This is a genomic window from Streptomyces sp. LBL (genome assembly GCF_029893585.1).
Lineage (GTDB): Bacteria > Actinomycetota > Actinomycetes > Streptomycetales > Streptomycetaceae > Streptomyces.
In genome coordinates, this window is sequence record NZ_JARXYX010000011.1 from 1 (window position 1) to 113,194 (window position 113,194).

General features: G+C 70.8%; 102 protein-coding genes, 7 pseudogenes and 1 riboswitch. Of the genes and pseudogenes, 50 read left to right on the forward strand and 59 right to left on the reverse strand.

What is annotated here, in order from left to right; all coding sequences use genetic code 11:
• Window positions 1-415: 415 nt before the first annotated feature.
• From M2271_RS15185 to M2271_RS15195, 3 genes and pseudogenes are all read right to left on the reverse strand, one after another.
• Window positions 416-738 (reverse strand): annotated as a pseudogene (locus tag M2271_RS15185) (DNA-3-methyladenine glycosylase); the annotation flags it as partial.
• On the reverse strand, window positions 738-1,349 hold the full coding sequence (locus M2271_RS15190) for a DNA-3-methyladenine glycosylase (RefSeq protein ID WP_280887725.1): 612 nt from the start codon (window positions 1,347-1,349) through the stop codon (window positions 738-740). The gene M2271_RS15190 and the pseudogene M2271_RS15185, both read right to left, overlap by 1 nt.
• 14 nt (window positions 1,350-1,363) lie before the next feature.
• A pseudogene (locus M2271_RS15195) lies at window positions 1,364-1,621 on the reverse strand (DNA-3-methyladenine glycosylase); the annotation flags it as partial.
• A 181-nt stretch (window positions 1,622-1,802) separates the two neighbouring features.
• Between M2271_RS15195 and M2271_RS15200 the strand changes: the two are divergent.
• The 3 genes from M2271_RS15200 (at window position 1,803) to M2271_RS15210 (ending at window position 3,819) form a co-directional block, all read left to right on the forward strand.
• The gene (locus tag M2271_RS15200) at window positions 1,803-2,585 is read left to right on the forward strand and encodes a sporulation protein (RefSeq protein WP_280887726.1); all 783 of its coding nucleotides are present in this window, start codon (window positions 1,803-1,805) and stop codon (window positions 2,583-2,585) included.
• Window positions 2,586-2,627: 42 nt separating this feature from the next.
• Window positions 2,628-3,167, forward strand: coding sequence for a YbhB/YbcL family Raf kinase inhibitor-like protein (locus tag M2271_RS15205; RefSeq protein ID WP_280887727.1), 540 nt, complete (start codon window positions 2,628-2,630; stop codon window positions 3,165-3,167).
• A 145-nt stretch (window positions 3,168-3,312) separates the two neighbouring features.
• Window positions 3,313-3,819: an HNH endonuclease gene (locus M2271_RS15210; protein WP_280887728.1), complete on the forward strand. Its 507-nt coding sequence runs from the start codon at window positions 3,313-3,315 to the stop codon at window positions 3,817-3,819.
• Between the two features lie 114 nt (window positions 3,820-3,933).
• Here the strand turns inward: M2271_RS15210 and M2271_RS15215 are convergent, their stop codons facing one another.
• The 3 genes from M2271_RS15215 to M2271_RS15225 form a co-directional block, all read right to left on the reverse strand.
• Window positions 3,934-4,896 carry an SPFH domain-containing protein gene (locus tag M2271_RS15215; protein WP_280887729.1) on the reverse strand — a complete coding sequence of 321 codons (963 nt, stop codon included), beginning with the start codon at window positions 4,894-4,896 and terminating at the stop codon, window positions 3,934-3,936.
• A 129-nt stretch (window positions 4,897-5,025) separates the two neighbouring features.
• Entirely contained in the window at window positions 5,026-5,457 is a 432-nt protein-coding gene (locus tag M2271_RS15220) for an NfeD family protein (protein ID WP_280887730.1), read from the reverse strand.
• Between the two features lie 92 nt (window positions 5,458-5,549).
• The gene (locus M2271_RS15225) at window positions 5,550-6,347 is read right to left on the reverse strand and encodes an ABC transporter ATP-binding protein (RefSeq protein ID WP_280887731.1); all 798 of its coding nucleotides are present in this window, start codon (window positions 6,345-6,347) and stop codon (window positions 5,550-5,552) included.
• 151 nt (window positions 6,348-6,498) lie between these two features.
• Here M2271_RS15225 and M2271_RS15230 point away from each other — a divergent pair, with 151 nt between their 5' ends.
• Window positions 6,499-7,287, forward strand: a complete 789-nt coding sequence (locus M2271_RS15230) for a hypothetical protein (protein ID WP_280887732.1) — start codon at window positions 6,499-6,501, stop codon at window positions 7,285-7,287.
• 326 nt (window positions 7,288-7,613) lie between these two features.
• Here the strand turns inward: M2271_RS15230 and chpE are convergent, their stop codons facing one another.
• From chpE to M2271_RS15245, 3 genes are all read right to left on the reverse strand, one after another.
• Window positions 7,614-7,856 carry a chaplin ChpE gene (gene chpE / locus M2271_RS15235; protein WP_280887733.1) on the reverse strand — a complete coding sequence of 81 codons (243 nt, stop codon included), beginning with the start codon at window positions 7,854-7,856 and terminating at the stop codon, window positions 7,614-7,616.
• 169 nt (window positions 7,857-8,025) lie between these two features.
• Window positions 8,026-8,667: a response regulator transcription factor gene (locus tag M2271_RS15240; RefSeq protein ID WP_280887734.1), complete on the reverse strand. Its 642-nt coding sequence runs from the start codon at window positions 8,665-8,667 to the stop codon at window positions 8,026-8,028.
• Window positions 8,660-9,838, reverse strand: a complete 1,179-nt coding sequence (locus M2271_RS15245; protein ID WP_280887735.1) for a GAF domain-containing sensor histidine kinase — start codon at window positions 9,836-9,838, stop codon at window positions 8,660-8,662. The genes M2271_RS15240 and M2271_RS15245 overlap by 8 nt, the downstream gene beginning before the upstream one ends.
• Window positions 9,839-10,025: 187 nt before the next feature.
• On the opposite strand from M2271_RS15245, the gene M2271_RS15250 reads away from it, so the two are divergent.
• The 3 genes from M2271_RS15250 (at window position 10,026) to M2271_RS15260 (ending at window position 12,990) form a co-directional block, all read left to right on the forward strand.
• Complete coding sequence (locus M2271_RS15250; protein WP_280887736.1) at window positions 10,026-10,721, forward strand: SDR family NAD(P)-dependent oxidoreductase; 696 nt, start codon at window positions 10,026-10,028, stop codon at window positions 10,719-10,721.
• Complete coding sequence (locus M2271_RS15255) at window positions 10,718-11,851, forward strand: S-adenosylmethionine:tRNA ribosyltransferase-isomerase (RefSeq protein WP_280887737.1); 1,134 nt, start codon at window positions 10,718-10,720, stop codon at window positions 11,849-11,851. The genes M2271_RS15250 and M2271_RS15255 overlap by 4 nt, the downstream gene beginning before the upstream one ends.
• A gap of 341 nt (window positions 11,852-12,192) precedes the next feature.
• On the forward strand, window positions 12,193-12,990 hold the full coding sequence (locus tag M2271_RS15260; protein WP_280887925.1) for a transglycosylase SLT domain-containing protein: 798 nt from the start codon (window positions 12,193-12,195) through the stop codon (window positions 12,988-12,990).
• A gap of 94 nt (window positions 12,991-13,084) precedes the next feature.
• On the opposite strand, the gene M2271_RS15265 is transcribed toward M2271_RS15260, so the two are convergent.
• Window positions 13,085-15,655, reverse strand: a complete 2,571-nt coding sequence (locus M2271_RS15265; RefSeq protein WP_280887738.1) for an FHA domain-containing protein — start codon at window positions 15,653-15,655, stop codon at window positions 13,085-13,087.
• Window positions 15,656-15,907: 252 nt separating this feature from the next.
• Here M2271_RS15265 and M2271_RS15270 point away from each other — a divergent pair.
• Both M2271_RS15270 and serB read left to right on the forward strand, forming a co-directional pair.
• A pseudogene (locus M2271_RS15270) lies at window positions 15,908-17,575 on the forward strand (streptophobe family protein); the annotation flags it as partial.
• A 1,449-nt stretch (window positions 17,576-19,024) separates the two neighbouring features.
• A complete protein-coding gene (gene serB / locus M2271_RS15275) occupies window positions 19,025-20,260 on the forward strand; it encodes a phosphoserine phosphatase SerB (RefSeq protein WP_280887739.1) in 1,236 nt (411 codons plus the stop codon).
• 82 nt (window positions 20,261-20,342) lie between these two features.
• Here the strand turns inward: serB and M2271_RS15280 are convergent, their stop codons facing one another.
• The 3 genes from M2271_RS15280 to M2271_RS15290 all read right to left on the reverse strand — a co-directional run bounded on the left by M2271_RS15280 (window position 20,343) and on the right by M2271_RS15290 (window position 21,431).
• Entirely contained in the window at window positions 20,343-20,861 is a 519-nt protein-coding gene (locus M2271_RS15280) for a histidine phosphatase family protein (protein ID WP_280887740.1), read from the reverse strand.
• Window positions 20,862-20,926: 65 nt separating this feature from the next.
• Window positions 20,927-21,133 (reverse strand): hypothetical protein, encoded by a 207-nt coding sequence (locus M2271_RS15285; protein ID WP_280887741.1) that lies wholly within the window; start codon window positions 21,131-21,133, stop codon window positions 20,927-20,929.
• Between the two features lie 181 nt (window positions 21,134-21,314).
• A complete protein-coding gene (locus M2271_RS15290) occupies window positions 21,315-21,431 on the reverse strand; it encodes an SGM_5486 family transporter-associated protein (RefSeq protein WP_086023195.1) in 117 nt (38 codons plus the stop codon).
• Between the two features lie 152 nt (window positions 21,432-21,583).
• On the opposite strand from M2271_RS15290, the pseudogene M2271_RS15295 reads away from it, so the two are divergent.
• Window positions 21,584-21,765, forward strand: a pseudogene (locus M2271_RS15295) (GntR family transcriptional regulator); the annotation flags it as partial.
• On the opposite strand, the gene M2271_RS15300 reads toward M2271_RS15295, so the two are convergent.
• The 4 genes from M2271_RS15300 to M2271_RS15315 all read right to left on the reverse strand — a co-directional run bounded on the left by M2271_RS15300 (window position 21,749) and on the right by M2271_RS15315 (window position 24,711).
• Window positions 21,749-22,117 (reverse strand): hypothetical protein, encoded by a 369-nt coding sequence (locus tag M2271_RS15300; RefSeq protein WP_280887742.1) that lies wholly within the window; start codon window positions 22,115-22,117, stop codon window positions 21,749-21,751. The pseudogene M2271_RS15295 and the gene M2271_RS15300 overlap by 17 nt on opposite strands.
• 270 nt (window positions 22,118-22,387) lie before the next feature.
• Window positions 22,388-23,155 carry an enoyl-ACP reductase FabI gene (gene fabI, locus M2271_RS15305; RefSeq protein WP_280887743.1) on the reverse strand — a complete coding sequence of 256 codons (768 nt, stop codon included), beginning with the start codon at window positions 23,153-23,155 and terminating at the stop codon, window positions 22,388-22,390.
• 5 nt (window positions 23,156-23,160) lie between these two features.
• Window positions 23,161-23,880 carry a 3-oxoacyl-[acyl-carrier-protein] reductase gene (fabG, locus tag M2271_RS15310; RefSeq protein WP_280887744.1) on the reverse strand — a complete coding sequence of 240 codons (720 nt, stop codon included), beginning with the start codon at window positions 23,878-23,880 and terminating at the stop codon, window positions 23,161-23,163.
• Between the two features lie 303 nt (window positions 23,881-24,183).
• A complete protein-coding gene (locus M2271_RS15315) occupies window positions 24,184-24,711 on the reverse strand; it encodes an ATP-binding protein (RefSeq protein ID WP_280887745.1) in 528 nt (175 codons plus the stop codon).
• Window positions 24,712-24,904: 193 nt separating this feature from the next.
• Between M2271_RS15315 and M2271_RS15320 the strand changes: the two genes are divergently transcribed.
• The 5 genes from M2271_RS15320 (at window position 24,905) to tyrS (ending at window position 30,493) form a co-directional block, all read left to right on the forward strand.
• Complete coding sequence (locus tag M2271_RS15320) at window positions 24,905-25,774, forward strand: helix-turn-helix transcriptional regulator (RefSeq protein ID WP_280887746.1); 870 nt, start codon at window positions 24,905-24,907, stop codon at window positions 25,772-25,774.
• Window positions 25,771-25,995, forward strand: a complete 225-nt coding sequence (locus tag M2271_RS15325; RefSeq protein WP_280887747.1) for a DUF397 domain-containing protein — start codon at window positions 25,771-25,773, stop codon at window positions 25,993-25,995. The genes M2271_RS15320 and M2271_RS15325 overlap by 4 nt, the downstream gene beginning before the upstream one ends.
• Window positions 25,996-26,265: 270 nt before the next feature.
• Window positions 26,266-27,789, forward strand: coding sequence for a TldD/PmbA family protein (locus tag M2271_RS15330; RefSeq protein ID WP_280887748.1), 1,524 nt, complete (start codon window positions 26,266-26,268; stop codon window positions 27,787-27,789).
• The gene (locus M2271_RS15335; RefSeq protein WP_280887749.1) at window positions 27,786-29,180 is read left to right on the forward strand and encodes a TldD/PmbA family protein; all 1,395 of its coding nucleotides are present in this window, start codon (window positions 27,786-27,788) and stop codon (window positions 29,178-29,180) included. The genes M2271_RS15330 and M2271_RS15335 overlap by 4 nt, the downstream gene beginning before the upstream one ends.
• 44 nt (window positions 29,181-29,224) lie before the next feature.
• Window positions 29,225-30,493, forward strand: a complete 1,269-nt coding sequence (gene tyrS, locus M2271_RS15340; protein WP_280887750.1) for a tyrosine--tRNA ligase — start codon at window positions 29,225-29,227, stop codon at window positions 30,491-30,493.
• A gap of 159 nt (window positions 30,494-30,652) precedes the next feature.
• On the opposite strand, the gene M2271_RS15345 is transcribed toward tyrS, so the two are convergent.
• Window positions 30,653-30,931, reverse strand: a complete 279-nt coding sequence (locus M2271_RS15345; protein WP_280887751.1) for a GlsB/YeaQ/YmgE family stress response membrane protein — start codon at window positions 30,929-30,931, stop codon at window positions 30,653-30,655.
• 244 nt (window positions 30,932-31,175) lie between these two features.
• Between M2271_RS15345 and M2271_RS15350 the strand changes: the two genes are divergently transcribed.
• Both M2271_RS15350 and M2271_RS15355 read left to right on the forward strand, forming a co-directional pair.
• On the forward strand, window positions 31,176-31,559 hold the full coding sequence (locus tag M2271_RS15350; RefSeq protein ID WP_280887752.1) for a DUF3099 domain-containing protein: 384 nt from the start codon (window positions 31,176-31,178) through the stop codon (window positions 31,557-31,559).
• Window positions 31,560-31,798: 239 nt separating this feature from the next.
• Window positions 31,799-32,017, forward strand: a complete 219-nt coding sequence (locus M2271_RS15355) for a hypothetical protein (RefSeq protein ID WP_280887753.1) — start codon at window positions 31,799-31,801, stop codon at window positions 32,015-32,017.
• A 55-nt stretch (window positions 32,018-32,072) separates the two neighbouring features.
• Here M2271_RS15355 and moaA read toward each other — a convergent pair whose 3' ends face one another.
• The 3 genes from moaA to M2271_RS15370 all read right to left on the reverse strand — a co-directional run bounded on the left by moaA (window position 32,073) and on the right by M2271_RS15370 (window position 35,221).
• On the reverse strand, window positions 32,073-33,062 hold the full coding sequence (gene moaA, locus M2271_RS15360) for a GTP 3',8-cyclase MoaA (RefSeq protein WP_280887754.1): 990 nt from the start codon (window positions 33,060-33,062) through the stop codon (window positions 32,073-32,075).
• Between the two features lie 183 nt (window positions 33,063-33,245).
• Complete coding sequence (locus M2271_RS15365) at window positions 33,246-34,868, reverse strand: cation acetate symporter (RefSeq protein WP_280887755.1); 1,623 nt, start codon at window positions 34,866-34,868, stop codon at window positions 33,246-33,248.
• Window positions 34,865-35,221, reverse strand: a complete 357-nt coding sequence (locus M2271_RS15370; RefSeq protein WP_280887756.1) for a DUF485 domain-containing protein — start codon at window positions 35,219-35,221, stop codon at window positions 34,865-34,867. The genes M2271_RS15365 and M2271_RS15370 overlap by 4 nt, the downstream gene beginning before the upstream one ends.
• A 433-nt stretch (window positions 35,222-35,654) precedes the next feature.
• Between M2271_RS15370 and M2271_RS15375 the strand changes: the two genes are divergently transcribed.
• Both M2271_RS15375 and M2271_RS15380 read left to right on the forward strand, forming a co-directional pair.
• Window positions 35,655-37,238, forward strand: a complete 1,584-nt coding sequence (locus tag M2271_RS15375) for a S8 family serine peptidase (RefSeq protein ID WP_280887757.1) — start codon at window positions 35,655-35,657, stop codon at window positions 37,236-37,238.
• Window positions 37,239-37,803: 565 nt separating this feature from the next.
• A complete protein-coding gene (locus M2271_RS15380) occupies window positions 37,804-38,823 on the forward strand; it encodes a CopD family protein (RefSeq protein WP_280887758.1) in 1,020 nt (339 codons plus the stop codon).
• 145 nt (window positions 38,824-38,968) lie between these two features.
• Here the strand turns inward: M2271_RS15380 and M2271_RS15385 are convergent, their stop codons facing one another.
• Window positions 38,969-39,679 (reverse strand): VIT family protein, encoded by a 711-nt coding sequence (locus M2271_RS15385; RefSeq protein ID WP_280887759.1) that lies wholly within the window; start codon window positions 39,677-39,679, stop codon window positions 38,969-38,971.
• A gap of 256 nt (window positions 39,680-39,935) precedes the next feature.
• Between M2271_RS15385 and M2271_RS15390 the strand changes: the two genes are divergently transcribed.
• A complete protein-coding gene (locus tag M2271_RS15390) occupies window positions 39,936-40,970 on the forward strand; it encodes a DEDDh family exonuclease (protein ID WP_280887760.1) in 1,035 nt (344 codons plus the stop codon).
• Between the two features lie 87 nt (window positions 40,971-41,057).
• On the opposite strand, the gene M2271_RS15395 is transcribed toward M2271_RS15390, so the two are convergent.
• From M2271_RS15395 to M2271_RS15465, 15 genes are all read right to left on the reverse strand, one after another.
• A complete protein-coding gene (locus M2271_RS15395) occupies window positions 41,058-42,179 on the reverse strand; it encodes an aminotransferase class V-fold PLP-dependent enzyme (RefSeq protein ID WP_280887761.1) in 1,122 nt (373 codons plus the stop codon).
• Window positions 42,176-44,845 (reverse strand): beta-L-arabinofuranosidase domain-containing protein, encoded by a 2,670-nt coding sequence (locus M2271_RS15400; RefSeq protein WP_280887762.1) that lies wholly within the window; start codon window positions 44,843-44,845, stop codon window positions 42,176-42,178. The genes M2271_RS15395 and M2271_RS15400 overlap by 4 nt, the downstream gene beginning before the upstream one ends.
• Complete coding sequence (locus M2271_RS15405; protein ID WP_280887763.1) at window positions 44,842-46,227, reverse strand: aminopeptidase P family protein; 1,386 nt, start codon at window positions 46,225-46,227, stop codon at window positions 44,842-44,844. Before M2271_RS15405 ends, M2271_RS15400 begins: the two co-directional genes overlap by 4 nt.
• Window positions 46,224-47,528, reverse strand: coding sequence for an alpha/beta fold hydrolase (locus tag M2271_RS15410; RefSeq protein ID WP_280887764.1), 1,305 nt, complete (start codon window positions 47,526-47,528; stop codon window positions 46,224-46,226). Before M2271_RS15410 ends, M2271_RS15405 begins: the two co-directional genes overlap by 4 nt.
• Complete coding sequence (locus M2271_RS15415) at window positions 47,525-48,367, reverse strand: ATP-binding cassette domain-containing protein (RefSeq protein WP_280887765.1); 843 nt, start codon at window positions 48,365-48,367, stop codon at window positions 47,525-47,527. Before M2271_RS15415 ends, M2271_RS15410 begins: the two co-directional genes overlap by 4 nt.
• Window positions 48,364-49,179, reverse strand: a complete 816-nt coding sequence (locus M2271_RS15420) for an ABC transporter ATP-binding protein (protein ID WP_280887766.1) — start codon at window positions 49,177-49,179, stop codon at window positions 48,364-48,366. Before M2271_RS15420 ends, M2271_RS15415 begins: the two co-directional genes overlap by 4 nt.
• Window positions 49,176-50,174: an ABC transporter permease gene (locus M2271_RS15425; RefSeq protein ID WP_280887767.1), complete on the reverse strand. Its 999-nt coding sequence runs from the start codon at window positions 50,172-50,174 to the stop codon at window positions 49,176-49,178. Before M2271_RS15425 ends, M2271_RS15420 begins: the two co-directional genes overlap by 4 nt.
• Window positions 50,171-51,127, reverse strand: coding sequence for an ABC transporter permease (locus M2271_RS15430; RefSeq protein ID WP_280887768.1), 957 nt, complete (start codon window positions 51,125-51,127; stop codon window positions 50,171-50,173). Before M2271_RS15430 ends, M2271_RS15425 begins: the two co-directional genes overlap by 4 nt.
• A gap of 1 nt (window position 51,128) precedes the next feature.
• Window positions 51,129-52,826 (reverse strand): ABC transporter substrate-binding protein, encoded by a 1,698-nt coding sequence (locus M2271_RS15435; protein WP_280887769.1) that lies wholly within the window; start codon window positions 52,824-52,826, stop codon window positions 51,129-51,131.
• 323 nt (window positions 52,827-53,149) lie between these two features.
• Window positions 53,150-53,818, reverse strand: a complete 669-nt coding sequence (locus M2271_RS15440) for a GntR family transcriptional regulator (protein ID WP_280887770.1) — start codon at window positions 53,816-53,818, stop codon at window positions 53,150-53,152.
• A gap of 262 nt (window positions 53,819-54,080) precedes the next feature.
• Entirely contained in the window at window positions 54,081-55,082 is a 1,002-nt protein-coding gene (locus tag M2271_RS15445) for a proline racemase family protein (protein WP_280887771.1), read from the reverse strand.
• A gap of 1 nt (window position 55,083) precedes the next feature.
• Window positions 55,084-56,013 (reverse strand): dihydrodipicolinate synthase family protein, encoded by a 930-nt coding sequence (locus tag M2271_RS15450; protein WP_280887772.1) that lies wholly within the window; start codon window positions 56,011-56,013, stop codon window positions 55,084-55,086.
• Window positions 56,010-57,479, reverse strand: coding sequence for an FAD/NAD(P)-binding oxidoreductase (locus M2271_RS15455; protein ID WP_280887773.1), 1,470 nt, complete (start codon window positions 57,477-57,479; stop codon window positions 56,010-56,012). Before M2271_RS15455 ends, M2271_RS15450 begins: the two co-directional genes overlap by 4 nt.
• Window positions 57,472-57,729 carry a 2Fe-2S iron-sulfur cluster-binding protein gene (locus M2271_RS15460; RefSeq protein WP_280887774.1) on the reverse strand — a complete coding sequence of 86 codons (258 nt, stop codon included), beginning with the start codon at window positions 57,727-57,729 and terminating at the stop codon, window positions 57,472-57,474. The genes M2271_RS15455 and M2271_RS15460 overlap by 8 nt, the downstream gene beginning before the upstream one ends.
• A complete protein-coding gene (locus tag M2271_RS15465) occupies window positions 57,726-58,925 on the reverse strand; it encodes an FAD-dependent oxidoreductase (RefSeq protein WP_280887775.1) in 1,200 nt (399 codons plus the stop codon). Before M2271_RS15465 ends, M2271_RS15460 begins: the two co-directional genes overlap by 4 nt.
• Window positions 58,926-59,337: 412 nt before the next feature.
• Between M2271_RS15465 and M2271_RS15470 the strand changes: the two genes are divergently transcribed.
• Entirely contained in the window at window positions 59,338-60,102 is a 765-nt protein-coding gene (locus M2271_RS15470; RefSeq protein WP_280887776.1) for a zinc ribbon domain-containing protein, read from the forward strand.
• Window positions 60,103-60,146: 44 nt separating this feature from the next.
• Here the strand turns inward: M2271_RS15470 and M2271_RS15475 are convergent, their stop codons facing one another.
• Entirely contained in the window at window positions 60,147-60,407 is a 261-nt protein-coding gene (locus M2271_RS15475) for a hypothetical protein (RefSeq protein WP_280887777.1), read from the reverse strand.
• A gap of 408 nt (window positions 60,408-60,815) precedes the next feature.
• Here M2271_RS15475 and M2271_RS15480 point away from each other — a divergent pair, with 408 nt between their 5' ends.
• Window positions 60,816-61,409 (forward strand): IS3 family transposase, encoded by a 594-nt coding sequence (locus M2271_RS15480; RefSeq protein WP_280887926.1) that lies wholly within the window; start codon window positions 60,816-60,818, stop codon window positions 61,407-61,409.
• 203 nt (window positions 61,410-61,612) lie between these two features.
• Here the strand turns inward: M2271_RS15480 and def are convergent, their stop codons facing one another.
• Window positions 61,613-62,161 carry a peptide deformylase gene (gene def, locus M2271_RS15485; RefSeq protein WP_280887778.1) on the reverse strand — a complete coding sequence of 183 codons (549 nt, stop codon included), beginning with the start codon at window positions 62,159-62,161 and terminating at the stop codon, window positions 61,613-61,615.
• 438 nt (window positions 62,162-62,599) lie between these two features.
• Window positions 62,600-62,776 (reverse strand): annotated as a pseudogene (locus M2271_RS15490) (glycerol-3-phosphate acyltransferase); the annotation flags it as partial.
• A gap of 282 nt (window positions 62,777-63,058) precedes the next feature.
• Here M2271_RS15490 and M2271_RS15495 point away from each other — a divergent pair.
• The 4 genes from M2271_RS15495 (at window position 63,059) to M2271_RS15510 (ending at window position 66,743) form a co-directional block, all read left to right on the forward strand.
• Window positions 63,059-63,250: a hypothetical protein gene (locus M2271_RS15495; RefSeq protein WP_280887927.1), complete on the forward strand. Its 192-nt coding sequence runs from the start codon at window positions 63,059-63,061 to the stop codon at window positions 63,248-63,250.
• A gap of 49 nt (window positions 63,251-63,299) precedes the next feature.
• A complete protein-coding gene (locus M2271_RS15500) occupies window positions 63,300-64,100 on the forward strand; it encodes an SURF1 family protein (protein ID WP_280887779.1) in 801 nt (266 codons plus the stop codon).
• Window positions 64,101-64,194: 94 nt separating this feature from the next.
• Window positions 64,195-65,982, forward strand: a complete 1,788-nt coding sequence (locus tag M2271_RS15505; protein ID WP_280887780.1) for a glycoside hydrolase family 15 protein — start codon at window positions 64,195-64,197, stop codon at window positions 65,980-65,982.
• 5 nt (window positions 65,983-65,987) lie between these two features.
• Entirely contained in the window at window positions 65,988-66,743 is a 756-nt protein-coding gene (locus M2271_RS15510; RefSeq protein WP_280887781.1) for an SDR family oxidoreductase, read from the forward strand.
• A 103-nt stretch (window positions 66,744-66,846) separates the two neighbouring features.
• Here the strand turns inward: M2271_RS15510 and amaP are convergent, their stop codons facing one another.
• From amaP to M2271_RS15535, 5 genes are read right to left on the reverse strand one after another with little or no spacing between them, the layout of a single operon-like run.
• Window positions 66,847-67,425 (reverse strand): alkaline shock response membrane anchor protein AmaP, encoded by a 579-nt coding sequence (gene amaP / locus M2271_RS15515; RefSeq protein WP_280887782.1) that lies wholly within the window; start codon window positions 67,423-67,425, stop codon window positions 66,847-66,849.
• A gap of 5 nt (window positions 67,426-67,430) precedes the next feature.
• Window positions 67,431-68,096 carry a DUF6286 domain-containing protein gene (locus tag M2271_RS15520; protein ID WP_280887783.1) on the reverse strand — a complete coding sequence of 222 codons (666 nt, stop codon included), beginning with the start codon at window positions 68,094-68,096 and terminating at the stop codon, window positions 67,431-67,433.
• Entirely contained in the window at window positions 68,096-68,551 is a 456-nt protein-coding gene (locus M2271_RS15525; protein ID WP_280887784.1) for a hypothetical protein, read from the reverse strand. The genes M2271_RS15520 and M2271_RS15525 overlap by 1 nt, the downstream gene beginning before the upstream one ends.
• Before the next feature lie 5 nt (window positions 68,552-68,556).
• Window positions 68,557-68,751, reverse strand: coding sequence for a hypothetical protein (locus tag M2271_RS15530; RefSeq protein WP_280887785.1), 195 nt, complete (start codon window positions 68,749-68,751; stop codon window positions 68,557-68,559).
• Window positions 68,752-68,784: 33 nt separating this feature from the next.
• Complete coding sequence (locus M2271_RS15535) at window positions 68,785-69,270, reverse strand: Asp23/Gls24 family envelope stress response protein (protein WP_280887786.1); 486 nt, start codon at window positions 69,268-69,270, stop codon at window positions 68,785-68,787.
• Between the two features lie 86 nt (window positions 69,271-69,356).
• On the opposite strand from M2271_RS15535, the gene M2271_RS15540 reads away from it, so the two are divergent.
• On the forward strand, window positions 69,357-70,076 hold the full coding sequence (locus M2271_RS15540; protein WP_280887787.1) for a nucleopolyhedrovirus P10 family protein: 720 nt from the start codon (window positions 69,357-69,359) through the stop codon (window positions 70,074-70,076).
• 172 nt (window positions 70,077-70,248) lie between these two features.
• Here M2271_RS15540 and M2271_RS15545 read toward each other — a convergent pair whose 3' ends face one another.
• The 3 genes from M2271_RS15545 to M2271_RS15555 form a co-directional block, all read right to left on the reverse strand.
• Window positions 70,249-71,067 (reverse strand): enoyl-CoA hydratase/isomerase family protein, encoded by an 819-nt coding sequence (locus M2271_RS15545; protein ID WP_280887788.1) that lies wholly within the window; start codon window positions 71,065-71,067, stop codon window positions 70,249-70,251.
• A 117-nt stretch (window positions 71,068-71,184) separates the two neighbouring features.
• A complete protein-coding gene (locus M2271_RS15550; protein ID WP_280887789.1) occupies window positions 71,185-71,406 on the reverse strand; it encodes a helix-turn-helix domain-containing protein in 222 nt (73 codons plus the stop codon).
• 361 nt (window positions 71,407-71,767) lie between these two features.
• Entirely contained in the window at window positions 71,768-73,366 is a 1,599-nt protein-coding gene (locus M2271_RS15555) for an ABC-F family ATP-binding cassette domain-containing protein (RefSeq protein WP_280887790.1), read from the reverse strand.
• Window positions 73,367-73,591: 225 nt separating this feature from the next.
• On the opposite strand from M2271_RS15555, the gene M2271_RS15560 reads away from it, so the two are divergent.
• On the forward strand, window positions 73,592-74,023 hold the full coding sequence (locus M2271_RS15560) for a VOC family protein (RefSeq protein ID WP_280887791.1): 432 nt from the start codon (window positions 73,592-73,594) through the stop codon (window positions 74,021-74,023).
• A 12-nt stretch (window positions 74,024-74,035) separates the two neighbouring features.
• Here the strand turns inward: M2271_RS15560 and M2271_RS15565 are convergent, their stop codons facing one another.
• The 3 genes from M2271_RS15565 to M2271_RS15575 all read right to left on the reverse strand — a co-directional run bounded on the left by M2271_RS15565 (window position 74,036) and on the right by M2271_RS15575 (window position 77,954).
• Window positions 74,036-75,442 (reverse strand): hypothetical protein, encoded by a 1,407-nt coding sequence (locus tag M2271_RS15565; RefSeq protein ID WP_280887792.1) that lies wholly within the window; start codon window positions 75,440-75,442, stop codon window positions 74,036-74,038.
• Window positions 75,443-75,840: 398 nt separating this feature from the next.
• Entirely contained in the window at window positions 75,841-76,974 is a 1,134-nt protein-coding gene (locus M2271_RS15570) for an alpha/beta fold hydrolase (RefSeq protein ID WP_280887793.1), read from the reverse strand.
• A gap of 239 nt (window positions 76,975-77,213) precedes the next feature.
• Window positions 77,214-77,954, reverse strand: coding sequence for a class II aldolase/adducin family protein (locus M2271_RS15575; protein WP_280887794.1), 741 nt, complete (start codon window positions 77,952-77,954; stop codon window positions 77,214-77,216).
• Between the two features lie 41 nt (window positions 77,955-77,995).
• On the opposite strand from M2271_RS15575, the pseudogene M2271_RS15580 reads away from it, so the two are divergent.
• From M2271_RS15580 to cobI, 10 genes and pseudogenes are all read left to right on the forward strand, one after another.
• A pseudogene (locus M2271_RS15580) lies at window positions 77,996-78,190 on the forward strand (GH25 family lysozyme); the annotation flags it as partial.
• 199 nt (window positions 78,191-78,389) lie between these two features.
• Window positions 78,390-79,697, forward strand: coding sequence for an inorganic phosphate transporter (locus tag M2271_RS15585; protein WP_280887795.1), 1,308 nt, complete (start codon window positions 78,390-78,392; stop codon window positions 79,695-79,697).
• 50 nt (window positions 79,698-79,747) lie between these two features.
• Complete coding sequence (locus M2271_RS15590) at window positions 79,748-79,969, forward strand: hypothetical protein (RefSeq protein WP_280887796.1); 222 nt, start codon at window positions 79,748-79,750, stop codon at window positions 79,967-79,969.
• Between the two features lie 143 nt (window positions 79,970-80,112).
• Window positions 80,113-80,247: riboswitch (cobalamin riboswitch) on the forward strand.
• 98 nt (window positions 80,248-80,345) lie between these two features.
• Window positions 80,346-81,287: a cobalamin biosynthesis protein gene (locus M2271_RS15595; RefSeq protein WP_280887797.1), complete on the forward strand. Its 942-nt coding sequence runs from the start codon at window positions 80,346-80,348 to the stop codon at window positions 81,285-81,287.
• Window positions 81,284-82,861, forward strand: coding sequence for a cobyric acid synthase (locus tag M2271_RS15600; RefSeq protein WP_280887798.1), 1,578 nt, complete (start codon window positions 81,284-81,286; stop codon window positions 82,859-82,861). The genes M2271_RS15595 and M2271_RS15600 overlap by 4 nt, the downstream gene beginning before the upstream one ends.
• Window positions 82,858-86,535, forward strand: a complete 3,678-nt coding sequence (gene cobN, locus M2271_RS15605; protein WP_280887799.1) for a cobaltochelatase subunit CobN — start codon at window positions 82,858-82,860, stop codon at window positions 86,533-86,535. Before M2271_RS15600 ends, cobN begins: the two co-directional genes overlap by 4 nt.
• Window positions 86,532-88,550 carry a putative cobaltochelatase gene (locus M2271_RS15610; RefSeq protein WP_280887800.1) on the forward strand — a complete coding sequence of 673 codons (2,019 nt, stop codon included), beginning with the start codon at window positions 86,532-86,534 and terminating at the stop codon, window positions 88,548-88,550. Before cobN ends, M2271_RS15610 begins: the two co-directional genes overlap by 4 nt.
• Window positions 88,550-89,158: a cob(I)yrinic acid a,c-diamide adenosyltransferase gene (cobO, locus tag M2271_RS15615; RefSeq protein ID WP_280887801.1), complete on the forward strand. Its 609-nt coding sequence runs from the start codon at window positions 88,550-88,552 to the stop codon at window positions 89,156-89,158. The genes M2271_RS15610 and cobO overlap by 1 nt, the downstream gene beginning before the upstream one ends.
• Complete coding sequence (locus M2271_RS15620) at window positions 89,158-90,663, forward strand: cobyrinate a,c-diamide synthase (RefSeq protein WP_280887802.1); 1,506 nt, start codon at window positions 89,158-89,160, stop codon at window positions 90,661-90,663. The genes cobO and M2271_RS15620 overlap by 1 nt, the downstream gene beginning before the upstream one ends.
• Window positions 90,660-91,412: a precorrin-2 C(20)-methyltransferase gene (gene cobI, locus M2271_RS15625; RefSeq protein ID WP_280887803.1), complete on the forward strand. Its 753-nt coding sequence runs from the start codon at window positions 90,660-90,662 to the stop codon at window positions 91,410-91,412. Before M2271_RS15620 ends, cobI begins: the two co-directional genes overlap by 4 nt.
• Window positions 91,413-91,462: 50 nt before the next feature.
• Here the strand turns inward: cobI and M2271_RS15630 are convergent, their stop codons facing one another.
• Complete coding sequence (locus M2271_RS15630) at window positions 91,463-92,254, reverse strand: ZIP family metal transporter (RefSeq protein WP_280887804.1); 792 nt, start codon at window positions 92,252-92,254, stop codon at window positions 91,463-91,465.
• An 83-nt stretch (window positions 92,255-92,337) separates the two neighbouring features.
• Between M2271_RS15630 and cobM the strand changes: the two genes are divergently transcribed.
• Genes cobM through cobC form a run of 6 tightly spaced genes read left to right on the forward strand, consistent with a single transcriptional unit; the run spans window position 92,338 to window position 98,694 of the window.
• Entirely contained in the window at window positions 92,338-93,156 is an 819-nt protein-coding gene (gene cobM / locus M2271_RS15635; RefSeq protein ID WP_280887805.1) for a precorrin-4 C(11)-methyltransferase, read from the forward strand.
• Window positions 93,153-94,388, forward strand: coding sequence for a precorrin-6y C5,15-methyltransferase (decarboxylating) subunit CbiE (cbiE, locus tag M2271_RS15640; RefSeq protein ID WP_280887806.1), 1,236 nt, complete (start codon window positions 93,153-93,155; stop codon window positions 94,386-94,388). Before cobM ends, cbiE begins: the two co-directional genes overlap by 4 nt.
• Complete coding sequence (cobJ, locus tag M2271_RS15645; RefSeq protein WP_280887807.1) at window positions 94,385-96,100, forward strand: precorrin-3B C(17)-methyltransferase; 1,716 nt, start codon at window positions 94,385-94,387, stop codon at window positions 96,098-96,100. The genes cbiE and cobJ overlap by 4 nt, the downstream gene beginning before the upstream one ends.
• Window positions 96,101-96,105: 5 nt before the next feature.
• A complete protein-coding gene (locus M2271_RS15650; protein ID WP_280887928.1) occupies window positions 96,106-96,696 on the forward strand; it encodes a precorrin-8X methylmutase in 591 nt (196 codons plus the stop codon).
• Window positions 96,693-97,643: a sirohydrochlorin chelatase gene (locus M2271_RS15655; protein ID WP_280887808.1), complete on the forward strand. Its 951-nt coding sequence runs from the start codon at window positions 96,693-96,695 to the stop codon at window positions 97,641-97,643. Before M2271_RS15650 ends, M2271_RS15655 begins: the two co-directional genes overlap by 4 nt.
• Window positions 97,633-98,694, forward strand: a complete 1,062-nt coding sequence (gene cobC / locus M2271_RS15660) for an Rv2231c family pyridoxal phosphate-dependent protein CobC (protein WP_280887809.1) — start codon at window positions 97,633-97,635, stop codon at window positions 98,692-98,694. Before M2271_RS15655 ends, cobC begins: the two co-directional genes overlap by 11 nt.
• Window positions 98,695-98,777: 83 nt before the next feature.
• Here cobC and M2271_RS15665 read toward each other — a convergent pair whose 3' ends face one another.
• On the reverse strand, window positions 98,778-99,872 hold the full coding sequence (locus M2271_RS15665) for an amidohydrolase family protein (protein WP_280887810.1): 1,095 nt from the start codon (window positions 99,870-99,872) through the stop codon (window positions 98,778-98,780).
• A 290-nt stretch (window positions 99,873-100,162) separates the two neighbouring features.
• Here M2271_RS15665 and M2271_RS15670 point away from each other — a divergent pair, with 290 nt between their 5' ends.
• Entirely contained in the window at window positions 100,163-103,030 is a 2,868-nt protein-coding gene (locus M2271_RS15670; protein ID WP_280887929.1) for a DUF6461 domain-containing protein, read from the forward strand.
• A 36-nt stretch (window positions 103,031-103,066) separates the two neighbouring features.
• On the opposite strand, the gene M2271_RS15675 is transcribed toward M2271_RS15670, so the two are convergent.
• Genes M2271_RS15675 through M2271_RS15685 form a run of 3 tightly spaced genes read right to left on the reverse strand, consistent with a single transcriptional unit; the run spans window position 103,067 to window position 105,536 of the window.
• On the reverse strand, window positions 103,067-103,855 hold the full coding sequence (locus M2271_RS15675) for an amino acid ABC transporter ATP-binding protein (protein ID WP_280887811.1): 789 nt from the start codon (window positions 103,853-103,855) through the stop codon (window positions 103,067-103,069).
• Window positions 103,852-104,688: an amino acid ABC transporter permease gene (locus M2271_RS15680; RefSeq protein ID WP_280887812.1), complete on the reverse strand. Its 837-nt coding sequence runs from the start codon at window positions 104,686-104,688 to the stop codon at window positions 103,852-103,854. The genes M2271_RS15675 and M2271_RS15680 overlap by 4 nt, the downstream gene beginning before the upstream one ends.
• Window positions 104,685-105,536: a transporter substrate-binding domain-containing protein gene (locus M2271_RS15685; protein WP_280887813.1), complete on the reverse strand. Its 852-nt coding sequence runs from the start codon at window positions 105,534-105,536 to the stop codon at window positions 104,685-104,687. The genes M2271_RS15680 and M2271_RS15685 overlap by 4 nt, the downstream gene beginning before the upstream one ends.
• 253 nt (window positions 105,537-105,789) lie before the next feature.
• Between M2271_RS15685 and M2271_RS15690 the strand changes: the two genes are divergently transcribed.
• The 5 genes from M2271_RS15690 (at window position 105,790) to thpD (ending at window position 110,561) form a co-directional block, all read left to right on the forward strand.
• Window positions 105,790-106,890: an aminotransferase class V-fold PLP-dependent enzyme gene (locus M2271_RS15690; protein ID WP_280887814.1), complete on the forward strand. Its 1,101-nt coding sequence runs from the start codon at window positions 105,790-105,792 to the stop codon at window positions 106,888-106,890.
• Window positions 106,891-107,271: 381 nt separating this feature from the next.
• Window positions 107,272-107,790: a diaminobutyrate acetyltransferase gene (ectA, locus tag M2271_RS15695; protein WP_280887815.1), complete on the forward strand. Its 519-nt coding sequence runs from the start codon at window positions 107,272-107,274 to the stop codon at window positions 107,788-107,790.
• Window positions 107,791-107,864: 74 nt separating this feature from the next.
• Window positions 107,865-109,136 carry a diaminobutyrate--2-oxoglutarate transaminase gene (ectB, locus tag M2271_RS15700; protein ID WP_280887816.1) on the forward strand — a complete coding sequence of 424 codons (1,272 nt, stop codon included), beginning with the start codon at window positions 107,865-107,867 and terminating at the stop codon, window positions 109,134-109,136.
• Window positions 109,137-109,228: 92 nt separating this feature from the next.
• Window positions 109,229-109,633 carry an ectoine synthase gene (locus M2271_RS15705; protein WP_280887817.1) on the forward strand — a complete coding sequence of 135 codons (405 nt, stop codon included), beginning with the start codon at window positions 109,229-109,231 and terminating at the stop codon, window positions 109,631-109,633.
• A 7-nt stretch (window positions 109,634-109,640) separates the two neighbouring features.
• The gene (thpD, locus tag M2271_RS15710) at window positions 109,641-110,561 is read left to right on the forward strand and encodes an ectoine hydroxylase (protein WP_280887818.1); all 921 of its coding nucleotides are present in this window, start codon (window positions 109,641-109,643) and stop codon (window positions 110,559-110,561) included.
• A gap of 105 nt (window positions 110,562-110,666) precedes the next feature.
• Here the strand turns inward: thpD and M2271_RS15715 are convergent, their stop codons facing one another.
• The 3 genes and pseudogenes from M2271_RS15715 to M2271_RS15725 all read right to left on the reverse strand — a co-directional run.
• Complete coding sequence (locus M2271_RS15715; protein ID WP_280887819.1) at window positions 110,667-111,716, reverse strand: aminotransferase class V-fold PLP-dependent enzyme; 1,050 nt, start codon at window positions 111,714-111,716, stop codon at window positions 110,667-110,669.
• 100 nt (window positions 111,717-111,816) lie between these two features.
• Window positions 111,817-112,533 (reverse strand): DsbA family oxidoreductase, encoded by a 717-nt coding sequence (locus M2271_RS15720; RefSeq protein ID WP_280887930.1) that lies wholly within the window; start codon window positions 112,531-112,533, stop codon window positions 111,817-111,819.
• Between the two features lie 76 nt (window positions 112,534-112,609).
• Window positions 112,610-112,996, reverse strand: a pseudogene (locus tag M2271_RS15725) (DMT family transporter); the annotation flags it as partial.
• Window positions 112,997-113,194 lie beyond the last annotated feature (198 nt).

The window sequence follows — 113,194 nt, forward strand, 5'->3', positions numbered from 1 at the left end:
ACCCGAGAGACTCTCTCGTGGCTTTCCTCCGGGCGCTTCCCTTCGGTCTTGCGTTTCCGACTCTATCAGATCGTTTTCCGATCCGATTTCCTCGGTGCTTTCCAGGTTCCCGCTCTCGCGTTTCCCTTTCCGGCGGTTCCGACTCTATCAGATCCTTTCGGGCCTGATTCCCAGTCGGCGGGAGTGCCATAAAACCTTGGCTTTCGCTCGTCGGCCTTTCGACATTCACTACGTTAACCGATTCCCCGCTCAGCTCATAATCAAGCTCCGCGGTCGTGAATTCAGACATGCAGGCACGCCGAATTCGTCCCCGCTGAGGGGAAGTCGTAGGTAGTGGGTTGGCCGCTCCGGCTGCTGGCGATTGCCGTACCCGGTTCAGCGGCTCGGGCTACGTTACGCGCCTCCCCTGAACGCGTCAACTTCGGCGCCGCCTCGGCACGTGAGCCCGATAGGGGCCCACCGTCGGGTGGTTGGCGATCCAGAAGCGCCACGGGTGGACGTCCCCGTTGCCGCCCTCGCCTGCCACACCCGTGCACGGGCCCTTGCGTACCTGGTCGGAGGCCACCGCGGTACCGCTGAGGACCCTCCGTGGTGTTCCGCCCAAGGCGCACGCGTCCGTGCCGTCCAGAGCTCGGTCCACTCCCAGGGCCGTGGCCGGACCGGCCGGTCCTTTGGCCAGTTCCTTGTCGTTCCGGGCCGGGAGTCGGCGTCTGCCGCCAGTTCGGCACCCTCGACGATCAGGCTCCGCTGGACGGCTTGGCTCTCGGGCTCAGTCGGTACGCCGAGACCGTTGGATCACCGGCGAGGTAGAAGCGGTGCTGCCAGTCGTGGGCTTTGCTCACACCTACCCGGGGACCAACCCGGATAAGTGCGGCGGGTACTGGCTCGCCCTCGGACAGGGCGACCGAGGCGCCTGTCAGTAGGTCTGTGCCGTTGTGCTCTGCCGTGATGCCGAGCGCTTGGCAGAAGTTCCCCGGCCCCCGGGCGAGACGTGGACTCTCGACCTTGCCCCCTCGCCGCTTGCGTGCCGGCTCTTCCCCTTCGATGACCCTGCCTGCCCGGATGAGGACAGCTGAAGCGATGCCGTCTGCCCCGGTGACGATGTTGGCGCACCAGTGGAGACCGTGAGACCGGTAGACGTACAGGTGTCCTGCGGGTCCGAACATGACGGCGTTTCGGGCTGTCCTGCCTCGGTAGGCGTGGGAGGCGGGGTCGGCCGTACCGGAGTACGCCTCGGTCTCCGTGATGGTGATACTCACGGTTCCCTCGGGTGTCTCGTGGGTGAGGATGGCACCGAGCAGCTTGGGGGCGACTTCTTCAGCGGGGTGAGCGAGATGCCCAACGTTCATGCCGACCGACCAGACATGCCGTAGGTGACGTAGATGTACACGTGTCCAGGGGGACCGGACATCACGTCATTGCGGGCCGTGCGGCCGCGAGAGGCGTGTGAGTCGGGGTCGTTCGGGCCGTCGTAGGCCTCGACCTCTGTCAGGCGCAGGGTGATCGGACCGTCCGGGGTGGAGCGGACGAGCAGTCGGCCGAGGAGGTCGGGGGCGACCTCCAGCGCAGGGCGGTCGAAGAACTCTCTGGGCACGGGCGTACGGTCGGGGGTCGCGATCATGCCGTCCGAGGGTAGTGCAGACGGGTGGACGTAACCGGGTGGTGCTGGGGCGTGCGCCTTGCCAGGGTGAGGACGCGGAACCGGTCACGACCGGATCGCGTTTCTAAGGATCAGCGTCCACTCGCAGAAGCAGGACGACGGAACTGGCGGCGCCCTATGGGTCGCCTGGAGAGGGAGAGACATGGCGTTCAAGAAGCTGCTCGCAAGCCTGGGGGCCGGCGGGGCTTCGGTGGAAACGGTGCTGACCGAGGTCAACGTCGTTCCGGGGGGTGTCGTCCAGGGCGAGGTGCGGATCCAGGGCGGGTCCGTCGACCAGCAGATCGAGGCGCTGTCGGTCGGGCTGCAGGCCAAGGTCGAGGTGGAGAGCGGCGACCAGGAGTACAAGCAGGACATCGAGTTCACCAAGGAGCGGCTCGGCGGTGCCTTCGAGCTGAAGGCCGGCGCGGTACACGTGGTGCCGTTCGGGCTGGAGATTCCGTGGGAGACGCCGATCACTACGATCGACGGGCACGCGCTTCCGGGTATGCACATCGGGGTGTCCACCGAACTGGCGATCGCCCGCGCGGTGGACTCGGGTGACCTGGACCCGGTCAACGTGCACCCGTTGCCGGCGCAGAAGGCGATCCTGGACGCCTTCATCCAGCTGGGCTTCCGATTCAAGAACGCGGACATGGAGCGTGGCCTCATCCGGGGTACCCGCCAGCGGCTGCCCTTCTACCAGGAGATCGAATTCCTGCCGCCGCAGCAGTACCGCGGCCTGAACCAGGTCGAGCTGAGCTTCATCGCCGACTCGAATGCGATGGACGTCATCCTGGAAATGGACAAGAAGCCTGGCCTGTTCAGCGAGGGCAGTGACACCTTCCGCTCCTTCCAGGTGGGTCTGCACGACTACCAGAGCACCGACTGGACGGCGTACCTCAACCAGTGGCTGTCCGAGGTCGGCAGCAGGCGCAACTGGTTCTAAGCTCGGAATCACTGACTCCAGAACCGATCAGGAGGTACCGAGGTGACCGAGCTCAAGAGGCGGCCGCTCCCCCATGACTTTCATCCGCCCGTTCCGTCGTTCACGGTGGCGAGCGAGGACGTCGCGGAGGGCGCGACGCTCAAGGACACTCAGGTCTACGCGGCCGGCAACACCTCGCCGCAGCTGCGGTGGGAGGGCTTTCCGCCCGAGACCAAGAGCTTCGCCGTGACCTGCTACGACCCGGACGCCCCGACGGGCAGCGGGTTCTGGCACTGGGTCGTGTTCGACATCCCGGCCTCGGTGACCGAGTTGCCGGTGGGAGCGGGCAGCGGGAAGTTCGAGGGGCTGCCGGAGGGGGCCGTGCAGGCGCGCAACGACTACGGGACGAAGGACTTCGGTGGTGCTGCGCCACCGCCCGGGGACGGACCGCACCGGTATGTCTTCACGGTGTACGCCGTTGACCAGGAGACGTTGGGTCCGGATGCGGACGCCACTCCCGCCTTCGTGGGCTTCAATCTGAGGTTCCACACGGTCGCGCGTGCCCAGCTGATCGGTGAGTACGAGGTGCCCGCCGAAGCCTGACGTTCGTGGAACGTTTGCCCGCCCCTGGTCTTGGAAGTGATCAGGGGCGGGCACTTTTTATTTCGTTGTCCATCTCGGCGTGCCCGGCCAGAGTTGATCCCAGTCCGCCGTGGGGTGGGCGGGTGCCACGGGAGGTGGGCTGGTCATGCGGGACACGCTGGTACTGAACGCGAGCTTCGAGCCGCTGTCGACGGTGACGTTGAACCGAGCCGTCGTTCTGGTGCTTCAGGACAAGGCCGTGGTCGAGCAGTCACACCCCGAACTGCGCATGCGGGGAGCGGCGGTGGACATACCGGCGCCTCGGGTGATCAGGCTGTGCAGGTATGTGAGGGTGCCCTTCCGAAGACAAGCGCCCTGGTCGAGGCGGGGTGTTCTGGTCCGGGACCGGTACAGGTGCGCGTACTGCGGCAGGCGGGCCACGACCGTGGACCACGTGGTGCCGCGGTCACAGGGTGGTCAGGACACCTGGCTGAACACGGTGGCCTCGTGCGCGCCGGACAACCACCGCAAGGCGAACCGGACTCCGGAGGAGGCGGACATGCCCTTGCTGCGGCTGCCGTTCGAGCCGACTCCGGCGGACGCGATGCTGTTGTCCCTCGGGCGCGAGGACCTGCGGGCTCTGCCGGACTGGCTGGCACGGGAAGCGGCGTAGGGCTGCGGGTCGTTCGGCGGCTGCGGTCGTTGGGCGGCTGCGGGCGGTCTGTGGCTGGTCGCGCGGTTCCCCGCGCCCCCTGGGGGGTGCGGGGAACGTTCGTTTCAAGTGGCGTCAGTCGATCGACGGCTTCTCGCGGCGTTCCGTGCCGCCGCTGTTGCCGTTGCCGCCGCCGTTGCCGCCGCCGCCCGAACCGCCGCCCATGCCGCCGAAGTTACCCATGGCCCCGGACAGGCCCTTGAGGGCGTCGCCGATTTCGCTGGGGACGATCCAGAGCTTGTTGGCGTCGCCCTCGGCGATCTTCGGCAGCATCTGGAGGTACTGGTAGGAGAGGAGCTTCTGGTCCGCGTCGCCGGCGTGGATGGCCTCGAAGACCGTACGCACGGCCTGGGCCTCGCCCTCGGCGCGCAGGGCGGCGGCCTTGGCCTCACCCTCGGCGCGCAGGATCTGGGACTGCTTCTCACCCTCGGCGGTGAGGATGGCCGCCTGGCGCGTACCTTCGGCGGTGAGGATCGCGGCGCGCTTGTCACGGTCGGCGCGCATCTGCTTCTCCATCGAGTCCTGGATGGAGGTCGGCGGCTCGATGGCCTTCAGTTCCACGCGGTTGACGCGGATGCCCCACTTGCCGGTGGCCTCGTCGAGGACGCCGCGCAGGGCCGCGTTGATCTCCTCGCGGGAGGTCAGCGTCCGTTCCAGGTCCATGCCGCCGATGATGTTGCGGAGCGTGGTCACGGTGAGTTGCTCGATCGCCTGGATGTAGCTGGCGACTTCGTAGGTCGCCGCCCGGGCGTCGGTCACCTGGTAGTAGATGACGGTGTCGATGTTGACGACCAGGTTGTCCTGGGTGATCACCGGTTGGGGCGGGAACGGCACGACCTGTTCACGCAGGTCGATGCGGTTGCGGATGGTGTCTATGAACGGGACGACGATGTTGAGTCCCGCGTTGAGTGTCCGCGTGTAACGGCCGAAGCGCTCGACAATGGCGGCGCTCGCCTGTGGGATGACCTGAATCGTCTTGATCAGGGCGATGAAGACCAACACCACCAGGATGATCAAGACGATGATGACCGGTTCCATCGTGCTCCCCGTACCCTTCTCCGCCTCGGTGCTTTCGGAAGATCTTATGGTTGTTGAAGATCTTGCTGGTCGAGTCTGACAGACCGTCGCGGGCCTCGTGGCCGTTCTGTTCAGTTACGTCGTACGAGGTCACATCACGATCGCGGTGGCGCCCTCGATCTCAACGACGTCGACTTCCTGGCCCACTTCGTAGGCGTGACCGGCGTCGAGGGAGCGGGCCGACCAGACTTCGCCGGCGAGCTTGATGCGGCCGCCGGTGCCGTCGACACGTTCCAGGACGACGGCCTGTCTGCCCTTCAACGCGTCCACGCCGGTGGCGAGTCGGGGTCGCTCGGAACGATGTCGGGCGGCGATGGGCCGTACGACGGCGATGAGGGCGACCGAGACGATCACGAAGGTGAGCACCTGGACGACCACTCCCCCGCCCAGTGCGGCCGCGATCGCGGCGGCCACGGCGCCCACCGCGAACATGCCGAACTCCGGCATCGCAGTCGCCACGAGCGGGATTCCGAGCGCTGCCGCGCCGACGAGCCACCACACCCATGCGTCGATGTCGTTCACGAGGTCATGGTAGGGCTGCGGGGCCTGTCACCAACAGGGCGCCGTGCACCTGGGGACAGCTTCTTGCCAGGCTTTTCACCGGAGTTGGCGATTCAGGACAGCGGAAGGCCCCGCGCGGTCCAGCGGTCGCCGACCTGTTCGACGATGAGCGGGAGTCCGAAGCAGAGGGAGAGGTTGCGGGAGGTGAGTTCGAGTTCCAGCGGGCCGGCGGCGAGGACCTTGCCCTGGCGGATCATCAGGACGTGGGTGAAGCCGGGGGCGATCTCCTCGACGTGATGGGTGACCATGATCATCGAGGGGGCGATGGGGTCGCGGGCGAGGCGGCCGAGCCGGCGTACGAGGTCCTCGCGACCGCCGAGGTCGAGACCGGCGGCGGGCTCGTCGAGGAGCAGCAGCTCGGGGTCGGTCATCAGGGCGCGGGCGATGAGGGTGCGCTTGCGCTCGCCCTCGGAGAGCGTGCCGAACCTGCGGTCCATGTAGTCGCTCATGCCGAGGCGGTCGAGGAAGGCGCGGGCGCGCTGCTCGTCGATCTCCTCGTACTCCTCCTGCCAGCCGGCCGTCATGCCGTACGCGGCCGTCAGCACCGTCTGCAGGACGGTCTGGCGCTTGGGCATCTTGTCGGCCATGGCGATGCCGGCCATGCCGATGCGCGGGCGCAGTTCGAAGACGTCGGTGCCGGGCTTGCCGAGGGTCTCGCCGAGAATGCCGGCGGTGCCCTTGCTGGGGTAGAGGTAGCTGGACGCGACGTTCAGGAGGGTGGTCTTGCCGGCGCCGTTCGGTCCGAGGATGACCCAGCGCTCGCCCTCCTTCACCGACCACGAGACCTGGTCCACCAGAGCCCGGCCCTCGCGGACCACGGATACGTCCTGAAGCTCCAGAACATCGCTCATGAGCGCGTTGTCTCCCCTTGCAGTGTGGCCGGTCTCGGCTGTCGCGTAAGCCTGTGGCTCGGTGCGCCGCGCCGGTGGGCGCAGCCCTCATGGAAATCTACGCCACCGGTCGGGCGCCCCTGTCCATCGGTCCGGTCCTTAGGGTGGGAGCATGCTCACGGAACCACGCTCTGGACGCCTCGCCGCATGGGGAAATGCCCTGTTGGCCGGAATTGTCTCTCCTGATGACGCCGTACTCTCGATCGTCGGGGAGGACGCCGTGCACCGGGTGGAGGGGCTGCCGGGTGAGTCGGCGCCCGTCGGTCTCACGCTCGCGCTGGGGCGGCTGCGGTCGCTCGGGGTGACCGGGCTACGGGTCGCACTGCCCGCGCCCGGGCATCCACTGGGACTGAGCGGGCCCCCGGAGTTCAACGCTCGGGCTTTGGACGCGGAGGAAGCGGTGATCTGCCACGGAGCCGCGCTGGGGCTGGTGCCTGAGGTGTACGAGGCAGGGCCCGAGGGGGATGTGCATGTCGAGGTGGTGTGGCATGTGCTGCCGGTGCGGGAGGCGCCGCCTGCCGATGTGCCGTCGCTCGGGGAGGCCGAGCGGGAGCTGGCGGAGGCGCTGCGGGAGGCGACCGACGTGCTGACGCGGCTGGATGTGGCCGGGTCCGGGCCGGTGGCGGAGGCGGCGGTCGAGGCGTATCGGGCGCGGGCCGAGCAAGGGCGGGAGGTGTTGGCGCCGGCGTATCCGCCGCGGGCGGTGCGGGTGCTGGAGCTTGCGCAGCGGGTGGGGTTGCTCATTTCGCTGGCCGGCGAGAACGGGCACGGAGGGGCGGTCAGCTCCGCTGAGATGGGGGCGCGTTCTGATGCCCTGCGGCCGGTGGAGCGGACGGCTCGGCGGGCGCAGGTCGCTGCGTACAACGCGTATGTGGAGGAGCGGGAGAGGGGAGTGCAGTGAGCGGTGGCTTCTACGCGATCGGCGTCGGCGCAAGGGCCTTTGGGGCGAGGGTCTTTGGGGCTCTGGCCTAGGACCGTGGATTGGTCTGAACTGCCTGATCTGCCTTGTGCGCGCACGCCTGACGGGTTGAACCTGACAGGTTGAGAGGGTCACGCCATGCGCGCAAGGCCCCGCGGGTCGCCTTTGACTCGTGGGGCCTTGCGTGTGCGACCCCGGCCGCGGGTCGTGCGCCGCGCGCTGCCCGTTCGGGATCTTCGGCAGCCAAAGGACCGGCCTCCCGGGTGGGCCCGGGAGGCCGGAGGTCACTGCCCGTTCGGCAACCGGTGTCAGCGGTTGATGCCGAGGTTGCCGAAGGCGGGGTTCAGCACGCCGATGACGTTCACGCTGTTGCCGACCGCGTTCACCGGGACGTGCACCGGGGCCTGGATGAGGTTGCCCGAGACGACGCCCGGCGAGCCCACGGCCTTGCCGTCGGCGTGCGCGTCGGTGGCGGAAGCCATTCCGGCACCGGCGGCGATCAGCCCGCCGGCCACCATCGTCACGGCCGCTGCCTTCTTCAGGTTCTTCACTTCTGAGCCCTCCCTAGCGATCACTGCGGCGATCGCCGCAGCACGCACTGGAGAACGGCCGAGATCCGCGAAGGATGCGCCATCCGGGGGACATTCCCACGACGGTATGAATCTCAGACTGGAGTGGAACCCTCCGTATTGGCGCCCCCGCGCGGGCGCCGGGCGCGTTTCAGCCGGTCACGCCGTGGCGTACGGCCCACAGGGCGGCCTGGGTCCGGTCCGCCAGGTCGAGTTTCATCAGGATGTTCGAGACATGGGTCTTGACCGTCTTCTCGGACAGGACCAGCGCCCGGGCGATCTCGCGGTTGGAGCGGCCGTCCGCTATCAGCGCGAGCACCTCGCGTTCCCGCTCGGTGAGCGAACCACCTCTGCCCTGGCCGGCGTGGTTCTCCTCCTGCGACAACAGGGCGCCCGCGACCTCGGGTTGGAGGAGCACGTGGCCCGCATGGACGGAGCGGATGGCACCGGCGAGGGCGTCGGGGTCGATGTCCTTGTAGACGTATCCGGCGGCGCCCGCGCGCAGGGCCGGGACGACCGTGCGCTGTTCGGTGAAGCTGGTGACGATGAGCACGCGCACGGGGTTGTCGAGTTCACGGAGCTTGCGCAGGGCGTCGACGCCGTCCATGCCCGGCATCTTGACGTCCATGAGGACGACGTCGGGCTTGAGTTCCTCGGCGCGGGCGACGCCCTCGGCACCGTCGGCCGCCTCGCCCACGACCTCGATGTCGTCCTGCACTTCGAGGAACGTGCGCAGGCCCCGGCGGACCACCTGGTGGTCGTCGACGAGCAGGACCTTGATCGGTTCAGCCACCGGGGACCTCCATCTCGATCGTGGTGCCCTTGTCGGGCTCCGATTCCACAGTCAGCGTGCCGCCGACGCCGCTGGCCCGGTCCCGCATGGAGACCAGACCGAGGTGGCGTCCCGCGCGGCGTATCCCGTTCGGGTCGAAGCCGCTGCCGTCGTCCGCCACGCGCAGGACGGCTCCGCCGCCGCTCCGGTCCAGGGTCACGTCGACGTGCTCGGCGCCCGAGTGCCGCAGAGCGTTGTGCAGTGCTTCCTGGGCGACGCGGAGCACTGCCTCCTCCTGGGCCGCGGGCAGGGCGCGGACACCGTGGCTCGTGAAGGTCACGCGCGCGGTGTGGGCTCGGTCGAGGACCTGGATCTGGGTGCGGAGGGTGGCGATCAGGCCGTCCTCGTCGAGGGCCGCCGGGCGCAGCTCGACGACCGCGGCGCGCAGTTCGTCGGCGGCCTCGGCGGCGAGCACGGCCACCTGGTGGAGTTCGCCCTTGGCGCGGGACGGGTCTCGGTCGACCAGGGCGGCGGCGGCCTGGGCGGTCAGGCGCAGGGAGAACAGCTTCTGGCTGACGGCGTCGTGGAGTTCGTGGGCGAGCCGGGAGCGTTCCTCGGCGATGGTGAGCTCGCGGCTGCGTTCGTAGAGGCGGGCGTTGGTGAGGGCGATGGCGGCGTGCTGGGCGAGGATGCCCAGCAGTTCCTCGTCCTCCTCCGTGAAGCCGCACCTTCCCTCTGGTGTGGAGCTCGGGGAGTGTGCCGGCTCTCCCCCCTCAGGGCGCAGCTTGTTGGCGAGGAAGAGGGCGCCCATGACCTCGTCGCCGTCACGGATGGGCAGTCCCAGGAAGTCGGACATCTCGGGGTGGGCCGAGGGCCAGCCCTCGAAGCGGGGGTCCTTGCGCACGTCGGCGAGCCGCTCGGGCCGGGCCTCGTGCAGCATCGCGGCGAGAATGCCGTGCTGGCGCGGGAGCGGGCCGATGGCCTTCCACTGCGCGTCGCTGACGCCGTCGACCACGAACTGGGCGAAGCCGCCGTGGTCGTCGGGGACACCGAGGGCGGCGTACTGCGCGTCGAGCAGCTCACGGGCGGAGGCGACGATCGTCTTGAGGACGTCGCGCACCTCCAAACGCCTGCTCATGGCCAGCAGCGCGGAACTCACCGCGGCGAGGCCGGACGGAGGGCCTTTACTCATGCCCTCACGGTACCGGCGGGGGGTGACAGTCCGTATCGGCCCGGTGGTGGCCGCCGGCTGGGCCGGAAGTCCTAGGGCGAAGGGCCTCGCCGGTTTGCGGCCCGCGTCCGACGCGGCCCGGGTGGCCCTGTTCCTACGTTGGCGGTACGCCGATCGGGAGGCGCCGAGGAACGAGGGGACGTGTGTCATGCCGGTAGCGATCATCACGGGGGCCTCGAAGGGGCTGGGGCGGGCGCTGGCCGAGGCCCTGGCCGCGCGGGGGTGGGATCTGGTGCTGGACGCCAGGGGTATCGAGGCCCTCACGGAGGCGGCCGGGGCCGTGTCGACCCGTGGGACGCGCGTCACGGCCCTGCCCGGGGACGTCGCGGACGCCGGGCACCGCAGCGAGCTGGTGGCCGCGGCGTGGAAGCTCGGCGGGGTCGATCTGCTGGTGAACAACGCGAGCGCGCTGGGCGCCGAGCCGCTGGTCCGGCTGGAGGGGCTGCCCCTGGAGGGGCTGCGACGGGCGCTGGAGGTGAACGTGGTGGCCGCGCTCGGCCTGGTCCAGGAGGCGTTGCCCCAGCTGCGGGCGTCCGAGGCGGGCACGGTGATCACGGTCAGCTCGGACGCGGCCGCCGAGGCTTACGAGACATGGGGCGGCTACGGGGCGTCGAAGGCGGCCCTGGACCATCTCGCGGCGGTGCTGGGCGAGGAGGAGCCCGGGCTGCGGGTCTGGGCGGTCGACCCCGGGGACATGGCGACCGACCTGTACGCGGCGGCCGTACCGGACGACGAGGACCCGCGGCCGGAGCCGGTCGGCGTGGTCCCGGCGTTCCTGCGGCTGCTGGACGAGCGGCCGGCGAGCGGCCGCTATGGGGCCCCCGCCCTGCTGGAGTCCCGATGACGCTGGCGAGGGGGGTTCCCCCGCCCGAGCCCGTTCGAGGGTGGGGAAGGGCGCCGGAGGAGCTCTCGGCACGGGTGCCGGCCGAGCAGCGCGGGCCGGGGTGGGGCCGGGACCGCGTACGGCTGCTGGTGTCGCGGGGCACGAAGGTGTCCCACCACGCGTTCGCGGAGCTGCCCCGGCTGCTGCGGGCGGGGGACCTGCTGGTCGTCAACACCTCTGTGACGCTGGCCGCCGCCGTGGACGGGCGGATGGGGCACGCGCGCGTGGTGGTGCATTTCTCCACGCGCGGGGACGACGGACGGTGGGCGGTCGAGCTGCGGGATCCCGACGGAACGGGCACCACGCGCGCGCGGGCGGGTGGGCCTGCGAGGGCGGAGGTGCTGCTGCCGGCGGGGGTGCGGCTGGTGCTGGAGGAGCCGGTGGACGCGGGCAGCGAGCGGCTGTGGTGGGCCCGGGTCTTCGGAGCGGGGGTCCTGCGGTTGCTGCGGGAGTACGGGCGGCCCATCCGTTACGCCTACACGGAGCGGGACCAGCCGTTGTCCGTGTACCAGACGGTGTTCGCGCTGCCGTCGCCGGACGGGTCGGGCAGTGCGGAGATGCCGAGTGCGGCGCGGCCCTTCACCGCACGGCTGGTGGCGGAGCTGGTGGCCCGGGGTGTGCAGTTCGCGCCGATCACGCTGCACACCGGGGTGGCCTCGGCCCAGGCGCACGAACCGCCGTATCCGGAGCGGTTCGCGGTGCCGGAGGCCTCGGCGCGGTTGATCAACGCGGTGACGGCAGGACAGGGCGGGCGAGGTGGGCGGGTCGTGGCGGTCGGTACGACGGCCGTCCGGGCCGTGGAGTCGGCGGCCGACCCGGACGGCGTCGTACGCGCGCGTGCCGGGTGGACCGATCTCGTCATCACACCGGAGCGCGGGGTGCGGGTGGTGGACGGCCTGGTGACCGGGCTGCACGATCCGGAGGCCTCTCATCTGCTGATGCTGGAGGCGATCGCCGGGCGGACCGCTGTCGCCCTTGGCTACGAAGAGGCTCTGCGTGAGCGCTACCTGTGGCACGAGTTCGGGGACGTGCACCTCATCCTCCCGAAGGAGGAGCCGGAGCCTCACACAGAGCATTGCGCCAGCAACTGATGGTGAGACCGCACATGGCCCGATGTGAGCCCGGACATAGGGCGCAGGTCACGTACTAGGGGAAATAGGAGACAAACCCCTCCGACATGAACGGGGCAGACGTTCTAGTCTGTCCCGTTTTGCCCTTCCCTGATCCACTACCCGACATCGTATGTCACACCTTTGCCTGGGGTTTTTGCGGCCGCTAAGAATGGCTGCCGTCGCTCAGCGCCGTGGGTTCCGCCCGCGGCGTTTGTGCCGGAAGCACCAGCGTCCCCGTGGGACCGCGAGCGACCTCCGCGCTATTCGAAGAGGTCCATCCCGCCATGCTCTCCATGCCTCCCATGCCTCCCATGCCCCGCATGCTCCAGGACGTCAAGAACCGAAGTCGCACCCTGGCCCGTAGGTACAAGGCTCTGACCCGTAGGCACAAGATCGGGATCAGCGGGGTCGCCGCGCTCGGTGCCGCCTCGATCGTCTTCACCGCGGTGCCCGGCGGCCACACCACCACGTCCGAGGCGGCGGTCACCCCGACACGGGTGACGTACAGCTCCGAGCAGCTCCAGGGCCCGCACAAGGGTTTCACCGAGCAGTTCGCCGGTTCCAGCCTGCAGGGCAAGGCCAAGGAGGCGCAGGAGAAGGCCAAGGCGGAGGCCCAGGCGAAGACCAAGGCCGCCGCGAAGGCTGAGGCGAAGGCCAAGGCCGCCGCGAAGAGGAAGGCCGCCGAGGCCGCCGCCAAGAAGAAGGCCGAGCGGGCGCACAGGGCGAAGAAGGCCGCGAACCGGTCCGCCAAGCGCACCCATCTCAGGCATGTCAGGCCCGTAGCCGCGAAGACCTACACCAACAACCTCAACGGCTGGATCAAGGAATCCCTGGACATCATGAAGTCCAAGGGCATCCCGGGTTCGTACAACGGTCTGTACCGCAACATCATCCGGGAGTCCTCGGGCAACCCGAACGCGATCAACAACTGGGACATCAACGCCATCAACGGCATCCCGTCGAAGGGGCTGCTCCAGGTCATCCCGCCGACGTTCCGGGCGTACCACGTCTCGGGCACGTCCTGGGACATATACAACCCGGTCGCCAACATCACCGCCGCCGCGAACTACGCGGCCGACAAGTACGGCTCGATGGACAACGTCAACAGCGCGTACTGAGGCCGCGCGGGCCTCTTCTACGCCGAGGGGCGGCACCCCCGCTGGGATGCCGCCCTTCACCGTCGTACCAGAGCCGCACGTCGTACGGCGTCGATCACTTGCGCATGACCTCGGGCTCGTGGCGGCGCAGGAAGCGGGACACGAAGAAGCCGCAGATCACGCCGAGGACGAGCAGGGCGGCCATGTCCATGCCCCAGGCTCCGACGGTGTGCTCCCACAGGGGGTCGTTGGCGCCACCCTCCTCGGGCGGGCTGATCTTGTTGAAGTCCAGCGTGGCGCCCGCCGCACCGACCGCCCAGCGGGACGGCATGAGGTATGAGAACTCGTTGACGCCGACCGCGCCGTTCAGGGCGAACAGGCAGCCGGTGAACACGACCTGGATGATCGCGAACATGACCAGCAGCGGCATGGTCTTCTCGGCGGTCTTCACCAGCGAGGAGATGATCAGGCCGAACATCATCGAGGTGAAGCCCAACGCCATGATCGGGATGGAGAGCTCCACCATGGTGGCGCTGCCGAGGACCAGTCCCTGCTTCGGGATCTCCCGGCTGGCGAAGCCGATGACGCCGACCAGCAGACCCTGCAGCACGGTGATCACGCCGAGCACGAACACCTTGGACATCAGGTACGCGGAGCGGGACAGGCCGGTGGCGCGCTCCCGTTCGTAGATGACCCGTTCCTTGATCAGCTCACGGACCGAGTTGGCCGCGCCGGCGAAGCAGGCGCCGACCGCGAGGATCAGCAGGACGGTGGTGGCCGTGCCGTTCGGGATGATCCGGCCCTGCGCGTTGGCCGGGTTGGGCAGCAGGCTGTTGCCGGAGTCGATGAGCAGGCTCACCGCGCCCAGGACCGCCGGCAGGATCACCATCAGCGCCAGGAAGCCCTTGTCGGAGGCGATCACCGAGGTGTAGCGGCGCACCAGGGTGATGAACTGGGACATCCAGCCCTGCGGCTTGGGCGGCTTCATCGCCTGCCTGGGCGGCATCTCTACGGACTGTGGTGCGACGGCGTCGATGTCCGCGGCGTACATCTGGTAGTGCTGCGAGCCCTTCCAGCGGCCCGCCCAGTCGTAGTCGCGGTAGTTCTCGAAGGCGGAGAAGACGTCGGCCCAGGTGTCGTAGCCGAAGAAGTTCAGTGCCTCCTCCGGCGGACCGAAGTAGGCGACCGCGCCGCCCGGTGCCATCACCAGGAGCTTGTCGCACAGGGCGAGTTCGGCGACGGAGTGGGTGACGACGAGGACCGTACGGCCGTCGTCGGCGAGGCCGCGCAGCAGCTGCATGACATCGCGGTCCATGCCCGGGTCGAGGCCCGAGGTGGGCTCGTCCAGGAAGATCAGCGACGGCTTGGTGAGCAGTTCCAGAGCCACCGAGACGCGCTTGCGCTGTCCGCCGGAGAGGGAGGTGACCTTCTTCTCCTTGTGGATGTCCAGCTTCAGCTCGCGCAGCACCTCGTCGATGCGGGCCTGCCGCTCGGCGGACGTGGTGTCGGCCGGGAAGCGCAGCTTCGCCGCGTACTTGAGGGCCTTCTTGACGGTCAGTTCCTTGTGCAGGATGTCGTCCTGCGGGACCAGACCGATGCGCTGGCGCAGCTCGGCGAACTGCTTGTAGAGATTCCGGTTGTCGTAGAGGACATCGCCCTGGTTGGCGGGCCGGTAGCCGGTGAGCGCCTTGAGCAGGGTCGACTTGCCCGAGCCGGACGGGCCGATGACCGCGATCAGCGACTTCTCCGGGACGCCGAAGGAGACGTCCTTGAGGATCTGCTTGCCGCCGTCGACCGTGACGGTCAGATGGCGGGCCGAGAAGGAGATCTCACCGGTGTCGACGAACTCCTCGAGACGGTCGCCGACGAGGCGGAACGTGGAGTGGCCGACGCCCACGATGTCGTTCGGGCCGAGCAGCTGCGAGCCGCCCTTGGCGATCGGCTGGCCGTTGACGTACGTGCCGTTGTGCGAGCCCAGGTCGCGGATCTCGAAGCGGCTGTCGGGTGTCGCGTGGAACTCGGCGTGGTGGCGGGACACCTGGAGGTCGGAGACGACCAGCTCGTTCTCCAGGGCGCGGCCGATACGCATCACGCGGCCCAGCGAGAACTGGTGGAACGTGGTCGGGCTGCGGTCGCCGTAGACCGGCGGCGCCCCCGCGCCACCACCGGGGGCCTGCTGCGCGTGCTGCTCGCCCGGACCCTGCTGCTGCGGCACGTGCGGCGCGGCCTGCTGCGGCTGCTGCCAGCCGGCCTGCGGGGCCTGCGGCTGCGGGGCATGTGACTGCGGGGCCTGCTGTGCCTGCTGCGGCGGGGCCGCCGCCCAGCCGGGGCCCGCGCCCTGGGCCGCGTACGGCTGTTGCTGCGGCTGGGCCTGCGGCGCGGCGACGGCCGCCGCGGCGCCGGGCAGGTCGAGGCGCGGTCCGTCGGTCGCGTTGCCGAGGTGCACGGACGAGCCGGGACCGATCTCCATCTGATGGATCCGCTGCCCCCGCACGAACGTGCCGTTGGTGCTGCCGTGGTCCTCGATGACCCAACCCCGGCCGCTCCAGCTGATCGTGGCGTGCCGCCACGACACCCTGGCGTCGTCGAGCACGACGTCCCCCTGCGGATCACGTCCGAGGGTGTATGGCCTGGACGCATCGAGCGTCCAGGTCCGTCCGTTCAATTCCAGTACGAGTTCCGGCACTCCATGCCCCACTGAGTAGTCCCCCGATTTACCCCCATCAGAGGGGAGTCTAGGGATGTCGAACATCGTCGGGAACTATTTCAGGCTCGGCCCTCCGACCGAAAGTCGGCCCTTGTGAAGAAGGGATACGCCCGCTTCGACTGTTTCCGTTGACTGGGTTCAAACCGGGCCGGAGAGTGGTAATCCACGCGAGGGGGACATGCGCGGCCGCCGGCCGTGCCGCGGATCGGGGGGTCTGCCATGAGTGCGTCCATGAGTGCGTCCATGAGCGTTGAGACGACGCAGCACGGCACTCGGTTGCCGTGGGGTGACATCCTGCTCTCCGCGATCGCCTCCGTGAGCTGGGCGTTGATCGGGATGGCGGGCACGGCGGCGCTGGGCCTGCATCTGCTGGCGGCGGACACGGCGGGCTCGCTGGGGCCGATGACCGCGGCGGTGGTGGCCCTTGGGGCGGGTGGTTCCGTCACACCGTCCGGCGATGTGTCCGCGTTCGGTCTGACGGGCGCGGAGGCCGCGACCGCCATCGAGATCACGCCACTGGGGGTCAGCCTGGTGGGCGGGCTGCTGCTGTCGTGGTTCTTCCTACGCTCCCTCCGCACGGCCGGAGTTGTGATCGCCCCCTCCGAACTCCTCGCGCGCGCGGGCGCGGTGGTCGCGCTGTTCGTGGCGATGCTGGGTGGGCTGGCCTGGGCGGGGCACGACGTCATCACGATCGACGGGAGCTCGCTCGGGCTCGACGACCTGCCCGGCGGCGGTGGGGGCGGAGGCGGGGGCATCAAGATCCCCGGGGTGGGTGACATCGGGGACATCGGAGGGCTGCTGCCGGACAAGATCGGCGGCCTCATCGGCGCGAAGGCGGCGGTCGGTTTCACGGTGGACACCGCGCCGACGCTGCTCGGCGGAGTGGGCTGGTCCGCCGGGATCCTGCTGATCGCGCTGCTGGCCTCGCGCCGGACCCCGCTGCCGCGCGGCTGGGAGTCCCTGCACCGGGTGGTCCGGCCGGCCGTGTCCGCGCTCGTCACCGTGCTGCTGGTGGCGGTGGCCGCGGGGCTCGCGGCTGCGGCGTACGCGGCGATCGGGGACGACCATCCCCGGCGGATCGCCGGCGCTGCGCTGCTGGGCGCGCCGAACGGAGTCTGGCTGGGCATTCCCATCGGCCTGTTCGTCCCCTGGGACGGCAAGGCCACCGGCGAGCTGACCAGGCTTTTTCCGGACCCGTTGGACGACCTGCTGGGCAGCGGCCCCCACCAGTCCGTCACGATGGGCCGGCTGGCCGAGCTGGACGGGCGGGTGTGGCTGCTGGGGGTGGCGGCGGGGTTGATGATGCTGCTCGCGGGGGTGTTGACGGCTGCGCGGACGCCGGTGCGGGCGGGCGGGGGGTCGGTGGGGGGCTCTGCGGGGGCTGTGGGGGGCCCGACGGGGGCTGTGGAGGGTGGGGGGTCTGGTTCTGGACTGGGACTGGGACTGGGGCAGGGGCAGGGGCAGGGGCAGGATTCTGGTCTGAGGGCGCCTGCGGGGCGGCCGGATCCGGGGTCTGGCGGTGGCTGGGGTGCGGGTTCTGGGGGTGCTGCGTCTGCTGCGGGGGCGGGGTTCGCTGCGGGTGGTGGTGCGGGGGCAGGGTCTGGAGGTGTACGAGGGCCGGGTGTCCTTGGTTTCGCGGGGCGTTGTGCGCTGCGGCTGGGGGTCGCGACCGCGTTGACCCTGCCGTTGCTCGCATGGTTGACGGAGGTGTCGGTGGACGCGTCCATGTCCGTGCTGGGCTTCGACGCGTTCGGCGCCGGTGTCGACCTCCACGGGCACCTCGGTATGGCGTTGCTCCTCGGCGCGCTGTGGGGAGCGGCCGCGGGAACCCTCGGCGCTCTGCTCGCCCGCGCGACGGGTGCGGCCGGGCAGCGGGCGGCACCGCTGGCGCGGGGGGACGTGGTGGGGGTGCGGGGGTCTGGGGCGCCTGTCGCTGGGAGCGGCGCGGGTGCTCGATACGGGGGTGTGGCCGGGGGTCCGCCGCACGAGGGGGAGTCCTCGGGGCTGTACGCGGACGAGGCAGGGCGTCGGTACCCGGCTGAGGGCGGAGGACCGTACGGCGGGGCGTCCGGGCAGTCGTACGGAGGTGAGCCGGGGCGGCCGTACGGCGGGGAGCCTGGGCAGTCGTACGCCGGGGGACCTGGGCGGCCGTACGAAGGGGAGCCTGGGCAGTCGTACGCCGGGGGACCTGGGCGGCCGTACGAAGGGGGACCTGGGCGGCCGTACGAGGGTGACCCGGAGGGGCCCTATGAGCGTGACCCGGAGCGGCCCTATGAGCGTGAGTCGGGAGATCCGTACGCGGCGGAGCGTGGGCGTCCCTACGGCGGTGAGCCCGGGGGGCCGTACGCGGGAACCGGGAGGGCCGGAAGCGGTTCCTACGGGGGAGAGTCCGGGCGGGGCGCGTACCTCGGAGATGCCGGAGAGGCATACGCGGCAGATGCCGGAGAACCTCGCGCGAGTGGGCCCGGCGGGGGATACGCGGGAAAGCCCGGCGGGGCATACGCGGGTGAATCCGGGCCGTACTCGCCCCGCTCGCCGTACCGTCGGCCGCCGAATCCGGCCACCAATCCGTATCTGCGGGTGCCCGACGGGCTCCGGGAACCGGAGGACACGCGACCGCCCGAGGCGGGGCCGCCGCCCGGAGTTGGGCGGGCGCCCGAGAACGGGCCGTCCGGTGGGTCCCGAGGTCCCCGTGGGACCGACGCGAGCGACGCAGCCACGGGCGTTGGGGAGAGCGGTGGGACCGGGTCGGCCGGAAGTGCCGATGCCGGCAGGGGCGCCGGGGCAGGTGGGGAGGACATGTATGGCGCGCCCACAGTGGCCCGACCGGTCGGACCTCCTCCCCCGTCGCCCCGGTCGCCCCGGTCGCCCCGGCGGCCACGGTCCGGAGAGCGTCCAACGTCCACACCGGACGACGGGCCACCGCCACCACCGCCCCCTCCCCCACCACCGGGAAAGCCAAAGGGACGACGCTGATCCGCCGGGTCGGCGCGGCGCCGGCAATCCGACCCGCGCTCCCCCACCGACCCCCACCGGTCCGCACCCGCGGCCCGCACCCGCGGCCCGTACCGTCACAGCACCCGCCCGCCCACCCGGCCACCCCCCACAGAGTCGGCCCCACCCACACGCCCCCAGCCGCGCGCCCCCCTCACACGCCCGCTGGTCGCGCACCCCCGGCACCGAACCCGGCCCTCCCTCACCCCCACCGCACCCCGCACCGGCCCCCGCCCCGCGCACCCGTGGTCGACGCGTAACGACGGGGCCACCGATCCGCCACCCACTGTTCCGTGTCCGTCAGACGGACCTCGGGGGCGGCAGGCACTGCGTGCCAGATACGGTGGAACCACCATGACCGCTTCGCAGACTCCGCCCTATGAGCCCCCTGATGAGTCCTCTGACGTCCCCACCCTTCTCGTCAAGATCTTCGGGAAGGACAGGCCGGGCATCACGGCCGGACTCTTCGACACCCTCGCCGCCTACTCCGTCGACGTGGTCGACATCGAGCAGGTCGTCACCCGCGGCCGTATGGTGCTGTGCGCGCTCGTGACCGCGCCGGCCCGCGAGCTGGAAGGCAGTCTGCGGAGCACCGTCCACAGCTGGGCGGAGTCCATCAAGATGCAGGCGGAGATCATCTCCGGCCTCGGTGACAACCGGCCGCGCGGTCTGGGCCGTTCCCTGGTCACCGTCCTCGGGCATCCGCTGACGGCGGAGGCGACGGCGGCGATAGCCGCCCGGATCACCCGGTCCGGCGGCAACATCGACCGTATCTTCCGGCTGGCCAAGTACCCCGTGACGGCTGTTGAGTTCGCGGTGTCCGGCGTGGAGACGGAGCCCCTGCGCACCGCCCTGGTGACGGACGCGGCGGTGCTCGGTGTCGATGTCGCGGTGGTCGCGGCGGGCCTGCACCGACGGGCCCAGCGCCTGGTCGTGATGGACGTCGACTCGACGCTCATCCAGGACGAGGTGATCGAGCTCTTCGCCGCGCACGCCGGCTGTGAGGACGAGGTCGCCGAGGTGACCGCGGCGGCGATGCGCGGGGAGCTGGACTTCGAGCAGTCGTTGCACGCGCGCGTGGCGCTGCTGGAGGGGCTGGACGCCTCGGTGGTGGACAAGGTGCGCGCCGAGGTGCGGCTGACGCCGGGGGCGCGCACCCTGATCCGTACGCTGAAGAGGCTCGGTTTCCAAGTCGGTGTGGTCTCCGGTGGTTTCACCCAGGTGACCGACGACCTGAGGGAACGGCTGGGGCTGGACTTCTCCCAGGCCAACACGCTGGAGATCGTCGACGGGAAGCTGACCGGCAGGGTCACCGGCGAGATAGTGGACCGCGCGGGCAAGGCGCGGCTGCTGCGCCGGTTCGCCGCCGAGGCGGGCGTACCTCTGTCGCAGACGGTGGCGATCGGCGACGGCGCCAATGACCTGGACATGCTCAACGCGGCCGGGCTCGGGGTCGCCTTCAACGCCAAACCGGTGGTACGAGAGGCCGCGCACACCGCGGTGAACGTCCCCTTCCTGGACACGGTTCTCTATCTGCTGGGCATCACCCGCGAAGAGGTCGAGGCGGCGGACGCGCACGAGGAACAATGAGCGCCCAGCGCATGGGAGAGGGGCCCGGTGCCGTCACGACCATGTGACGCCGGGCCCCTCTCGCGTGTGGCGGGGGTCGGAGTCAGTCGGACGGCGCCCAGTAGTCGAGGAGGGTGCCCACGCCCGGCTCCAGGGACTTCCAGGAGCCGCTGAAGGACAGGATGGCGAAGGCGGCAGCCGGGAAGCCGCGGCTGCTCATCCTGTCCCGCGTGTCGCCCTCGGCTGAGCCGGCGAGCATGTCGGCGAGGCCCTGGATGCCCGGGTTGTGGCCGACCAGGAGGACGTTCTGCGCGTCGTCGGGTGTCTCGTTCAGCAGGGCGATCAGTTCGCCGGGCGAGGCCTCGTAGATCCGCTCCTCGTAGACCGTCTTCGGTCGCTGCGGGAATTCGTGGACGGCCAGCTTCCAGGTTTCGCGGGTCCGGGTCGCGGTGGAGCACAGGGCCAGGTCGATGGCGAGGCCGGTGTCGGTCAGCCTCCGTCCGGCTTCTGCCGCGTCCTTTCGGCCCCGATCGGCGAGTGGCCTCTCGTGGTCGGTGACCTGTGGCCAGTCGGCTTTCGCATGCCGGAAGAGGACGATCCTGCGGGATTCTGCGACGCTCATAGGATCCAGCTTCGCATGAAACAGGCCACGGGGCGCAGGTAGTTGGACGGCGGCCAAAGCCGTGTTCAGCGGGATATCAGCTGCTGGAGGTGCCCGAAGAGCCGGGTGATGGCCGGATCACCCGTTGCCGCCTGGGCGTCCGTCGGGTTCAGGATCAGCCCGAGCAGGACGATGAAGGCGAGCGTCGGCAGGGCGAGGGCCCACCAGGGCAACCGGATGTCGACGCCGCCCCGGGAGGCCGGGTGGGGCCGGGTGTGCGTAGGGGCCGACATGGGTGCCTCCGCTGGTCTTCGAGTGGTCCGCGGCCGCCCCTCGCGGCCACATCTCGAAGGTACGGAATCCGCGCCCCTCAACCCATCCGGTGATCCACCCAGTTGACCCTGACACTCGCCCCCTAGGGGATGGTGGGGCTAGCCCCACCATGGGCGGGCGATCGTCATAGGGAAGCGATCGTCACGGGGAGGCGATCGTCGCGATGATGGCGATGATCACGAAGATGGCGAAGAACGAGCCGAAGACCAGCAGCATCTTCTTCTGGCCGTTCTGGGGGTTCGGATCGAGCACTGGCATACGGCAAGTCTCGCACCCGTCCGTCACACCGGCTCTTCCGGGGTCCCGCACCGGTTCTTCAGGGCCCTGGTGCGACAGCCGGGTGGCGACGCGCGGGATGACGAACGCCAGATCTGCGCCGTCCAGCCCATGGTGATGTATGCGGCGGTGGCCTGGGCGAGGTGCTGCGGGGCTGGCTGCGCGAGGACGTCGGCGCGGAGCTCACGCCGGAGACGCACATGGACCACGCGCGGCTCGTCGACGCGATCCGCGCCGGTGACGCGGGGCGGCGGCCGCGGAGGCCGCCGGCTATCCGGTCCGGTGCCGTCCGGGCCGGTTCAGCGCTCCTGCCTGACCTGGTCCTCCTTGCGGTGGCCGACCCACACCGAGCGGACCTCCTTCCAGCAGCGGCCGGTCAGCCGTACGGTCTGCGCGGGCCCGGCCGCGACCGCGGCACCGTCACTGTCGATGTCCCACCACCGGTCACACTCGATGTGCAGGCTGACCCGGTCGACGGGCACATACGGGTTGTGGCAGTACGCGATCACATGGGAGCCGGTGACCTGACTGCGGCAGGTGGCGCCGAACGGCTCCGGGGTGACGGTCGTGTGTGCCTGCACGCGCGCGTGCGGCATCGCGTCGTACGGCAGGGACAGCACGAGACAGACCGCGACGGTCACTGGGGCCAGGCTTCGGGACAGGCGCACAAGGGGACCTCCTCGGCCGGGCTGGGGAGGGAAGAGCTTGGTGAACGTGTACTCCAGAGTGCCCAGTTGTGGGCACTGCCTGCCTGGTCGAGTGGGCCGGCCGAGTGAGGGCTGGGGCGACCGAGTGAGGATCGGGGCGACCGAGTGAGGGGCGGGCGACCTGGTGGGAAGTGACCCGGTGACGGGGGGCGCCCCAGTACCCAGGGAGGGGTGGGGCCCGCCTCCGTAAGGACGCGGGCCCCACCCCTCAGCCGAGCCACAGGGGCAGCGTCACGCACCGATCGCGTGCAGGCCGCCGTCCACGTGGATGATCTCGCCGGTGGTCTTCGGGAACCAGTCGCTCAGCAGGGCGACGATGCCACGGCCGGCCGGCTCCGGGTCCTTGAGGTCCCACTCCAGAGGGGAGCGGTTGTCCCACACGGCGGCCAGGTCGCTGAAGCCCGGGATGGACTTGGCGGCCATCGAGGCGAGCGGGCCCGCGGAGATGAGGTTGCAACGGATGTTCTGCTTGCCCAGGTCGCGGGCCACGTAACGGCTCGTGGCCTCCAGGGCGGCCTTCGCCGGGCCCATCCAGTCGTACTGCGGCCAGGCGTACTGCGCGTCGAACGTGAGGCCGACGACGGAGCCGCCGTTCTGCATCAGCGGCAGACAGGCCATGGTCAGCGACTTCAGGGAGTACGCCGAGACGTGCATGGCCGTGGCGACCGACTCGAAGGGCGTGTTGAGGAAGTTGCCGCCGAGGGCGTCCTGCGGTGCGAAGCCGATGGAGTGGACGACACCGTCGAGGCCGCCGAGCTCCTCGCCGACCAGGTCGGCGAGTCGGCCGAGGTGCTCGTCGTTGGTCACGTCGAGCTCGATGACCTTGGTGGGCTTGGGCAGCTTCTTGGCGATGCGCTCGGTCAGGGTGGGCCGCGGGAACGCGGTCAGGATGATCTCGGCACCCTGCTCCTGGGCCAGCTTGGCGGCGTGGAAGGCGATGGAGGACTCCATCAGCACACCGGAGATCAGGACGCGCTTGCCCTCGAGAATTCCGCTCATGGTGATCAGTGACCCATTCCCAGTCCGCCGTCAACAGGGATGACGGCTCCAGTGATGTACGAGGCGTCGTCCGAGGCGAGGAACCGCACCGTCGCGGCGACTTCCTCCGGCTGCGCGTACCGGCCGAGCGGCACCTGCGACACGATGCCGGCACGCTGCTCGTCGGTGAGCACCTTGGTCATGTCGGTGTCGACGAAGCCGGGCGCGACAACGTTGAAGGTGATGTTGCGGGATCCCAGCTCACGGGCGAGGGAACGCGCGAAGCCGATCAGGGCGGCCTTGGAGGCGGCGTAGTTCGACTGGCCGGGAGCACCGTACAGCCCGACCACCGAGGAGATCAGGACGACACGGCCCTTCTTGGCGCGCAGCATGGCGCGGTTGGCGCGCTTGACGACCCTGAAGGTGCCGGTGAGGTTGGTGTCGACGACCGAGGTGAAGTCCTCCTCGGACATCCGCATCAGCAGCTGGTCCTTGGTGATCCCGGCGTTGGCGATCAGCACCTCGACCGGGCCGTGCGCGGCCTCGATCTCCTTGTAGGCCTGCTCCACCTGCTCGGAGTCGGTGATGTCGCACCTGACGGCCAGGCAGCCCAATTCTGTGAGGGCGGCCGGCGGCTCACCGGAGCGGTAGGTGATGGCGACCTTGTCGCCGGCGTCGGCGAACGCGCGGGCGATGGCGAGGCCGATGCCCCGGTTGCCTCCGGTGACGAGAACCGAGCGGCTCAACGGATCACCCTTTCGATAGCGGTCTGACACGCCCGCCGGAACAGCTGGATGGCAGGCGGCTTCCCCGAAAACCTATCGGTCAGCTCCCCACCGCGGGGAATCGGGCACCGACAGTCACTTCGGGGACTCACTGTCGGGTTTCTACAGTCGGCCGCCCGGTCAACCCGCCATTCCGGGGGCGTGAGCGTAGATCACCAGTCGTCCGCCTCGCGCTCGGCCAGGAGCAGCGCCAGGGAGTCGACGTCCTCCGGCACCTCGTAGTGCTCGACAGGGCACATTGGTCCGGACCGGCACGTCGAAGCCTCAGACGAAACAGTCCGCCGGAATCCGGCACCGGATCTGCTTCCCGATCGGCGACCGGCACACATGCCATCCCGGTGCGAGCAGATCCAGCAGTCCCAGCCCGCGCCCCGACTCGGCCTCCGGGTCGTGCAGGGCGATCCCGCACGGTCTCGGCAGCACGCGCGGGTCCGGGTCGTGGACGTTGACCGCGATCCCGAACACGGCCACGTACACCTCCACCACCAGCGGTACGTGATCCCCACAGGCCCGCACCGAATTGCCGGCCAGCTCCGACACGACCAGCTGTGCCGCCTCGGCGGCCTCCGGGTCGGCGCCGTAGTCCGCCAGCACCTTGACGGTCAGCCCGCGCAGGAGACGGAAGGCCCCGGCGGACGCACTGAGGTGCGCGGCGAAGCCCTGGTTGCGGTGGCGGAGGTAGAGGCCCGGGGCCGGCGGAGGGAGGGGGTGGAGGAGCCGGGGGTCGGCCTCTTCGCCGGGGTCGCGGAAGTGGGTGGGTGCGGGAAGGTGGGTTTTGGTGGGGTCGGGCATGGGGCCTCCGGCCTGGGATGTGCGCGGGTGCGGTGGGCGTTCCGCCGCTGTGCGGGCAAGTGGCCTTCAGCGGCGCCTCCTTGAGATCGAGCATGCAGCATGGACGATTTGACTCGCAAGTTTGTCACCGGAATTGATGGTTGGATAGTTTGTTCTATCGACTTGCGCAACAGTCGAGTGGAAGACTCCCGACATGCCAAACGTGCGACCCGTACCCACCGTCCGACGCCGACGCCTCGGCGAAGCCCTCCGCCGCTACCGGAACACCGCCGGGCTGACACTCGACGCGGCAGCCGAGGCCATGGGGTGGATCGGTCCCAAGTTGTCCCGGATCGAGACGGCGAACGCCCACATCCGACCCACGGAGGTGTCGCCCCTGCTGAAGGTGTACGACATCGACGACCCCGAAGTGATCGCCGCTCTGGAAGGGCTGGCCAAGGACGCCCGCAAGCAAGGCTGGTGGCAGACGTACAGCGGGATCGTGTCGCCCAGCTACGCGGACTACATCTCGTTGGAATCCGACGCCGAGAGCGTCCATGAGTTCGCCCCGCTCCTGATCCCGGGTCTTCTGCAAACCGCCGCGTACGCGCGCGAAACCATCGCTGCCAACGCCATTACCCGCACGCCTGAGGAAGTCGCCGCCCTCGCGGAGGTCCGTCAGGCCCGCCAGGCGGTACTCACGCGTACCGGGCACCCCTTGAAGGTGTGGGCGGTCATTCACGAGGCTGTCCTGCATCAACGTTTCGCCGTGCGCCCCACCACCATGCGCGACCAGCTACGACGCCTGCTGGACACCTCCGAGATGCCCAACGTGACGCTTCAGGTCATGCCGCTCGACGCCACTCCCCACCCGGGGAGCGTGGGCGGCTTCAGCCTCGTCGGCTTCCCCGGCCCCATGCCGGACGTCGTGCTGCTGGAGAATCTCATCGGATCGTCTTACGTTGAGGGCATCAGCGAAGTACGCACTTTCGCCGACGCCTTCGAACGCATCGTCGCCACTGCCCTGCCGACCGATGATTCGTTGGCCCTGATCGCCCGGATGGAAGAGAGACAACGCAAGTGAGCGACGAGCGCAAGGCGGAGCTGTACGCCTACGACCTCTCGGCGGCCGTCTGGTGCAAGGCGTCCGCCAGCGGCGGCGAGGGCAACTGCGTCGAAGTCGCCAACCTCCCCGGCGGCGGCAAAGCCGTGCGCGACTCGAAGCGTCCCGAGGTCGAGCCCTTGCGGTACACCGCGTCCGAGTGGGCCGCGTTCCGCGAGGGCGTGATCTCCGGGGAACTCTGATCCGACGCGCACGCCGATGGCCGCCTCCGAGGAGTACGGGAGGCGGCCATCGGCGTGTCTCAGGACCGGAAGTCGAGCTGTTCGTCGACCCCGAGCTCGGTGACGTTGAACAGGGCGAGCCGCCGGACTCGGCCGCCTTCTCCCTCTCCCCGTAGATGGTGAGGATCCGTTGTCCTGCTGACCTGAATCCGCTGGAAGCCAGGTTGTCGGCGCTGCATGATTCACTGCGACATGAATACATCTCGCCCACGGTGACAAGGGAGGCCGCTCGTGGCCCACGAGGTCGATCAGTCGTTCCTGGCGCTGCCACTTCGCGCCCTGGCCGACGCAGCGCTGGCACGCGCGCGTGCGCTGGGCGCGGAGCACGCGGACTTCCGGCTCGAACGGGTCCGCAGCGCGTCCTGGCAGCTGCGGGACGCCAAGCCCTCCGGGTCGTCGGACACCACCGACCTCGGATACGCGGTGCGGGTCGTGCACGGCGGGACGTGGGGGTTCGCGTCGGGGGTCGACCTGACCCTCGACGCCGCCGCCAAGGTCGCCTCGCAGGCCGTCCAGATGGCCAAGCTGTCCGCGCAGGTGATCAAGGCGGCCGGGTCCGACGAGCGCGTCGAGCTCGCCGGCGAGCCCGTGCACGCGGACAGGACGTGGGTCTCGTCGTACGAGATCGATCCCTTCACCGTGCCCGACGAGGAGAAGTCGGGGCTGCTCGCGGAGTGGAGCGCGCGGCTGCTGGCCGCCGACGGCGTCAACCACGTCGACGCCTCGCTGCTCACCGTCCACGAGAACAAGTTCTACGCCGACACCGCCGGGACCGTCACCACCCAGCAGCGCGTCCGGCTGCACCCGCAACTGACGGCCGTGTCGGTGGACGAGTCGAGCGGCGAGTTCGACTCCATGCGCACCATCGCGCCGCCCGTCGGACGGGGCTGGGAGTACCTCACGGGCACCGGCTGGGACTGGGACGCGGAGCTGGCTCGGATCCCCGAACTGCTCGCCGAGAAGATGCGGGCGCCCAGCGTCGAGGCGGGCGTGTACGACCTGGTCGTCGACCCGTCCAACCTGTGGCTGACCATCCACGAGTCCATCGGGCACGCCACCGAGCTGGACCGGGCGCTGGGCTACGAGGCCGCGTACGCCGGTACCTCCTTCGCCACCTTCGACCAGCTGGGCAAGCTGCGCTACGGCTCCGAGCTGATGAACGTCACCGGCGACCGCACCGCCGAGCACGGCCTGGCGACCATCGGGTACGACGACGAGGGCGTCGAGGGCCAGTCCTGGGACCTGGTCAAGGAAGGCACCCTGGTCGGCTACCAGCTGGACCGGCGGATCGCCCGGCTGACCGGGTTCGAGCGCTCCAACGGGTGCGCGTTCGCCGACTCCCCCGGGCACGTGCCCGTACAGCGCATGGCCAACGTGTCGCTCCAGCCGGATCCGGCCGGGATGTCCACGGAGGATCTGATCGGCGGGGTGGAGCGCGGGGTCTACGTCGTCGGTGACCGGTCCTGGTCGATCGACATGCAGCGCTACAACTTCCAGTTCACCGGGCAGCGGTTCTTCAAGATCGAGAACGGGCGGATCGCCGGGCAGCTGCGGGACGTCGCGTACCAGGCGACGACCACCGACTTCTGGGGTTCCATGGCCGCGGTGGGCGGCCCGCAGACATACATCCTGGGCGGCGCCTTCAACTGCGGCAAGGCCCAGCCGGGGCAGGTCGCGGCGGTCTCGCACGGCTGTCCGACTGCTCTGTTCCGGGGAGTCAACATCCTTAACACCACGCAGGAGGCCGGTCGATGAGTCCTCGTACGTACAAGCCGCACGAGATCGTCGAGCGCGCCCTCGAACTGTCCCGGGCCGACGGCTGCGTGGTGATCGCCGACGAGCAGTCGACCGCCAACCTGCGCTGGGCGGGCAACGCGCTCACCACGAACGGGGTCACCCGCGGGCGCACACTCACCGTCATCGCAACCGTCGACGGCCGGGAGGGCACCGCCTCCGGGGTGGTGTCGCGGTCCGCCGTGACCCCGGAGGAACTGGAACCCCTGGTCCGGGCCGCCGAGACCGCGGCGCGCGGGGCGGGGGCCGCCGAGGACGCACGGCCGCTGGTCACGGGTGTACCGGAGTCGCCCGACTTCCAGGACGCGCCCGCCGAGACCTCGTCCGTCGTGTTCGCCGACTTCGCGCCGGCGCTCGGTGAGGCCTTCGCACGCGCGCGTGCCGGCGGCCGCGAGCTGTACGGCTTCGCCAACCACGAGCTGGTCTCCAGCTACCTCGGTACGTCGACGGGGCTGCGGCTGCGGCACGACCAGCCCAACGGGACGCTGGAGCTGAACGCCAAGTCCCCGGACCGTACCCGCTCGGCGTGGGCGGGCCGCTCCACGCGGGACTTCAAGGACGTCGACCCGGCGGCGCTGGACGCCGAGCTCGCCGTACGCCTCGGCTGGGCGGAGCGGCGGATCGAGCTGCCCGCCGGGCGGTACGAGACGCTGCTGCCGCCGACCGCCGTGGCGGACCTGCTGATCTACCAGATGTGGTCGGCGTCGGGCCGGGACGCGGTCGAGGGGCGCACGGTGTTCTCCAAGCCGGGCGGCGGCACGCGCCTGGGCGAGAAGCTGAGCGAGCTGCCGCTGACGCTGCGCAGCGATCCGAACGAGCCGGGCCTTGAGTCCGCTCCCTTCGTCCTCGCGCACTCGTCCGGCGGCGACTCGTCGGTGTTCGACAACGGGCTGCCGCTGGCCGCCACCGACTGGGTGCGCCAGGGCGAGCTGACCAACCTGCTGACCAGCCGGCACAGCGCGGACCTGACCGGGCTGCCGGTGGCGCCCGCGATCGACAACCTGATCCTCGCCGGGGGCACGGACACGTCCCTGGAGGAGATGGTCGCGAACACCGAACGCGGGCTGCTGCTGACCTGCCTCTGGTACATCCGCGAGGTCGACCCGGCCACGCTGCTGCTCACCGGCCTGACCCGGGACGGTGTCTATCTCGTCGAGAACGGCGAGGTGAGCGGCGAGGTGAACAACTTCCGGTTCAACGAGTCGCCGGTCGACCTGCTGGGGCGGGCGACGGAGGCGGGGCGCACGGAAAAGACGCTGCCCCGGGAGTGGAGTGACTGGTTCACTAAAGCTGCGATGCCCGCACTGAGGGTGCCGGACTTCAACATGAGCTCTGTCAGCCAGGGCGTATAACCTCGTACCTGATTCACGAGCCCACTCAAGGAGATACGAGAACCGTGACGGACATCGTCGACGAGCTGAAGTGGCGTGGGCTGTGGGCCCTGTCCACCGACGAGGACGCTTTGCGCAAGGCGCTCGCGGACGGTCCCGTCACCTTCTATTGCGGTTTCGACCCGACCGCGGCCAGTCTCCACGTCGGCCACCTGGTGCAGGTCCTCACCATGCGCCGGCTCCAGCAGGCGGGTCTGCGTCCGCTGGCCCTGGTAGGCGGGGCGACCGGTCAGATCGGCGACCCGCGCCCGACGGCCGAGCGCACGCTGAACGACCCGGAGACGGTCGCGAACTGGGTGACCCGGCTGCGGTCGCAGATCGAGCCGTTCCTGTCCTTCGAGGGCGAGAACGCCGCGGTGATGGTGAACAACCTGGACTGGACGGCCGGCCTGTCGGCCATCGAGTTCCTCCGTGACATCGGCAAGCACTTCCGGGTCAACAAGATGCTCACCAAGGACTCGGTCGCCCGGCGCCTGGAGTCCCAGGAGGGCATCAGCTACACGGAGTTCAGCTACCAACTGCTCCAGGGCATGGACTTCCTGGAGCTGTACCGGCGGTACGACTGCACGCTCCAGCAGGGCGGCAGCGACCAGTGGGGCAACCTCACGGCGGGCCTCGACCTGATCCACAAGCTGGAGCCCGAGGCCGAGGCGCACTGCCTGGCGACGCCGCTGATGGTCAAGGCGGACGGCACCAAGTTCGGCAAGACCGAGGGCGGCGCCGTCTGGCTCGACCCGGAGATGACGACGCCGTACGCGTTCTACCAGTTCTGGCTGAACGTGGACGACCGGGACATCTCGACCTACCTGCGCATCCTGTCCTTCCAGTCCCGTGAGGAGCTGGAGGAACTGGAGAAGCAGACCGAGGAGCGGCCGCAGGCCCGTGCCGCTCAGCGCGCGCTCGCCGAGGAGCTGACGACGCTGGTGCACGGCGCCGACCAGACCGCCGCGGTGATCGCCGCGTCGAAGGCGCTCTTCGGCCAGGGCGAGCTGGCGGAACTCGACGAGAAGACGCTGGCCGCGGCCCTGTCCGAAGTGCCGCACGTCCAGGTCTCCGAGCTTGGTCCGGTGGTCGATCTGTTCGCCGAGGTCGGTCTGGTCGCCAGCAAGTCGGCCGCCCGTCGGACAGTCAAGGAGGGCGGTGCCTACGTGAACAACGCGAAGGTCACCACCGAGGACGCGGTTCCCGCCACGGAGGATCTGTTGCACGGGCGCTGGCTGGTACTGCGCCGGGGCAAGAAGAACCTGGCGGCGGTCGAGGTCACGGGGTCCTAGCCAGGGTCCTGGCCAGGGGGCCCGGCCACGGGTTCCGGAACGCGAGAACACGGATCCTGAACGCGGGAACGCGGGTTCCTGGACACGGCGGCGGGGCGGTCTCCCTGGTGGGAGGCCGCCCCGTCGTGGTGGGAGGCCGCCCCGCCGTGCTGTCCGTCCTCAGACGGTGCGTTTGTCGCGGCCGAGCGTCGCCATGTACGCCATGTCGCCCAGGGCGACGATCACGATCGCGGCGATCAGCTGGAACAGGTGCCGCATCCAGTCGATGCCGGAGGTGGCGTCGACGCCGAGCGCACGGGCGATCGCGTTGCCGACGATGGCGCCGAGCATGCCGAAGATGGTGGTCAGCCAGAGCGGGCTGTGCTGCTTGCCGGGGATGATCGCTTTCGCGAGCAGACCCAGCACGAATCCCACGATGATCGCCCACAACCAGCCCATGGCTGCCTCCTCATACGGCTCGACGTGAGCATTACGCCCAGTGTCCGCCCGCATACGGTACGTCGCATGCCGGGGGCCGCTGCACGCGGTACGGCCGAGTCCGTTCGTCCTGGTTGGAGGCGCCCCGGTCTCGTTGGCAGCGCAGGCGCGGCGTACCGTGGGAGGTGTCCGGGTCCCGTCCCCCGACCGGGATCGGACCTGGTGCGGGACGGGGAGATGCGATGCGGGCGGATGGTGGAATGTGATGCGGAAGCAGCATGGCGGCGGCAACGTCCAGGTGTTCCGGATCACCGGAGCCCGGACGGGCCTCCAGGAGGACGTGAAAGGACGGCAGCGCAGGTACGTCATCTCGATGACGATCCGTACGATCGCGGTGATCCTCGCAGCCACCCTGTGGAACGTGGAACGGCACGTCGCGATCGTCGCGCTGGTGCTCGGCGTGGTTCTGCCCTATATCGCCGTGGTTGTCGCCAACGCGGGTCGGGAGAACGCGCCGTCGCTTCCGTCGACGTTCGTGACCGCGCCGACTCCGCCGATGATCGATCCTCCAGGTGCGGAGAACACCTCCGAAAACGGAGCGGATGATCCGGCGCCGGGTGCGCGGAACGAGGGGCGCGACCGGGCGTGACAGGCGCGTCCCGGGTGGGCGCCACGCACGTGGAAGTCAGTCTCGCAAGCGGAAGTCGATTACCCGCCAAGCTCAAGAAAGCTCAGATCAATCATGTTGTTCCGGTGCCGGGCGGCGGGTCACCCGTGACATACTTTGTAGGCGCTCCGCATCCCCCGTCGGAGCGACAGACCGACGCCGGGCAGCTCCCCCCGTGGCTGCTCGGCGTCGCCTTTTCTGTGAGCCTGTGAGACGAACCAGTGAGTGACGAGACCCCGTTCTGTTCCGCCAAGGGCTGCCGTGCCGACGCGGTGTGGGTGCTCGCGTGGAACAACCCGAAGCTGCATACGCCGGAGCGTCGCAAGACATGGCTGGCGTGCGAGGAGCATCGCGAGCATCTGTCGCAGTTCCTCGGTGTGCGGGGGTTCCTGAAGGACGTGGTCCTGCTGACGGAATGGGAGTCCGGGGAAGGGGCCTGACCCCGGCCTCTTGCCGGTCGCGGCACCAGCCCAGCACTATGTCGCGGTCGCGGCACTAGCCTCCGATGGCTGACATCGGTCGGTCCGGCTGGACGAACGTCGGGTCGTCCAGTCCCGCGCCCGCCTTCTTGCCCCACATCGCCAGGCGCCAGATGCGGGCGATCTCCTCGTCGGGAGCGCCGGAGCGCAGGGCCGCGCGCAGGTCGGTCTCCTCGCGGGCGAACAGACAGGTGCGTATCTGGCCGTCGGCCGTCAGACGGGTGCGGTCGCAGGCCGCGCAGAACGGGCGGGTGACGGAGGCGATGACACCCACGCGGTGCGGGCCGCCGTCGACGATCCAGCGCTCGGCGGGGGCCGAGCCGCGTTCTTCGGAACCCTCCTCGGTGAGCTCGAAGCGGGTGCGCAGGGAGGCGAGGATGTCGCCCGCGGTGACCATGCCGTCGCGCTTCCAGCCGTGCTGGGCGTCCAGGGGCATCTGCTCGATGAAGCGCAGTTCGTAGGCGTGCTCCACCGCCCAGGCCAGCAGGTCCGGGGCCTCGTCCGCGTTCAACCCCGGCATCAGGACCGCGTTGACCTTGACCGGGGTCAGGCCGGCGTCGCGAGCGGATTCCAGGCCGGCGATGACGTCCTGGTGGCGGTTGCGGCGGGTGAGCGTCTTGAAGACGTCGGGCCGCAGCGTGTCCAGGGAGATGTTGACCCGGTCCAGGCCTGCCGCCTTCAGGGCGGTCGCGGTGCGCTTGAGGCCGATGCCGTTGGTGGTGAGGGACATCTGGGGGCGCGGCTCCAGGGCGGCGACCCGCTCGACGATGCCGACCAGGCCCGGACGCAGCAGGGGCTCGCCGCCGGTGAAGCGGACCTCCTCGATGCCGAGGGAGGTGACGGCGATGTCGATCAGGCGGACGATCTCGTCGTCCGTGAGCAGGTCCGGCTTGGCCAGCCACTGCAGGCCCTCCTCGGGCATGCAGTAGGTGCACCGCAGATTGCAGCGGTCGGTCAGCGAGACCCTCAGGTCGGTGGCCACTCGGCCGTAGGTGTCGATGAGCACGTGGGCCCCCTCCCTCGCAGATCACATCTGGCGGATCACAAGTAGCGGATCACAGTATTCGATATACGTGCGAGCCTACGCGACAGCACTGACATCGACAGAGCCCGCTCCGACGAGGTACGGCGCGGCCGCGTCGCAGGGACCTACGACGCGGCCGCTCAGGGGCGGATTCCGGTGCCGGAGTCAGTGGGCTCCGGTGCCGGTGAGGGACCGTACCTCCAGCTCCGCGTACTTGGCGGTGTTCGGCTCCTCCTTGGAGAGGTAGGTGCCGAGGATGCCCAGCAGGAAGCCGACCGGGATCGAGATGAGGCCCGGGTTCTCCAGCGGGAACCAGTGGAAGTCGACGTCCGGGAACATCGACGTGGGCTTGCCCGAGACCACCGGGGAGAACAGCACCAGGCCGACCGCCGTGACGAGGCCGCCGTAGATCGACCACAGGGCCCCGCTGGTGGTGAACCGCTTCCAGAAGAGGCTGTAGATGATCGTCGGCAGGTTGGCGGAGGCGGCGACCGCGAAGGCCAGGGCCACCAGGCCGGCGACGTTCAGGTCCCGGGCGAGGGCGCCCAGGAGGATGGAGACGGCGCCGATACCGACGGTCGCCCAGCGGGCCGCGCTCATCTCCTGCTTCTCGGTGGCCTGGCCCCGCTTGATGACGTTCGCGTAGATGTCGTGGGCGAACGACGAGGACGAGGCCAGGGTCAGACCGGCGACGACCGCGAGGATCGTGGCGAAGGCGACCGCCGAGATGGTGGCGAGCAGGATGGCGCCCCAGTTGGAGTCCACGCCGCCCAGATGCAACGCCAGGAGCGGTGCCGCCGTGTTGCCCGCCTTGTTGGAGGCGATGATCTCGTCCGGTTTGATGAGCGCGGCGGCGCCGAAGCCGAGGGCGAGGGTCATCAGGTAGAAGGCGCCGATCAGACCGATGGCCCAGATGACCGACTTACGGGCGGCCTTGGCGGTGGGCACGGTGTAGAAGCGGATCAGGATGTGCGGCAGGCCCGCGGTGCCGAGGACCAGGGCGATACCGAGCGAGAGGAAGTCCAGCTTGGTGGTGCCGGTGGCGCCGTACTTCAGGCCGGGCTCCAGGAAGGCGGCCCCCTTGCCGCTGTTGTCGGCGGCCGAGCCGAGCAGGTCCGAGACGTTGAAGTCGAACTTCAGCAGGACCAGGAAGGTCAGCAGCAGGGCACCGATGATCAGCAGCACGGCCTTGACCATCTGGACCCAGGTGGTGCCCTTCATGCCGCCGATGGTGACGTACACGATCATCAGGACGCCGACCAGCGCCACGATGCCGATCTTGCCGCCGTCGCTGGTGATGCCGAGCAGCAGGGAGACCAGGACACCCGCGCCCGCCATCTGGGCCAGCAGGTAGAAGATCGACACGACGATCGTCGAGGTACCGGCCGCCGTACGGACCGGGCGCTGACGCATCCGGTAGGCGAGGACGTCGCCCATCGTGTAGCGGCCCGAGTTGCGCAGCGGCTCGGCGACCAGGAGCAGGGCGACGAGCCAGGCGACCAGGAAGCCGACGGAGTACAGGAAGCCGTCGTAGCCGAAGAGGGCGATGGCGCCCGCGATGCCGAGGAAGGACGCCGCGGACATGTAGTCGCCGGAGACGGCGAGGCCGTTCTGGAAGCCGGTGAACTGCCGTCCGCCCGCGTAGAAGTCGGCGGCGTCCTTGGTCTGGCGTCCGGCCCAGACGGTGATGACGAGGGTCGCGACGACGAACACCGCGAACAGGGAGATGATCAGTGTGCGGTGCTCGCCGGCCTCACCGGCGGCCAGGGTGGTGATCGCGGGGCTCATGCGCCGCCCTCCATCCGGGACTTGATGGCTTCCGCCTTGGGGTCGAACGTGGCGGCCGCGTGGCGGGCGTACCACCAGGCGATGAGGAACGTGGTGAGGAACTGGGCGAGGCCCAGCAGGAGGGCCACGTTGATGTTGCCGAAGACCTTGGTGCCCATGAAGTCGCCCGCATAGTTCGACAGCAGGACGTACAGCAGGTACCAGACGATGAAGGCGCCGGTCAGCGGAAAAGCGAAGGAGCGGTAGGAGCGGCGCAGCTCACGGAACTCCGCGCTCTCCTGCACCTCGGTGAACTCCTCGGGTGAGGGGAGTGTGTGTTGCTCCCTCGAGGGTGGCGGTGCGTCGGTGGCCACGGAGTCTCCTCGCGTTGCGGGTGCGGTGGTGACGGGGATCGGGAGCGAGTGTCCTCACGCCCCCTGCCCAAGGTCACGGCGGCGCGCGAAGGCCGGTTCAACAACGAGGGCGTCTTTCCGAAGTCACCTCCGGCAGGTCACCTCCGGGAAGTCACCTCCGGCAGGTCACCTCCGGGAAGTCACCTCCTGGAAGTCATTGCTGGCCAGCGACTTCGGAAGATAACTTCGAGCCTGCACCACCCGTCATGTACCTGCCCGAGCAGCATCTGTGTCTTCTACGGGTTCGGCATCGTCAACGCGCTGCAACGGGCTGCGCGCGGTGAAGCAGCCGCGTACCGCACGGCGTCCGGACTCCACGGCTCCCCGTCCTGTCCGTCCTCTCCCACTTCCCGCACGGTCCGCCCGTCCTCGAACAAACTGGAGACACCGACTCATGACAGCGCCTCACCCGCGTTTCCGGCGCGCGATCACGATCCCGCTCGGCATGGCCACGGCCACGGCCCTGGCGTTCCTGCCCCAGGCCACGGCGTCCGCGGCGGACGTGCCCGGCACCGACGTCCCCAACGCCGTGGCCGGCGTCGGCGGCGCCGTGAACGACGTCCTCGCCTCGGTGGGCACGGCCGACGCCACCGCCCTCAGCTATGTCGTCAACGTCCGTGCCGGGTACAGCCCTTCCGCGCACCTCAAGAAGGCCATCACCGAGGCCGGCGGTTCCATCGTGACGTCGTACGAAAAGATCGGCGTCATCGTCGTCCACTCCTCGAACCCGGACTTCGCCAAGACCATCCGCAAGGTCAAGGGCGTCGACTCGGCCGGCAACACGCGCAACGCGCCGCTGCCCGCGCAGTCGACGACCGACCTGGGCACGCCGAAGGCGCTCAGCGCGTCGGAGGTCGCCGCCGCCGAGGCCAAGGCCTCCGCCGGGCAGGACCCCCTGGAGCCCCTGCAGTGGGACCTGCCGGCCATCAAGGCCGACAAGGCTCATGAGAAGTCGCTGGGCAGCAGCAAGGTGACGGTCGGTGTGGTCGACACCGGTGTCGACGACACCCACCCTGACATCGCGCCCAACTTCGACCGGGCCGCGTCCGTCAACTGTGTGACGGGCAAGCCCGACACGACCGACGGGGCGTGGCGGCCGAGTGCGGCGGAGAGCCCGCACGGCACGCACGTGGCCGGGGAGATCGCGGCCGCCAAGAACGACGTCGGCATGACCGGCGTGGCGCCCGGTGTGAAGGTCGCCGGCATCAAGGTGTCGACGACCGACGGCTACTTCTACACGGAGGCCGTGGTCTGCGGCTTCATGTGGGCGGCCACGCACGGCGTCGACGTCACCAACAACAGCTATTACACCGACCCGTGGTACTTCAACTGCACGAACGACCCGGACCAGAAGGCGCTCGTGGACGCCGTCTCCCGGGCCTCGCGCTACGCGGAGAAGAAGGGCACCGTCAACGTCGCCGCGGCCGGCAACGAGAACTACGACCTCGCGGCCGACGAGATCACCGACCCGGCGTCCCCGAACGACGGCACGCCCTCGGACCGGGTGATCGACCCGTCGAAGTGCCTCGACATACCGACCCAGTTGCCGGGTGTCGTGACGGTCGCGGCGACCGGCGCCAAGGGCGTCAAGTCGTCGTTCTCCAACTACGGCCTGGGGATCATCGACATCGCCGCGCCCGGCGGCGACTCGACGGCCTATCAGACGCCGGCGCCGCCCGCGACAAGCGGTCTGATCCTGGGCACCCTGCCCGGCGGCAAGTGGGGCTACATGGCCGGTACATCGATGGCCAGCCCGCATGTGGCAGCCGTCGCCGCATTGATCAAGTCGACTCACCCGTACGCCTCGGCGGCCCTGGTGAAGACGCTGCTGTACGCCGAGGCCGACGCCACACCGTGCACGAAGCCGTACGACATCGACGGCGACGGCAAGGTCGACGCGGTGTGCGAGGGTTCGAAGAACCGCAACGGCTTCTACGGCTGGGGCACGGCGGACGCACTGGACGCCGTGACCAAGTAGATCGGCCTGGTCAACATGGGCGGACACGGCCCCATGGATTGATTCAGTCAATACCGCACAGTTCGGTCATGACTGACGTCGCGGCCGTCTGGTCCGCGTCGGGCGGCGATCCGCCCTTCTCTCCCGCGCGTCGACCGTCGTGCGGGAGGGCGCTTCTCAGGGGCGCCCTCCCGTACGGGCGTCGGCGCGCGCCTGCGTCGGCAGGGTCGCACGGCTGACGCTCGCTCACTCGGACGGCGGAGCGGCGGGGTACGCCAGACGGCGTACGACGAGGCCGGGACCGGACCGAGACCGGGCCGGGGACCTGGCCCGCCGAGCCGGACGGTGCGCTGGAAGTGCTGCGGTACGCGCACGCTCGTCCCTGTCCTTCACGGACGGCTCACTCGACTGGACGCGCCCGCCGGGGCTTCGGGGGTCTCGGACAGGTCGCGCTGGAACTGAGTCATGAGGCCGCCGGGCAACGTACTCACCTGGGAAATCACGCCGGACTTATGGGCGGAACACCGTTCCTCCAGTTGTTTTCCTGGACTTGCCCCGTTCTGTGACAACTGGTGAAGATCGTGAGGTGACGTTGATACGACCGACCTCCGAGGCGCCCGACGCGAGCGGCCCCAGACCACGCTCCGGCGTGGGCCGGGCCGTCGTCGTTCTTGTCCTGGTGGCCCTGGGCGCGCTGATCCCGCTGCTCGGGCCGTCCGCCGCGCTGCACGGCACCGGGGAGGCCGCCGCGCCCGGCGCCGACGGCATCGCGCTCCTGCGTACGGCGCTGTTCGCGGCGCTCAGCGTCCCGCTGGGCGAGCTGTTCGTGCGCCGGCTGGCGCACGCCGTGGCCGGCGCGCCCCCGGCCGCACCCCCGACCGTGCTCCGCAGTTGGGCTCCGTACGCGGCCGGCGCCGGTTTCGTCGCGGCCCTCGGACTCGCGTCGGTCGTGGCGACCGGCAACCTGGTACCGGACAGCGTCGGCGCGATCGACATCGGCGGCCTGTACGAGTCCCGTGCGGGCAGGCTCGCGCTGGTGGAGGTCAACGCGTTCCTCGTGGCCGGCCTGTGCGCCCTCTCGCGCCGCCCGGACACCCAGGTCTGGCCGCTGGCCGCGGTGATCGTGGCGGAGGCCCTGCGGGCGCATCCCACCACCGAGACGAGCGCACTGCTCGGTTCCGGGCTGACACTGGTGCACCTGACCTGCGCGGCACTGTGGGCGGGCGGTCTCCTGTCCGTGCTGCGCACCCTGCGGCGCTGGCGCTCCCCGGCGGCGGGCGCGGCGCTGCTCGCGGTCTACGCGCGCCTGGCGGCCCTGCTGCTCGCCGCCATCACGGCGAGCGGGGTGGCGAGTTCGCTGCGCCGCATGCCGGCCGGCACGATCCTGGAGCAGCTGACGGCGACGGCGTACGGGCGCACCCTGCTCGCCAAGGTGCTCCTCGTGGCCGTCGTCACCGTGCTCGCCCTGTGGGCGCGGATCCGGCTGCGCCGCGCCACCGAGCCGCTGACCGCCTGCGTACCCGCGCGCGCGGAGGTCGTCGCCCTGGGGCTGGTGGTCGCGGTGTCGGGACTGCTCACCGCGTTGCCGCTGCCGATCCGGTGGTGAACCTCAGGCACCACGATCCGCGGACACCACGATCCGCAGGCACCCGACCCAAAGTCACCCCCGGTCCTCAGGCACCACGCTCCTCAGGCACCACGCTCCTCAGGCACCACGCCCCAAAGGCACCCCCGGTCCTCAGGCACCACGGTCACGCGCCCGCCGCCCCCAGCAGCAACCCCGCCGCGTATGTCACCGCCATGGCCAGCGCCCCGCCCGCCACGTTCCGCAGCATCGCCCGGCCCGGCCCTGCCTCCCCCAGCCGGGCGCTGCTCCAGCCGGTCAGCGTGAGCGCGGCGAGGACCGACACCACCGTGACCGGCACCCGCCAGTCCGCGGGCGGCAGGACGATCGCCAGCAGCGGCAGCAACGCCCCGACCGTGAACGCCAGGAAGCTCGCCCAGGCCGCGTGCCACGGGTTGGCGAGCTCGTCGGGGTCGATGCCGAGCTCCACGCGCGCGTGCGCCCTCAGCGCGTCCCGTTCCGTCAACTGCTCGGCCGCTTCCCGGGCCACCTCCCGGGTGAGCCCCCGCTCTTCCAGCAGCTGGGTCAGCTCCTCCAGTTCGGCCTCGGGCTGCTCGCGCAGCTCCCGCCTCTCCAGCGCCAGGGCGGCCTTCTCGGAGTCGCGCTGCGTGGAGACGGACACGTACTCCCCCGCCGCCATCGACATGGAGCCGGCCAGCAGGCCCGCCAGGCCGGCCGTGAACAGCGTGGAGCGGTTCGCCGTCGCGCCGGCCACGCCGACGACGAGACCGGCGGTGGAGACGATGCCGTCGTTCGCGCCCAGGACCGCCGCTCGCAGCCAGTTGAGGCGGGCGCCGAGCGCTCCGGCGTGGGCCTCGTCATGAGTGGGTTCGGTCACATCCGGAGGATCGTACTCCGGGCGTCGGAGAACCCGTACCGCCCCGTGCCGACGCAGGTCGAGCCGGATGAGCGGCAGGGAGCGGCGAGGGCGGCGCGGGCGGCATCGAGGAGCGAACCGCCCGCCGCACGAGGGCACTTCGGCCCGCACACTGTCCCGCGAGAGTTTTTCACCCTCGAACACACGGGCGCCGCACGGAACCTGACGGACGGGTACGGGACGGCGCTGTCAGTCGGGGCCCGTATCCTCAGGGACCATGCTCGAAGACCGCACGATCGCAACGTCCTCCGCCACGGGGTGGCCGCCTGCGTATCCGCAGGGATACGCGGTCGTCGACGTGGAGACCACCGGCCTGGCCCGCGACGACCGGATAATCTCCGCGGCCGTCTACCGTCTGGACGCGCGCGGCGAGGTCGAGGACCACTGGTACACGCTGGTCAACCCGGAGCGCGACCCGGGCCCCGTGTGGATCCACGGTCTGACGAGCGACGTACTGGACGGCGCGCCCCTCTTCACGGAGATCACCGAGGAGTTCTCGGCTCGTCTCGACGGCCGGGTGCTCGTCGCGCACAACGCGGTCTTCGACTGGCAGATGATCGCGCGGGAGTACGCGCGCGCGGAGCGTGAGGCGCCGGTGCGGCAGCGGCTGTGCACCATCGCGCTGTCCAAGGAGCTGGGCCTGCCCCTGCCCAACCACAAGCTGGAGACCCTGGCGGCGCACTTCGGCGTCGTACAGCAGCGTGCGCACCACGCGCTGGACGACGCGCGCGTGCTGGCGGAGGCGTTCCGGCCGAGTCTGAGGGCCGCGGCCACGGGCGGCGTACGGCTGCCGTTGCACGAGTGCCGGCCACTGACCGAATGGTCGGACCGGCCGACGCCCCGGATCGGGCAGCAGGCGGGCTCGGGTGGCTACGGCGGCTCCAGCGGTTACCCCGGCTCGGGCGGCTATGGCGGCTACCGGCCCGGCAGTTGGCGCACCGCCCGGAAGAGGCCCGCGTGCCCGTACCCCAACCCGGGCCGCTACGAAGAGGGCAAACCGCTCAAGCAGGGCATGCGGATCGCGTTCTCCGGTGACACATCGATCGAGCGGGACCTCCTGGAGGACCGCGCGACCGAGGCCGGACTGCATGTCGCCACCAGCATCTCCCGGCTGACCAGTCTGCTCGTCACCAACGACCCGGACTCGGGCACGTCGAAGGTGGTCAAGGCCCGCCAGTTCGGCACACCGGTGGTCGACGAGGCGGCCTTCGGACAGCTGCTCAGGGATGTCGAACCGGCCGCGGAGCAGTGACCGTACGACGGGTGCTCCGGGCCATGCTGCGGGTGACTCAAGGCTGTTCACCTCCGCCGAGCCGGTGACACAGGCGGCTTGCCACGATCATCGAGGTTCTCCCAGAACGGCCAGGGCCGCGTCGAGTGCGGGCGGCGTGGTGGTGGCGTGAATGCTGAAACGTATGCGGTCGTCCCCGTGCACGGTCGCGGTCACCCCAGCCGCGTCGAGCCGTTCGTGAACCGTCGGGGCGTCGCCGTGCGGCATGCCCACCACGACGAGACCCGCGCGTTCACCCGGCGAAACGGGCGACAGCACCGGCATGCCTGCGTCGAGGAGCCGGTCGATGAAGGCGGTCGCCGTGTCCTCGATGCGACGCTGGACGGTGGCGACCCCGACGGATTCCAGCTGTCCGAGGGCCGTCGCGAGCGCCCCGGACGCGAACGGTGATCCGTTGGTCACCGAGAAACGCTGTGCGCCGGGGAGCGGCTCGTGGGGCATGCCGTCGTAGTGCGAGGGCCTTTCGACACCGGTCCAGCCCCCAAGAACGGGCCGGAGGCGCGCCAGGCCCCGGGGGGACAGTGCCACGAAGCCCGTGCCCCACCCCGCTCTGAGCCACTTCTGCCCGCCGACGACGAGCGCGTCGGCCAGGGTCCAGTCGGTGTCGACGACACCGAACCCCTGGATGCCGTCCACCACGAGGAGGCGGTCGCCGATCGCCGAACGGATGCCGGCCAGGTCCGCGCGAACCCCGGTGCGGAAGTCGACCGCGCTCACCGCCACCGCGACGGTGTCCGGTGTGAGGGAGGCTGCCACGCGTTCGGGCGTCACCGGTGCGAGCTCGTCACCGGGCACGGCACGCAGGGTGCGTACGGTGGTGAGCCCCGCGTCCTCTGCCCGCCACCACGCATAGAGGTTCGAGGGGAATTCCGCGGTGCTGACGAGCACCGCGCCGCGGGGCAGGCCGAAGGCGATCTGGAGAAGGCCGAGCGACGTGCTGGGCGTCAGCACCACCGCGCCACGGTCGAACCCGGTGAGGCGCGAGACTGCCGCGAGAGCCTTCTCGTCCTCCGCGTGCAGTCCCGCCGAGCGGACACCGGTGCCGGCCTCGGCCGTGAGCCGGCCGATCGTCTCGACGACGGCGCGCGACGGTGGTCCGTAGCTGCCGAAATTGAGGTATCCGGCCGGCTCGGTGAAGGACGCGAGGTAGTCGTCGAGCTCTGCTGTCATGGGAGCACCCGCTGCGTCGTCGGCGGCAACACCACCCGCTGGACGGGGGTGGTGTTCCCGGCCCGGTCGGTGGCGATGAACTCAAGGGTCTGCGGCTCGTCGCGCAGCGCCCTGGTGAACGGCTCCTGATAGACGCCCCAGAACGTCTCCGGGGTACGCCATTGGACGCGGTCCACGCCGGACACGTCGTCGGCGGCGTGGAGGGTCACCTCGACGTTGCTCGGTCCGAGCGGACGGACCTCGGCACGCACCGACGGGGGCCGGGTGTCCACGGCGATCTCGCGAGTGACGTGGACGGTCCGGGCGGCGGAGTCGGTGGCCCGGCCCCGGATCACATGCCGGCCCTCACGGTCCAGCGCGATCACGCCGGTTGCGGGCTGCCACGTGCCCTCGTCCACCGCGGCCTCCAGGGTGGCGGACGAGAGCGAGGTCACCACGAAGCCCGGCTCGCGGATGTACCACCCGGACGAGGCGCGGTCGCCGGTCACCTCCAGCCGGACCACCGGCAGCGGATCTCCCACGCCGATGTCCGCGGGGAGCGACCACTCGACGACGTCCTCGACCGGCTGCCCGTCCGCGGAGGTCAGCCGGGTCACGCGCGGTGCGTCCGACGAGTCCGGGCCGACGACACCGCGGCGGGGCACGGCCGGGCCGTCGAGGGTGCTGGAGGCGGCTGCCATGAGCACCGCGACCGCCTCGTCCCGGCTCAGCAGGCCGGAGCGGGCCGCCCGCACCACCCCCCGGTGGACCGCGGTGAAGAACGCGGCGATGTCGGCGTATCCGCCGTCCGCCCACAGTCCGGTGAGGAAGGACCAGCCCTCGGAGTCGTGGCGGTCGGGTACTCCGGGTGCGCTGCCCAGGAAGGCGATCTCCGGGTCGGCCAGGCGCAGGTACATGTGGTAGCGGTGGTCGCCGCCGGACCAGGCCGGTTCGAAGGTCCGGCCGAGCGCCGAGACCAGGTCGCCGTCCGTGGTGTGCCCGGCGATGCTGCCGTCGAGACGCCGGTGCGCGGCCGCCGCGACCGTCAGGGTGGTGGTGGCGTCGTCGCGCGCCAGCAGCACCGTGGGGCCGAGTTCCAGGCTGGCCAGGGTGGGGTCGTCGGGGGTGGGCACCAGCCGCAGCGGCATCGGCAGGTCGAGCTCGACGATGTCGCCGGGGCGGAAATCGCGCCGCAGTGTCACGAATCCGGTGTCCGGCACCGGCGCCTCCACTCCGTCGACCCGGGCACCGACGGCCCAGGGCGGGATACGCAGGTGCAGCTCGCCCGAGAAGGCGACGCCGAACTCGACTGCCACCTTCCCGTCGCGAGGGTACCGGGTCCGCAGAATCACCTCCCCGTCGGCGTAGCGCAGCCGCGAGGGAAGGTACTGCGTCACGTACAGCTGCCCGGGTGCGTGGAACCACACCGATTCCTGGTGCTTGACGTGGCTCTCCAGGCCGGTGCCGCCGCAGCAGGTGCCGACGTTGTCGTACTCGCGGACGGCGCCCGGGTCCACCGGGTACATGTACAGGACCTCGGGGCTGGTGTCCGAGGTGACGTCCGCGCGGGAGCCGACGATGTGGTTGAGCGAGGCGCGCTCGGCGTAGTCGGCGTACCGGCCGTCGAGGGTGTGCCCGAACAGCGAACGGGCGATCTTCAGCAGGTTGTAGGTGGCGCAGGTCTCGGCGTTGCGCCGCTTGACGAACCCGGCCACGGTGTCCGCGGGGCCCCACAGTTCGCCCTCGCCGGTGCCGCCGTGCGCGAAGGTCCGGCCGGGCACGATCTGGTCCCAGAGGGCGACCACCGCGTCGAGGTAGCGGCGGTTGCCGGTGGCGTCGTACTGGTCGAGGTGCCCGACGAGCATGGGGAGGTGCTGGTTGGCGTGCATGCCGTCGAGCACGTCACGGCCCTCGACCGCGGCGTCGAGCATGCTGTCGACCTCGAATGCCCCGGCGGCGCGCAGGAACGACGGCTCGCCGGTGATCCGGTGGAGTGTCGCCATGGTCTCGTTCATGCCGCCGAACTCGCCGGCGATGTAGAGCGACCACATGCGCTGCAGTTGCGCCCGCTCCAGCCGCAGAACCCGGCCGGCCACCCAGTGGCCCATGCCGGTGACGAGGTCCAGCGCCTGCTGGGAGCCCGTCAGCTCGTACGCGTCCAGCAACCCCGCCATGATCTTGTGGCAGGTGTAGTACGGCGCCCAGATCTCCCCGTACGGCGCCAGGTCCTCCAATCGCGAGAACTGCCACTCGCCGTACGCCGCCAGAAAGCCCGGGTGGCTGTAACGCCCGGTCGCCGCCAGCGCGTCGCGTACCTCGGCCAGGCCCGCGACCATCTCGTTCGTCTTGGTCAGCAGGGCTTCCTCGCCGGTCGAGGCGTACGCCAGCGACAGCATCGACAGGAAGTGCCCCGCGTAGTGCCCGCGCAGCAGGCTCGCCGTGGGTGCCACGCCCGGTCCGGGGTAGTCGGCCTCGGACCACGCCCGCTCCTCGGGATGACCGAAGTCCTCCCAGGTGCCCGGGGCCAGCGCCCCGTGGGTGTCGAGCCCCGCGTTGGCCCGGAAGACCGCGAGCACCCGGTCCACCGGGAACACTCTGGCGAGATGCAGCATCTGGTCCCGGGTCCGGGAGTGCACCCCGTCGAGCAGGTCCACGTCTCGCAGGGCGAAGGGTCGCGCGCGGGTCATCGGGCCGCCCATTTCTCGAGTCCGACGGCGTCGATCGGCAGCGCGTCCGACAGCACCTCGTGCCCGGTCCCGGTGACCAGAAGGTCGTCCTCCAGGCGTACGCCGATCCCGCGCAGTTCCGGAGGCAGGGTCTCGTCGTGGGCGTGGAAGTACAGGCCGGGCTCGACCGTCATCACCATGCCGGGCCGCAGCGGCGCACCCTGGTACTGCTCGTACGACGACGAGCCGCAGTCGTGCACGTCCAGGCCCAGGTGGTGGCCGATACCGCAGACCAGGTAGCGGCGGTGCTGCTGTCCCTCGGGGGCGAGCGCCTCGTCGACCGAGACCGGCAGCAGCCCCCAGTCGTGCAGCCCGCGGGCCAGCACCTCCATGGCGGCGAAGTGGAAGTCGATGTAGGTGGCGCCGGGGCGAACCTGGTCCATACCGGCGCGGTGGGCGGCCTCGACCAGGTCGTGCACCTGGCGCTGGGGGGGTGTGAAGGTGCCGCCCACCGGTAGCGTCCGGGTCACGTCCGCGGTGTACAGCGAGTTCGCTTCGACGCCCATGTCCAGCAGCAGCGTCTCGCCGGGTTGGACCGGACCGTCGCAGCGGACCCAGTGCAGGATCGGCGCGTGCTCGCCGGAGCCGACGATGGTGTTGTAGCCGGGCCCGTTGCCGAAGGTGCGGGCGTGCCGGTCGAAGGTGCCCTGCAGCCAGCGCTCCCCCAGGGCGTCGGCGACGGCCCGCGGGATCTCGTCGGCGACGGCGGCGAATCCGGTGACCGTGTGGTCCACGGCCTCACGCAGCTGCCCGATCTCCCAGTCGTCCTTGATCATGCGAAGGTCGGAGAGCACCGCACGCACGTCGTCCGGTTGGCCGCCGTGCTGCTCACCGAGGTCGCCGATCGGCCGCACCGGCAGATCCAGCGCGGCCGACCACGCCGCGAGCCCCGCCGACGGGCCGACCCACAGCTCCCCGTACGCGGCACTGGCGTGGAAGTCACGTTCGCCGGGCCGGGCCGGAGCCGGCATGTACAGCACCGCGTCGTGGCCTCCCGGCCGCGGCTTCATCACCAGGACCGCGCCCTCGATCTGGCACGAGGTGGCCCAGACGAAGTCGCTGTCCGCCCGGAACGGGTAGTCCGCGTCGCCGTTACGGCGGGGGGCGCGGCCCGCGGCCAGGACCAGGGTCCGGTCCGGCAGGCAGGCGCTCAGCCGGGCCCGGTGCTCGGCCGCCGCCCGTGCCGCGGCCGACGTCACCGGCGCCGGGATGTCGCGTTCGGCCCAGCCCTGCCCGATGCGGGCCAGGAAGCCGGGGCTTTCGTCGGCCAGCCGCGGCGGTTTCGTCCCGGCGTACGGCGGGGTGGTCGTCCCGGCGTACGGCGGGGTGGTCGTCTCGGTCAACGCTTTTCGCCTCCTCGGTCGCGGACCATCTCCCGCAGCCGGCGGAACACCCGGCCGTCGGCGATGCCGTCGTGTTCGTACTCGTTGGTCACCCAGGTCTGCGCGTTGCCGACCCGGGTCAGGGTGTCGCGCTGCAGGCCGGCGTCGACGAACACGTCGTCGGCGTACACGGCGGCGGCCAGCGGGACGTCGTTGGCCGCGAGCCGAGCCGGGTCGTAGAGCGGGCTCCAGACCTTCTGCTCGGCGAGCTCGGCCATGGCGGGCGCGAACGGCCGCAGTGCCCGGATCTCCTCGAACATCCACGGAAACGTCATCTCCGAGGTGAACAGCAGCGGCCGGACGTCCTCAGCGAACTCCGGCCGTAGGTCCCGTTCACGCTGGGCGGACCAGCGGAAGGGACCGTTGGCGCCGTCGCCGTAGATCGACTCCTGAAGAGTCCAGAACAGCGGGTTCCCCGCGTTCGACGTCCTGACCAGCGCCGTCTCCAGGAACTTGTCGTCGAGCCTGCCGTCTCGGCGGATCGCCTCGGAGACCAGCCAGTGCAGGCGCTGGTGGCCGGCTCCGAAGCCGAGGTCCCCGCCCAGGGTCTGGAACCGGCGCACCGACAGCGGCGAGCCGTCCGGCAGCGTCACCTCACCGGCGGCGAGCCGGTCGGCGATCGCCGCCACCGCGTCGACGTCCTGTGGGTAGCGCCGGTAGAAGTCGGCGGTCTTGTCGGCCACCCGGTCGAACGTGCGCCGGTAGACCTCTTCGGGATCGGGCGGAGTGCCGGGGATCCCGCCGCAGACGTAGCAGGCGGTCAGTGCCTCGGGGGCGTGCGACAGGTAGGTCAGGGTGATCCACCCGCCGAAGCTCTGCGCGAGGGTGGCCCACCGTCTGCCGTCGTAGCACCGGGTCCTGACGTGTTCGAGGTCGCGCACGATCGAGTCGGCCCGGAAACGCAACAAATAGTCCGCGGCCGCGCGGGCGTCGGGGAAAACCGCGATGTCGGTTCCGTCGACCGGGGTGCTGCGCCCGGTGCCGCGCTGGTCGACCAGGACGACCCGGTAGTGCGGCAGGGCCTCGGGCAGCCAGCCCCCCACCGGGGCGGGCCGGGGGTTGGCACCGCCGGGGCCGCCCTGCAGAAAGGTCAGCAGCGGCAGGTCGTCGTGGCGGCGTTCGGGGTCGGTGAGCTCCCGGACGAACAGCTCGATGCTCTCGCCGCCGGGATCGGACCAGTCCAGTGGCACGGCGACGGTGAACTCGCGGACCCAGGCGCCGGGCAGGGGATATTCCACCAGGTTCGTTTCCACCAGGTTCATGTCGTGGCTCCGGTCGCGTCGCGTCGGCGCGCGTCCCACTCGGGGCGGATCCGCGGCACGGCGGCCAGCAGTTTGCGGGTGTACTCGTGCTGCGGGTCGCCGAAGACCGCGTCCCGTTCGCCGGCCTCCACCACTCGGCCGGCCGTCATCACCGCGACGCTGGTGGCGATCTGCCGGACCACGGCGAGGTCATGGGCGATGAACAGGCAGCCGAAGCCCTCCTCGCGCTGCAGTTCGCGCAACAGGTTGATGATCTGCGCCTGTACCGAGACGTCGAGCGCCGAGACCGCCTCGTCGCAGACCAGTACGCGCGGGCTCACGGCCAGCGCGCGGGCGATGCCGATACGCTGCGCCTGCCCGCCGGAGAACTGCGCGGGGTAGCGGCCGACGTGATCGGGGTCGAGCCCCACCCGTTCCATGAGCGCTCGGGCGACCGTCCGGGTGCCGCCGGGAATCGGCTGTTTCTGGTAGCGCAGCGGCGCGGTGACGATCCGTTCGACGGTGTGCCGGGGGTTGAGCGACGAGAACGGATCCTGGAACACGACCTGTACCTGGCGGCGTACCTCCAGCAGATCGGGCCCGTGCAGGGCGGTGATGTCGGTGCCGTCGAGGTGGACGGTGCCCGACGTGACGTCGATCAGCCGGGCGGCGAGCCGCGCGGTGGTCGACTTGCCCGACCCGGACTCCCCCACCAGCGCGAGGGTCTTGCCCGCGTGCAGGTCGAAGGAGACGGTGTCGACCGCGGTGAACTTGCGCGCGGGGCGCAGCAGGCCGGCCGTACCCGCGATGGGGAACTCCTTGACCAGGTCCCGGGCCCGCAACAATGGTTCGGAGCTCATGTGCCGCCTTCCAGGGTCTGCAGTTCGCCGATCTCGTCGTCGATCCGCGGGACCGCGTCGAGCAGCGCCCGGGTGTACGGGTGTTGCGGGCCGCAGAAGACCTGCTCGGCGGTGCCGGACTCGACCACCTTGCCGTGCCGCATGACGATCAGCCTGTCGGCGACCTCGCTGACCACGGCGAGGTCGTGGGTGATGAGGATGAGCGCGGCACCGGTGTCGCGGCGTACCTCGGCGAGCAGGTCGAGGATCTGGGCCTGGACGGTGACGTCGAGCGCGGTGGTCGGCTCGTCGGCGATGATCAGGTCGGGCTCGGTGCTGAGCGCCATCGCGATCATCACGCGCTGGCGCATGCCACCGGAGAACTGGTGCGGGTATTCGTCGACGCGGCGGGCCGCGTCGCGGATGTGCACGCGTTCCATCGCCTCGATCGCCGCCGTGCGGGCTGCTCGGCGGCTGACGCCGGAGCGGTGCGACCGGTAGGCCTCGGCGATCTGCGTGCCCACCGTGTAGTACGGGTTCAGCGAGGAGAGCGGGTCCTGGAAGACCATCGCGATCCGGTCGCCGCGAACGGCTCGCATCCGGCGTTCGTCCAGCGTGGTGAGCTCGCCGCCGTCGAAGTCGATGCTGCCGGCGCGGGTGGCGCCCTTCGGGAGCAGCCCCATGATCGCGAGGCTGGTCATCGACTTGCCCGAACCGGACTCGCCGACGATGCCGAGGGCGCCGCCGGGTGGCACGGCGAAGTCGATGGCGTCGACCACCGGCACGCCGTGGAAGGCGACGGTCAGGCCGCTGACGCGCAGCAGGTCGCTCATGACGCCGCTCCCACTCCGACCCGCGGGTCGATCGCCGAGTACACCAGGTCGACGGCCATGTTGCCGACCACGACGAAGAACGCCGCGAGCAACGTCACCGCCATGATCACCGGCTGGTCGTTCTTGGTGATGGAGTCCGAGGCGAGTTTGCCGACGCCGTTGATCCCGAAGACCGTCTCGGTGATCAGCGCGCCGCCGAGGAGGCCGGCGAAGTCCATGCCCGCGATCGTGACGATCGGGGTCAGCGCCGGCCGCAGCGCGTGCCGCCGCCACACCAGGGACGGTCGCAGGCCCTTGGCTCTCGCGGTCCGCACGAAGTTCTCTCCCAGGGTGTCGATGACGTTGGCCCGGGTGAGCCGGGTGTACGCCGAGGCGTAGCCGATCGCCAGCACCGTCCAGGGCATGATGAAGTTGAGGAACCACTGCCCCGGGTCGTCGGCGAACTCCACGGCCTGCGGGAACGGCAGCCACTGCAGCCACACCACGAGCACGTACTGCAGCGCGAGGGCGAGCACGTAGTTCGGGATCGCCATGCCGCCCAGGGTGAGCCCGGTGATGAACCGGTCGGTGAACCTCCCTTCGCGCACGGCGCTGAGCAGACCGCCGATCACGCCCATGAACAGCCAGAGCACGGCCGCGCCGATGGCGACCACCGCGGTCACCGGCAGCCGCTGCACGACCATGTCGGTGACGAACTGCGAGGTCTGGAACGAGTAGCCGAGGCAGGGTGCCGGGCAGTGCACCGTGGACGGGCCGCTGCCGTAGTCGCGGCCCAGGAACAGTCCTTGCAGGAAGTGCAGGAACTGGGTCAGGAACGGATCGGTCAGGCCGAGGTTGGCGCGGATCTGGTCGATGCGCTCCGGGGTGCAGTTCTTGCCGCAGATCTGCACGGCCGGGTCCGGCGACAGGGCGAAGAAGATGATGTAGGTGAACAGGCAGACCAGGAACAGCACCAGCAGCATGCCCAGTACGCGGTGCACGATGTAGCGGGTCATGAGCGGCCCCCCGGCTCGACGGCGGTCCGGATGTGATCGCCGAGGACCATGAAGGACAGCACCAGCAGCGCCAGGAAGACGCCCGGTACCAGGAAGTACGTGGGGACCACCGCATACCAGCTCACCGAACTCGAGATCATCTGCCCCCAGGACGGGGCGGGTGGCACCAGGCCGACGCCGAGGAAGGACAGCCCGGCCTCGGTGCCGATGTAACCGGGTACCGCCAGGGTCACCATGACCAGGACAGTCGAGCGCAGGTTGGGCAGGATCTCGGTGAACACGATGGTGGTGCGGGAGGCACCGGACGCGCGGGCCGCCTCGACGAACTCGCGCTCCTTCAGCGACATGGTCTGTCCTCGCACGATCCGGGCCAGGTAGGGCCAGCCGAACACCGAGATCACCACGACCAGCAGGTACTGGCGGTCGTCCGCGGGCAGCGCGGACAGCACGGCGATCATGAAGATGAGCGCGGGGAACGCCATCAGGAACTCCATGACCCGCGAGATCAGCATGTCGGCCCGGCCGCCGAAGTAACCGGCCAGCAGGCCGAACACCATGCCGAGCGCCGTGGTGAGCAGCGTCGCGCCGAGGGCGATGAGCATCGAGGAGCGGGCGCCGTACACGATCCGGGCGAAGACGTCCCGGCCGCTGCCGGGCTCGACACCGAGCCAGTGCGATCCGGAGATGCCGCCCCAGCCCCCGGTGGGTATGCCGCCGAGGTCGGGGTCGATGGCGCTCTGGTCGAACTCGTACGGGTCCCAGCCGCTGACCCGGACGATGAGAGGTGCGAACACCGCCATGAGCACGATCAGTGCGATGTAGCCGAGGCAGACCACGGCCACCGGGTCGCGCAGCAGGGTACGGGCCACGCTCCAGCGAGGGTCCGGGGTGGCGTCGGCGGTGCCCGGTACGGACACCGCCGGCACCTGCGGGCCGGTTGACGGGATCGTCATGTCAGCCCTTCGCCGGGTCCTTGAGACCGATGATGCCGTAGTCGAGCTCGCCGCTGGGCGCGATCATCCCGGCCACGTTGGCGCCCGGCAGGTAGATGCGGTTGTCGACGTTCAGCGGAACGAAGGGAGCCAACTTCATGATCTTCTTGTCCAGCTCGCCCCATCCCTTGTTGGCCGCGGCCAGGTCGGTCATCGCGCCGATCCGGTCGATCTCGGCGTTGACGGCGGGGTCGTCGAGCTGGGAGAGGTTCTGGTTGCCCTTGGGATTGATGTGCCGACCGTCGAAGAGGGGCGGCAGGAACGTCGAGGCGCTCGACGCCCAGTCCGGGCACCAGCCGGTGATCGCCGCGTCGTGCTGCTGCGACGGCGTGCCGATCGTCTCGTAGTAGGTCGACGTGTCGATCACGTTCAGCTTGACCTTGATGCCGACCCGCTTGAGCGCCTGCTGAATTGCCTCGCCCTTGCGCTGCTCGGTCTCTTGCGCGCGGACGTCCAGGGTCATCGTGAAGCCGTTCGGATGACCCGCCTCGGTGAGCAGTCGCTTGGCCTTGGCCACGTCACCGGCGTTGTCCGCGCTCGGATAGGGGTTGTAGTCGACGTGTCCGGAGACCGTCTGCGGCAGGAGGCTGTTGGAGATCGTCGTGAACTGTCTGCCGCCGGCGGCGTTGAGCACCGAGCCCTTGTCCACCGCGTAGTTGACGGCCTGACGCACCTTCACGTTGTCGAGCGGTTTCTTCGTCGTGTTGAGACCCATGTACGTGAGGCAGGTCGACGGTGCCTTGACCACCCGCGCCTTGAGCTGCGGTGTCTGCAGGCGGGCGATGGTGGCCGTCTGCACACTGCCGGAGATCGCGTTGATGTCGGCGCCCTGGCCGGCGATGAGGCGCTCGTCGATGGTGGCCCCCTCGACGCCGATGGTGAAGCGCCACGCGTCGGGGTATGCCTTGCGGACCGTGTCGCTCTTCGCGTCCCAGTGCGGGTTGCGCTTGAGCTGGATCAGGCTGCCCGGGGTGAGTTTCTCCACGTCGTACGGACCGGAGGAAATGACGTCCTTGATGAACGAGTCGCCCCCGCCGGTGCCGACCGGGAACGGGGTGCCGGTCGGCTGGGACAGCGCCGCGTCGAACTCGGGGAACGGCGCTTTGAGATGGAAGACGATCGTCCGGTCGTCCGGCGTCTCGATCGTCCGCAACTCGCCCGAGCGGTACGGCCCCTGGTAGCCCTTCGGGGCATCGATCAGCTGCTTCAGGTACGGCGCGCCGATGCCGATCTCCGGGTCCCAGCCGCGGCTGATGCCGAACTTGACGTCCTTGGACGTGATCGGCGCTCCGGTGTCGAACTTGATCCCGGCCTTGAGCTTGTAGGTCCAGGTCAGACCGTCGGCGGAGACCTTGCCGAGGCTCTCCGCGAGGTCGGGGACCATCGCGTTGGGGTCCTTGGCGTCGTTGGGTGCCTTGGTGACCAGCTGGCGGTATATCAGGCGGTAGAACGCGTTGACGCCGCCGTCCCACCCGCGGGCCGGGTCGACATAGGAGAAGTTGGCCGCTTGCAGGACCTGCAGGGTCCCGCCCTTGACCGCGGTCCCACCGCCCCCAGCGCCGGCGCCTGTGGACGAGGAGCCGCCGCTGGTGCATGCCGAAAGGGCGAGTGCGCCGACCGCCAGCCCAACGAGTGCCGCTGAAGACGAGGTTCTCTTCAAGGGGTCCTACCTTCCGGTCGGGTGCGTGCAGCCCGGCCGTCCGGATGAGCGGGACGGGTGAGGGGCCGGCGGACCAGCGACTGTGGTGCGGAAATGGTGAGCAGAAACGCTGCGAGTTCAGTGAGACGGCGGGCAGAGCAGCCGCGACCGGTCCCACGAAGCGGTCGAGATCTCTGCGATCCCGGCCGCTTGAGGTGACAGTAGTATGTGACACCTCCCTGGAGAAGAGCTTCAGCGAGAATTTACTGGGCCGACATCCCGGTTCACGGACATACGCCGCGAGCCCGCCCGGCTAGGCCGGGCGGGCTCGTCACACCTGCGTCTCAGTCCTCCGAGCGGCCGTTCCACCACCCGAGCACGTGCCCGATGTGGGCGGTGAGCAGCGTTTCCGCACCCCGCCCGTCACGCGCCTCCAGCAGGTCCACCAGACTGTGGTGCTCGGCGGCCGAACGGGCCAGCTCGGCTGTACCGATCATGTCGGCCAGACCCACCATGCGGGTCTGCTGCCGCAGGTCCTTCACCATCGCGACCAGCCGACGGTTGCCGTGCAGCTCCAGCAGTCGCAGGTGGAAGGCCATGTCGGCGGCGAGGTAGCCCGCCAGATCGGCCGCGGCGGCCGCGGCGACGATCAGCTGGGCCCTGCGCCGCAGATCGGTGGCGGCCTCCGGTTGCAGTGTCCGCGCGATCTCCCGCATCGGTGGGGCCTCCAGCAGCTGGCGCAGCCGCACGATCTCCCAGAGGTCCTGCTCGCTGACCTCGCTGACCCGGAAACCCTTGTTGCGCACCACGTCGACGAACCCGCGTTCCTGCAGGTTGAGCAGGGCCTCACGGACCGGGGTGGCGGAGATCCCGAAACGTGTGGCCAGCGTCGGCGCGGTGACCAGGGTGCCCGGGGCGAGTTCACCCGAGACGATGGCCGCGGCCACCGCGTCCTCCACGGTGCCGCGCAGGCTCGCCCCCACCGACACCGGGCCGATGATTGATGAACTCATCCGCGCCGTCCTCCCCTGACTGAAATGTCACACCCCGCAAAACCCCGCCAACCATCGTCGGCCGACGCAGTGCCGAGTATCGCATTCGCCGGTCGTCGCAGGTGCGGGAGGAACATCGACAGTGGGACAGCGACAGTGGTGTCCCCTGATATGTCACCGGCCGCGGGAGCCACGCGTGGTGGCGTGCGGCCGTCGCGATCGGCACGGCCTCTCCCCGGCGCAGCCGGGCGTCGAAGAGGCGGCGTGACGTCCGCCGTTCCCCTCAGAACTCGAAACCGGCCGGGTAGGGATCGGTCGGGTCCAGCATGTACTGGCCCATCCCGGTCACCCAGGCCCGGCCGGTGATGGTCGGCAGCACCGCGGGCAGACCGCCGACCGTGGTCTCTCCCACCAGGCGGCCGGTGAACCGGCTGCCGATGAAGGACTCGTTGACGAAATCCTGCTGCAGCGGCAGCTCGCCGCGTGCGTGCAGCTCGGCCATCCGCGCCGACGTGCCGGTTCCGCAGGGCGATCGGTCGAACCATCCCGGGTGGATCGCCATGGCGTGCCGCGAGTGCGCGGCGGTCGAACCGGGCGCGATGAACTCCACGTGGTGGCAGTGGTCGACCCCCTCGATCTCCGGGTGCGCGGGCGGCGCCGACGTGTTGATCGCGCCCATGATCGCCAGCCCGGCGCTCAGAATCTCGTCCTTGCGTGCACGGTCGAACGGCAGCCGCACGTCGTCGAGGTCCACCATGGCGTAGAAGTTCCCTCCGAACGCCAGGCTGTACCTGACCGCTCCGAGGCCGGGCACCTCGATGGTCTCGTCGAGCCGGTCGCAGTACGCGGGCACGTTCTCCAGCGTGACGCTCTCGGCGTGCCCGTCCTTGACCGCGACGTTGGCCACCACCAGCCCGGCCGGGGTGTCCAGCCGGATGGTGGTCACCGGCTCGACGACCTCGACCATCCCGGTCTCGACCAGTACCGTGGCCACCCCGATCGTGCCGTGCCCGCACATCGGCAGGCAGCCGGACACCTCGATGTACAGCACGCCGAAATCCGCGTCGGGGCGGGTCGGCGGCTGCAGGATGGCGCCGCTCATCGCCGAGTGGCCGCGCGGCTCGTTCACCAGCAGCCGCCGTATGTGGTCGAGGTGCTCGACGAAGTACAGCCGCCGCTCGTTCATGGTGGCCCCGGGGATCACCCCGATGCCACCGGTCACGACCCGGGTCGGCATGCCCTCGGTGTGCGAGTCGACGGCGGAGAACAGCCGCGACGTGCGCATCTCAGACCGCCACGGCGCGGCGTGCCTCGAGCGCGGCGATGGCCCGTCGCATGTCGGCGCGCACCTGGGCGTCGTGCTCGGCGGAGAGCGGGCCGCGCGGCGGGCGGCACGGGCCGCCGTACCGGCCGACCATCTCCATGCCGAGCTTGATGGCCTGCACGAACTCGGTGCGCGAGTCCCACCGGAACACCGCGACGAGGTGCTTGTAGAGCTCCCGGGCCTCCTCGAAGCGCCCAGCCAGCATGTGCTCGTAGATCGCCACCGACTCGGCGGGGAAGGTGTTGGGGAAGCCGGCGAACCAGCCGACCGCCCCGTCGGCCATCAGCTCGAACAGCACATCGTCGGCGCCGGCCACGACGTCGATGTCGCACCGCTCGGTGATCTCGAACAGCCGGCGCACGTCCCCGCTGAATTCCTTGATCGCGGTGACGTTGGGCAGCTGGGCGATCTCGGCCACCAGGTCGGGGACCAGGTCGACCCTGGTGTCAACTGGGTTGTTGTAGATCATGATCGGCAGCCCGACCTCGTCGATCTTCGTGTAGTGCTCGACGACCTGCTCGTGGCTGGCCCGGTACATCGTGGGCGGCAGCGCCAGCACGGCGTCGGCGCCGTCCTCGGCGGCCAGTTCGGCCCAGTGCCGGGCCTGGTGCCAGCCGGGCCCGTGCACCCCGGCGACCACGACGCCGCGCCCGCCGACCGCCTCGACGGCCACCTGGACGACCTTGCGACGCTCCGCGTCGGTCAGCGCGGAGTACTCGCCGAGCGATCCGTTCGGACCGACGCCGTGGCAGCCCTCGTTGATGAGCCAGTCGCAGTGCTCCGCGTAACGGTCGTAGTCGACCTCCAGCCCGGAGGGGGCCGAGGGGTTCTCCTTGAAGGGCAGCGCGGTGGCGACGATCACCCCGTGCAGGTCGGGCGGTGCGGAACTCATGGCAGGTCCTCTCGGTTGCTGGTCCTGGTCGACGAAGCGAGTTCGCCCAGGCGTACGGGGATGGCGATCGGTCGGTGGGCGGTACGGCCCGGGTCGAGCAGGCCGGGCTCGTTCACACAGGTGAGCAGGTCCTCGACCGTGCGGCCGCAGGTGCGGCCCTGGCACAGGCCCAGGCCGGCCCGAGTGGTCAGTTTGAGTGAGCGCAGCCCGCGGGATCCGGTCAGCTCCGCGGTCCGGCGCAGGGCGCCCGCGGTGACGTCCTCGCAGCGGCACACCACGGTGTCGTCGTCCACCCAGTCGCGCCAGCCCGGGCGGATGCCGTGCGCGGCGGCGAGCCGTGCGGCGAACCTCCGGAAGACCACCCGCTCGCGGACCGCGCCCGGTGCGGGCACGCCCCCGGCGGCGACGGTCCCGGCGATCTCACCCTCGGCCAGGGCCAGGTCGACGCCGCCGATACCGGTCAGCTCGCCGGCGGTCAGGACCCCGGGCACCGACGAACGCTGCCGCTCGTCGACGGTGACCGCGCCGTCCGCACCCACCGCGCAGCCGGCCGCCGTGGCGAGCTCGGTGCGCGGGACGAAGCCATGGCTCACACAGACGGCGTCGACCTCGATCCGTCGTTCGGTGCCGGGAATCGGCGTCCAGTCCCGGGTCAGGCGCGTCACGGTCACCGCCTCCACGCGATCGACGCCGTGCGCCGCGACCACTGCCGCCCCGGTCCGGTACGGAATGCGGTGGGCGGCCAACTGGCGAGCGTACCCGGCCAGCTCACCGGCCTTGTGCCGAGCCGCGAGCAGCTGCCACGGCCGGGTCGCCCAGCCGCCGACGAGCTGCGCCGGGCCGGCCGCCTCGACCACACCCGCGACCTCGGCGCCGATCCGCAGCAGGCTGGAGACGACGGGCAGCAGGAACGGCCCGGCACCGGCCACCAGGACCCGGCGGCCGACGGCCACCCGCTCGCCCTTGGCCAGCGCCTGCGCCGCCCCGGCAGTGAAGACACCGGGCAGGTCCCAGCCGGGGAACGGCAGGGTGCGCTCGTACGCCCCGGTCGCGAGCACCAGGGCCGCCGGATCGAAGGTACGCGACTCGCGCCCCTGCCCGTCCGGCTCGCCGACGAACACGTGCACCAGCGGCGGGGCGTCGTCACGCCTGTCGACCGACCACACATGCGCGCCGGTCACGACCTCGCAGTCTTCGTCGCCCAGCAGCTCGTCGCGCATCGCGGTGAAGCGGTCCCAGCCGTGATGCCACAACCGCTCGCTCGTGTCGGCGTGCCCGCTCGTGTCGGCGCGTCCGTTCGATTCGGCGCGTCCGTTCGGCAGGTGCCGCCAGTACTGCCCGCCGATGTCGTCGCCGGCTTCGAGCAGCACGACCCGGGCGCCGTGGCGGCGGGCGGCCAGCGCCGCGGCCATCCCTGCCGGTCCGCCGCCCACGACGAGTACTTCAGTCACGAGTACCTCAGTCACGATCGTCCTCCTGCAGGTCGACCTTGTCGCCGTCCACGGCCCGCCGCTGGCAGGCCCGCACGTCGCGCAGCCCGTTGACCGTCACCAGGCAGTCGAAGCAGGCGCCGATCCCGCAGAAGACACCGCGGGGGCGGCCGGTGCGGGTACGCCGCCAGGCCACCCGCCCGTCGGCCAGCAACAGCCCGGCGATGCTCTGCCCGGCCAGACCGGCGATCCGGTCCCCGTCGACCTCGATATGAATTTCCGTCATCGGACGGCCCCTTCGAGGTGCGGCAGCAGAGTGGGACGGTCCAGGCGGAACTCGGCGGCCAGCGGATCGGCGGGACCGGCGGCGTCGGCGAGGAGTTGGTCGCGCAGCAGCTCGGCGGTGGCCAGGCTCAGGCCGATCCCGGCGCCCTCGTGCCCGGTCGCGTGCCACAGACCGGGCAACCGCGGGTCGGCACCGATCACCGGCAGGTGGTCGGGGACGAACGGCCGGAACCCTCCGTACGCGCGCATCACCTGCGCGTCGGCCAGGAAAGGGAACAGCAGCAGTGCCTTGGCGGCCAGCGCGGCGAGCACCCGGGCCTCGATCCGCTCGTCGAAGCCGCGGCGCTCCCGGGAGGAGCCGATCAGGACGGTCCCGCCGGCGGTCGACTCGACCACGCTGGAGACCTGCAGGTCGGCCGAGCCGGAGCCGACCGCGCCCACATAGTCCGCGTCGTACACCTTGTGCCGGATACGCACCGGCATCCGCGAGGTGACCAGCACCGTACCGCGACGCGGACGCACCGGGAGAAGAACGCCGAGCCGCTCGGCGACCAGCCCGGACCAGGGTCCGGCGGCGAGCACCACGGCGTCGGCGGGCAGGGTTCCGGAAGCGATCCGCACGCCGACAAGCCGGCCCGACGACAGCACCGGCCCCGTCACCTCGACGCCCTGTCGGACGCGCGCGCCGTGGCGGCGGGCCGCAGCCAGCAGCGCCTCGGTCGCCGCCACCGGCTGCACCTGCAGGTCCTCGGGGTAGTACACCGTGGCGGTGGCGTGCGGTGTCAGGTCGGGTTCGAGCTTATGAGCCCGGGAGTCGTCCACCGTCTCGGCCAGCACCCCGGCACCGCGCTGGGTGTCCGCGAACGCCAGCAGAGCCTGTGCGTCGGCCTCGGTCGTGGCGACCACCAGGCCGCCCTTCCGTTCCAGTTCGAGGCTGGGGAATCCGGCGGGGAGCTCATCGCGCAGCTCGTCCCCGATCCGCGCCCAGGCGGCGAGCGAACGCTGCGCCAGCCGCAGCTCAGGTCCCGGTTCCTTGTCGGATACGAGCAGATTGCCCTCCCCGCCGGCGGAGGTGCCCCCGGCCGTAGGGCCGCGGTCGACGACGGTCACCTCGCAGCCGGCGCGGACCAGGGCACGGGCGATCGCCGCGCCGACGATGCCGGCGCCCACGACGACGACCCGAAGAGGAGTGGACACATCAGTACTATGTCACATGTTCCGCTGCGGCGGGAGACCCGTGATCTCTTGATCCCGGGCCGGCGGTGGGCGGGGCGCGGCGGCAGGCACCGCACAGGGACCCGGGCCGCGGAGGCCGGACCGGCAGGCCGCACGGAGGCCGGACCGCCTGCCGTAGGAAGGCCGGACCGTCTGCCGTAGGGAGGCCGGACCGTCTGCCGCACGGAGACCCGACCCGCGTCCATACGGAGACCGGACCCGCGTCCGTACGACGCCCCCGCGGAGGCTGAACCCCCGTCCGTGCGACGTCCCCGCAGTGACCGTACGGACGGGTGATTGCCGGGCGACTCGCCCGGCGGCGGCTCGCCCGTGCCGTACGGACGGCTCACCCTGTGGCACATGGCGACATGTGAAGTGTGCGGAAACTAAAGCCATGATCCTTGCCCCTCGAAACTGGGGCGTTCGCACCTACAACGAAGAGATCATCTACGACGATGAGAACGAGATCGTTATGGGTGATTGGGACCCGATCTTCGCCAGCCTTGACACCTGGTACCTGGTTCAGGCCAAGAAAGAAGCGACCGCGCGGCAGGAGATTGGCACTGCCAACGTTCAGTACTTCTTGACTGCTATCGCACGTTGCGGCCGATGCGGGGCGGGCCTGAAAGGCCACCCGAAGTGGGCAAAGGGTAAGCGCACCCAGACGTTCAACTACAACTGCAACAAGCAGCGCCCGGAGCACTGCGGGGCGCTCAGCATTGACGGTCCGCAGTTGGACGAGCTGGTCCAGGATCTCGTCTGGCTCCAGGTGCTCAGAGCCAGCAAGAAGAAGCAGGTCCCCGCGGATGCGGAGCCGTGGGCACGTGAGGCCGAGTTGAAGGACGTGGAAGAGCAGATCGCGGAACTTCAGGCCCTCTGGGAAGCCAAGAAGGTTCGCGCCGCCTCGTACGTCACGACGCTCGATGACCTCAACGCCCGCAAGAACGAGCTGCTGGTGGACAGGGCAGACCACACGATCCCAGCTGGCGCTCGTGCCATCACGGAGGAGCTGTTGTCGAACGGCTGGGGGAACCTGTCGATCGAGCGTCAGCGGATCATCGCCAGAAAAGTGCTCAGGGCGGTGGTCATCCACCCAGCCAAAAGCCGAGGCGGCCGGTTCAACGCTGCACGAGCAGAGCCGGTATTTCACACCGCCTGACAACGAAACAAAAGGACCCCTCCCGTGTGAGAGGGGTCCTTTTGCTATGAGGCGGAGCTGTGCGCACTTCCCACCTTGTCCACGATGCCCACCTTTCCCTCTGCACGGGCGCAGTGCGCGCCGCAGTACCAGTGACCCTCGGCCTCGACTCCCTGGCCGATGATCTGGACCCGGCAGTGCTCGCAGATGGGTGCCATACGGTGGATCGCGCAGGCGAACGAATCGAATACGTGACGGGAACCGTCCTGGGTCTCCACGGTGAAGGCCAGGTCGTAGTCATTGCCACACACTTCGCAACGTGTCATACGCGGCATAGTCAAGGGCAGGGAGGGCGCTGGCAAGCTGACGGCGCTCTGCCGGCCGGAGGTTCTACCTGGTCGGCGTAGCGGCTCATCCTCTCTGCACTTCTGTCACTTCAGCTCCATCAGTTCCAGGATCTCGTCTGCCTGCTCCTCGGTCAGGACCGGTGCTTCAGACAGACATTTCTCAAGCCACTCTTCACGCGTCAAAGAATCCTCGAAGAAATTTTGTCTGTAGGGTCGATCAGACAGTGCCGTACGCCTTCCTGCTTTCGCCGAACCCGGGGTGCAGCGTCACGCCTATTCCTCTTGTGCCTTATTCTGGCTCGCAATCGCGCTCGGCCTGCCCGTTTGACCCTCCAGGATCCAACTCGGTGAGGGAGGTGTACGAGCCTAAACGGCGACTCCGGCGGCATCTACGGCTCGCCGCGCGTGCACGCCGTCCTCAAGCGCGAGGGCGTGCGCGTCGGGCGCAAGCGGGTCGAGCGGCTGATGCGCGAGGACGGCCTGGCGGGCGTCAGCCCGCGCCGGGGCGGCTTCACGCGCCGCGACCCGAAGGCCACCCTGGCCCCGGACCTGGTCAACCGGGACTTCACCGCACCGGCACCGAACCGGCTGTGGGTCACCGACCTGACGATGATCTCCACCGGCGAGGGCCCGTTGTGGCTGTCTGCGATCCGCGACGCCTTCTCCCGCCGGGTGGTGGCGTGGGAGACCTCCGCCCGCGCGGACGCCGACCTGGTCCTGACCACGCTGGAGTACGCCCTCGCTTCCCGCGAGGTCGAGCCCGGACAGCTCATTCATCACGCGGACCACGGCTGGCAATATACGTCGATCAAGCTCACAACTCGCCTACTGCGCACGGGAGTTCAGGCGTCCATGGGCTCCGTCACCTCGGCATCGATGCCATACCGGTCTGGGAGCGGCGACGGCCGTGCACGCCAAGCTCAGAGCGCGGGTTCGATTTCCGTCATCCGCTCCACACAAAACCCCAGGTCAGCGACTTAGGGTTTGTTTGCTGTCTAGGCCATTTTCGGCACCTCGCACCACTTGCGCACCACCAGCCAGTCGGACGAGGAGGCCAGTGCCGGTGTCCCGGGATTGTTGCCAGGCATGGGGCGCGGCGGCACCAGGAGGTGCGGACGTTCACCCCCATGTCGCCGGAGTGCGGAAAGCGACGCTGGGACGCTTTCCGCACAGTCGGCCGCACTCTACTGGTGCGGTGAGTTTTTGATCTTTGTCATGAGACTCTCGTCGAACCAGTCGGCCGCGCGCAGCGTGGCAATCCACCGCTCCTGTTGCTCAGGGGTCAGCCTGTCGATGAACAGCACACCGTCCAGGTGATCGGTCTCGTGCTGGATGCAGCGGGCCTGGATCCCGTCCCCGACGACCTGGACCGGGTCGCCCTTCATGGTGAAGCCTTTCGCCACGACGTTCATCCGACGCTTGGTGTCAAGGAAGACTCCAGGTATGGACAGGCATCCCTCCATACCGTCCTGTTCCTCCTTGTCCGGGAAGTCCAAGACGGGATTGACCAGATGGTCCAGATCGCCGCGACCGTCGAACAGCTTGGGGCTCCAGACGAACACCCGGAGCCCGACACCGAGCTGGGGCGCGGCAAGCCCGGCCCCTCTGCTGTCGCTCAGCGTCTCGCGCAGATCGCCGACTAAGGTGCGCAGCTCAGCATCGAAGTCGGTCACCGGCTTGGCAGGCTCCCGCAGAACCGGGTCACCGAGTTTCCTGATCGAGACAACCGTCATGCGAACCTCTTCTTATCGAACGGACACCATCCGTGTCCGACCACTGTCACTGGCCTCACAACAGGCATGCCAGACTCGCCGTTCCCCACCCCTGCGGAGGCAGGCTTCCATGCCGGCCCACTCAATCCGCAGCCACGCAAGGACAATCCTTTCATGCTCGACGTCTTGTCCGAGCTGGTTGATCACATGGCGTGGCTCGGCTGCGCCGACCTGCACCACCGTGGCGGGCAGGCCGAGGGCAGGCTTGATCGCCGCAGGATTCGGATCGACCTCGGAGGAGGCCGATGTCGAGGTCGATCCTAGGGGTCCTGGAGCTCACCATCGCTGCTTGTTGGTTCGCAGCACTGCTCAAACCAACGAAGTGAAGAACAACGTGCCTGTCGTGCCTCAAACTGTTGCAAGCACCTGACCAGCTACAGCCACTGGTGAACCGCAGATAAGCTCGCAGCCGATCACGACGGTGCTGGTGCAGGGCCGGAAGTAGGAGGTGTGGCACGCCTGCTGGAAGCGGCGGGCGGCGTACTCGTCGGGGCAGGCGACGGTGGCCGCGGCGGGTTGACCGTCCATGATCTCGCGCGCCAGGTTCGGGCCCGACAGCACCGCGACCCGGTCCGCGCTCAACTCATCCGTCCGCATCACACCAAGCGGCAATTTCAGTCCCACGAACGGAGCAACGAGCCAACCGCCGTCACGTCACGTGAACCACCGGCTGTAGTACTAGCCCTCACTGGGCAGGACGGTTTGGCCGCATCAGGTCAGTCTTCGTCGCCTCCCGCAGTCGTAAGGATGTGGTGGATGTCGTCTAGGGCGTCCTCCGACAGCATCGGCGCTCGTGACAGCCAGTACTCAAGCCACTCACCGTTCGTCATAACCGCTGCTCACTCGCCTCTCTTTGAGATATCAGTTTCTTCAAAGAGGAGAGTCCATGTCTTCGACTGCTTCTCCTGCGCGATCCACCGCATGGCACCCATCTGCGAGCACTGCCGGGTGCAGATCATCGGCCAGGGCGTCGAGGTCGAGGGCCACTGGTACTGCGGCGCCCACGATGCCCGCGCGGAGGGAAGGGCGGGCATCGTCGACAAGGTCTGAACCGGGCCCCACCTCCGTGGACCCCGCGACCGAGTTGTACGGTCGTGGGGTGTACCGCTTCCTTCTGTCCCGGCAGTGGGTGATCCTCACGCTGGTCGCCCTCCTTCTCATCCCCACGATGATCAGGCTGGGCTTCTGGCAGATGCACCGCTACGAGGAGCGCAGCGCCCGCAACCAGCTGGTCGCCGACGCGCTGTCCGCGACGCCGGTCCCCGTGGAGACGCTGACCTCCCCCGGACACACGGTCACCACGAACGAGCGGTACCACACCGTGACCGCGAAGGGCCGCTTCGACACCGACGACGAGGTCGTCGTCCGCCGCCGCACCAACTCCGACAACGCGGTCGGCTACCACGTGCTGACCCCGTTCGTCCTGGAGGACGGCAAGGTCCTGCTCGTCAACCGGGGCTGGATCCCCGCGAACGGCCCGAGCCAGACCGCGTTCCCCGAGATCCCCGCGCCGCCGCGCGGCGAGATCACCGTCACCGGGCGGCTGATGCCCGACGAGACGACCGCGGCGAGCGGCATCAAGAACATCAAGGGACTGCCGGACCGGCAGGTCATGCTGATCAACAGTGCGCATGAGGCCCGGCGTCTCGGTGCCGAGGTGCTCGGCGGCTACATCGGGCAGACGTCACCCGAGCCGAAGGGCGACACCCCGGAGCTGGTGGGCAGGCCCGGCAACGAAGACGCCGCGCTGAACTACGCGTACGCCATCCAGTGGTGGCTGTTCTCCGCCGGGGTACCGGTCGGCTGGGTGGTCCTGGTCCGGCGCGAGCTGCGCGACCGCCGGGAGGCGCAGGCCGAGCAGGCCACGGCCACGGAGGAAACGGAACCCGCGGCCGTGTAGGCAGCGCGCTTCACCCGCCCGGCCCGCCCGGCGCGCTTCACCCGCCCGGCCCCACCCCGGATTGCCGCACCGGGCGTCCGGGAACCCGCACTGCGTGCACCCCCGTATCGAGGACTACGCCCTCATCGGCGACGAACAGACCGCCGCCCTGGTGGGCCGGGACGGCTCCGTCGACTGGCTCTGCCTGCCACGCTTCGACTCGCCCGCGTGTTTCGCCAAGCTCCTCGGCGACCAGGAGAACGGCCACTGGCGGATCGCTCCCAAGGGCGCCGAGGGCCCCTGCACCCGGCGGGCCTACCGCCCCGGCACCCTCGTCCTCGACACCGAGTGGGAGACCGCCGAGGGCAGCGTGCGGGTCACCGACCTGATGCCGCAGCGCGACCTCGCCCCTGACCTGGTCCGTGTCGTGGAGGGCCTCGGCGGCCGGGTCACCGTGCGCAGCACCCTGCGGTTGCGCTTCGACTACGGCGCGGTCATGCCGTGGATGCGCCGGTCCGACGGGCATCGGGTGGCCGTCGCGGGACCCGACTCGACGTGGCTGCGCAGCGAGCCCGCGGTACCCACCTGGGGCGAGGGCTTCGGCACCCACTCGCAGTTCACCGTCGCCGCGGGCGAGAAGGTCGCCTTCGTGCTCACCTGGCACCCCTCGCACCAGCCGCGCCCGCCGCTCGTCGACCCGTACGAGGCACTGGAGACCAGCGTCGCGGACTGGAGGGCGTGGGCGTCCCGCTGTCGCTACGACGGCCCCCACCGGGACGCGGTCGTGCGCTCCCTGATCACCCTCAAGGCCCTCACCTACGCGCCGACCGGCGGCATCGTGGCCGCCGCGACCACCTCGCTGCCCGAGGAGCCGGGCGGGGTACGCAACTGGGACTACCGCTACTGCTGGCTGCGCGACTCCACCCTCACCCTGGGAGCCCTGGTGTCCTGCGGCTACCAGGAGGAGGCCGAGGCCTGGCGGAACTGGCTGCTGCGCGCGGTCGCCGGCGACCCGGCCGACCTGCAGATCATGTACGGGCTCGCGGGAGAGCGCCGGCTGCCCGAGTTCGAGGTGCCGTGGCTGTCCGGATTCGCCGAATCCACTCCCGTACGCGTCGGCAACGAAGCCGTGAACCAGCTCCAGCTGGACGTGTACGGCGAGGTCATGGACTCGCTGTCGCTGGCGCGGGAGGCGGGCCTGTCCACCACGGGGGACATGTGGGCGTTGCAGTGCGCCCTGATGACGTTCCTGGCGTCGGCCTGGCGGCAGCCCGACGAGGGACTGTGGGAGATGCGCGGGGGCCGCCGCCACTTCGTCCACTCGAAGGTCATGGTGTGGGTGGCCGCCGACCGTGCCGTACGCGCGCTGGAGGAGAATCCGAAGCTGCGCGGTGACCTGGCCGGCTGGTGCGCGATGCGCGACGAGGTGCACCGGGAGGTGTGCGAGAAGGGCTACGACGCCGAGCGGAACACCTTCACGCAGTACTACGGCTCACGCGAGCTGGACGCTTCGCTGCTGCTCATCCCCCGCGTCGGCTTCCTCCCGCCCGACGACCCGCGCGTGATCGGCACCATCGACGCGATCCGCGACGAGCTGGGCCACGGCGGCTTCGTGCGCCGCTACAGCGCCGAGGAGAGCAACGTCGACGGGCTGCCGGGCAGTGAGGGCACCTTCCTCGCGTGTTCGTTCTGGCTGGCGGACGCGCTGCACATGTCGGGCCGCACGAAGGAGGCACGGGAGCTGTTCGACCGGCTGGTCGGGCTCGGCAACGACGTGGGAATGCTGTCCGAGGAGTACGACCCCGTGGCGGGCGTCCAGCTCGGCAACGTCCCGCAGGCGTTCAGCCACATCGGCCTGGTGAACACCGCCCTCACCCTGTTCGGGGGCGACGGGGCAGGATAGGGGCCATGGATCTTGGACTGAAGGACCGGGTGTACGTCGTCACCGGGGCCACGCGTGGCCTCGGCAACGCCGCGGCGCGTGAGCTCGCCGCCGACGGCGCGAAGGTGGTCGTCACGGGGCGGGACGAGAAGAGCGTCGCCGACGCGGCGGCCGAGCTGGGGCCGAACGCGGTGGGAGTGGCCGCGGACAATGCCGACCCGGAGTCGGCGGCTCGGCTGATCAACGCCGCGCGGGAGCACTTCGGCGGCTTCGACGGCGTCCTGATCAGCGTCGGGGGCCCCGCGCCGGGCTTCGTCGCCGACAACACGGACGAGCAGTGGCAGGCGGCGTTCGAGTCGGTGTTCCTGGGTGCGGTGCGGCTCGCGCGGGCGGCGGCGGGCGAACTGGAGGCCGGGGGTGTCATCGGGTTCGTGTTGTCCGGGTCGGTGCACGAGCCGATTCCCGGGTTGACGATCTCGAACGGGCTGCGCCCGGGACTGGCCGGGTTCGCCAAGTCGTTGGCGGACGAGTTGGGGCCTCGGGGGATCCGGGTGGTCGGGTTGCTGCCGGCGCGGATCGACACGGACCGGGTGCGGGAGCTGGACGGGTTGTCCGCGGACCCGGAAGCCACTCGGGCGGCCAACGAGGCACGGATCCCGCTGCGGCGGTACGGGCGGCCCGACGAGTTCGGGCGGACGGCCGCGTTCCTGTTGTCGCCGGCGGCTTCTTACCTGTCCGGGGTCATGTTGCCTGTCGACGGGGGGATACGGCACGGGTTCTGACGTCGGGTCCTGACGTCGGGTCCTGACGTCGGGTCCTGACGTCAGGCAGCATTCGGATACGGACATCGGTTCGAGACGGGGATCCAAAGGTGGGGATCAGACGTCAATTGACCCTTTCCGCACTGTGCTTGGCGCCTGTCAGCCTGACCTCTGCCGGGAGTGACGCCAGTCCCGCCGAATCGCGGGCGTGGGTCAGGGCTCCGGCCGTGAAGTCGCTCAGGGCCGTCCCGGGATCCACATGCGGCTCCAGTTGAAGGCGCACGCGGGTCTCGGGGGCCGTCGGACGGCCGGTGAGGTGGGCCTGGGCGTGGGACACGCCGTCCAGGTCGGCCGACTGGCCGGCCAGGACGCCCTCCAGGGCGCGGCCTCGCAGCAGGGCGCCCTCGCCGTCGCCGGTGTCGACCAGGACCTCGGTCAGGTGGTGTCGGCGCAGTACCGCGGTCAGCCACCACAGGGCGAGGAGGACGAGAACGGCGAGGACGGCGATGACGGTCGGCCACCACCAGTCGGCGTCCCGCCAGCGCGTGCGCTCGGCGTCGCTGAGCAGCACGTCGTGCCGGCCGTCGTGGATCCACCAGGAGGGGGCCGGGGCGCCCAGACCCACGGCGAGGACGGAGCCGCCGAGGAGCAGCAGGACGAGGCCGACGACTCCGAGCAGTACACGGTTGACGGTCCTGAGCACCGTCCTCACCTCTTCCGTCCGGGCCGTGCCACGCGCACCGACAGCGCGGGCCGGCGGGACAGGCCCAGCGCTCGGATCGCTTCGGCGAGTGTGGTCTCCACGTCGGCCTTCACGTCGTCCAGTTCGCGGAAGTGGGAGAGCGCGCGGACGTCGGCGCGGGCGCGGCCCACCCGTACCCGTGCCGACTGCACGCCCGCGACCTCCATGGCCCGGTCGCGCAGTACGGTGGCCGCCGCGGCCCGGTGGAGTCCGGCCCGCACGTCGGGTTGGGGGCGCCGCATCGGCAGCACGGCCCGCAGGCCCGGGGTGACGGCCAGGACGATCAGCCACAGGCCGAGGGCCGCGGCGACGCCCGCACCGACGAGCACCCAGATGTCGTCCAGGGGCCGCTCGGCGAGTTGCCGGGCCAGCTCCCGGCGCCAGGACAGGGCGTCCCGGTGGGCCCGGACGGCGGCGACGTCGTACAGGAACGCGGCCGCGACGACCAGGAGCAGCAGCGCCACGATCCCCGCGGGGACACGGCGCGCCGACCAGAAGCGGCGGTCGCCGCCCGCGTCGCCCGCCTCGCCGTCGAGCACAGGTGGAGCCTCGTTCTCCCCGCCTGTGTCGGCCGCCTTCTCGAGGACCGGCAGTCGCTGTGTGGTGCCCTGTGAGCCCTGGGGCTCGCTCATCACGTCCTCCCCTGTGCCACGCCGTGCGCCGTTGCCGGATGCAGCCGTTCCACGTGTACGGCGACCTCCGGCACCTCCATGTCCACCAACGCGCCTACCCGCTCCATGACGTGCCGACGCACCCGTCCGCATCGGGCGCCGATGTCGGTGGGGTAGCCGAGTTCGAGGTGCACGCGGATGCGGACGGTTCCGTGGTGGACGGCGACCGTGGCGTGCGGGGACGCGGCGGCCTCGGGCAGCTCACCGAGGGCCTCGCGCGCCACCCGGGCGGCGATCTTCGCGACGACCCGGTCGGCGATCCGCGTGGCGCCGCGCTCGCCCGGCGGGACGACGGCCCGGGATCCGCGCGACCCGCCGGCCGAGCCGGGCCCGGCGCTCGCGGCCCCGCTGCGGCCGGCCCCGCTCCCGACGGCCTGGTTGCCGCCGGCCTCACTGCTCACGGTCTCACTGCTCACGGACGTCATCGCCGCCGGTCACGTCGGTCGTCACGGGTACGGAAGAAGTCGCCGAGCTCCAGGTCACCCTCCAGCAACCGGCCGACGCCGAATCCGACGGCGCCCAGGGCGGCGACCAGCAGGAAGGCACCGAAGCCGCCGAAGTACCCGGCGAAGGCCAGCGCCATGCCGGCGATCAGGCCGACCACGGCCATGCTCATGGTGTCTCCGTTCGATTGTCGGTCCTCGGTGGGTCACTGGAGCCGGGATTCCTGTTCCTCGTCCTCTTCCTCAGGCAGATGCACATCGCTCACCGCGATGTTGACCTCGACGACTTCGAGTCCCGTCATCCGCTCCACCGCCGCGATGACGTTCTCCCGCACGGCCTGGGCCACATCGGCGATCGCCACGCCGTAGTCGACGACGATCTCCAGGTCGAGGGCGGTCTGCGACTCGCCGACCTCGACCTTGACCCCGCGCGTCACCGACTTCGCCCCGCCCGGGACCCGGTCCCGAACCGCCCCGAAGGTGCGGCTCAGCCCGCTGCCCATCGTGTGCACGCCGACGACGTCGCGGGCGGCCATCCCGGCGATCTTCTCCACGACCCCGTCGGCAATGGTCGTCCGGCCCCTGCTGGCCGGGGCTCCTCCGCCGCGTTTGACGGTCTTGCGCGTCTGGGTCGGCGGCTCGAACTCTCCCTCGGAGTTCTGCGTACGATTCCGCTCTGCCATGTCGCTCATCGCCATACGTCCTTCCGCTCGTCCCCTACGAACCACGGTAAGTGGGGTTGCGCGATCGCGCGCCAGGGATGCGGCAGGCTGGAGTAATGACGGCGGAACGGTGGACGCGAACGGTGCGGGAGCAGCTACGGCTCGGCAGGCTCCTGCCCCTGGGGGGCGCGCGCGACGGCGCGTGGATCTCGGAGGAGGCGGTCGGCATGATGCTGCGGCGCACCGCCGAGGGCATGCGGGACGTGCGGCTGGGCCGGGTGCGGATAGAGCTGGCCGATCCGCAGGACGCGCAGGAGTCCGCCGTACCGGCGCCGCCGAGCGCGCTGCCGCCCGGACCGCTGCTGATGACGGCGGAGTGCGCGGTCACGGCGTCCGAGCCGCTGCCGACGACGGCGGAGCGGCTGCGCACGGTACTGGTGGCCGCGGCGGAAGGCCTCGGCCTGGTGGTGGCGGAGGTGGATCTGCGGGTGACGGACCTGCTGGACGGCGACGAGGCGGAGCCGGAGACTCTTCCGGGACGACCGCCGGAGCCGGCCCCCGCCGGGCTGAGCGGGGACGCCGACTCTGACCTCGCGGCCGCGGCGGCCCTCACCGTCGCGGGCGTGGCTCACCTGACCGGCACGCTGGGGCGGTCGGCGCACGTCGAGCAACGGCAGCAGCAGGGCGCCGCCCTGCCCCGCCGTCACGTCCGCCTGGAACTGGCCGTGAGCGCGGACCACCGGGCACTGGACGTGGCCCGGGAGGTCCGCTTGAGGGTGGGACAGGCGCTGCCGGATCACCCGACAGTGGCGGTGCTGGTGACTGCGGTTCGGTGATCCGGGGGTCCGGTGCATCCTGATCCGGCGGTCCGGTGATCCGGTGGTGGTGGTCCGGCGGTCCGGTGCACCCAGTGGTCCGGCGGTCTAGTGCATCCGGGTGATCCAGTGCGCATCCGGGTGATCCAGTAAAACCGGGTGATCCAGTAAAACCGGGTGCTCCAGTGCCGGCCTACTCGCCGACGCCTGCCAGGTCCCGCAGTCGTCGGGCCTGGGCGGCGCGTTCCGCGGTGCGCTGCGCCTCGTAGTCGTTGTCCTGCGCGCTGCGCAACAGGGCCTTCGTCTCGATCAGCGCGTCCCGGGGCGCGGCGAGGAGCGCCGAGGTGAGGTCCCGTACCGCGCCCTCGAGCTGGTCCGTGGGCACCGCGACGTTCGCCAGGCCGGTGCTCACGGCCTCTTCGGCGTGCACGAACCGCCCGGTCGCGCAGATCTCCAGCGCGCGGGCGTATCCGACCAGGCCCACCAGCGGATGCGTGCCGGTCAGGTCCGGTACGAGTCCGAGGCTGGTCTCGCGCATGGCGAACTGCACATCGTCCGTGACGACGCGCAGGTCACAGGCGAGCGCGAGCTGGAAGCCCGCCCCGATGGCATGCCCCTGCACCGCGGCGATGGACACGATGTCGCTCCGTCGCCACCAGGTGAAACCCTCCTGGTACTCGGCGATGGCCGCGTCCAGCTCGGCGTCTGTGCCTTGTGCGAGGTCGATGAATGACGGTTCGCCGTCGAAGCCCTCGGGGGTGAACGCCTGCCGGTCGAGTCCGGCGGAGAAGGACTTGCCCTCGGCACGCAGCACCACGACTCGGACCGACCCCGGCAGGAGCCGCCCGGCTTCGGCCAACGCCCGCCACAGCGCGGGGTTCTGGGCGTTGCGCTTGGCCGGGTTGGTCAGGGTCACCGTGGCGATCGCGTCGTCGACGGTGAGCCGTACGCCGTCCTTGTCGAGTGCGGGAGCTTCGGGAACTACGTCCTGGTCGGGCGAAGCAGAAGCCATGGGGCGCCTCCGGTGAGTGCGGTCAACAGAGCGATGCTAAGTGACTGCACAGTAACCACCCGGCCGGTCGACTGACCGACCGGGTGGCCACCATCGAAGCCGATGGGCCGCCCGGGTTCAGGACGAAGCGGCCTTCTTGCCCCGCGTCGCCCCGCCACGCCCACGGAGCGTGACACCCGATTCGCTGAGCATCCGGTGCACGAAGCCATACGAGCGGCCGGTTTCCTCGGCCAGTGCTCGGATGCTCGCACCGGAGTCGTACTTCTTCTTCAGGTCTGCCGCGAGCTTGTCGCGCGCGACGCCGGTCACCCGGCTGCCCTTCTTCAGAGTCTCGGCCACCCGGTCCTCCTCATGGGAAGTGCGCTCTGGTCTCCTCATGATCACCCCTCCGGGCCTTCATGGCCACCCATTCGGCAAGGTCCGTGGGACAAGGTTTTGACGACAGGAGGGTGTCCCCACAAGCGGAAGCCGTGATTCCACACGAACTCGTTCGTACCGCCGAACGGGTATTTTCACGAAGTTCCAGGTCAGGGACGTGCGACGGCCGAGCCCCTGTCGATAAAGGGCTCGGCCGCGAAATTGATGTAGGACACACCTCGGTACGAGGAGATCTCACACAGATGGTGGATCACGGATCGGCCGAATGATCCATACGAGTGGATCACCCCTTCGATCAAGCGGTGCTGACCGCTCCGAGCGCTCAGGCCAGGGCCACGAGGTCCGCGTAGTCGGCGCCCCACAGGTCCTCGACGCCGTCGGGCAGCAGGATGATCCGCTCCGGCTGGAGCGCCTCGACGGCGCCCTCGTCGTGGGTGACGAGCACGACCGCGCCCTTGTAGGTGCGCAGCGCGCCGAGGATCTCCTCGCGGCTGGCCGGGTCGAGGTTGTTCGTCGGCTCGTCGAGGAGCAGGACGTTCGCCGACGACACCACGAGGGTCGCCAGCGCCAGACGGGTCTTCTCGCCGCCGGAGAGGACCCCGGCCGGCTTGTCGACGTCGTCGCCGGAGAACAGGAACGAGCCGAGCGTCTTGCGGACCTCGACGAGGTCCAGGTCGGGGGCGGCGGAGCGCATGTTCTCCAGGACCGTGCGCTCCGGGTCCAGGGTCTCGTGCTCCTGCGCGTAATAACCGAGCTTGAGGCCGTGGCCCTCGATGACCTGGCCGGTGTCGGGCTTCTCGGCGCCGCCGAGAAGCCGGAGCAGGGTCGTCTTGCCTGCGCCGTTCAGGCCCAGGATGACGACGCGGGAGCCCTTGTCGATGGCCAGGTCGACGTCGGTGAAGATCTCCAGGGAGCCGTACGACTTGGACAGTCCCTCGGCCATCAGCGGGGTCTTGCCGCACGGGGACGGCTCCGGGAAGCGCAGCTTGGCGACCTTGTCGGACTTCCGCTCGGCCTCGAGACCGGCCAGCAGCTTGTCGGCGCGGCGGGCCATGTTCTGCGCGGCGACGGTCTTGGTGGCCTTGGCGCGCATCTTGTCGGCCTGCGAATGGAGGGCGGAAGCCTTCTTCTCGGCGTTCTGCCGCTCGCGCTTGCGGCGCTTCTCGTCCGCCTCGCGCTGCTGCTGGTAGAGCCGCCAGCCCATGTTGTAGACGTCGATCTGGGCGCGGTTGGCGTCCAGGTAGAAGACCTTGTTGACGACCGTCTCGACCAGGTCGACGTCGTGGGAGATCACGATGAAGCCGCCGCGGTAGGTCTTGAGGTAGTCGCGCAGCCAGACGATGGAGTCGGCGTCGAGGTGGTTGGTCGGCTCGTCGAGGAGCAGGGTGTCCGCGTCGGAGAACAGGATGCGCGCCAGCTCGACGCGGCGGCGCTGACCGCCGGAGAGCGTGTGCAGGGGCTGGCCGAGCACGCGGTCGGGGAGGTTGAGCGCGGCGGCGATGGTGGCGGCCTCGGCCTCGGCGGAATAGCCGCCCTTGGTGAGGAACTCCGTCTCCTGGCGCTCGTACTGCCTGAGCGCCTTCTCACGGGTGGCGCCGCTGCCGTTGGCGATGCGCTGCTCGTTCTCCCGCATCTTGCGGATCAGGGCGTCCAGGCCGCGCGCGGAGAGGATGCGGTCGCTGGCGAGGACGTCGAGGTCGCCGGTGCGGGGGTCCTGCGGGAGGTAGCCGACCTCGCCTGAGCGGGTGACAGTGCCGCCGGCAGGGACGCCCTGGCCGGCGAGGACCTTGGTGAGAGTGGTCTTCCCTGCGCCGTTGCGGCCGACCAGGCCGATGCGGTCGCCCTTGGCGACACGGAAGGTGGCGGACTCGATGAGGATTCGGGCGCCGGCGCGCAGCTCAACAGCGGAGGCGGAGATCACGGACAGACTCCAGGGCGGGGGTTGTGTGGCGGGATGGGCGGCTGAGGACGTTCCCGCCGTCTAATGCGCGAGGAGAATGGCCATGGGACCAGTCTAACGGGGCCGTGCAACCACTTTTTCTGTGTCCGGGTGTTCGGGCGGCGGGCCCGGGCCGTTGTCAGTGGTCACTGCGAGACTGGACGACGGATGGGATCTGCGGCAGTCGATCACAAGGGAGTGATCCTCATGACAGGCACGAACGGCGGGCGTCCGAGCATCTATCCGACCCTGCTCTACGCGGACGCGAAGGCCGCGATCCGGCAGCTGACGGAGGCCTTCGGCTTCACGGAGCTGTCGGTGTACGAGAGTGACGAGAACGACGAGAACGGTGGCGGCATCGTGATGCACGCCGAGCTGGTGCAGGGTAACGGCGCGGTCATGGTCGGCTCCAAGGGCCGCGGTGGCGTCTTCGACGCGGCGATGAAGGACGCGGGCACCACGGGGGTGTATGTCGTGGTCGACGACGTCGACGCGCATCACCGGCGTGCCGTGGAGCACGGCGCGGAGATCCTGATGCCCCCGACGGACCAGGACTACGGCTCACGGGACTACATGGCCCGGGACGTCGAGGGCAATGTGTGGAGCTTCGGCACCTACGCCCCCGAGACAGGGGGCTGACAGCCGGGCGGTTCAGCTCCCCCCGGTGTGCACCTGGAAGGCTGCCCGGCGCACGGCTTTCGCCAGGGCCGGGTCGGGGTGCGCGGCGGCGAGTGCGACCAGGACCTGCACGGTGCGGGGGTGACCGACGGCCTGTACCTCGTCGAGCAGCGCGGGGACGGTCGGCTGCAGTGCGGACTCCAGGTGCCGGACCAGCATCGGGGCCTCGCCGTGGTCGGCGACGGCGGCGGCGGTGTCGACCCACAGCCAGGTGGCCTCGTGCCGGGTCAGGACCTCGTGGGCGTCCTCCGGGTCGATCCCGTCGTGCTCGGCGAGCCACAGCAGGGCGTACGGCCGCAGGGCGGGCTCGTCGGCCACGGAACGGACGTCGGGCTCGGCGGGGGCGCCGACGACGCGCAGCGCCTCGAAGGCGAGGCCGCGCAGCAGGGCGTCCTCGCCGCGGGCGGCGCCGAGGAGCTCGGTGACAGCGTTGCCGACGGGGCGGGCGGCGAGCCAGGCGCGGTACTCGGCGCGGGCCGCGTTGGGGCGCAGCTGGGCGCAGCCGCGGAGCATGTTCTCGGCTGACTGCTCGATGTTCCCGGCGGGGCTCTGGGCGGCGACACAGATCTGCTCCAGCTTGACCCAGACCGCCCAGCTGCCGAGCGGGGTCAGCGTGGCCTGTCCGTCCCCGTAGGTGAGCGCGCCGACGGAGGCGAGGGCACGCAGGGCCCATTCGAGGAGGGGGGCGAGGGGAGTGAGGGGGGCGTCGGCGGTCCGCTGCTCGGTGGGGTCGGGCTGTGGGCCGTAAGGGATCTCACAGCGTTCGGTACGCAGCTCGGTGACGCGCTGTTCCAGAAGGTCGAGGAGTTGCGCCACGGGGACGGGGCCGGCGGACAGCTGGAGGAAGGAGAGCACCTGGGGCATGGCGGAGACGACCTCGGCGACCGGGGCCGGCTCCTGGCCGGAGGGCTCCGGACAGGCGAGCGACCAGGCGTCGAAGAGGGCGACCCAGCCGCGCAGTACGGCACTGTCGTCGCGGTTCCAGGCCCGTAGCCGCCAGCCGGGGCGGGCACTGTCGCCGTGCACCTCGATGAGTCCGGCGAGTCGGGCGGTGTCCCAGTCGGCGCGCACCTGGGACGGGGTCAGGCCCAGGTCGACGGCTGCCTGTTCGGCGGTCTCGTCGGAGAGGGTGCCCTTGCCTGAGGGGCTCGCGCCGTCCGGGCCGGGGCCGAGAGCGGCGTCGGCCCAGCGGGCGACGCGGGCGGCGGCGGCGAGACCTGAGCGCGCCATTCTGGCCAGTTCCGCCGGGGCCGGTGTGCCCTCCGGAGGACGGGGCGCGGGGCGGCTCGGGCGCCGCTGGTTCACAGCTCGGGGGGCGGCGGCCAGGGGTCGCGGGCGGACGAGTCGAAGCCTGGAGTCGCGCGGGATACGGGACGTCACGGGTGCAGTCTTCCGGTTGACGGTCCGAAAACCCAAACGGAATGTCACCGCGGGCGACGGGGATGGCCAACGCCGGGCCCTCACAGGGGCACGGATGCCGCGATCAGGCCGGCGGCACGACGTTAAACGGAACCTGTGGGACCGGGTGCGAAGGGACGGTGACGGTGACGGCGAAGGGGGTACGGGGCCGGTGGGCAAGCGGGGAGGGTCCGCCGCTGAAGGGGCGGCGCGGAGGGGGGCGGCGCTGAACGGGCGGCGCGGGGGCGGCGCGGGGGCGGCGCTGAACGGGCGGCGCGGAGGGGGGGCGGCGCTGGAGCGGGGTCGTGGCATGGTGCGGCAGGGCGGGAATCCTCGGGCGGGTGTCGGCGGGGGCTCACATGGCGGGTGTCGGGAGCGGCTTACATCAGGGGTGTCAGGAAGCGGCGCAGGGCCTCTTCGTAGGCCTCCGGGTCGGCGTTCCACATGGCCGCGTGGGGGGCGTGGCGGACCGTGTGGAGGGAGACGCGGTCGGGGTGGGCGGCGGCGAGACGGCGGGAGTGGTCCCAGGGGGCCACACGGTCGTCCGGGCCGTGGAAGACCAGGGTCGGGGCCAGGGGACGGCCGGGGGCGGCGCCGTCGGTGTCGGCGGGGCGGGCGCGCGACATCCCGGTACGGCCCTGCGCGGCGCGCACGGCGAGCGGCAGCAGGGCGCCCGGGGTGCGGCGGGCCGCGGCGAGGGCCTGCAGTGTCGTCTCCCAGCTGAGCACCGGGGAGTCCAGCACGAGCCCCGCGATCCGGTCGCGCAGTCCCGAGCGGGCGGCGGCGCGCAGCGCCATGGTCGCGCCGGTGGACCAGCCGTGCAGGACGACCCGACGGGCACCTTCGGCGACGGCGTACCGGATGGCCGCGTCGAGGTCGTGCCACTCGGTCTCGCCGAGATGGTTCAGCCCGTCCGGCGAGCGGGGCGCGCCGAGGTCGCCGCGGTAGGCGAGGGCGAGCACCGGGAAACGGTGGCGGTGCAGGAACTCCATGAGGTTCATGGGGTGTTCGCGGGTGCTGCCCAGGCCGTGCACCGCGATCACCCAGGTGTCCCGTATCCCGGGCACGAACCACGCGGGGAGGGCGCCGAGTTCGCCGGGGACGTCGACATCGGCGTGGTCCAGACCGAGGGCGGTGCCCGGGTCGCCGACGTACAGGTTCGGGGTGAGCCAGACCCTGTCGCCGGGCTTGAGGGTTCCGTGCGTGACCCGTTCCAGGCGGCGTACGACGGTGTCCGCGGAGTGGGAGTCCGTGCCGAGGACGGGGCCGACGACCGCGTGCGAGCCGTCGCCGCCGAGGCCGTAGGTGCCGGGGCGCAGGGCGGCCAGGTCGCGGGTGACGGAGATGCGGCCCGCGGCCGTGGCGTGCACGGTGAGCCGGGGTTCGGTGGGCAGAGGGCGTCCCGGCGGCGCCTTGAGCGCGGCGTCGCTGGCGAGGCGGCCGACGGCGACGCTCGCCGCGCCGGCGGCCAGGACTGCGGTGACGGCAGCGGCCGTCGCTGTGACAGTGCGCACGGGTCAAGTGTCCAGGCCGACCCGGCGCTGGGCCAGCGGTAGGACTGCTCGGGGTGAAGGTTGGTGGCGGACGGGGGGGTGTTCTCACCGTCGGCGCACGCTGCGGCACCGGGCGAGTTCGAGCCGCACCCCCGCGGCCTCCACCCCAGCACCCCAGCACCCCAGCACCCCAGCACCCCAGCACCTCCTGCCCCCGCGACCTCCACCCGAGCACCCCAGCACCCCGTGCCCCGTTGCCCTCACCCCCGCTGCCCGTACCCCCGCATCCGCTCCTCCGCCTCCGCCAGCTGTGCCCCGGTCAGGAGCGTCGGTGACAGTCCCGGTACCAGGGACGCCGTCAGCCAGAGGCGGCACATCCATTCCAGCTGGGCCGTGCGGTCGTAGGCCTGGTCGAGGGTCGTGCCGTAGGTGAGGGTCCCGTGGTTCTGGAGGAGACAGCCGGAGCGGTCGGCGAGGGCGTGGAGCATGTTCTCGGCCAACCGGTCCGTGCCGTACGTGGCATATGGGGCAACCCGGACGGGACCGCCGAGCGCGCCGGCCATGTAGTGGATCGCGGGGAGTTCGAGGACGAGCGTGGAGACGGCGGTGGCGTGCACGGCGTGGGTGTGGACGACGGCGCCGGCGCCGGTCGTGCGGTAGACGGCGAGATGCATGGGCAGTTCGCTGGTCGGGACCAGCGTGCCGAGGACCTGCCGGCCGTCGAGGTCGACGCCGGTGACGTCCGCCGGGGTGAGCCGGTCGTAGGGCACGCCCGACGGCGTGACCAGCACGGTGTCCTCGACGCGCACGGAGACGTTGCCGGAGGTTCCGACGACCAGTCCGTCGGACACCGTGCGGCGGGCTGTCGCGACGAGCGCCTCCCAGGCATGCGCCTCCTCGGGGCGCACGCTCCTCCCCTGCGGCTCCCGCACATCGTCCGCGCCCTCTCGCGCGCCTCGTACGCCCCGTAGATCCCGTAGATCCCGCTGTTCCTCAGCCATACGGCGATCCTGCCAGGCCCCGCGTCAACTCGCCGCCGGGCGGAGGCAGTCCCGCCTTCGCCTCCAACCACGCGCTGTGGGTGGCCCGTTACCGCACGGCGGACGCGGGGGCACTGCCCGCCGGGTGGTCGGCCCGGACGATCTGGCAGTACGACGACGGCGGCAGGCTGCCGGGTGATCAGAATCTCTTCAGCGGGCCTCTGAGCGGGCTGAGGAAGTTCGCCAGAGGGGCGTAGCCAAGGCGCCCAGCCAAGGGGCGCCCCCGTCGTACAGGTTCGCTGAGGCCCGGCGGAGTTCGCCGCGAAATACGAGGTGACGGGCGACGGTGCGGAATCGTCACCACCGGACACCATGAAGCCTGCTTCAGTTCACCTTCCGTTCATCCAGGTTACCTACGTTCGTCCTGCCAGAGACCTCGAACGATTGCCTGGGTAAATGGAAAACTTCTCGCTGATCCTCGCGATTGTGGTAATAACCGCACTTGCGTTTGATTTCACGAACGGTTTCCACGACACCGCCAACGCGATGGCCACCACCATCTCGACCGGTGCGCTCAAGCCCAAGGTCGCGGTGGCCATGTCCGCCGTGCTGAACCTTGTGGGTGCCTTCCTCTCCGTGGAGGTCGCCAACACGATCTCCAAGGGGCTCGTCGACGAGAGCGGCATACGTCCCGAGGTCATCTTCGCCGCCCTGGTCGGCGCGATCCTCTGGAACCTGCTGACCTGGTTGGTGGGCCTTCCCTCCAGCTCCTCGCACGCCCTGATGGGCGGTCTGATCGGCGCCACCATCGCCTCGGCCGGTATGGGCGCGGTCCACGGTGACGTGCTGGTCACCAAGGTCCTGCTCCCCGCCATCGCGGCCCCGATCGTCGCGGGCGTCGCCGCGATGCTCGCCACGCGCCTGTCCTACACGCTCGGCAGGAAGGCCGACGGCAAGGCCGCCGAGAAGGGCTATCGCGTCGGGCAGATCGCCTCCGCCGGCCTGGTCTCCCTGGCCCACGGCACCAACGACGCGCAGAAGACGATGGGCATCATCACCCTGGCGCTGGTCGCCGGCGGTGTGGTCGCCCCCGACTCCGACCCGCCCACCTGGGTCATCCTCTCCGCGGGCCTCGCCATCGCGCTCGGCACCTATCTCGGCGGCTGGCGCATCATCCGCACCATGGGCAAGGGTCTGACCGACCTTCAGCCGCAGCAGGGCTTCGCCGCCCAGACCAGCGCGGCCACGGTCATCCTGGCCTCCTCCCACCTCGGCTTCTCCCTCTCCACCACGCACTCCGTCTCCGGTTCGGTGATGGGCGCGGGCCTCGGCCGCAAGGGCGGGGTGGTGCGGTGGTCGACGGCGACCCGGATGTTCGTGGCCTGGGGTCTGACCTTGCCGGCCGCGGCCCTGGTCGGCGCGCTCGCCGAGTACGTGACCGGGCTCGGGACCTTCGGCACCGCCCTGGTCGCCGTCTTCCTGATCGCCTCCAGCGCGACCATCTGGAAGGTCTCCCGCCGTGAGGTCGTGGACGCGACCAACGTCAACGAGGCCCAGGAGCCGGCCGGCGTGGTGACCGCCGCGATCGCCGCGGTGACCCCGCCCCCGGCGGGCGCCGTCGCCGAGGACCTGACGGCCACCATCCCGGCGCCCGCCGGAGCCGTCACCACCACCGACCCCGCGGCCCCGCCCGCCGCGTCGGCCGCACAGCCCGCGCAGACCGCGCAGACCGCGCAGACCGCGCAGACCGCGACCACTGTCTGAGCCCCGCCCCCAGGCACCCAGCCACCCACCGGTACGAAGGAAGTAGCAGCATGAAGATCGACTGGGCGGCACTCGGCTCCGTCTTCGGGGTCAGCCTCGTGGTCACCGTGGCCCTCGTGGCCCTGTTCACCCTCGGCATCATGGGCCTGTCCCGCCACGAGCGGGCCGCGGCGCAGGGCGGCTCCGCCACCCTCGCGGTCTCCGGCGCCTACGCGTGCTTCGCCGCGTGCACGGCGGCGGTGGCGTACGGGATCTCACTGATCGTCGCCTGACCTGCGGGCACCCGGACGGCAGACGGGGGGTGCGGGACGGATCACCGTCCCGCACCCCCCGTCACGGTGTGACCGCTGTGACCATGTGTGGGCCTCAGCACACTCTCCCGTCGCAGGTCAACGGCAAGTTGACGGCCCTTCCAACCCCGTGGTGGACTGCCGGGGCCATGTACGGCGGCAGAAGAGGAAGCCGGTGCGATTCCGGCGCGGTCCCGCCACTGTCACCGGGGTAGAAAGCCCCGGGAGCCAGGAACTCTCCCCGCCGGTCTCGTCGAACCAGGGCGTGGACACCCTGAGTGAGGACATATCGCCATGCTCGGCTGCCGATTGAGGTTCCGTACCCCCATCCTGCCCGTCCCCGCGGTCGGCTGAGCCGATGGGTGCCGATCGCGTCTTCGCGTACGGCGCCGCCGCCGGCCTCCTCGGTGACCTGCTCCTCGGCGATCCCCGCCGTGGGCATCCGGTCGCCGTGTTCGGGCGTGCCGCGGGTGCCGTGGAGCGGATGCTGTGGCGTGACCACCGCGGGTGGGGCGCGCTGCACACCGTGGTGTGCGCCTCAGGCGCCGTCACGCTGGGGGCCGTGGCCGCTCGTGCGGTACGCCCGTCCCCTGCCGCTTCCGTCGCGCTGACCGGTGCCGCCACCTGGGCCGTCGTCGGGGGCACTTCGCTGGCGCGGGAGGCGCGGAGCATCGGGCGGGCGCTGGAGGCGGGGGATGTCGACGGAGCGCGGGCGCGGTTGCCGCGTCTGTGCGGGCGGGATCCGCAGGCGCTGGACGCCGACGGGATCGCGCGGGCCGTCGTCGAGTCCGTCGCCGAGAACACCTCCGACGCCGTGGTGGGGGCGCTCGTATGGGGCGCCGTGGGGGGTGTGCCCGGGCTTCTCGGGTTCCGGGCCGTCAACACCCTCGACGCCATGGTCGGACACCGATCGCCCAGGTACCGGCGGTTCGGTTGGGCTTCCGCGCGGCTGGACGACCTGGCGGGGTGGCCGGGGGCGCGGCTGACCGCCGTACTCGCGGCCCTGGCCGGGCCGGACCCGCGCGGTGCCGTGCGGGCCTGGCAGGCGGACGCCGCGCAGCACCCGAGCCCCAACGCCGGGCCCGTGGAGGCCTCGTTCGCGGGGGCGCTCGGGGTACGGCTGGGCGGGACGCTGTCGTACGGGGGACGTGTCGAGCACCGGCCCGTACTCAACGGGCAGGGGCGGGCCGTCACCACGCAGGACGTCGAACGGGCCGTACGGCTCTCCCGGCGGGTCGGTCTGCTCGCGCTCGCCGTCAGTGTCACCGCCCGGTTCGTGGCGAAGGGACGTGCCTCGTGAACCCGAACGCGGCGAACCCGAACGCGGGACAGCGTTTCGCGAACGGTGGTGGTCTCCTCGTCGCCGGTACCACCTCCGACGCCGGCAAGAGTGTCGTCACCGCGGGGATCTGCCGGTGGCTGGTGCGGCAGGGGGTCAAGGTCGCGCCGTTCAAGGCGCAGAACATGTCCCTCAACTCGTTCGTGACGCGCGAGGGTGCCGAGATCGGGCGGGCCCAGGCCATGCAGGCGCAGGCCTGCCGGGTGGAGCCGACCGCGCTGATGAACCCCGTGCTCCTCAAGCCGGGCGGTGAGCAGAGCAGTCAGGTCGTGCTGTTGGGGAAGCCGGTCGGGGAGCTCAGTGCACGCGGGTACCACGGCGGGCGGCAGCAGAAGCTGCTCGGGACGGTTCTCGACTGTCTCGCTGAGCTGCGGGGCACGTATGACGCCGTGATCTGTGAGGGGGCCGGTTCTCCCGCCGAGATCAATCTGCGGCGGACGGACATCGTGAACATGGGGATCGCCCGGAACGCCGGGCTGCCCGTGCTCGTGGTCGGTGACATCGACCGCGGGGGTGTCTTCGCATCCTTCTTCGGGACCGTGGCGCTGCTCGCGCCCGAGGATCAGGCCCTCGTCGCCGGGTTCCTGGTCAACAAGTTCCGCGGGGACGTCTCCCTGTTGGAGCCGGGGCTCGACATGCTGCACTCGCTCACCGGGCGGCACACGTACGGCGTCCTGCCCTTCCGGCACGGGCTCGGCATCGACGAGGAGGACGGGCTGCGGGTCTCTCTGCGGGGCACGGTCCGGGAGTCGAACGTGGCCCCGCCCGTCGGCGAGGACGTCCTCCGGGTCGCCGTCTGCGCGGTCCCCCTGATGTCCAACTTCACCGACGTGGACGCGCTGGCCGCCGAGCCGGGTGTCGTCGTGCGGTTCGTGGACCGGGCGGAGGAGCTGACGGACGCCGACCTCGTGGTGATTCCGGGAACCCGGGGAACGGTTCGTGCCCTGGAGTGGCTGCGGGAGCGGGGGCTGGCGCAGGCCATCAGCCGCAGGGCCGCCGAGGGGCGGCCGGTTCTCGGCATCTGCGGTGGTTTCCAGGTCCTCGGCGACCACATCGAGGACGAGGTCGAGAGCCGGCGAGGCCATGTCGACGGGCTCGGTGTGCTGCCCGTGCGGGTGCGGTTCGCCCGCGAGAAGACCCTGACCCGGCCCGTCGGCGAGGCCCTCGGCGAGCACGTCGAGGGGTACGAGATCCACCACGGGGTCGCCGACGTCACCGGTGGAGACGCGTTCATCTCCGATGGCGAAGGACACCCTCTCGACGGCTGCCGGGTCGGACAGACCTGGGGCACCCACTGGCACGGCTCACTGGAGTCGGACGGTTTCCGGCGGGCCTTCCTGCGCGAGGTGGCCGCCGCCGCGGGCCGCCGTTTCGTACCGGCGCCCGACACCTCGTTCGCCGCGCTGCGCGAGGAGCAGCTCGACCGGCTCGGCGACCTGATCGAACAGCACGCGGACACAGACGCGCTGTGGCGGCTCATCGAGTCCGGCGCGCCGCAAGGACTGCCTTTCATTCCACCGGGAGCGCCCGCATGAGCACAGTGTTGTTGTTGTCGACCGCCGACACGGACCTGTTGGCGGCCCGGGCCGCTGCCGGGGCCTCGTACCGGATCGGGAATCCGACCCGGGTGGACGTCGCGGCGGAGCTGCCCGGTCTCGTCGAGGGCGCGGACATCGCCGTCGTACGGCTCCTCGGCGGTAAACGGGCCTGGGAGGACGGGCTGGCCGTCCTGAAGGCGTCGGGGATCCCCACGGTCCTGCTCGGCGGTGAGGCCGTGCCCGACGCGGAGTTGATGGCCGAGTCGTCCGTACCCGCCGGTGTGGTGGCCGAGGCGCTCAGGTACCTCGTCGAGGGCGGGTCCGCCAACCTCACCGAGCTCGCGCGGTTCCTCTCCGACACCGTGTTGCTGACGGGTGAGGGGTTCGTCGAGCCGCAGAAGATGCCCGAGTACGGGGTCCACGGCGAACGGGCATGGGTCGAGGGCCGTCCGACGGTCGGCGTGCTCTTCTACCGGGCCCATGAGCTGAGCGGCAACACCGCCTTCGTGGACACGCTGTGCGACGCCATCGAGGCGCGGGGCGCCAACGCCCTCCCCGTGTACTGCGGTTCGCTGCGCGGAGCCGACGCCGGGCTGTACGAGACCCTCGGCCGGGCCGACACCCTGATCGCCACCGTTCTCGCCGCCGGCGGCACGCACGCCTCGAAGGCGTCGGCGGGCGGGGACGAGGAGGCGTGGGACATCGGTGCCCTCGCCGACCTCGACATCCCGGTGCTGCAAGGTCTGTGCCTGACGTCCTCGAAGAGCGCCTGGGAGGGGTCCTCCGCCGCCCTCTCCCCCATGGACGCGGCGATGCAGGTGGCGATCCCGGAGTTCGACGGGCGGCTGATCACCGTGCCGTTCTCCTTCAAGGAGCAGGTCGACGACACGGCCGACGTTCCCGTGTACGTCGCCGACCCGGAGCGGGCCGCGCGGGTCGCCGGGATCGCCGTACGGCACGCGCGGCTGCGGCACCAGCCGAACGGCGAGAAGAAGCTGGCGCTGGTCTTCACGGCCTATCCGACGAAGCACTCGCGCGTCGGGAACGCGGTCGGGCTGGACACGCCCGCGTCGGCGGTGCGGGTGCTGGACACGCTGCGGGATGCCGGGTACGTCGTCGAGGGGCACCCCGACAACGGTGACGAGCTGATCCACCGCCTCATCAACGCCGGCGGCCACGACGTCGAGTGGCTCACCGAGGAGCAGTTGGCGTCCGCGCCGGCCCGGGTGCCGCTCGCCGACTACCGTGCCTGGTTCGACACGCTCGACCCGGCGCTCAAGGACGCCATGCTGGAGGCGTGGGGCGAACCGCCGGGCTCCCTCTACCTCGACGGGGACGACATCGTGCTCGCCTCCCTCCGGTTCGGGAACGTCGTCGTGATGATCCAGCCGCCGCGCGGCTTCGGCGAGAACCCGATCGCGATCTACCACGACCCGGACATGCCGCCGTCGCACCACTACATGGCGGCGTACCGGTGGCTGGAGGCCGCGTCATCGGACGGGGGGTTCGGCGCCGACGCGATCGTGCACATGGGCAAGCACGGCACGATGGAGTGGCTGCCGGGCAAGGGACTCGGGCTCTCCCGGAGCTGCGCCCCCGACGCCGTCCTCGGTGAACTCCCCCTCATCTACCCCTTCATCGTCAACGACCCCGGCGAGGGCACCCAGGCCAAGCGGCGCGGACACGCCACCGTCGTCGACCACCTGGTGCCGCCGATGGCGCGGGCCGACACGTACGGCGACCTGGCGAAGCTGGAGCAGTTGCTCGACGAGTACGCGCTCGTCTCCGACCTGGACCCGACGAAGGCACCGGCCGTCCGCGCGCAGATCTGGACGCTGGTGAAGGCCGCCGAGCTGCACCACGACCTGCATGTCGACGACCAGCCGGACGACAACGCGTTCGACGAGTTCGTGATGCACATCGACGGCTATCTGTGCGAGATCAAGGACGTGCAGATCCGGGACGGGCTGCACATCCTGGGCGGCGGTCCGGTCGGCGAGCCGCGGGTGAACCTCGTGCTGGCCGTGCTGCGCGCCTCGCAGGTGTGGGGCGGGCAGGCGAACGCGCTGCCGGGGCTGCGGGCTTGCCTGGCGGAACATTTCGGGCTCAGTGAGAAGGAGCTGCTCGCCGAGCCGGGAGCGCCGGTCAAGGTCCCGGTGGAGCTGACGGAGCTGGTGGACGGGCCCGCGCGCTCGGCCGCCGACGCCATCGATCTGCTGGAGCAGCTGTGCCGGCGGATCGCGGAGGGCATGGAGACCCGCGGGTGGGTGGCGGCCGAAAGCCGCGACCTCATCACGGACGTGGTCGGCACCCCGCTCCCCGCCGCCGTCGCCGTGCTGGAGTTCGCCTGCGACGAGGTCGTACCGCGGCTCGAGAAGACCACCGACGAGATCGACCACATCCTCAAGGCGCTGGACGGCGGTCATGTCCCGGCCGGCCCGTCGGGTTCGCCGACCCGCGGGCTCGTCAACGTCCTTCCGACCGGCCGGAACTTCTACTCCGTCGACCCCAAGGCGATCCCGTCCAGGCTGAGCTGGGAGGTCGGGCAGGCGCTCGCCGACTCGCTCGTGCAGCGGTACCTCCAGGACACCGGCGAGTACCCGAAGTCCGTCGGTCTGACGGTGTGGGGTACGTCCGCGATGCGTACGCAGGGCGACGACATCGCCGAGATCCTGGCGCTGCTGGGCTGCCGCCCCGTGTGGGACGACGCCTCGCGCCGGGTGACCGGGTTCGAGGTCGTACCGCCGGCCGAGCTGGGCCGGCCCCGCATCGACGTCACGGTCCGCATCTCCGGCTTCTTCCGGGACGCGTTCCCGCACGTCGTCGGGCTGATCGACGACGCCGTGCGGGCGGTGGCCGAGCTGGACGAGACCGCCGAGCAGAACTACGTCCGCGCGCACGCCGACGCGGACACCGCCGAACACGGCGACCGGCGGCGCGCGACCGCCCGTGTCTTCGGCTCCAAGCCGGGCGCGTACGGCGCCGGACTGCTGCCACTGATCGACGCCCGCAACTGGCGCAGCGACGCCGACCTCGCCGAGGTGTACGCGGTGTGGGGCGGCTACGCCTACGGGCGCGGGCTGGACGGGCGCGCGGCGCGCGGGGACATGGAGACGGCGTTCAAGCGGATCGCCGTCGCCGCGAAGAACGTCGACACGCGGGAGCACGACCTCGTCGACGCCGACGACTACTTCCAGTACCACGGCGGCATGGTCGCCATGGTGCGCCATCTGACGGGCACCTCCCCCGAGGCGTACGTCGGTGACTCGGCCACTCCCGACCAGGTGAAGACCCGCACGCTGGGCGAGGAGACCCACCGGGTCTTCCGGGCCCGGGTGGTCAACCCGCGCTGGATGGCGGCGATGCGACGGCACGGCTACAAGGGCGCCTTCGAGATGGCGGCGACCGTCGACTACCTCTTCGGGTACGACGCCACGGCCGGGGTCGTCGACGACTGGATGTACGAGAAGCTCAGCGCCGAGTACGTCTTCGACGCGGAGAACCAGGACTTCATGAGGAAGTCCAACCCCTGGGCGTTGCGCGGCATCACGGAACGGCTTCTGGAGGCCGCCGACCGCGGCCTGTGGGCCGAGCCGGACGCGGACACCCTGGAACGGCTGCGGGCCACCTACCTGGAGCTGGAAGGCGACTTGGAGGGCGACGACAAGTGAGTACCCCGTTCCCGTTCACGGCCGTGGTCGGCCAGGACGACCTGCGGCTCGCGCTGCTGCTGAACGCCGTGTCGCCGGCGGTCGGCGGTGTGCTGGTGCGCGGCGAGAAGGGCACCGCCAAGTCCACGGCCGTGCGCGCGCTCTCGGCGCTCATGCCCGCGGTCCCGGTCGTCCCCGGCTGCCGTTTCTCCTGTGACCCGGCCGCTCCCGACCCCGCCTGCCCGGACGGTCCGCACGAGCCCGGCGCCGGGGTCGGCCGGCCCGCGCGGATGGTCGAGCTGCCGGTCGGCGCCTCGGAGGACCGGCTGGTGGGCGCGCTGGACATCGAACGTGCCCTGTCGGAGGGCGTGAAGGCGTTCGAGCCGGGCCTGCTGGCCGACGCGCACCGCGGCATCCTGTACGTCGACGAGGTCAACCTCCTCCACGACCATCTGGTCGACCTGCTGCTGGACGCGGCGGCGATGGGCGCCTCGTACGTCGAGCGCGAAGGTGTCTCCGTACGGCATGCCTCGAAGTTCCTGCTCGTGGGGACGATGAACCCCGAAGAGGGTGAGCTGCGTCCGCAGTTGCTCGACCGGTTCGGGCTGACCGTCGAGGTCGCGGCCTCCCGGGAGCCCGACCAGCGGGTCGAGGTCGTGCGCCGGCGGCTCGCCTACGACGACGACCCGGCCGGCTTCGCCACGCGCTGGGCGGACGAGGAGGCCGCCGTACGGTCCCGGATCGTGGCGGCGCGGGAGCTGTTGCCGTCGGTGCGGCTCGGCGACGGGGCGCTGCGGCAGATCGCGGCGACCTGCGCGGCGTTCGAGGTGGACGGCATGCGCGCCGACATCGTGATGGCACGGACGGCGACCACGCTGGCGGCCTGGGCCGGACGGACGGATGTGCTCGCCGAGGACGTACGGCAGGCCGCGCTGCTCGCGCTGCCGCACCGCAGGCGCCGTAATCCCTTCGACGCGCCGGGACTCGACGAGGACAAGCTCGACGAGACGCTGGAGGAGTTCGGGGGCGGTTCCGACGACGAGGATCCGGATCCCGACGGGCCGGGACCCGGCGGAGGCGACGGAGACGGCGGGCAGCCGCCTTCGGAAGGACCTGCCGAGGGGGCCGGTGACACCGGGGCGCGGCCCGAGGCCGGGGAGGGCGGTGAGCCGGAGACCTCCGGTGGCGGCTCCGGTGAGCGACAGCCGGCGCGGGCCGCCGAGCCCTTCCGTACCAAGGTGCTCAGCGTGCCCGGTCTCGGTGAGGGTGCCTCCGGGCGGCGGTCGCGGGCGCGGACCGAGCACGGGCGGACGACCGGGGCCCGGCGGCCCCGGGGGGCACTGACCAAGCTGCACCTGGCGGCGACCGTGCAGGCGGCGGCGCCGCATCAGCGGGCCCGCGGGCGGTCGGGGCCGGGGCTGGTCGTACGCCGCGACGATCTGCGGCAGGCGACCCGGGAGGGGCGCGAGGGGAATCTCGTGCTGTTCGTGGTCGACGCCTCGGGTTCGATGGCGGCCCGGCAGCGGATGAGTGCCGTGAAGGGCGCCGTGCTGTCGCTGCTGCTGGACGCGTACCAGCGGCGGGACAAGGTGGGTCTGGTGACCTTCCGCGGGTCGGCCGCCGAGGTGGCCCTGCCGCCGACCTCGTCGGTCGACGCGGCCGCCGTACGGCTGGAGTCGCTGCCGACCGGTGGGCGGACGCCGCTTGCCGCCGGGCTGCTCAAGGCGTATGACGTGCTGCGGGTCGAGCGGCTGCGGGATCCCGCGCGGCGGGCGCTGGTCGTCGTGGTGACGGACGGGCGGGCGACCGGCGGGCCCGAACCCGTCGCTCTCGCCGGGCGGGCGGCGCGGCTGTTCGCGGCCGACGAGGTCGCCTCCGTGGTCGTGGACTGCGAGTCGGGGCCGGTGCGGCTGGGGCTGGCCGGGCAGCTCGCGGGTGAGCTGGGCGGTACGGCGGTGACGCTGGACGAGCTGCGGGCGGACTCGATCGCCGGGCTGGTCAGGGATGTTCAGGGAACTTCGAGGAGGGCCGCGTAATGCCGCAGGGACAGCCGAGTGTCGTACCGGATGACGGGCTGACGACTCGCCAGCGCCGTAACCGGCCGCTGGTCGTCGTGCACACCGGAGTCGGCAAGGGCAAGTCGACCGCCGCCTTCGGGCTCGCGCTGCGGGCCTGGAACCAGGGGTGGCCGGTCGGGGTGTTCCAGTTCGTCAAGTCGGCGAAGTGGAAGGTCGGCGAGGAGCGGGCGCTGCGGGTCCTCGGGGACTCCGGTGAGGGCGGGACCGTCGCCTGGCACAAGATGGGCGAGGGCTGGTCGTGGGTGCAGCGGGACCTCCAGGGTGACAACGTCAGCAACGAGGAGAAGGCCCGGGAGGGGTGGGAGCAGGTCAAGCGGGACCTCGCGGCCGAGACGTACCAGCTGTACGTGCTGGATGAGTTCGCCTATCCCCTGCACTGGGGCTGGATCGACACCGACGAGGTCGTCTCCGTGCTGCGGGACCGGCCCGGCACCCAGCACGTCGTGATCACCGGGCGGAACGCCCCGGAGAAGCTGGTGGACTTCGCGGACCTCGTGACCGACATGTCCAAGGTCAAGCATCCGATGGACGCCGGGCAGAAGGGGCAGCGAGGTATCGAGTGGTGATGTCCTCGTCCGTCCCCCGGCTGGTCGTCGCCGCGCCTTCCTCGGGCAGCGGCAAGACCACCGTCGCCACGGGGCTGATGGCCGCGTTCGCCGCGCGGGGGCTCGCCGTGTCCCCGCACAAGGTCGGGCCGGACTACATCGACCCCGGGTATCACGCCCTCGCGACCGGGCGGGTGGGGCGGAACCTCGACGCGTACCTGTGCGGGCCGGAGCTGATGGCTCCGCTGTTCCTGCACTCAGCGCGCGGTGCTGACATCGCCGTCGTCGAGGGTGTGATGGGGCTGTACGACGGGGCCGCGGGGGAGGGTGAACTGGCGTCCACCGCGCAGGTGGCGAAGGTGTTGCGGGCGCCGGTGGTGCTGGTCGTGGACGCCTCGTCGCAGTCGCGGTCGGTGGCCGCGCTGGTGCACGGGTTCGCTTCGTGGGATCCGCAGGTGCGGATCGGGGGCGTGATCCTGAACAAGGTGGCGTCGGACCGGCACGAGGAGTTGTTGCGGGAGGCGTTGGAGTCGGCCGGGGTGCCGGTGCTGGGGGTGTTGCGGCGGGTGGCTCAGGTGTCCACGCCGTCGCGGCATCTGGGACTGGTGCCGGTCGCCGAGCGGCGGGCTTCGGCGGTGGAGGCCGTCGCCGCCATGGCGGAGCAGGTCTCCGCCGGGTGTGATCTTGAGGCGTTGACGGTGCTCGCGCGGAGTGCGGGGGCGGTGTCGGGTGCGGCGTGGGACGCGGCTGAGGCGCTGGGTTCTTCGCCCCCGCCGCCCCTTCCCTCCCCTTCCCCGGGGGCTGCCGCCCCCGGACCCCCGCTGTCGGTCCTGGACCGGCCTCGTCCGCAAACTCCCCCACTCTCGGCTTCGCTCGAGCGGGGGGACCCCCAGGACGGGCTGAGTGCAGCCGGCCCCGGCTCAAAGGTGACAGTCGCCGTCGCCGGGGGGCCCGCTTTCACCTTCTCCTACGCCGAGCACACGGAACTTCTCACCGCGGCCGGTGCCGAAGTTGTCCCCTTCGATCCGCTCCGCGACGAGCAACTGCCCGAGGGAACAAGCGGGTTGGTCATCGGCGGCGGCTTCCCCGAGGTGTACGCCGCCGAGCTGTCCGCCAACGAGCCGCTGCGCAAGTCCATCGCACGCCTCGCGGAGAGCGGCGCTCCCGTCGCCGCCGAGTGTGCCGGGCTGCTCTATCTCTGCCGGGAGCTCGACGGGCAGCCCCTGTGCGGGGTGCTCGACGCCGTCGGGGGGATGAGCGAGCAGCTCACGCTCGGGTATCGGGACGCCGTGGCCGTGAGTGACAGTGTGCTGGCCGTCGCGGGGACCCGGATGCGGGGCCACGAGTTCCACCGGACCGTGGTGGAGCCCAAGGCAGGGGAGGTCGCCGCCTGGGGTGTGCGCACCCCTCGACGGCGGCTCGAAGGTTTCGTACAGCAGAGTGTGCACGCGAGTTATCTGCACACGCACTGGGCGTCCGAGCCCGGTGTCGCCCGTCGGTTCGTGGAGAGGTGCCGGACGTCATGAGCAGCAGCAGGTTGGTCGGGGTCGGGGTCGGGCCCGGAGATCCGGAGCTGGTGACCGTCAAGGGCGTCAACGCTCTGCGCGCCGCCGACGTGGTCGTCGTACCCGTCATGGCTGCGTCTGACGGAAAGGACGGGGGCGAGCGGGGCCGGGCCGAAGCGACCGTCCTGCACTACGTGCCCGAGGAGAAGGTCGTCCGGGTGGTGTTCGCGCTGAACGAGCGCAGCGACCGGGAGCGGCGGGAGGCCGCCTGGGACGCGGCCGGGGCGCGGGTCTCCGAGTTGCTGCGGCAGCACGGGTCCGTGGCCTTCGCGACCATCGGCGATCCGAACGTGTACTCCACCTTCACCTATCTCGCGCAGACCATCAGCGCGTCGGTGCCGGACGTGGTGGTCGAGACCGTGCCGGGGATCACCGCCATGCAGGACCTCGCGGCGCGCTCGGGGGCCGTTCTCACCGAGGGCACCGAGCCCTTGACCCTGGTGCCCGTGACCGCCGGGGCCGCCGTGCTCAAGGAGGCGCTGAACGGGCCCGGGACCGTCGTCGCCTACAAGTTCGGGCGGCAGGCCGGGGAGGTGGCCGAGGCGTTGCGGCAGACCGGGCGGATCGAGGACGCCGTATGGGGGTCGGCGCTGGGTCTGGAGTCCGAGTCCATCCGGCCGGCCGCCGACCTCGACGGCGCTCCCCTGCCGTATCTCTCCACGCTCATCGCGCCCGCGCGGCGGGACGGCGGCCGGGGCGGGAAACTGTGAGCACTTCAAGAACCAGCCCGGCAAGAACCAGCCCCTCAAGAACCGGAGTGTCAGCCGGACACCCCCACCACCAGCCAGATGAACGCCACCCCCGCGATCGTGCACAGCAGGGTCGAGCGGGCGGGGTGTTCATGGTGGGCCTCGGGGAGGATCTCGGCGGCGGCGAGATAGAGGAGCGCGCCGCCGAAGAAGCCGAGATAGCCGCCGAGCACCCCTTCCGGGATCGTGAAGAAGAGCGTGGAGGCCGCGCCCACCACAGGGGCGGCCGCGTCCGCGAACAGCATGGCGAGGGCTCGGCGGCGGGCGTTCCCGTACAGGCTGGTGATCGTGTACGTGTTGAAGCCGTCCGCGAAGTCATGGGCGACGACGGCCAGCGCGACCGCCGCGCCCATGCCGCCGCCGGCCTGGAAGGCGGCGCCGATCGCCACCCCGTCCATGGCGCTGTGGCCGACCATCGCGGACGCCGCCGTCAGACCCACCTGGGGCGCCCGGCCGTCGCGGAGCCCCTGGGGCACGTCGGTGTCGAGCGGTCCGGCGCGCGTGGGCGGCGCCCGGTGAGCGGTGTCCTCCGCTCCGTGCGCGGCCTGGCGTACCGCGAGCAGGCGTTCCACCATATGGGCCAGGAGGAACCCGGCCACGAACAGCAGCAGGGCCGCCGGTACCCCGAAGACCTCGGTGCCGGCCGCCTCGAACGCCTCCGGCAGCAGGTCGAGGCCGACCACGCCGAGCATCAGGCCGCCGGCCAGGCCCAGGACGAGATGACGGCGGTCGGTCACGCGCAGTGCCGTCCAGCCGCCGGCCAGCGTCATCAGGAACGCGCCGAGCGCGACGAAGACCGCCATGTGCTCTTGGTATCCGATCACACCCGGCTCACGCACATCCGGCCCCCACAGCAGTGAACATCCGTACGAGAGGACCCGAACCCATGGCAGATGCCCCCACCGGCAAGGTGACCTTCGTCGGTGCCGGCCCCGGCGCCGCCGACCTGCTGACGTTCCGCGCCGCGCGGGCCATCGCCGAGGCGGACGTCGTGATCTGGGCGGCGAGCCTGGTCCAGGCGGACGTCCTCGACCACGCGCGGGAGGGTGCCCAGATCCTCGACTCGGCGACCATGTCCCTGGAGGACGTGGTGTCCGTGTACGAGCGGGCCGCCGCCGAGGGCCTGCGGGTGGCCCGGATCCACTCCGGCGACCCCGCGCTGTGGGGCGGTACGCAGGAGCAGCTCGACCGGTGCGCCCGGATCGGCATCGAGACCGAGGTCGTCCCCGGCGTGTCGGCCTTCTCCGCCGTCGCCGCGATCGCGCAGCGCGAACTGACCATCCCCGAGGTCGCGCAGTCCGTGGTGCTCACCCGGCTCGGCGGCGGCAAGACGCCGATGCCGCCCGGGGAGGAGGTCCGGGAGTTCGCCAAGCACGGCACCACCATGGCCGTCTTCCTGTCCGCGGCCCGCAGCGGGCAGCTCGTGCGGGAGCTGCTGGAGGGCGGCTATCCGACGACCACCCCGGTCGTCGTCGCCTACCAGGCGACCTGGCCGGAGGAGCTGGTCGTGCGGTGCACGATCGGCACGCTGGAGGAGACGGTCAAGGAGCACAAGCTCTGGAAGCACACCCTGTTCCTCGTCGGCCCGGCGCTCGACGCCGAGGGCACCCGCTCGCACCTCTACCACCCCGGTCACTTCCACGGCTACCGCAAGGCCGACCCGCAGGCCCGCAAGGCCCTGCGCGCGCGGGGTGCGAGCACGTGATCACCGTGTTCGGCACCGGGACGGGAACAGCGCCGCCCAAGGACGTCCTGGCGGAGGCGGAACTCGTCGTGGGCGGACGCCGGCACCTGGACGCCGTACGACTGCCCGCCGCGGCCGAGCGGATCGTGCTCGGGCCGCTGGCGCCGGCCCTCGACGCCATGGCCGAGTACGTCGCCAAGGACCGCCGGGTCGTGGTGCTCGCCTCGGGCGACCCCGGGTTCTTCGGGATCGTGCGGGTGCTGGCCGAGCGGTTCGGCGCCGACCGGCTCGACGTCCGGGCCGGGGTCTCGTCGGTCGCCGCCGCCTTCTCGCGGGTCGGGCTGCCGTGGGACGACGCGGTGGTGGTGAGCGCGCACGGGCGCAAGCTGCGGACGGCCGTCCACGTGTGCCGGGCCCGGCCGAAGGTCGCCGTGCTCACCGGCCCGGGAGCGGGTCCGGCGGAACTGGGGGCCGCGCTGGTGTCCGACGCGCGGGTCCTGGTGGTCGCCTCGGCCCTGGGGTCCCCGGACGAGCGGGTGGAGCGGATGACTCCGGCCGAGGCCGCGGTCCGTGACTGGGGCTCGTCGGTGAACGTGGTGCTGTGCCTGGACGAGTCGCGCGCGCCGGGCGCCGTACGGACGGTCGCCGGGCCGCCCGCCGGGCCCGCCGGATGGGCCTTGGACGAGGCCGACTTCGCCCACCGCGACTCGATGATCACCAAGTTCGAGGTACGGGCGCTGGCCCTGGCCCGGCTCGGACCGCGCCTCGGCGATCTGGTCTGGGACATCGGCGCGGGCTCGGGTTCCGTGGCCGTGGAGTGCGCGCGGTTCGGCGCGGCCGTGACGGCGGTCGAGAAGAGCCTCGACGGGGTCGGGCGGATCCGTGCGAACGCGGCCGCGCACGGCGTGGACGTACGGGTCGTGCACGGGGCGGCGCCGACCGTGCTGTCGGCGCTCGACGATCCCGACGCGGTGTTCGTCGGCGGCGGTGGGCTCGAACTACCCGCGATCGTCACGGCGTGCGCGCGGCGCGCCCGGCGGACCGTCGTCGTCGCGATGGCCGCGCTCGACCGGGTACCGGCCGTACGCGCGGCCCTCGCCGGCGCCGGGTTCGACTGCGACGGAGTGCTCCTGCAGTCGTCCCGGCTCGCGCCGCTGCCGGGTGACGTGACCCGGCTCGCGGCGACCAACCCCGTTTTCCTGCTGTGGGGCGTACGGCCTGCGGCATCCGCTGACGAAGGAGATGCTCAGTGATCGGCCTCATTTCCGCCACCTCGGCGGGGGCGGCTGCGCGGGACCGGCTGGCCGCGGCGTGGCCGGAGCGGACGCGTGTGTACGAGGGTCCCGTGGGGGACGCCGTGCGGGCCGCGTTCGCTCAGTGCGAGCAGCTCGTGTGCTTCCTGGCGACGGGAGCGGTCGTGCGGCTGGTCGCGCCGCTGCTCGGCGACAAGGCGACCGACCCGGGTGTGGTGTGCGTCGACGAGGGCGGGCGGTTCGCCGTGTCGCTGGTGGGCGGGCACGGCGGCGGGGCCAACGAACTCGCCTGCGCGGTCGGGGAGTTGCTGGGGGCCGAGCCCGTGGTGACGACGGCGACGGACGCGGTGGGGCTGCCGGGGCTGGACACGCTCGGTTTCCCGGTGGAGGGAGACGTCGCCGGGGTGTCGCGGGCCCTGCTGGACGGCGACCCGGTCGCGTTGAAGGCCGAGGTGGGCTGGCCGCTGCCGCCTCTTCGGGTCACCGGTGAGGGGACGTACGCGATCCGGGTGACCGATCGTGCCGTTGCGCCCGCGGATCATGAGGTACTCCTGCGGCCCCCCTCCCTCGTCGTCGGCGTGGGCGCCTCCCGGGGTGCCCCCGTCGACGAGGTGCTCGGGCTGGTCGAGGGCGCGTTGCGGGCGGCGGGGCTGTCCGTGCGCAGCGTCGCGGAGGTCGCCACCGTCGACGCGAAGGCCGGGGAGCCCGGGATCGTCGGCGCGGCCCAGCGGCTCGGGGTGCCGCTGGTGACGTACCCCGCCGAGGAGTTGGCGCAGGTGGACGTGCCCAACCCGTCCGACGCGCCCCTCGCCGCCGTCGGCACCCCTTCCGTCGCGGAGGCCGCCGCGCTGGTGCGCGGGGGTGAACTCCTCGTCCCGAAGACGAAGTCGGCCGCGACCCCCGCGATGGCGACCTGTGCCGTCGTACGGCGGCCCGCGCGCGGCCGGCTCGCGGTGGTGGGGCTCGGGCCGGGCGCCCGGGACCTGCTCACGCCCCGCGCGAAGGCGGAGTTGCAGCGGGCCTCCGTGCTCGTCGGCCTCGACCAGTACGTCGACCAGATCCGCGATCTGCTGCGGCCGGGCACCCAGGTCCTGGAGTCGGGTCTGGGGGCCGAGGAGGAGCGGGCCCGGACAGCGGTGGCACAAGCGCGGAAGGGGCGGGCGGTCGCGCTGATCGGCAGCGGGGACGCCGGCGTGTACGCCATGGCCTCCCCCGCGCTGGCCGAGGCGTCCGACGACATCGACGTGATCGGCGTACCGGGTGTCACCGCCGCCCTCGCGGCCGCGGCGATCCTCGGGGCCCCGCTGGGCCACGACCATGTCTCGATCAGCCTGTCCGACCTGCACACCCCGTGGGAGGTCATCGAGCGGCGGGTGCGGGCGGCGGCCGAGGCGGACCTCGTCGTGACGTTCTACAACCCGCGCAGCCGGGGCCGGGACTGGCAGCTGCCGAAGGCGCTCGCGATCCTCGCCGAGCACCGGGAGCCGACGACGCCGGTCGGTGTCGTACGGAACGCGTCGCGGCCGGACGAGTCCGGCCGGCTGACGACACTGGCCGCCCTGGACCCGGCGACGGTCGACATGATGACGGTCGTGACCGTGGGCAACACGGCGACCCGGCAGATCGCCGGGCGCATGGTGACCCCGCGCGGCTACCGCTGGCAGGCCGCACCCGTCAGCGGCTCCGCCGCGGGCCAGGAGGGCACCGAATGAACCGGGTGGATCGTGTGGTTCATCCGATCGAGCAGGAGTCCTTCCGGCGGTTGCGCGCCCGGCTGGACACCTCGCACTTCCCGCCGTTGAGCCGGGCGGTCGTGGAGCGGGTCATCCACTCCGCGGCCGACCTGGAGTACGCGAGCGATCTCGTCCTGGACGAGGGCACGCTGGAGAAGGCGCACGCCGTCCTGCACGCCGGGGCGCCCGTGGTGGTGGATGTGGAGATGGTGGCCGCCGGGATCACCCGACGGGAGACCGTCTGCCGGCTCAGGGACGCCAAGTCCGGTCCGGGGCTGACCCGTTCGGCCCACGCGATCCGGCTGGCGTACGAACAGGTCGGGCCCGGCGCCCTGTGGGTGATCGGCAACGCCCCCACCGCGCTGGAGGAGTTGCTGACTCTGGACGCCTCCCCCGCGCTCGTCATCGGTCTGCCCGTCGGCTTCGTCGGCGCGGCCGAGTCCAAGGCCGCGTTGCGCGAGAGCGGGCTGCCCGCTGTCAGCAACGTGTCCGAGAAGGGCGGCTCGGCGGTTGCCGCCGCCGCGCTCAACGCCCTGCTGTACCACCCCCTTTCCCCCTCCGAGGAGCAATCGTGACCACCCCGCCGCCCGCCCTGCTCATCGCCGGCCATGGCACCCGGGACGCTGCCGGGGCCGAGGCGTTCCGCGACTTCGTCCGGGAGCTGGGCGCCCGCCATCCCGAACTGCCCGTCGCGGGCGGCTTCATCGAGCTGTCCCCGCCGCCGCTGGGCGACGCGGTCACCGAGCTGGTGGAACAGGGGGTACGCCGGTTCGCCGCCGTCCCACTGATGCTGGTGTCCGCCGGACACGCCAAGGGCGACATCCCGGCCGCGCTGGCCCGTGAGAAGGAGCGGCACCCGGGGATCTCGTACAGCTACGGCCGTCCGCTGGGCCCGCACCCCGCGCTGCTGAGCGTGCTGGAGCGGCGGCTGGACGAGGCGCTGGGCGCGTCCGCGCGCAGGCCCCAGGACCGGGCCGATGTGACCGTGCTGCTGGTCGGGCGCGGTTCCACGGATCCCGACGCCAACGCCGAGGTGCACAAGGCGGCCCGGCTGCTGTGGGAGGGGCGCGGGTACGCGGGCGTGGAGACGGCGTTCGTGTCGCTGGCGGCGCCGGACGTGCCGAGCGGCCTGGACCGCTGTGTGCGGCTCGGGGCGCGGCGGATCGTGGTGCTCCCCTACTTCCTGTTCACCGGGATCCTGCCGGACCGGGTGCGCCAGCAGACGGAGGGCTGGGCGGCGGCGCACCCGGAGGTCGACGTGCGGTCGGCCGACGTCATCGGTCCGGAGCCGGAGCTGCTGGATCTGGTGATGGAGCGGTACGCGGAGGCCGTCCAGGGCGATGTGCGGATGAACTGCGACTCGTGCGTGTACCGGATCGCGCTGCCCGGGTTCGAGGAGAAGGTCGGCGTGCCGCAGCAGCCGCACTTCCACCCGGACGACGAGGACCACCACGACGGGCACCACGACGGGCACCACCACGGGCACCACCACGGAGGACACGCCCACTCCCATGCGCACTGAGGGGCATGACCTGCGGCACCACGGCGACGCCGAGGTGCGTGACGACGGCTCGGCCCTGGTCGACCTGGCCGTGAACGTCCGCGCGGACACCCCGCCCGGGTGGCTGCGGGAGCGGATCGCCGCGTCACTGACCGGCCTCGCCGCCTATCCGGACGGGCGGGCCGCCCGCGCGGCGGTGGCGGCACGGCACGGTCTCGCGGTGGAGCGGGTGCTGCTGACGGCGGGCGCGGCCGAGGCGTTCGTGCTGCTCGCCCGCGCCCTGAAGGTCCGCCGGCCGGTCGTGGTGCACCCGCAGTTCACCGAACCGGAGGCGGCGCTGCGGGACGCGGGGCACCCGGTGGAGCGGGTACTGCTGCGCGAGGAGGACGGTTTCCGGCTGGATCCGTCGGTCGTTCCCGAGGACGCGGACCTGGTGGTGATCGGCAACCCGACGAACCCCACATCCGTCCTGCACCCGGCCGCCTCGATCGCCGAACTGGCGCGTCCCGGACGGACGCTGGTCGTGGACGAGGCGTTCATGGACGCGGTGCCCGGCGAGCGGGAGGCGCTGGCCGGGCGGACGGACGTGCCCGGGCTGGTGGTGCTGCGCAGCCTGACCAAAACGTGGGGGCTGGCCGGGCTGCGGATCGGCTATGTCCTCGCGGCCCCGGAGACGATCGCGGACCTGGAGCGGGCCCAGCCCCTGTGGCCGGTGTCCACGCCGGCCCTCGCGGCGGCCCAGGCGTGTGTGTCGCCGCGGGCGCTGGCGGAGGCCGCCCACGCCGCCCACCGCGTCGCCACCGACCGGGCGCATCTCGTCGCGGGCCTGGAGGAGTTCGCCGTGGACGGGCTGCGGGTGGCCGGGCCCGCCGACGGCCCCTTCGTCCTCCTGCGAGTGCCGCACGCCGCCGCCGTACGACGGCATCTGCGCGATCTCGGGTTCGCGGTCCGGCGCGGGGACACCTTCCCGGGGCTGGGTGAGCAGTGGCTGCGGCTGGCGGTGCGGGACCGGGTGACCGTCAACTCGTTCCTTCAGGCGCTGGACCAAGCGATGACTCTGACGCAGCGCTGAGCCGGGAACCCGGCAACGCAGGGGCCGGTCCGAGGTGACGGCTCGTCGGCCCGCGCCCTCCTCCGGCCTGCCAAGACCTGTGCCTACCGGCTGACGACCCGCCCGTTCAGCACCACCCGCGACGGGGCCCCCAGCACGCGCACATCAGTGCGCGGGTCCCGTTCGTAGACCACCAGGTCCGCCGTCGCCCCCTCCTCCAACCCGGGCCGTCCCAGCCACGCCCGGGCGCCCCAGGTCGTCGCTGAAAGCGCCTCCACCGGAGGGATCCCCGCCGTCACCAGTTCCGCCACCTCGGCCGCGACCAGGCCATGGGGCAGGGTGCCGCCGGCGTCCGTGCCGACGTACACCGGAATACCGGCGTCGTAGGCGTTGCGGACCGTGTCGTAACGGCGTTCGTGGAGGCGGCGCATGTGGGCGGACCAGCGGGGGAACTTGGACTCGCCGCCCTCGGCCAGCTTCGGGAAGGTCGCGATGTTGACCAGCGTCGGGACGATCGCGACGCCACGCGAGGCGAACAGGGGGATCAGGTCCTCCGTCAGGCCCGTCGCGTGTTCGATGCAGTCGATGCCCGATTCCACCAGGTCGCGGAGCGAGTTCTCGGCGAAGCAGTGGGCGGTGACGCGGGCGCCGAGGCGGTGGGCCTCCGCGATGGCCGCCTCAGCCGCCTCCCGTGGCCAGCTGGGCGTCAGGTCGCCGACCTCGCGGTCGATCCAGTCGCCCACCAGCTTCACCCAGCCGTCGCCGCGCCGGGCCTCCCGGGCGACGTACGCGACCAGGTCCTCCGGTTCGATCTCGTGCGCGAAGCCCCGGATGTAGCGGCGGGTGCGCGCGATGTGCCGGCCCGCACGGATGATCTTCGGGAGGTCCTCGCGGTCGTCGATCCAGCGGGTGTCGGAGGGGGAACCCGCGTCGCGGATCAGGAGGGTGCCCGCCTCGCGGTCCGTCAGCGCCTGCTTCTCGGCCACGCCCTCGTCCACCGGGCCGTGCGGGCCCAGGCCCACGTGACAGTGCGCGTCGACCAGACCCGGCAGCGCCCAGCCCTCCACCGTGCGGACATCACGGGCGAGGAGGGGACGGTCGTAGGAGATACGGCCGTCCACCACCCACAGCTCGTCGCGGACGTCCTCGGGGCCGATGAGAACCCCGCCTTTCACGTGCAGCACCGCCTGATCGCTCATACTCCGCACCCTATTGAACCCGTCCGCCGGGGGGCGAAAGGGGCCTTTGGGGGGCGCCCCGCAACGCGCCACAGGAGCACAGATGTGATCTCGGAATCCCGGCGGAGGCACCGGCGGGCGCACATCTGTGCAGTGAACTGACTATTCGTCAGGTCAAGTCAACTGGCGGGCAGTTGTCGCTGGATGTGGTCCGGCGGTGGGCCTGCGGAGGTGACAATGGTCGTCTCACCGTGCGCTGCCGGGGCGTCTGTCGTCGGCGCCGTGATTGCTGAGGAGAATCCATGGGGCCGATGTCCGATGACCTGTTCGCGTTTCGTCTGTGGCGGCGCGCGCCGGACTCCGCAAAGTGGCTGCCGGCGTCACGGTTACTGATGCGTGTGGGCGGCGGTGGGAGCATGGCGCCGGCTCACCTGTCCTGGGGTACGGAGGACGGCGCGCAGTCCCTCGTGGGCTTCTCGCCGGATATGGCGAGCTGTTATGGCCATCGCCGTACCACCAGCGGTGATGTGGTGGAGGTGCGCGGCGAACTCGACGACCGGGCGGAGCACTGGGAGGGAGCTGCCGGTGCTCGCGGGTATGAGTTCGACACGGAGGTCCAGGATGCCGGAAGCTGGCATCCGGCCGGACGGCTGTGGCTGCTGATCGACGATGGCGGCGAGGCCCCCGTGCGGTGGGCGGTCTGGGGCGATCAGTCAGGCAACACCTGTTCGATCGCACTGCGTTCGTTGAGCCCGTCCAGCAAGGCGGACGTCAGCGACCTGGTGAGCGTCGTGTGGGCCGATGCCGAGCACCGGGACGCGGGCGAGGTGGCCAGGAATCTGGTGGACGCGTCGGCGAACAAGTGGTTCGCACCGCACAGCCGTGCGTCCCTGGAATTCCAGCTGACCCAGCCCGTCGCGGTGGACCGGTACGTGCTCACCTCCGCCGACGACGCCCCTGATCGCGACCCGGCGGCATGGACCCTGCGTGGCTCGGTGGACGGGCACGTGTGGCGGACCCTCGACATCCGCTCCGGCCAGTCGTTCGCTGAGCGGCACCAGTCCAGAATGTTACGGATCGCCGAGCCAGGGCCTTATGGGCACTATCGTCTCGACATCACCGGCAACAACGGCTCCCCACACCTGCAACTCCAAGCCGTCCGGTTCCTGACCGACGGCAGTGGTGGTTTCGTCGGCTCCCGGCAACGTGCGGGCCGGGCCCCAGTCCCTTACCGAGGCATACGCGTGGCGCAGGCGGTACCAGACATGCCGGCAAAACCGCCGCACATACCGGCGAACCCGCTGCCCGAGGACGCGTCAGCACATCCATCGAGAACGAGGTCACCCCTGTCGACGCCTGGGTCTTCGCCCTCACCCCGAGCTCGGGGGAGCCGACCCTCCGAGTGGGAGGGCTGGCGGCCAGGAGGACCGTGGTTGCCGTCGGGCGGCAGGTTGTCGATGGAGTCCTTGACCTCGCCGTCGGGACGGTTCACGGTGCTGCACTCGGTGTACGAGCCGTCGTTGGCGGTACGGGACAACGTCACGCGGGCGCGGGTGTGGGTCAGCGACTCGCCGGGATCAAGTCTGGTGTGCCTGGGACCCGACGGGGACCTCGTGGCCTGGGACCACCACGGCAACAGGGTCTGGAGCACAGGCACGGGATGGCTGGGCGTGCGGCGGCTGGAGATGCGCGACAGCGGTGAGCTGGCCCTGACCGGCGCGGACGGGGGCGTGGTGTGGAGTTCGGGGATCCCCCAGGCGCCTGCGGCGGCGGGGGCCGGTCATTTGACGGCGGCCCGGGGATCGGCGATGCGCCGGGGTGAGAGCCTGCATGGACAGTCGCTGACCAGCGGTGACGGGTCGACCGTGCTGTTCCACGACGGTCACGCGGTGCGCATCATGGTGAAGGGACAGACCTCACACTGGGACAGGTTCTACGATCAGGAGACCGTCCTGGCGCTCGACGACGACGGATTCCTGCGCTCGCGGGCCCTGGACGGCGCTGTGGTAGAACAGATCGCCGGGCCGGGCGCTGAGCTCGTCGTCGTGCGCGGCGGGGCAGAGCTCCGTGACGACGCGGGGGCGGTGGTGTGGGCGTCCGCCGGTCGCTCGACGCGGCTGGCCCCGGTGCGTGAGCCGGCCATGCCGCAGAACGAGGTCCTGGCCGCCTGGTTCGGCGCCCTGGCAGGAAAGGGCACCGGCTACTGCGTCGCAGTGGTGAAGGAGAGCACCCCGCTGGAGGTCCTGCGGCGAACCGGTGTCCCGCCGGGCTCGGAGGTACGGGGTACATGGCGTCGGCTCGAACGGCTTCGGGACGCCGCACACCCGGACGGGGGGAAGGTGGTGGCGGTGATCGCCGTGGGGCCGGACGTACTCCTCGTCAGTGACGACTCCGCCCTGCCGGTGGCGGCACTGGCGCCCTCGACATCGGTGGTGTCCCTGCACCGACCATGCGAGGGGGGCGGCTTCGGGGAGACGTTCAGCCTCCACCAGGAGGGCCGGATCGTGAGCGAGTTCCGGGACGATCCGCGCCGCCGCAAGGGGGCGAAGGTGGGGGAGGTCGCCGCCGCCCTCGATGACATCGCGCACGAGTTGCACCGCCACGAGCTGGTGTTCCGCACCGCTGGGGTGGTTCCCAGCGCCGCCCAGCTCGGCGGGCCGTTGCTCGGCGGTGTCCTGGCACCCCTGCGGTCACCCTCCGCGGCGCCCACGGCCGGGTCGGCCGAGCCGCTCCTTGCGGTGGAGGGGTACGAGGACCTGAACCCGCTGGTGATCCGCACCGACTTCACTGACGAGGACGCCTGGGGCCGGGTGGTCGAGGAACTGCGGGTGCCGTGGGTGGACGACGATCCGGTGGAGCCTCACCTGATCTGCGACCCCAGGTACGCCGACGCCCCCACCGAGCTGGTGCTTCAAGCCGTCCGCGCGGCCCTGCCCGGTCCGAGCCTGCCGGGAGCGGTCTTCATCGCCGACGACACCACCATGCGCGGGACGGGGCATCCGCTGCTGGCCGTGTCGACCGAATGGGACGGCGAACCCTTCGAGGAGGACGAGGAGGAATTCGTGACGCAGTTCCGCCTGCTGCCCGACACGGCCGTGGAGATCAGCACGAATCTCGATCTCGGCAACATGGACTTCGAAGACTTCGTCGACGGCGGGCTGTACGAGCGCAGGTGGTGAGGAGGGAGGCGAGGCCGAGCGTCGTCGACCGAGCGATCAGTCGGCCTTGCCGGCCTTCTCCGGTGAATCCTCCACCTCCGCCAGCGCAGGATCGAGGAGCCGGGAGAGGAAGTGGCGGGTGCGTTCGTGGCGGGGGTTGGCGATGACCTGCTCCGGGGCGCCGTCCTCGACGATCACTCCGCCGTCCATGAAGACGACCCGGTCGGCGACCTCGCGGGCGAAGGACATCTCGTGGGTGACGACCATCATCGTCATGCCCTCGTTCGCGAGCCGGCGCATCACGGCGAGTACGTCCCCCACGAGCTCGGGGTCGAGCGCCGAGGTCGGCTCGTCGAACAGCATCACCTGGGGTCCCATGGCCAGTGCGCGGGCGATCGCGACGCGTTGCTGCTGGCCGCCGGAGAGCGAGGCGGGGTACGCGCCCGCCTTCTCGGCGAGCCCCACCCGCTCCAGGTTCTCGGCGGCCACCTTCGCCGCCTCCGCCTTGCCGCGCCCGAGCACCCTGCGCTGCGGCAGCGTGAGGTTCTCGGTCACCGTGAGGTGCGGGAAGAGGTTGAACTGCTGGAAGACCATGCCGATACGACGGCGTGCGGCGTCGATGTCGACGTCCGGGTCGGTGAGTTCGGTGCCGCCGGCGAACACCCGGCCCTGGGTGGGCTCCTCCAGCAGGTTCACGCACCTGAGCAGCGTGGACTTGCCGGACCCGGAGGGACCGATCACGCAGACGACCTCGCCCTGGCCGATCTCCAGGTCGATGCCGCGCAGCACCTCGTTGTCGCCGAACGACTTGTGCAGGCCCTGGACCTGGATCTCCGGTCGGCTCATTTCACGGCCTCCTGGGCCTTGGCCTCCATACGGCGCACGACGAAGCCGAGCGGGATCGTGATCAGCAGGTAGCACAGGCCCGCGACCAGGATCGGCGTGGAGTTGGCGGTCGTACTGGCCAGGTCGCGGCCGTACTTGGACAGTTCGCGTTCCTCCAGGGTGACGCCGAGGAACAGCACCAGTGAGGAGTCCTTGAAGAGGAGGACCAACTCGTTGGTGAGCGGCGGGAGGATGATGCGGAACGCCTGCGGGATGATGATCGAGATCATGGCGCGGGCGGGTGAGAAGCCCAGCGAACGGGCCGCCTCCATCTGCCCCTTGGGCACCGCCTGGATGCCCGCGCGGATGGTCTCCGCCATGTACGCGGCGGCCACCAGACCGAGCGCCAGGGCGACCTTGCCGTACGTGCCGCCGATGATCTCCGTACCGGGGAAGGCCAGCGGCACGGCCACGCCGATGAAGATGAAGATCAGCAGGGCGGGCAGGCCGCGGAAGATCTCGATGTAGATCCCGGCGAGCCAGCGGTACGGGCCCACGGACGACAGCCGCATCAGCGCGATGACCAGGCCGAGCGCCAGTCCGACAGCGAAGCCGGACACGGTGAACAGCACGGTGTTCTTCAGCGCCAGGGTGATGACGTCCGGGAACATCTGCTGGGCGATGTCAGCCTGCGCGAACTGGTTCTTCAGCCGCCCCCAGTCCGCCGAGGCCGCGAAGGCGATCACGGCGGCGACGAACACGACGTACTGCGCGCCGCGCGACAGGCGGCGCTTCTGACGTCGGGTCAATCCCTTCTTGCGGGGCGGGACTTCGACCTTCGCGGTGTCGCTCATGAGGCGGACGGCGAGGCCGCGGAGTCGTCGTACGGGCCGATCCACTTCTCGTACAGCTTCTTGTACGTGCCGTCGGCCTTGGCGCCCGTGATCACCTTGTTGATGGCGGCCACCAGCTTGGCGTTGCCCTTCTTGACCGAGAAGCCGTACTGCTCACCGGTGTTGAGATTGTCGACGACCTTGAAGGCGTCCGCGTTGGCCTTGTTCTTGAGCCAGCCCTGGACGACCGGGTAGTCGATGACGACGGCCTTGACCTGACCGGCGCGCAGACCGTTGAGGACGGCGTCGGAGGACTCGAAGGAGACCGGGTCGAAACCCTTCTTCTGGACGTACTCCTCGCCGGTCGTCTGCGCCTGGGCGCCGAGCTTGACGTTCTTGGACTTGACGTCGGCGAGGGAGTTCACGCCGCTCTTCTTGTCGACCAGGACGGCCTGGGTGGCGTCGAAGTACGGGTCCGCGAAGTCGACGTTCTTCTTGCGCTCCTCGGTGATGGTCATGCCGGCCGCGGCCAGGTCGCACTGGTTGGAGTTGAGGAAGGCGCCGGTCTTGAAGTTCTCGAACGGTGTGTCGAGGATGCTCTGCTTCACCCCCAGGTCCTTGGCGACCAGGTCGATCAGCGCGACGTCGAAGCCCTCGTACTTGCCGTCCTTCTCCGACTGGAAGGGCGGGTACGGCAGGTGCGTGCAGGTGGTGAGCTGCCCGGCCTTGACCAGTTCGACCCCGCCGGCGGCGGTCTTCGAGCCGCTGCCTCCGTCGTCGGTGGAGGTACATGCGGACACGAGCACCAGCCCGGCCGTCGCGGTGATGGCGGCCAGGACACGGGTCTGGCGCCCGAGGAGCATGTTCACGGCGGGCCTTCCTGTGGGGAACGTGGAGAGGGGAGAATAGCGAGTTCCGATTATAAGGAGAGGTTTGAGTGTCTCCAAACAATCCGATGGCTACGGGACTGCCCGACCTGAGAAGTCATCGGCCTCAGAGGGTGGGAGGGGCACGGGAGGCGCTCGGGAGCGGGGCAGGAGTGGGGCAAGAGGGGCCGGTTACCCTCGTCTCGTCCACCCCGCCAGTGAGACTCGTTACCCCGTGAGTGAAGAGAGCAGCGCCGTGACGCACCCGTTTCTGGATTTGACCCCGTTGACCGCGGCGCGTTTCGCGTCCATCGAGGACCGTGTGGCGCGGCTGCTGCGGACCGAGCAGGACGTCGTGATCATGCAGGGCGAGGCGCTGCTGCCGCTGGAGGGCGCGATCCGCTCCGCGGCCGGTCCGGGGACGACGGCGCTCAACGTGATCACCGGCCCGTACGGGCAGACCTTCGGGGACTGGCTGCGGGACTGCGGCGCCACGGTGATCGACCTGGCGGCGCCCTTCCACACGGCGGTCACGGCCGAGCAGATCCGGGAGGCCTTCGCCGAGCACCCGCAGATCGACTTCGTGTCCCTGGTGCACGCGGAGGCCGCGACCGGCAACACCAACCCGGTGGCGGAGATCGGCGAGGCCGTACGGGAGCAGGGTGCCCTCTTCTACCTGGACGCCGTGGCGTCCATCGGGGCCGAGCCGGTGCTGCCGGACGCGTGGGGCGTGGACCTGTGCGTGATCGGGGCGCAGAAGGCGATGGGCGGCCCGGCGGGAGTGTCGGCGGTGTCGGTGAGTGAGCGGGCGTGGGCGCGGATGGCGGCGAACCCGGGAGCACCGCGACGGTCGTACCTCTCGCTGCTGGACTGGAAGGAGCGGTGGCTCGACGGTGGCCGCAAGGCGCTGCCGCACGCGCCGGCCCAGCTGGAGATGCTGGCACTGGAGGCGTGCCTGGAGCGGATCGAGGCGGACGGCCTGGACGCGGTGATGGCCAGGCACCGGCGTGCTGCCGAGGCCACCCGTGCCGGGGCGCGAGCGCTGGGCGGAGGCCTGGAGCCGTACGTGTACGAGGACCGGGAGGCCGCCCCGGTCGCCACGACGCTGCGGGCGCCGTCGGGCGTGCCGGCGTCGGAGCTGGTGGTCCGGGCGCTGGAGTCGGATCCGGCGGCGCCGCTGGCAGCGGGCGGGGGTGCCCTGGCCAAGGAGATGATCCGGGTCAACCACTACGGGGTGGACGCGACCCAGGGGGCGGTGCGGGCGAGTCTGGCGACACTGGGCGGCGCGCTGGCCTCGGCGGGGCTGCGGGTGGATGTCGAGGGAGCGCTGCGGGCCGCGGAGGCTGCCTGGCGGTGATCGGTGTGGGCGCTGCCGACGCTCAAGCCTGAAATCCTGCCCATCGGGACTAATTCCTGGTTAATCCCAGGCGTAATAAAGGACACATCAGGGAATTCATTCGAGAGCAGCTTCCCGTATTCTTCTGCCCGCTTTCTCTCGACCTAAACGCAAAGATTCTGCGGACGCCAGGCGGAGTAATTCGGGGAGTTCTCGTGTGGGTTACCTGGCTGTGACGCGTTACACACAGTGACCATTTCGCCCCTTATTTACCGGTCGAAACGGGACATACCCGGCGACTTTCGCGTGTCTGTGCGCGCCCGCGTGATAACACAGCCGTCGCCCGTACGTAACCCCTGACGGCGATGCATTTTTCTATTTAGCTCGGTAAATTCAATTCGCATGACTGCCGCACAAGCAGACCTGCAAATCGACCGTCCGTCGGTGGCGGACGGCGCCGCGCTGTGGCGGATGGCCCGGGACTCGAAGGTCCTCGACCTGAACTCGTCCTACAGCTATCTGCTGTGGTGTCGCGACTTCGCCGCCACATCGGCCGTCGCACGCGACGAACAGGGCGAGCCGGTCGGCTTCGTCACCGGCTACGTCCGCCCGGACCAGCCCCACACCCTGCTCGTCTGGCAGGTGGCGGTCGACGCGTCCCAGCGCGGCCGCGGAGTCGCCGCCGCCCTGCTGGACGGGCTGGCCGCGCGGACCGCCGCCGAACGCGGACTGACCACCGTCGAGACCACCATCACCCCGGGCAACACCGCCTCGGAGCGCCTGTTCACGTCGTTCGCCGAGCGCCACGGCGCCCGGCTGGAGCGCGAGGTGCTGTTCGACGCGGGCCTGTTCCCCGAGGGAACACACGACCCGGAAGTGCTCTACCGCATCGGGCCCCTGTCTCTCGCCCCCGCTGCCTGATCACTCCCTGCCACTCCCCCCGCCATTCCCCCCTGCCACTCCCTCTGCACCCCCCGCAACGAGGAGCGATTCGCGTGACCATCACCCAGCCCGACCTCAGCGTCTTCGAGACCGTTGAGTCCGAGGTGCGCAGCTACTGCCGTGGCTGGCCCGTCGTCTTCGACCGTGCGCAGGGCAGCCGCATGTACGACGAGGACGGCCACGAGTACCTCGACTTCTTCGCCGGCGCCGGGTCACTGAACTACGGCCACAACAACCCCGTCCTGAAACGGGCGCTGATCGACTACCTGGAGCGGGACGGCGTCACGCACGGGCTCGACATGTCGACCACCGCCAAGCGGGCCTTCCTGGAGTCCTTCCAGAACCTGGTCCTGCGCCCGCGTGACCTGCCGTACAAGGTCATGTTCCCGGGCCCGACCGGCACCAACGCCGTGGAGGCCGCGCTGAAGCTGGCGCGGAAGGTGAAGGGACGCGAGTCGATCGTGTCGTTCACCAACGCCTTCCACGGGATGTCGCTGGGCTCCCTGGCCGTGACCGGGAACGCCTTCAAGCGGGCCGGTGCGGGCATCCCGCTCGTGCACGGGACGCCGATGCCGTTCGACAACTACTTCGAGGGCACGGTCCCGGACTTCCTGTGGTTCGAGCGGCTGCTCGAGGACCAGGGCTCCGGGCTCAACAAGCCCGCCGCGGTGATCGTGGAGACCGTGCAGGGCGAGGGCGGCATCAACGTGGCCCGCCCGGAGTGGCTGCGCGCGCTGAAGGAGCTGTGCGAGCGGCAGGACATGCTGCTCATCGTCGACGACATCCAGATGGGCTGCGGACGTACGGGCGCCTTCTTCTCCTTCGAGGAGGCCGGGATCACGCCGGACATCGTCACCGTGTCCAAGTCCATCAGCGGCTACGGCATGCCCATGTCGCTGTGCCTGTTCAAGCCCGAGCTGGACATCTGGGAGCCGGGCGAGCACAACGGCACCTTCCGCGGCAACAACCCCGCCTTCGTCACGGCCACCGCCACGCTGGAGGCGTACTGGGCGGACGGCTCCGCGATGGAGAAGCAGACCCGTGCCCGCGGCGAGCAGGTAGAGCAGGCGTTCATCTCCATCACCGAGGAGAACCTCGCCGACGTCAGGGAGTACCGGGGCCGCGGCATGGTGTGGGGTATGGAGTTCCACGACAAGGAGCGCGCGGGACGGGTGGCGCAGCGCGCCTTCGAACTCGGGCTGCTCATCGAGACGTCCGGTCCGGAGAGCGAGGTCGTCAAGCTCCTCCCCGCACTCACCATCACGCCCGAGGAACTGGACGCCGGGCTGAGCATCCTCGCCCGCGCCGTCCGAGAGACCGCCTGACGGCCGACCGGCTGACCAGTCGACCGGCTGACCGCCGGCCAGCCACCCGGCGGCCCGAATCAGTACATCCACCTAGGAGGCATCGCAGCACCGTGATCGTCCGTTCGTTCAAGGACATTGAAGGCACCGACCGGCACGTGAAGTCCGCGTCCGGCACGTGGGAGAGCAAACGCATCGTCCTCGCCAAGGAGCGGGTCGGCTTCTCGTTGCACGAGACGACCCTGTACGCGGGTACGGAGACGTCGATGTGGTACGCGAACCACATCGAGGCCGTCGTGTGCGTCGAGGGTGAGGCCGAGCTCACCGACGACGAGACCGGGCAGAAGTACACCATCACGCCCGGGACCATGTACCTGCTCGACGGCCACGAGCGGCACACGATGCGGATCAAGCAGGACTTCCGCTGCATCTGTGTCTTCAACCCGCCCGTGACCGGACGGGAGGACCACGACGAGAACGGCGTCTACCCGCTGCTCACCGAACCCGAGGAGGTGTGACGTCACCATGACCACCACCACGCCCAGCGCCGCCACCCACGGCACCACGGTCCCGGATCTCTACCCCAGCCGCGGCGCCACCGAGGTGTCGATCCCTCGCCGGGACCCGGTCGTCTGGTCGCCGCCCGGCACGGCCGGCCCGGTCTCCGGCACCGACCTCCAGGCGTTCGAGCGCGACGGCTTCCTCGCCATCGACCAGCTCATCGGCCCCGACGAGATCGGCGTGTACCAGCGTGAGCTGGAGCGGCTCGTCACGGATCCCGCGATCCGCGCCGACGAGCGCGCCATCGTCGAGCCGACGTCGCAGGAGATCCGGTCCGTCTTCGAGGTGCACCGGATCAGCGAGGTGTTCGCGAACCTGGTGCGCGACGAGCGGGTCGTCGACCGGGCCCGGCAGATCCTCGGCTCGGACGTGTACGTCCACCAGTCACGGATCAACGTCAAGCCGGGCTTCGGCGCCGGCGGCTTCTACTGGCACTCCGACTTCGAGACCTGGCACGCCGAGGACGGTCTGCCGAACATGCGAACCGTGTCCGTGTCGATCGCGCTCACCGAGAACTACGACACCAACGGCGGCCTCATGATCATGCCGGGGTCGCACCGGACGTTCCTCGGCTGCGCGGGGGCCACACCGAAGAACAACTACAAGAAGTCCCTGCAGATGCAGGACGCGGGCACACCCTCGGACGAGGCGCTGACCAAGATGGCGTCCGCGTACGGCATCAAGTTGTTCACCGGCCCGTCCGGTTCGGCGACCTGGTTCGACTGCAACGCCATGCATGGCTCGGGTGACAACATCACGCCGTTCCCGCGCAGCAACGTGTTCATCGTGTTCAACAGCGTGGAGAACAAGGCCGTCGAGCCGTTCGCGGCTCCGGTACGGCGGCCGGAGTTCATCGGAGCGAGGGATTTCACCCCGGTGAAGTAGGCGCGTCGCCCCCGGAGCGGGCGGTGTCACAGGCGGTACGAGCTGCAGCAGCCACGCCGGTGACGCCGCCCGCTCCGGCGTGTTCCCACGGCGTCCTCCCCCGGCTCAGGAAGACAGGGTGTTCAGCAGCCGGTCGACGTCGGCGGGTGTGTTGTAGAGGTGGAAGGCCGCGCGCAGGTTGCCCGCGCGGTCGGAGACCTGGACTCCGGCGTCGCTCAACTCGCCCTGGAGGTGGCCGAGTCCGGGGACGGAGACGATCGGGGAGCCGGGCGCCGGGACCGGCTGGTGGCCGAGTCGGTGCAGCCCGTCGCGGAAGCGGTCCGCCAGGGCGAGGTCGTGGGCGCGTACGGCGTCCACGCCCAGCTCCTCCAGCAGCGCGAGGGAGTGACGGGCACCGGCGTAGGAGAACAGGGCCGGGCTCTCGTCGAACCGGCGTGCGGAGTGGGCGAGTTCGTCGACCGGGCCGTAGCAGGCGTCCCAGGGACGCTCCCCCGCCACCCAGCCGGCGAACAGGGACGGGAGACCGCCCAGGTCCTCCGGAACGACCAGGAAGGCCACGCCGCGCGGGCACAGCAGCCACTTGAAAGCGACGGAGGAGACGTAGTCGTAGGCGTCCGCCGTGAAGTCCAGCCATCCGGCGGCCTGGGACGCGTCGACGTACGTCCGCGCCCCGTGCTCGTGGGCCGCCGCCCGGATCGCGGCGAGGTCGGCGACCCGGCCGTCCGCGGACTGGGCGGCGCTGACCGCGACCAGCGCGGTGCCGGGCCGTACCGACTCGGCGAGGTGTTCCAGCGGCACGCTGCGCACCTTGAGGTCGCGGCGGATGTGGAAGGGGTTCACCAGGGAGCTGAAGTCCGCCTCGGCGGTCAGTACCTCGGCGCCCTCGGGCAGCGAGGCGGCGACCAGGCCGCTGTGGACGGCGACCGAGGCCCCGGCCGCCACCCGGTCGGCGGGAACCCCCGTCAGCCGCGCGAACGCGGCCCGGGCCGCCTCGACGTCGGCGAACATGTCGGTCGGCTGACCGACCGCCGACGCCTGAACGGCGGTGTGCATGGCGGCCACGGTCCGGGCCGGCATGAGCCCGGTGCTCGCGGTGTTCAGATAGGTGTTCTTCGGGGCGAACTCGGCACGGACGAGGCTCTCGAAGGTCTCCATGGAAACCACTGTGCAGCCCAGGCGGCTCCAGGTCCATGGGGTACCTTTGCGTGTTTTCTCCAAGGAGCGCTTATACGTCCGCCCTGACCTGCGCAGTCGCTCAGGACTGCGGCACCGCGCAGCCGTCCGGACCGCACGCCTGAGCGCCGCCCTCGTCGATCAGCTGGAGCGGCGACCGCTCGCCCCACGCCCGGGTCAGCGCCTGCGCGAAGACCTCGGCGGGCTGGGCGCCGGAGACGCCGTACGCGCGGTCGAGGACGAAGAAGGGCACACCGTTCGCGCCGAGCTCGGCGGCCTCGCGTTCGTCGGCGCGGACATCGTCGGCGTACGCGGTCGGGTCGGCGAGGACCGTGCGGGCGGCGTCGGCGTCCAGGCCGGCCGCGACGGCCAGCTCGACCAGCCGCTCGTCGCCCTCGGAGAACACGGACCGCTCCTCGGCGAAGTTGGCCCGGTAGAGGATCTCGATCAGCTCGTCCTGCCTGCCCTGCTCCTTGGCGAAGTGGAGCAGGCGGTGCATGTCGAAGGTGTTGCCGTGGTCGCGGTCCCGGGTGCGGTAGGCGAGGCCCTCGGCGGCGGCCTGCGCGCCCAGGTTCTCCTCGCCGGCCAGGGCCTGCGTCTCGCTCATGCCGTACTTCTTGGTGAGCATGTCGATCACCGGCTGGACATCGCCCTTGGCGCGGCCCGGGTCCAACTCGAACGACCGGTGCACCACTTCGACCTGGTCGCGGTGCGGGAAGGCCTCCAGCGCCTTGTCGAAACGGGCCTTTCCGACGTAGCACCAGGGGCAGGCGATGTCCGTCCAGATCTCGACGCGCATGGTCTCGGCACTCTCCAGGTCGTACGGGAGACGGAGCCTGCCTCCGCCCGATACCTGAACATTCAAGCAGCGGGATTCATTCCCGGGGTCCAGAACTGGCGAGGACAGGACACGTTCCGTCCTCTTCAACGGTTTCGGCGGTGGCAGTGCGGTGGGTGCGTTCGATGGCCTGGCCCCAGTACGTTCCGACGATCATGAGCACGGCGCCGAGGGAGGCCCACACGGTGAGCCGTTCGCCGCCGAGCGTGATCCCGATCGCGACGGCCCAGATCGGCTCGGTGCCCATCAGCAGGCCGGCCCGGCCGGCAGAGGTGCGTCGCACGGCCCACGTCTGGGCGAGGAAAGCGAACACGCTGCAGAACAGGGCGAGACAGATCAGCTGCGACCAGGTGGTGGCGCTGCTGTGGGCCAGGTCGGGCAGGTGAATGAGGGCGGGTGCCAGGAACAACGCCGAGCCGACGACGGCCGCTGGGCGCGGTCCACGCCCGACGCCACATCGACGTCCTCCACCGACCGGAACGCACCGCACGACGGGCCGTCCGAACCGTCCTCGCCGAGTTGCACCGCGCCGCCACAGAGATCCAGAACCGGGACACCGACGCGCCTCACCCCGATGCCGGCACCTCCGCAACCGCATGAAACCGGGAGAGCCCGGTCGGGG

Excerpts from the sequence above, each read along its gene's own strand:
- M2271_RS15190 (WP_280887725.1), bottom strand. The coding sequence starts at position 1,349 with ATGAACGTTGGGCATCTCGCTCACCCCGCTGAAGAAGTCGCCCCCAAG.
- M2271_RS15200 (WP_280887726.1), top strand. The coding sequence starts at position 1,803 with ATGGCGTTCAAGAAGCTGCTCGCAAGCCTGGGGGCCGGCGGGGCTTCG.
- M2271_RS15210 (WP_280887728.1), top strand. The coding sequence starts at position 3,313 with ATGCGGGACACGCTGGTACTGAACGCGAGCTTCGAGCCGCTGTCGACG.
- M2271_RS15215 (WP_280887729.1), bottom strand. The coding sequence starts at position 4,896 with ATGGAACCGGTCATCATCGTCTTGATCATCCTGGTGGTGTTGGTCTTC.
- M2271_RS15225 (WP_280887731.1), bottom strand. The coding sequence starts at position 6,347 with ATGAGCGATGTTCTGGAGCTTCAGGACGTATCCGTGGTCCGCGAGGGC.
- M2271_RS15230 (WP_280887732.1), top strand. The coding sequence starts at position 6,499 with ATGCTCACGGAACCACGCTCTGGACGCCTCGCCGCATGGGGAAATGCC.
- M2271_RS15245 (WP_280887735.1), bottom strand. The coding sequence starts at position 9,838 with ATGAGTAAAGGCCCTCCGTCCGGCCTCGCCGCGGTGAGTTCCGCGCTG.
- M2271_RS15250 (WP_280887736.1), top strand. The coding sequence starts at position 10,026 with ATGCCGGTAGCGATCATCACGGGGGCCTCGAAGGGGCTGGGGCGGGCG.
- M2271_RS15255 (WP_280887737.1), top strand. The coding sequence starts at position 10,718 with ATGACGCTGGCGAGGGGGGTTCCCCCGCCCGAGCCCGTTCGAGGGTGG.
- M2271_RS15260 (WP_280887925.1), top strand. The coding sequence starts at position 12,193 with ATGCTCCAGGACGTCAAGAACCGAAGTCGCACCCTGGCCCGTAGGTAC.
- serB (WP_280887739.1), top strand. The coding sequence starts at position 19,025 with ATGACCGCTTCGCAGACTCCGCCCTATGAGCCCCCTGATGAGTCCTCT.
- M2271_RS15280 (WP_280887740.1), bottom strand. The coding sequence starts at position 20,861 with ATGAGCGTCGCAGAATCCCGCAGGATCGTCCTCTTCCGGCATGCGAAA.
- M2271_RS15285 (WP_280887741.1), bottom strand. The coding sequence starts at position 21,133 with ATGTCGGCCCCTACGCACACCCGGCCCCACCCGGCCTCCCGGGGCGGC.
- M2271_RS15290 (WP_086023195.1), bottom strand. The coding sequence starts at position 21,431 with ATGCCAGTGCTCGATCCGAACCCCCAGAACGGCCAGAAGAAGATGCTG.
- fabI (WP_280887743.1), bottom strand. The coding sequence starts at position 23,155 with ATGAGCGGAATTCTCGAGGGCAAGCGCGTCCTGATCTCCGGTGTGCTG.
- M2271_RS15315 (WP_280887745.1), bottom strand. The coding sequence starts at position 24,711 with ATGCCCGACCCCACCAAAACCCACCTTCCCGCACCCACCCACTTCCGC.
- M2271_RS15320 (WP_280887746.1), top strand. The coding sequence starts at position 24,905 with ATGCCAAACGTGCGACCCGTACCCACCGTCCGACGCCGACGCCTCGGC.
- M2271_RS15335 (WP_280887749.1), top strand. The coding sequence starts at position 27,786 with ATGAGTCCTCGTACGTACAAGCCGCACGAGATCGTCGAGCGCGCCCTC.
- M2271_RS15345 (WP_280887751.1), bottom strand. The coding sequence starts at position 30,931 with ATGGGCTGGTTGTGGGCGATCATCGTGGGATTCGTGCTGGGTCTGCTC.
- M2271_RS15350 (WP_280887752.1), top strand. The coding sequence starts at position 31,176 with ATGCGGAAGCAGCATGGCGGCGGCAACGTCCAGGTGTTCCGGATCACC.
- M2271_RS15365 (WP_280887755.1), bottom strand. The coding sequence starts at position 34,868 with ATGAGCCCCGCGATCACCACCCTGGCCGCCGGTGAGGCCGGCGAGCAC.
- M2271_RS15375 (WP_280887757.1), top strand. The coding sequence starts at position 35,655 with ATGACAGCGCCTCACCCGCGTTTCCGGCGCGCGATCACGATCCCGCTC.
- M2271_RS15390 (WP_280887760.1), top strand. The coding sequence starts at position 39,936 with ATGCTCGAAGACCGCACGATCGCAACGTCCTCCGCCACGGGGTGGCCG.
- M2271_RS15395 (WP_280887761.1), bottom strand. The coding sequence starts at position 42,179 with ATGACAGCAGAGCTCGACGACTACCTCGCGTCCTTCACCGAGCCGGCC.
- M2271_RS15400 (WP_280887762.1), bottom strand. The coding sequence starts at position 44,845 with ATGACCCGCGCGCGACCCTTCGCCCTGCGAGACGTGGACCTGCTCGAC.
- M2271_RS15410 (WP_280887764.1), bottom strand. The coding sequence starts at position 47,528 with ATGAACCTGGTGGAAACGAACCTGGTGGAATATCCCCTGCCCGGCGCC.
- M2271_RS15415 (WP_280887765.1), bottom strand. The coding sequence starts at position 48,367 with ATGAGCTCCGAACCATTGTTGCGGGCCCGGGACCTGGTCAAGGAGTTC.
- M2271_RS15420 (WP_280887766.1), bottom strand. The coding sequence starts at position 49,179 with ATGAGCGACCTGCTGCGCGTCAGCGGCCTGACCGTCGCCTTCCACGGC.
- M2271_RS15425 (WP_280887767.1), bottom strand. The coding sequence starts at position 50,174 with ATGACCCGCTACATCGTGCACCGCGTACTGGGCATGCTGCTGGTGCTG.
- M2271_RS15430 (WP_280887768.1), bottom strand. The coding sequence starts at position 51,127 with ATGACGATCCCGTCAACCGGCCCGCAGGTGCCGGCGGTGTCCGTACCG.
- M2271_RS15440 (WP_280887770.1), bottom strand. The coding sequence starts at position 53,818 with ATGAGTTCATCAATCATCGGCCCGGTGTCGGTGGGGGCGAGCCTGCGC.
- M2271_RS15445 (WP_280887771.1), bottom strand. The coding sequence starts at position 55,082 with ATGCGCACGTCGCGGCTGTTCTCCGCCGTCGACTCGCACACCGAGGGC.
- M2271_RS15450 (WP_280887772.1), bottom strand. The coding sequence starts at position 56,013 with ATGAGTTCCGCACCGCCCGACCTGCACGGGGTGATCGTCGCCACCGCG.
- M2271_RS15460 (WP_280887774.1), bottom strand. The coding sequence starts at position 57,729 with ATGACGGAAATTCATATCGAGGTCGACGGGGACCGGATCGCCGGTCTG.
- M2271_RS15470 (WP_280887776.1), top strand. The coding sequence starts at position 59,338 with ATGATCCTTGCCCCTCGAAACTGGGGCGTTCGCACCTACAACGAAGAG.
- M2271_RS15475 (WP_280887777.1), bottom strand. The coding sequence starts at position 60,407 with ATGACACGTTGCGAAGTGTGTGGCAATGACTACGACCTGGCCTTCACC.
- def (WP_280887778.1), bottom strand. The coding sequence starts at position 62,161 with ATGACGGTTGTCTCGATCAGGAAACTCGGTGACCCGGTTCTGCGGGAG.
- M2271_RS15510 (WP_280887781.1), top strand. The coding sequence starts at position 65,988 with ATGGATCTTGGACTGAAGGACCGGGTGTACGTCGTCACCGGGGCCACG.
- M2271_RS15520 (WP_280887783.1), bottom strand. The coding sequence starts at position 68,096 with ATGAGCGAGCCCCAGGGCTCACAGGGCACCACACAGCGACTGCCGGTC.
- M2271_RS15530 (WP_280887785.1), bottom strand. The coding sequence starts at position 68,751 with ATGAGCATGGCCGTGGTCGGCCTGATCGCCGGCATGGCGCTGGCCTTC.
- M2271_RS15535 (WP_280887786.1), bottom strand. The coding sequence starts at position 69,270 with ATGAGCGACATGGCAGAGCGGAATCGTACGCAGAACTCCGAGGGAGAG.
- M2271_RS15540 (WP_280887787.1), top strand. The coding sequence starts at position 69,357 with ATGACGGCGGAACGGTGGACGCGAACGGTGCGGGAGCAGCTACGGCTC.
- M2271_RS15545 (WP_280887788.1), bottom strand. The coding sequence starts at position 71,067 with ATGGCTTCTGCTTCGCCCGACCAGGACGTAGTTCCCGAAGCTCCCGCA.
- M2271_RS15560 (WP_280887791.1), top strand. The coding sequence starts at position 73,592 with ATGACAGGCACGAACGGCGGGCGTCCGAGCATCTATCCGACCCTGCTC.
- M2271_RS15575 (WP_280887794.1), bottom strand. The coding sequence starts at position 77,954 with ATGGCTGAGGAACAGCGGGATCTACGGGATCTACGGGGCGTACGAGGC.
- M2271_RS15585 (WP_280887795.1), top strand. The coding sequence starts at position 78,390 with ATGGAAAACTTCTCGCTGATCCTCGCGATTGTGGTAATAACCGCACTT.
- M2271_RS15590 (WP_280887796.1), top strand. The coding sequence starts at position 79,748 with ATGAAGATCGACTGGGCGGCACTCGGCTCCGTCTTCGGGGTCAGCCTC.
- M2271_RS15595 (WP_280887797.1), top strand. The coding sequence starts at position 80,346 with ATGGGTGCCGATCGCGTCTTCGCGTACGGCGCCGCCGCCGGCCTCCTC.
- cobN (WP_280887799.1), top strand. The coding sequence starts at position 82,858 with ATGAGCACAGTGTTGTTGTTGTCGACCGCCGACACGGACCTGTTGGCG.
- cobO (WP_280887801.1), top strand. The coding sequence starts at position 88,550 with ATGCCGCAGGGACAGCCGAGTGTCGTACCGGATGACGGGCTGACGACT.
- M2271_RS15620 (WP_280887802.1), top strand. The coding sequence starts at position 89,158 with ATGTCCTCGTCCGTCCCCCGGCTGGTCGTCGCCGCGCCTTCCTCGGGC.
- cobI (WP_280887803.1), top strand. The coding sequence starts at position 90,660 with ATGAGCAGCAGCAGGTTGGTCGGGGTCGGGGTCGGGCCCGGAGATCCG.
- M2271_RS15630 (WP_280887804.1), bottom strand. The coding sequence starts at position 92,254 with ATGGCGGTCTTCGTCGCGCTCGGCGCGTTCCTGATGACGCTGGCCGGC.
- cobM (WP_280887805.1), top strand. The coding sequence starts at position 92,338 with ATGGCAGATGCCCCCACCGGCAAGGTGACCTTCGTCGGTGCCGGCCCC.
- cobC (WP_280887809.1), top strand. The coding sequence starts at position 97,633 with ATGCGCACTGAGGGGCATGACCTGCGGCACCACGGCGACGCCGAGGTG.
- M2271_RS15665 (WP_280887810.1), bottom strand. The coding sequence starts at position 99,872 with ATGAGCGATCAGGCGGTGCTGCACGTGAAAGGCGGGGTTCTCATCGGC.
- M2271_RS15670 (WP_280887929.1), top strand. The coding sequence starts at position 100,163 with ATGTCCGATGACCTGTTCGCGTTTCGTCTGTGGCGGCGCGCGCCGGAC.
- M2271_RS15675 (WP_280887811.1), bottom strand. The coding sequence starts at position 103,855 with ATGAGCCGACCGGAGATCCAGGTCCAGGGCCTGCACAAGTCGTTCGGC.
- M2271_RS15680 (WP_280887812.1), bottom strand. The coding sequence starts at position 104,688 with ATGAGCGACACCGCGAAGGTCGAAGTCCCGCCCCGCAAGAAGGGATTG.
- ectA (WP_280887815.1), top strand. The coding sequence starts at position 107,272 with ATGACTGCCGCACAAGCAGACCTGCAAATCGACCGTCCGTCGGTGGCG.
- thpD (WP_280887818.1), top strand. The coding sequence starts at position 109,641 with ATGACCACCACCACGCCCAGCGCCGCCACCCACGGCACCACGGTCCCG.
- M2271_RS15715 (WP_280887819.1), bottom strand. The coding sequence starts at position 111,716 with ATGGAGACCTTCGAGAGCCTCGTCCGTGCCGAGTTCGCCCCGAAGAAC.
- M2271_RS15720 (WP_280887930.1), bottom strand. The coding sequence starts at position 112,533 with ATGCGCGTCGAGATCTGGACGGACATCGCCTGCCCCTGGTGCTACGTC.